At 39.7% G+C, this 86,757-nt stretch carries 79 protein-coding genes, 1 tRNA gene, 1 other RNA gene and 6 pseudogenes; 73 read left to right on the top strand and 14 right to left on the bottom strand.

Features of this window, described 5'->3' with window-relative positions; all coding sequences use genetic code 11:
• Positions 1–199: 199 nt before the first annotated feature.
• The 6 genes from PCY14_RS06310 (at position 200) to PCY14_RS06285 (ending at position 4,490) form a co-directional block, all read left to right on the top strand.
• A complete protein-coding gene (locus PCY14_RS06310) occupies positions 200–1,495 on the top strand; it encodes a gamma-glutamylcysteine synthetase (protein WP_301363253.1) in 1,296 nt (431 codons plus the stop codon).
• Between the two features lie 198 nt (positions 1,496–1,693).
• A tRNA-Leu gene (locus PCY14_RS06305) sits at positions 1,694–1,779 on the top strand.
• Between the two features lie 145 nt (positions 1,780–1,924).
• Entirely contained in the window at positions 1,925–2,806 is an 882-nt protein-coding gene (locus tag PCY14_RS06300; protein ID WP_002887525.1) for a class II fructose-bisphosphate aldolase, read from the top strand.
• A gap of 383 nt (positions 2,807–3,189) precedes the next feature.
• On the top strand, positions 3,190–3,546 hold the full coding sequence (locus PCY14_RS06295) for a hypothetical protein (protein ID WP_002887526.1): 357 nt from the start codon (positions 3,190–3,192) through the stop codon (positions 3,544–3,546).
• 32 nt (positions 3,547–3,578) lie between these two features.
• Positions 3,579–3,917 (top strand): hypothetical protein, encoded by a 339-nt coding sequence (locus tag PCY14_RS06290; protein ID WP_008536082.1) that lies wholly within the window; start codon positions 3,579–3,581, stop codon positions 3,915–3,917.
• A 12-nt stretch (positions 3,918–3,929) separates the two neighbouring features.
• Positions 3,930–4,490, top strand: coding sequence for a TIGR01440 family protein (locus PCY14_RS06285; protein WP_021146594.1), 561 nt, complete (start codon positions 3,930–3,932; stop codon positions 4,488–4,490).
• Positions 4,491–4,545: 55 nt separating this feature from the next.
• On the opposite strand, the pseudogene treR reads toward PCY14_RS06285, so the two are convergent.
• A pseudogene (gene treR / locus PCY14_RS06280) lies at positions 4,546–5,255 on the bottom strand (trehalose operon repressor).
• Between the two features lie 141 nt (positions 5,256–5,396).
• Between treR and PCY14_RS06275 the strand changes: the two are divergent.
• The 13 genes and pseudogenes from PCY14_RS06275 to ilvC all read left to right on the top strand — a co-directional run.
• Positions 5,397–5,711, top strand: a pseudogene (locus PCY14_RS06275) (DUF3459 domain-containing protein); the annotation flags it as partial.
• Positions 5,712–5,792: 81 nt separating this feature from the next.
• Positions 5,793–7,688, top strand: a complete 1,896-nt coding sequence (locus PCY14_RS06270; RefSeq protein ID WP_164376588.1) for a M13 family metallopeptidase — start codon at positions 5,793–5,795, stop codon at positions 7,686–7,688.
• A gap of 118 nt (positions 7,689–7,806) precedes the next feature.
• A pseudogene (adhE, locus tag PCY14_RS06265) lies at positions 7,807–10,416 on the top strand (bifunctional acetaldehyde-CoA/alcohol dehydrogenase); the annotation flags it as partial.
• 161 nt (positions 10,417–10,577) lie between these two features.
• Positions 10,578–11,408, top strand: a complete 831-nt coding sequence (locus PCY14_RS06260) for a hypothetical protein (protein WP_293919785.1) — start codon at positions 10,578–10,580, stop codon at positions 11,406–11,408.
• Between the two features lie 29 nt (positions 11,409–11,437).
• Entirely contained in the window at positions 11,438–12,409 is a 972-nt protein-coding gene (locus PCY14_RS06255; RefSeq protein ID WP_293919787.1) for a hypothetical protein, read from the top strand.
• Between the two features lie 162 nt (positions 12,410–12,571).
• Positions 12,572–14,056, top strand: a complete 1,485-nt coding sequence (thrC, locus tag PCY14_RS06250) for a threonine synthase (protein WP_021146583.1) — start codon at positions 12,572–12,574, stop codon at positions 14,054–14,056.
• Positions 14,057–14,116: 60 nt separating this feature from the next.
• The gene (locus PCY14_RS06245; protein ID WP_293916640.1) at positions 14,117–15,403 is read left to right on the top strand and encodes an MATE family efflux transporter; all 1,287 of its coding nucleotides are present in this window, start codon (positions 14,117–14,119) and stop codon (positions 15,401–15,403) included.
• Positions 15,404–15,514: 111 nt separating this feature from the next.
• Entirely contained in the window at positions 15,515–15,880 is a 366-nt protein-coding gene (locus PCY14_RS06240) for an Asp23/Gls24 family envelope stress response protein (protein ID WP_002887462.1), read from the top strand.
• On the top strand, positions 15,880–17,547 hold the full coding sequence (locus PCY14_RS06235; RefSeq protein WP_008536092.1) for a DAK2 domain-containing protein: 1,668 nt from the start codon (positions 15,880–15,882) through the stop codon (positions 17,545–17,547). Before PCY14_RS06240 ends, PCY14_RS06235 begins: the two co-directional genes overlap by 1 nt.
• A gap of 169 nt (positions 17,548–17,716) precedes the next feature.
• Entirely contained in the window at positions 17,717–19,438 is a 1,722-nt protein-coding gene (gene ilvD, locus PCY14_RS06230) for a dihydroxy-acid dehydratase (protein ID WP_002887460.1), read from the top strand.
• 134 nt (positions 19,439–19,572) lie between these two features.
• Complete coding sequence (locus PCY14_RS06225; protein WP_021146580.1) at positions 19,573–21,273, top strand: acetolactate synthase large subunit; 1,701 nt, start codon at positions 19,573–19,575, stop codon at positions 21,271–21,273.
• Positions 21,266–21,742 carry an acetolactate synthase small subunit gene (gene ilvN, locus PCY14_RS06220; protein ID WP_021146579.1) on the top strand — a complete coding sequence of 159 codons (477 nt, stop codon included), beginning with the start codon at positions 21,266–21,268 and terminating at the stop codon, positions 21,740–21,742. The genes PCY14_RS06225 and ilvN overlap by 8 nt, the downstream gene beginning before the upstream one ends.
• Before the next feature lie 74 nt (positions 21,743–21,816).
• Positions 21,817–22,839: a ketol-acid reductoisomerase gene (gene ilvC / locus PCY14_RS06215; RefSeq protein ID WP_002887458.1), complete on the top strand. Its 1,023-nt coding sequence runs from the start codon at positions 21,817–21,819 to the stop codon at positions 22,837–22,839.
• Between the two features lie 167 nt (positions 22,840–23,006).
• Here ilvC and tyrS read toward each other — a convergent pair whose 3' ends face one another.
• The gene (gene tyrS, locus PCY14_RS06210) at positions 23,007–24,263 is read right to left on the bottom strand and encodes a tyrosine--tRNA ligase (RefSeq protein ID WP_002887457.1); all 1,257 of its coding nucleotides are present in this window, start codon (positions 24,261–24,263) and stop codon (positions 23,007–23,009) included.
• 101 nt (positions 24,264–24,364) lie between these two features.
• On the opposite strand from tyrS, the gene pbp1b reads away from it, so the two are divergent.
• The 17 genes from pbp1b to PCY14_RS06125 all read left to right on the top strand — a co-directional run bounded on the left by pbp1b (position 24,365) and on the right by PCY14_RS06125 (position 43,341).
• Entirely contained in the window at positions 24,365–26,788 is a 2,424-nt protein-coding gene (gene pbp1b, locus PCY14_RS06205) for a penicillin-binding protein PBP1B (protein ID WP_008536095.1), read from the top strand.
• Positions 26,789–27,131: 343 nt separating this feature from the next.
• A complete protein-coding gene (rpoB, locus tag PCY14_RS06200) occupies positions 27,132–30,713 on the top strand; it encodes a DNA-directed RNA polymerase subunit beta (RefSeq protein WP_021152635.1) in 3,582 nt (1,193 codons plus the stop codon).
• Positions 30,714–30,814: 101 nt separating this feature from the next.
• Positions 30,815–34,453 carry a DNA-directed RNA polymerase subunit beta' gene (gene rpoC / locus PCY14_RS06195; RefSeq protein ID WP_143566773.1) on the top strand — a complete coding sequence of 1,213 codons (3,639 nt, stop codon included), beginning with the start codon at positions 30,815–30,817 and terminating at the stop codon, positions 34,451–34,453.
• A 157-nt stretch (positions 34,454–34,610) separates the two neighbouring features.
• Complete coding sequence (locus tag PCY14_RS06190) at positions 34,611–34,973, top strand: DUF1033 family protein (RefSeq protein WP_002887450.1); 363 nt, start codon at positions 34,611–34,613, stop codon at positions 34,971–34,973.
• 97 nt (positions 34,974–35,070) lie between these two features.
• A complete protein-coding gene (gene comGA, locus PCY14_RS06185; protein WP_008536104.1) occupies positions 35,071–36,012 on the top strand; it encodes a competence type IV pilus ATPase ComGA in 942 nt (313 codons plus the stop codon).
• Positions 35,894–36,994 (top strand): competence type IV pilus assembly protein ComGB, encoded by a 1,101-nt coding sequence (gene comGB / locus PCY14_RS06180; RefSeq protein WP_293916661.1) that lies wholly within the window; start codon positions 35,894–35,896, stop codon positions 36,992–36,994. Before comGA ends, comGB begins: the two co-directional genes overlap by 119 nt.
• Positions 36,995–37,002: 8 nt before the next feature.
• Positions 37,003–37,317: a competence type IV pilus major pilin ComGC gene (gene comGC, locus PCY14_RS06175; RefSeq protein ID WP_037609465.1), complete on the top strand. Its 315-nt coding sequence runs from the start codon at positions 37,003–37,005 to the stop codon at positions 37,315–37,317.
• On the top strand, positions 37,277–37,705 hold the full coding sequence (gene comGD, locus PCY14_RS06170) for a competence type IV pilus minor pilin ComGD (protein WP_008536109.1): 429 nt from the start codon (positions 37,277–37,279) through the stop codon (positions 37,703–37,705). Before comGC ends, comGD begins: the two co-directional genes overlap by 41 nt.
• Positions 37,677–37,967 carry a competence type IV pilus minor pilin ComGE gene (gene comGE, locus PCY14_RS06165; RefSeq protein ID WP_008536111.1) on the top strand — a complete coding sequence of 97 codons (291 nt, stop codon included), beginning with the start codon at positions 37,677–37,679 and terminating at the stop codon, positions 37,965–37,967. The genes comGD and comGE overlap by 29 nt, the downstream gene beginning before the upstream one ends.
• A complete protein-coding gene (comGF, locus tag PCY14_RS06160) occupies positions 37,954–38,391 on the top strand; it encodes a competence type IV pilus minor pilin ComGF (protein ID WP_021152629.1) in 438 nt (145 codons plus the stop codon). Before comGE ends, comGF begins: the two co-directional genes overlap by 14 nt.
• Positions 38,369–38,686: a competence type IV pilus minor pilin ComGG gene (gene comGG, locus PCY14_RS06155; RefSeq protein WP_008536113.1), complete on the top strand. Its 318-nt coding sequence runs from the start codon at positions 38,369–38,371 to the stop codon at positions 38,684–38,686. Before comGF ends, comGG begins: the two co-directional genes overlap by 23 nt.
• Positions 38,687–38,731: 45 nt before the next feature.
• Positions 38,732–39,688, top strand: a complete 957-nt coding sequence (locus tag PCY14_RS06150) for a class I SAM-dependent methyltransferase (RefSeq protein WP_008536115.1) — start codon at positions 38,732–38,734, stop codon at positions 39,686–39,688.
• Between the two features lie 56 nt (positions 39,689–39,744).
• Positions 39,745–40,938 carry an acetate kinase gene (locus PCY14_RS06145; protein WP_021146568.1) on the top strand — a complete coding sequence of 398 codons (1,194 nt, stop codon included), beginning with the start codon at positions 39,745–39,747 and terminating at the stop codon, positions 40,936–40,938.
• Positions 40,939–41,183: 245 nt separating this feature from the next.
• Positions 41,184–41,381: a helix-turn-helix transcriptional regulator gene (locus tag PCY14_RS06140; protein WP_301363252.1), complete on the top strand. Its 198-nt coding sequence runs from the start codon at positions 41,184–41,186 to the stop codon at positions 41,379–41,381.
• An 11-nt stretch (positions 41,382–41,392) separates the two neighbouring features.
• Positions 41,393–42,049 carry a CPBP family intramembrane glutamic endopeptidase gene (locus PCY14_RS06135; protein ID WP_021146566.1) on the top strand — a complete coding sequence of 219 codons (657 nt, stop codon included), beginning with the start codon at positions 41,393–41,395 and terminating at the stop codon, positions 42,047–42,049.
• Between the two features lie 73 nt (positions 42,050–42,122).
• Complete coding sequence (locus PCY14_RS06130; RefSeq protein ID WP_021152628.1) at positions 42,123–42,566, top strand: hypothetical protein; 444 nt, start codon at positions 42,123–42,125, stop codon at positions 42,564–42,566.
• A 112-nt stretch (positions 42,567–42,678) separates the two neighbouring features.
• Positions 42,679–43,341: a CPBP family intramembrane glutamic endopeptidase gene (locus tag PCY14_RS06125; RefSeq protein WP_021146564.1), complete on the top strand. Its 663-nt coding sequence runs from the start codon at positions 42,679–42,681 to the stop codon at positions 43,339–43,341.
• Positions 43,342–43,367: 26 nt separating this feature from the next.
• On the opposite strand, the gene proC is transcribed toward PCY14_RS06125, so the two are convergent.
• On the bottom strand, positions 43,368–44,138 hold the full coding sequence (gene proC, locus PCY14_RS06120) for a pyrroline-5-carboxylate reductase (RefSeq protein WP_021146563.1): 771 nt from the start codon (positions 44,136–44,138) through the stop codon (positions 43,368–43,370).
• A gap of 15 nt (positions 44,139–44,153) precedes the next feature.
• Positions 44,154–45,221 carry a glutamyl aminopeptidase gene (gene pepA, locus PCY14_RS06115; protein ID WP_021146562.1) on the bottom strand — a complete coding sequence of 356 codons (1,068 nt, stop codon included), beginning with the start codon at positions 45,219–45,221 and terminating at the stop codon, positions 44,154–44,156.
• A gap of 99 nt (positions 45,222–45,320) precedes the next feature.
• Between pepA and PCY14_RS06110 the strand changes: the two genes are divergently transcribed.
• The 7 genes and pseudogenes from PCY14_RS06110 to tadA all read left to right on the top strand — a co-directional run bounded on the left by PCY14_RS06110 (position 45,321) and on the right by tadA (position 49,892).
• The gene (locus PCY14_RS06110; RefSeq protein WP_021146561.1) at positions 45,321–45,605 is read left to right on the top strand and encodes a DUF4651 domain-containing protein; all 285 of its coding nucleotides are present in this window, start codon (positions 45,321–45,323) and stop codon (positions 45,603–45,605) included.
• Positions 45,602–45,916: a thioredoxin family protein gene (locus PCY14_RS06105; RefSeq protein WP_008536132.1), complete on the top strand. Its 315-nt coding sequence runs from the start codon at positions 45,602–45,604 to the stop codon at positions 45,914–45,916. Before PCY14_RS06110 ends, PCY14_RS06105 begins: the two co-directional genes overlap by 4 nt.
• Before the next feature lie 9 nt (positions 45,917–45,925).
• Positions 45,926–46,549, top strand: a complete 624-nt coding sequence (ytpR, locus tag PCY14_RS06100) for a YtpR family tRNA-binding protein (protein ID WP_021146560.1) — start codon at positions 45,926–45,928, stop codon at positions 46,547–46,549.
• 137 nt (positions 46,550–46,686) lie between these two features.
• Positions 46,687–47,718 (top strand): annotated as a pseudogene (locus PCY14_RS06095) (YeeE/YedE family protein).
• Between the two features lie 14 nt (positions 47,719–47,732).
• Positions 47,733–47,960: a sulfurtransferase TusA family protein gene (locus PCY14_RS06090; protein WP_002887422.1), complete on the top strand. Its 228-nt coding sequence runs from the start codon at positions 47,733–47,735 to the stop codon at positions 47,958–47,960.
• A gap of 189 nt (positions 47,961–48,149) precedes the next feature.
• Entirely contained in the window at positions 48,150–48,542 is a 393-nt protein-coding gene (locus tag PCY14_RS06085; RefSeq protein WP_021146558.1) for a single-stranded DNA-binding protein, read from the top strand.
• An 831-nt stretch (positions 48,543–49,373) separates the two neighbouring features.
• On the top strand, positions 49,374–49,892 hold the full coding sequence (gene tadA, locus PCY14_RS06080) for a tRNA adenosine(34) deaminase TadA (protein ID WP_008536135.1): 519 nt from the start codon (positions 49,374–49,376) through the stop codon (positions 49,890–49,892).
• Positions 49,893–49,970: 78 nt separating this feature from the next.
• On the opposite strand, the gene PCY14_RS06075 is transcribed toward tadA, so the two are convergent.
• The 3 genes from PCY14_RS06075 to PCY14_RS06065 are packed head-to-tail and all read right to left on the bottom strand — an operon-like array spanning position 49,971 to position 50,640.
• Entirely contained in the window at positions 49,971–50,234 is a 264-nt protein-coding gene (locus PCY14_RS06075) for a hypothetical protein (protein WP_037613067.1), read from the bottom strand.
• A gap of 53 nt (positions 50,235–50,287) precedes the next feature.
• Positions 50,288–50,425 (bottom strand): class IIb bacteriocin, lactobin A/cerein 7B family, encoded by a 138-nt coding sequence (locus PCY14_RS06070; protein ID WP_021146555.1) that lies wholly within the window; start codon positions 50,423–50,425, stop codon positions 50,288–50,290.
• Positions 50,426–50,475: 50 nt separating this feature from the next.
• Positions 50,476–50,640: a class IIb bacteriocin, lactobin A/cerein 7B family gene (locus tag PCY14_RS06065; protein ID WP_042767141.1), complete on the bottom strand. Its 165-nt coding sequence runs from the start codon at positions 50,638–50,640 to the stop codon at positions 50,476–50,478.
• Between the two features lie 311 nt (positions 50,641–50,951).
• On the opposite strand from PCY14_RS06065, the gene ffs reads away from it, so the two are divergent.
• From ffs to PCY14_RS06030, 7 genes and pseudogenes are all read left to right on the top strand, one after another.
• Positions 50,952–51,047, top strand: an RNA gene (gene ffs / locus PCY14_RS06060) — signal recognition particle sRNA small type.
• A 7-nt stretch (positions 51,048–51,054) separates the two neighbouring features.
• Positions 51,055–51,888, top strand: a complete 834-nt coding sequence (locus PCY14_RS06055; protein WP_021152621.1) for a methyltransferase domain-containing protein — start codon at positions 51,055–51,057, stop codon at positions 51,886–51,888.
• 116 nt (positions 51,889–52,004) lie between these two features.
• A pseudogene (locus tag PCY14_RS06050) lies at positions 52,005–52,758 on the top strand (HAD family hydrolase).
• An 85-nt stretch (positions 52,759–52,843) separates the two neighbouring features.
• Entirely contained in the window at positions 52,844–53,542 is a 699-nt protein-coding gene (gene dapD, locus PCY14_RS06045) for a 2,3,4,5-tetrahydropyridine-2,6-dicarboxylate N-acetyltransferase (protein WP_002886999.1), read from the top strand.
• Positions 53,543–53,616: 74 nt separating this feature from the next.
• A complete protein-coding gene (locus PCY14_RS06040) occupies positions 53,617–54,750 on the top strand; it encodes an N-acetyldiaminopimelate deacetylase (protein WP_008536143.1) in 1,134 nt (377 codons plus the stop codon).
• 67 nt (positions 54,751–54,817) lie between these two features.
• On the top strand, positions 54,818–55,345 hold the full coding sequence (locus PCY14_RS06035; RefSeq protein ID WP_021146549.1) for a 5-formyltetrahydrofolate cyclo-ligase: 528 nt from the start codon (positions 54,818–54,820) through the stop codon (positions 55,343–55,345).
• Positions 55,336–56,010: a rhomboid family intramembrane serine protease gene (locus PCY14_RS06030; RefSeq protein ID WP_021152619.1), complete on the top strand. Its 675-nt coding sequence runs from the start codon at positions 55,336–55,338 to the stop codon at positions 56,008–56,010. The genes PCY14_RS06035 and PCY14_RS06030 overlap by 10 nt, the downstream gene beginning before the upstream one ends.
• Positions 56,011–56,053: 43 nt before the next feature.
• On the opposite strand, the gene galU is transcribed toward PCY14_RS06030, so the two are convergent.
• From galU to PCY14_RS06000, 6 genes are all read right to left on the bottom strand, one after another.
• A complete protein-coding gene (galU, locus tag PCY14_RS06025; protein WP_021146547.1) occupies positions 56,054–56,968 on the bottom strand; it encodes a UTP--glucose-1-phosphate uridylyltransferase GalU in 915 nt (304 codons plus the stop codon).
• A gap of 18 nt (positions 56,969–56,986) precedes the next feature.
• Entirely contained in the window at positions 56,987–58,009 is a 1,023-nt protein-coding gene (locus PCY14_RS06020) for an NAD(P)H-dependent glycerol-3-phosphate dehydrogenase (RefSeq protein ID WP_002888697.1), read from the bottom strand.
• 117 nt (positions 58,010–58,126) lie between these two features.
• Positions 58,127–58,687, bottom strand: coding sequence for an MptD family putative ECF transporter S component (locus tag PCY14_RS06015; protein WP_021152618.1), 561 nt, complete (start codon positions 58,685–58,687; stop codon positions 58,127–58,129).
• Positions 58,688–58,695: 8 nt separating this feature from the next.
• On the bottom strand, positions 58,696–59,487 hold the full coding sequence (locus tag PCY14_RS06010; RefSeq protein WP_021152617.1) for a formate/nitrite transporter family protein: 792 nt from the start codon (positions 59,485–59,487) through the stop codon (positions 58,696–58,698).
• 116 nt (positions 59,488–59,603) lie between these two features.
• Positions 59,604–60,854 (bottom strand): NAD(P)H-dependent oxidoreductase, encoded by a 1,251-nt coding sequence (locus tag PCY14_RS06005; RefSeq protein WP_021152616.1) that lies wholly within the window; start codon positions 60,852–60,854, stop codon positions 59,604–59,606.
• 18 nt (positions 60,855–60,872) lie between these two features.
• Positions 60,873–61,475, bottom strand: coding sequence for an NADPH-dependent FMN reductase (locus tag PCY14_RS06000; protein WP_021152615.1), 603 nt, complete (start codon positions 61,473–61,475; stop codon positions 60,873–60,875).
• Between the two features lie 221 nt (positions 61,476–61,696).
• Between PCY14_RS06000 and PCY14_RS05995 the strand changes: the two genes are divergently transcribed.
• The 5 genes and pseudogenes from PCY14_RS05995 to PCY14_RS05975 all read left to right on the top strand — a co-directional run bounded on the left by PCY14_RS05995 (position 61,697) and on the right by PCY14_RS05975 (position 65,412).
• Positions 61,697–62,143, top strand: a complete 447-nt coding sequence (locus tag PCY14_RS05995; protein WP_002888708.1) for a dUTP diphosphatase — start codon at positions 61,697–61,699, stop codon at positions 62,141–62,143.
• Between the two features lie 10 nt (positions 62,144–62,153).
• Positions 62,154–62,621, top strand: a pseudogene (locus tag PCY14_RS05990) (isochorismatase family protein).
• Complete coding sequence (gene radA / locus PCY14_RS05985) at positions 62,618–63,979, top strand: DNA repair protein RadA (protein ID WP_293926727.1); 1,362 nt, start codon at positions 62,618–62,620, stop codon at positions 63,977–63,979. Before PCY14_RS05990 ends, radA begins: the two are co-directional and overlap by 4 nt.
• An 89-nt stretch (positions 63,980–64,068) precedes the next feature.
• Positions 64,069–64,764: a TIGR00266 family protein gene (locus tag PCY14_RS05980; RefSeq protein WP_008536168.1), complete on the top strand. Its 696-nt coding sequence runs from the start codon at positions 64,069–64,071 to the stop codon at positions 64,762–64,764.
• Between the two features lie 150 nt (positions 64,765–64,914).
• Positions 64,915–65,412 carry a carbonic anhydrase gene (locus PCY14_RS05975; protein ID WP_021152610.1) on the top strand — a complete coding sequence of 166 codons (498 nt, stop codon included), beginning with the start codon at positions 64,915–64,917 and terminating at the stop codon, positions 65,410–65,412.
• Between the two features lie 96 nt (positions 65,413–65,508).
• Here the strand turns inward: PCY14_RS05975 and PCY14_RS05970 are convergent, their stop codons facing one another.
• A complete protein-coding gene (locus PCY14_RS05970) occupies positions 65,509–65,862 on the bottom strand; it encodes a DUF3397 domain-containing protein (RefSeq protein WP_021152609.1) in 354 nt (117 codons plus the stop codon).
• A 171-nt stretch (positions 65,863–66,033) separates the two neighbouring features.
• On the opposite strand from PCY14_RS05970, the gene rplK reads away from it, so the two are divergent.
• The 18 genes from rplK to tgt all read left to right on the top strand — a co-directional run bounded on the left by rplK (position 66,034) and on the right by tgt (position 86,472).
• On the top strand, positions 66,034–66,459 hold the full coding sequence (gene rplK, locus PCY14_RS05965; RefSeq protein ID WP_002885648.1) for a 50S ribosomal protein L11: 426 nt from the start codon (positions 66,034–66,036) through the stop codon (positions 66,457–66,459).
• Between the two features lie 98 nt (positions 66,460–66,557).
• On the top strand, positions 66,558–67,247 hold the full coding sequence (gene rplA / locus PCY14_RS05960; protein WP_002888715.1) for a 50S ribosomal protein L1: 690 nt from the start codon (positions 66,558–66,560) through the stop codon (positions 67,245–67,247).
• Positions 67,248–67,430: 183 nt separating this feature from the next.
• Positions 67,431–69,401, top strand: coding sequence for a peptide ABC transporter substrate-binding protein (locus PCY14_RS05955; RefSeq protein ID WP_060933842.1), 1,971 nt, complete (start codon positions 67,431–67,433; stop codon positions 69,399–69,401).
• Between the two features lie 236 nt (positions 69,402–69,637).
• The gene (gltX, locus tag PCY14_RS05950; RefSeq protein ID WP_008536178.1) at positions 69,638–71,092 is read left to right on the top strand and encodes a glutamate--tRNA ligase; all 1,455 of its coding nucleotides are present in this window, start codon (positions 69,638–69,640) and stop codon (positions 71,090–71,092) included.
• Positions 71,093–71,589: 497 nt separating this feature from the next.
• Complete coding sequence (locus PCY14_RS05945; RefSeq protein WP_164376575.1) at positions 71,590–72,897, top strand: sensor histidine kinase; 1,308 nt, start codon at positions 71,590–71,592, stop codon at positions 72,895–72,897.
• A 112-nt stretch (positions 72,898–73,009) separates the two neighbouring features.
• Entirely contained in the window at positions 73,010–73,846 is an 837-nt protein-coding gene (locus PCY14_RS05940) for a histidine kinase (RefSeq protein WP_301363251.1), read from the top strand.
• A gap of 21 nt (positions 73,847–73,867) precedes the next feature.
• A complete protein-coding gene (locus PCY14_RS05935; RefSeq protein WP_021152605.1) occupies positions 73,868–75,148 on the top strand; it encodes a hypothetical protein in 1,281 nt (426 codons plus the stop codon).
• A 23-nt stretch (positions 75,149–75,171) separates the two neighbouring features.
• Positions 75,172–76,485, top strand: coding sequence for a GHKL domain-containing protein (locus tag PCY14_RS05930; RefSeq protein WP_301363250.1), 1,314 nt, complete (start codon positions 75,172–75,174; stop codon positions 76,483–76,485).
• Between the two features lies 1 nt (position 76,486).
• A complete protein-coding gene (locus tag PCY14_RS05925) occupies positions 76,487–77,230 on the top strand; it encodes a LytTR family DNA-binding domain-containing protein (protein ID WP_008536189.1) in 744 nt (247 codons plus the stop codon).
• A gap of 944 nt (positions 77,231–78,174) precedes the next feature.
• Positions 78,175–79,374: an argininosuccinate synthase gene (locus tag PCY14_RS05920; RefSeq protein ID WP_008536190.1), complete on the top strand. Its 1,200-nt coding sequence runs from the start codon at positions 78,175–78,177 to the stop codon at positions 79,372–79,374.
• Positions 79,375–79,702: 328 nt separating this feature from the next.
• Positions 79,703–81,088, top strand: coding sequence for an argininosuccinate lyase (argH, locus tag PCY14_RS05915; RefSeq protein WP_021152603.1), 1,386 nt, complete (start codon positions 79,703–79,705; stop codon positions 81,086–81,088).
• A gap of 84 nt (positions 81,089–81,172) precedes the next feature.
• The gene (gene rnpA, locus PCY14_RS05910; protein WP_021146527.1) at positions 81,173–81,508 is read left to right on the top strand and encodes a ribonuclease P protein component; all 336 of its coding nucleotides are present in this window, start codon (positions 81,173–81,175) and stop codon (positions 81,506–81,508) included.
• A gap of 111 nt (positions 81,509–81,619) precedes the next feature.
• The gene (locus PCY14_RS05905; protein WP_002888724.1) at positions 81,620–82,426 is read left to right on the top strand and encodes a YidC/Oxa1 family membrane protein insertase; all 807 of its coding nucleotides are present in this window, start codon (positions 81,620–81,622) and stop codon (positions 82,424–82,426) included.
• Positions 82,427–82,437: 11 nt separating this feature from the next.
• Positions 82,438–83,484, top strand: coding sequence for an RNA-binding cell elongation regulator Jag/EloR (gene jag / locus PCY14_RS05900; RefSeq protein ID WP_301363249.1), 1,047 nt, complete (start codon positions 82,438–82,440; stop codon positions 83,482–83,484).
• Positions 83,485–83,618: 134 nt separating this feature from the next.
• Positions 83,619–84,215 (top strand): TetR/AcrR family transcriptional regulator, encoded by a 597-nt coding sequence (locus PCY14_RS05895; protein WP_021146525.1) that lies wholly within the window; start codon positions 83,619–83,621, stop codon positions 84,213–84,215.
• Positions 84,212–84,775 carry an NAD(P)H-dependent oxidoreductase gene (locus PCY14_RS05890; RefSeq protein ID WP_301363248.1) on the top strand — a complete coding sequence of 188 codons (564 nt, stop codon included), beginning with the start codon at positions 84,212–84,214 and terminating at the stop codon, positions 84,773–84,775. Before PCY14_RS05895 ends, PCY14_RS05890 begins: the two co-directional genes overlap by 4 nt.
• 221 nt (positions 84,776–84,996) lie before the next feature.
• On the top strand, positions 84,997–85,131 hold the full coding sequence (gene rpmH, locus PCY14_RS05885; RefSeq protein ID WP_002885866.1) for a 50S ribosomal protein L34: 135 nt from the start codon (positions 84,997–84,999) through the stop codon (positions 85,129–85,131).
• Positions 85,132–85,329: 198 nt separating this feature from the next.
• Positions 85,330–86,472: a tRNA guanosine(34) transglycosylase Tgt gene (gene tgt, locus PCY14_RS05880; RefSeq protein ID WP_002888730.1), complete on the top strand. Its 1,143-nt coding sequence runs from the start codon at positions 85,330–85,332 to the stop codon at positions 86,470–86,472.
• Positions 86,473–86,757: the final 285 nt, after the last annotated feature.

Below are 86,757 nucleotides of genomic sequence, written 5' to 3'. Positions count from 1 at the left end.
TCTCATAAGTTCTTCCTAATGATGGTTTGGTTGCTTTTCATTATAGTTCTTATGGGACTTTTTGTCTGCATTCAAAAAGCTCTATAATCTCTATAGTGATTTTACCCACTACAGAAATTATAGAGCCTTTTTAGTCTATAAATCGTCTGAATATTTTGATATAATGGGATAAACTTATTTTTAAAAGGGGAATATTATTTTGACAACAGCCAAGGAACTTCTTAAACAAAGGTATTATTTGCCAATCAAGGAACAACCCGGACTATTTGTAGGAATCGAGTTGGAATACCCTGTTGTTAATTTGAGCGGGAACGCTACGGATGTCTCTCTTACAAAACAACTTTTAATCTATCTTATTGATAATTTTGGTTTTAAAGCAGATAAATTTGATTCTGATAATAATCCTATTCAGCTTATTGAGCAAGCTTCTGGAGATATGATTCTTTTCGAAGTCTCATATAATACGATTGAATTCGCATTTACCAAGGCTAGTCGGATTGCTGAGGTTGAAGAACGTCTGGATACTTATCTTAGTATGATTCAACCATACCTTCGTAATCATAACCATGAGTTGCAAGGTTGGGGAGTTAATCCTAACTGGGCTAAAAATGATAATAGTCCGGTAAAATCACCTCGTTATGAGATGCTTATGGATTTTCTTGAGCTTTCTAAAGCCAAAAATAATCCCTTCTTCCATAATTACCCGGAATATGGGTCTTTTATCTGTGGGAGTCAAGTGCAGTTGGATGTCTCCAAGATTTCCTATTTAAGAGTTCTCAACGCTTTTAATCAGATCGAGGGTCCTAAAGCGGTATTATTTGCTAATTCGGAATTTTGGGGTTCTGATTGGGATTTAGCAATTTCGAGGGATGTTTTTTGGGAGAATTCCATGCATGGTGTCTTTGAAGAAAATGCCGGGATTTTCCCAAGAGTGTTCAAGAATGAAGATGATTATTTTTCTTATTTATCTGAGACAGCTATTTTTACTGCAAAACGGGCTGAGGAAACCTACTATTTTGAACCGATACGAGCTAAAGACTATTTGAATAAATCAGCTATTCAAGCCTGGTCTATTCATGGTAAAGAAGTTTCGATTAAGCCGAGTGAGGACGACTTTAAAACGCATCGATCTTATCAATTTCAAGATTTAACGACTAGAGGAACTATTGAGTTTCGAAGTGTTTGTACGCAACCTTTTTCAGCGACTTTCGCACCAGCAGCCTTTCATCTGGGGCTGTTAGTCAATTTAGTACGTTTAGAAAATATTTTAAAAGATTCCCCATTTTTTGAAGCTTTTGACTTTGATTATCCAAGAATTCGTCGTTTATTTTCGAAAAAGGATATTTCTGATACAGACCTTAAATTGATTTTCCCTTTAACAGAAGCGTTATTGGTTTGTGCAGAGGATGGTTTAAAATCACGTGGTTTTGGAGAAGAAATTTACTTAGCTCCTCTTAAAGAGAAGCTGAAAGCATTGAAAGTACAATTCGATTAGTTTTTGATTGAACTTGAAGGTTTCTATAAATTTTGGAGTGAAATATTAAAAAATCGTTGAAAAAGTATTGACGATACTCGACAACAAATGGTATTATGTAATAGTTGTTTCGAATGAGGCAATGGAAAGTTTAGTTAAAAACTTTTCAAAAAGTGTTGACACAATTTGTCAGACTTGATATAATAGTTAATGTTGTTAGCGGAAATGGCGGAATTGGCAGACGCGCAGGACTAAGGATCCTGTGACCGCTTTAGGTCGTGAGGGTTCAAGTCCCTCTTTCCGCAGAGTAACCAGTCGGTTGACTGGTTTTTTTGTATTAAAAAATCAAAACGCTTACAAATTGTAGAAAAGCTAGTTTTTTGAATCTAATTGTGATAGAATAAACATGTAAACGGGTTCAAACCCAAAAAAATATAGGAGGCCTTTATAATGGCAATCGTTTCAGCAGAAAAATTTGTCCAAGCAGCTCGTGACAATGGTTACGCAGTCGGTGGATTTAACACAAACAACCTTGAGTGGACTCAAGCTATCTTGCGTGCAGCAGAAGCTAAACAAGCTCCAGTGCTTATCCAAACTTCAATGGGTGCTGCTAAGTACATGGGTGGTTACAAATTGTGTAAAGCTCTTATCGAAGATTTGGTAGAATCAATGGGTATCACTGTACCAGTTGCTATTCACCTTGACCACGGTCATTACAACGATGCTTTGGAATGTATTCGTGAAGGATACACTTCAGTTATGTTCGATGGATCTCACCTTCCAGTTGAAGAAAACCTTGAAAAAGCAGCTAAAGTTGTTGAATTTGCACATGCTAACGGTGTATCAGTTGAAGCTGAAGTTGGTACAATCGGTGGTGAAGAAGATGGTATCATCGGTGACGGTGAATTGGCACCAATCGAAGATGCTAAAGCTATGGTTGCAACTGGTATCGACTTCCTTGCAGCAGGTATCGGTAACATCCACGGTCCTTACCCAGAAAACTGGAATGGTCTTCACCTTGATCACTTGCAAAAATTGACAGAAGCTGTACCTAACTTCCCAATCGTATTGCACGGTGGATCAGGTATTCCTGATGATCAAATCCAAGCAGCTATCAAACTTGGTGTTGCTAAAGTTAACGTTAACACTGAATGTCAAATCGCATTTGCTAAAGCAACACGTAAATTTGTTGCTGAATATGAAGCAAATGAAGCAGAATACGACAAGAAGAAACTCTTTGACCCACGTAAATTCTTGAAACCTGGTTTCGAAGCAATTACAGCAGCTGTTGAAGAACGTATCGACGTATTCGGTTCAGCAAACAAAGCTTAATTAGGTTATATAAGCTTGAAAATAAAGGGTTTGTCCAATATGGACAAGCCTTTTTCTTATGTTTTGCCCCCATTTTGCCCCCGATTTATAAATTTCAGTCTGTTTTGATCATAGATGTAGCAAAATTTTGCTTATTTTGTCAATTGATCAATCATTGGAGTGATTGTGTTTTTAGTTTTCTGTGTAACGTGTAAATAAATTTGTGTTACTCGACTACCTCTAGAATGTCCAACACGATTCTTCCCGGATCTTGTTTTTTTGTACGGGAACAAATAGTTGGCTACTGCGAATCGATCTGTGATTGAGAGCAAACAAATTTTTAAGAGCGGATATGGCTTTGGTTGATAGATTCTATTTCCTAACTTTTTAAGATATGCTATAATATGAATATGTTTGATAATTATATTGTACCTGTATTTTTTGGTGGTGGAGCTCTTGCTCTACTTGGTTTATTGTTATTTGGTTGGGCCTTGCCTTCATTTTTGAAGGGGAAGTGGTCTTATTTGATTTCCTTGTTAGGTTTAGGCTTGGTTGCTTTTGCTTACTTTGATGGGGCTATTGTTGTCACTTATAAAGTATGGCTCGGTTTACTAGGCGTTATCATGATTGGTTGGGGCCTTCCTTTCAACAATCGCAAGGGACGTCGTGCTATGACCATTTTTTGGAGTATCATGGCAATCGTTGTGGGAATTGCTGCTATTGCGTTCACAATTGCTTATGGTGTTATTAACCGCCACTAACATGAATCTTTAAAACATGCTATAATAATGGCATGTTTTATTTTATGACCCTATCATTTATTATTATGCCTGCCTTGGGTTGTTTCTTAATTGGTTTGGCTTTTGCTAAATCAGATCGTTGGGACTATTCTTGGATTTTATCCTTAATAGGTTTGGTGGCCTTTATTTCATCTTTTTGGCATATGGCGCGTGTAGACCTATGGTTTATGCTTAGTTATAGTTTTGGTCCTTTTTTGACGGGATTTGGTTTTTCTTGGGACTTAAGTAGGAAACGTCGGATGCAGTTGCTACTGTTAGGGGCATTTTTCCTTATCTTTTTTGTGATTCTATATTATCTTATTGTGCGAATCCTAAATACGGCCGTTGTTTAAGGGAGGCTTGTGATGTTGTTAGATTTAGAAGAGAAGACACGGGTATTAGTGGAAGATATTGTTGAACGATCTGCAATTAAGCGGGGAGCTATCTTTGTTTTGGGTTTATCGTCCAGTGAGGTTGCTGGTGGAACTATCGGCAAAGCCTCTAGCCGTGAAATTGGTCAACGAATTGTGAAGACTATTCTTGGGGTTTTGGAACCGAAAGGGATTTACTTGGCTGTGCAAGGTTGTGAACATTTGAATCGTGCTTTGGTCGTTGAGCGTGAGCTTGCTTTGGCTAAAGATTTGGAAATTGTCAATGTGCTTCCAACTTTGCATGCCGGTGGAAGTGGTCAGTTGGCTGCTTTTGATTACATGAAGGATCCTGTTGAGGTGGAAGAGATAGTGGCTCAGGCTGGTATTGATATTGGGGATACATCTATTGGTATGCATGTGAAGAGAGTTCAAGTTCCTCTTCGCCCCATTACTTCAGAACTGGGTGGAGCTCATGTGACTGCCTTAGCGAGTCGTCCTAAGTTGATTGGTGGTGCTCGTGCTGAGTATTTATCAGATCCTATTCGTAAAAACTAAAAAGTATCGGATGCTTATGTGTCCGATACTTTTTATGTTGGTTGGTTCTATATCTTCAGTGATGACGCTTGGCATAATCGACAAATTTGAACTTTTCAAGTTTGTGTCGGCTTTCAGTGAACTGAAACTGATTTCCATTATCCAGATAAACTTTTGAGCGTATGCAGACGACGTGATGATCTTTGCCGATATCGATGAGGATTTTGTCTTGCTCGGTAATGTTATCAATGGTGATTTCTTTAAAGGCATGAGAAATGCTAAGGTGGAGCTGATTCTCAAGATAATCATAGATGGAGTTCTCAGCGATGCTGCGGTTGAGTTGAGGCATAAGTCTCGCATCTAGGTAATTAATATCAACGACAGAGCACAACCATCAACTACTCTTTGACGAATAAGACGCCAAACCTGTTGGCTTTTTGAAAATCCAGTTTTTTCTGAGAGATTGGTGTCAACGATGATTTTATCTAGAGAGATAACGTTGGTTTGTGATTTAATGCCTTGTTGTTTTATGAGCTCTTGGTAACTGGTTAAGTAAGATACAGGGAAGTTCACTTGTTCTTGACTAATAACTTGAGAGCCTGATCCATGAATCTTTTTAACCAGGCCCTCTTCAACGAGTAAAGCCAATGCCTTTCGTATGGTGTCTCGACTAACTTGGAAAGTTTCTACTAATTCTTGCTCGGTGGGTAGAAAGTCTCCAACTTGATATTCTTTGCTATGAATAGATTTTTCTAAATCTTTATAAATAACCTGGTATTTTTTCATTGCTCTCCTTATTTGTTGGCAAAAAAGCATACAACTATTGTTTTTTTTAAAAAATATGGGTAAAAAATCCCGGAACACTTGCAGACAAATTTGCAATCGTTTACAATTAGTTTATCAAGTCAATCAGATATTGTCAAAAAAGAAAAGGAGATTCAAAACGGACCAATCTTTAATTTCTATAAATAATTGATTCGCTTGCGTAAAGAAATGCCTATCATTTCAGAAGGAAGCTATCAGCCAGCATTTGAAGATAGCAAGCAGGTCTACGCCTTTGAACGCCACTTAGACGGTCAAAAACTCTTGGTACTCAATCATTTCTATGGAAGTGAAGCTGAAGTGGCGATTCTAGCAGAATATCAGTCAGGGCGCGTGCTCTTGTCAAACTATGACGATGCAGAGCTTGCTGAAAAGGTAGTTCTTAAACCATATCAAACCTTGGCAATCCTAGTTAAATAAGCCAATTTTTCCTCGGCAAATGCTTTTGCTGGGGAATTTTGTTATAATGAAAGCACTTTTAATGTTGATGGAGGAAGTGTAATGACACGCTTACAAGATGATTTTTACCATGCGATTAATGGTGAGTGGGAAAAGACAGCAGTGATTCCCGATGATAAGCCTCGTACAGGTGGTTTCTCAGATTTAGCAGATGAAATAGAAAACCTCATGCTTGAAACAACGGATCAGTGGTTGGCGGGAGAGAATATTCCTGACAATCCTATTCTACAAAACTTCATTAAGTTTCACCGTATGGCTGCGGACTTTGACAAACGTGAGGCAGTGGGTATCGAGCCTGTCAAGCCTTTGATTGAAGAATACAAGAAGCTTTCCTCATTCTCAGAATTTGCTTCGAAAATTGCTGACTATGAGATGTCTGGAAAGCCCAATGCGTTCCCGTTCGGTGTATCTCCAGACTTTATGAATGCTCAATTAAATGTCCTCTGGGCTGAAGCACCACGTATTATTTTGCCTGATACAACCTATTACACTGAGGATAATGAAAAGGGCAAGGAGCTTTTGGGAATCTGGCGTGAGACTCAAGAAGAACTCCTAGAGAAATATGGCTTTACAGTTGAAGAAATCAAAGATACCTTGGACAAGGTTATCGCTCTTGATGCTAAGTTAGCCAAGTATGTCCTTTCGAGTGAAGAATCTTCTGAGTATGTAGAACTCTACCACCCATATGATTGGGAAGACTTTACCAAGCTAGCACCGGAACTCCCACTTGATAACATCTTCACAGAAATCTTGGGCCAAGTTCCTGATAAAGTTATCGTTCCTGAAGAACGCTTCTGGACAGAATTTGCAGAGGAATATTACTCAGAAGCAAATTGGGAGTTGCTTAAGGCGGACTTACTTATCGATGCTGCTACATCTTGGAATGCCTATTTGACAGACGAGCTTCGTATCTTGGCTGGAAAATATGGTCGTGCGCTTTCAGGAACACCACAAGCCATGGAAAAGAAAAAAGCAGCCTACTATTTGGCACAAGGCCCTTACAATCAGGCTTTAGGACTTTGGTATGCTGGTGAAAAATTCTCTCCAGAAGCTAAGGCAGACGTTGAAGCGAAGGTGGCAACTATGATTGATGTTTATAAATCACGCCTTCAAACAGCAGATTGGTTGGCTCCTGAGACACGTGAAAAGGCTATTACGAAACTCAATGTCATCACACCTCATATCGGTTATCCAGAAAAACTACCTGAGACATATGATAAGAAGATTATTGATGAGAACTTGTCACTTGTTGAGAATGCACAGAAGTTAGTCGAAATTTCAGTTGCACATAGTTGGAGCAAGTGGAATCAACCTGTTGATCGTAGTGAGTGGCATATGCCTGCCCACATGGTTAATGCTTACTATGATCCACAGCAGAACCAAATTGTTTTCCCAGCAGCTATCCTTCAAGCACCTTTCTATGACCTTCACCAATCGTCATCAGCCAACTACGGTGGTATTGGTGCTGTCATTGCTCACGAGATTTCCCATGCCTTTGATACAAACGGAGCTTCCTTTGATGAGAATGGTAGTCTTAAGAACTGGTGGACTGAAGAAGACTATGCAGCCTTTAAGGAACGTACTGACAAGATTGTTGATCAGTTTGAGGGCTTGGATTCTTATGGTGCCAAGGTCAATGGTAAATTGACTGTTTCTGAGAATGTTGCTGACCTCGGTGGTGTAGCCTGTGCCTTAGAGGCCGCTAAACGAGATAAGGATTTTTCAGTTCGTGAGTTCTTTGTTAATTTTGCGACGATTTGGCGTATGAAGGCGCGTGAAGAATACATGCAAATGCTGGCCAGCGTGGATGTACACGCTCCTGCTAAATGGCGCACCAATGTTATCGTGAGCAACTTCGACGAATTCCACAAGGAATTTGACGTCAAAGAAGGCGACGGCATGTGGCGTGCCCCAGAAGATCGTGTGATTATTTGGTAATAATGATGAAATCTGTCCAAAATTGGATGGATTTCTTTATTTTTGTCATTGTAAGGGTTTACATAACGACTAGAAAACGCTATAATATACTTGTGTTAAAGCTTGTGAAGTTTTTAACAAGTATTCAAAGGAGTTTCATATGACTAAACAAACTAAAGATGTTCAAACAGTAATAGATGAATTGGCAACAAAAGGGGTTGAAGCCCTTGATGCTATGGCTAACTTCACGCAGGAGCAAGTGGACCATATTGTTCACCATGCTGCGATTGCTGCTCTAGATAAACACATGTATTTGGCAAAATTGGCCGTTGATGAAACAGGGCGCGGTATTTACGAAGATAAAGCCATCAAGAACATGTATGCTTCTGAATACATTTGGAATAGTATTAAATATGATAAAACTGTAGGCGTTATTGCTGAAGATAAAGAACAAGGTTTGGTTTCTATCGCTGAGCCAGTTGGGGTTATCTGTGGGGTAACACCAACAACTAACCCAACTTCAACAACGATTTTCAAAGCCTTGATTGCATTGAAAACACGTAATTCTATCGTCTTTGCCTTCCACCCTTCAGCTCAAAAATCATCTGCAGAAGCTGCTCGTATCGTTCGTGATGCAGCGATTGAAGCAGGTGCACCTAAGAACTGTATCCAGTGGATTGAAGAGCCATCTATTGAAGCAACTGGTCTTTTGATGAACCATCCAAAGATTGCTACCGTTCTTGCGACTGGTGGACCTGGTATGGTTAAGGCTGCGTATTCAACTGGTAAACCTGCCCTTGGTGTAGGTGCTGGTAACGTTCCTGCCTACATTGCAGCTGATGCTAAAATTAAACGTGCTGTTAATGATATCATTGTTTCAAAAACGTTTGATAATGGTATGATTTGTGCCTCTGAACAAGGAGCAATCGTTGATGCTGCTGTTTATGATGAAGTTAAGGCTGAATTTGAAGCCCATCAATGTGTGATTATCTCTAAAAAAGCTGATATTGCTAAATTGGAAAAAGCCGTTCTTAACGAAGCACGTACAGCTGTAAACGGAGCGATTGTTGGTCACTCAGCTGTTGAAATTGCAGAAAAAGCTGGTATCAAAGTTCCTGCAGGTACAAAAATGCTTTTGGCAGAAATTCCAGATGCAACTATGGAACACCCACTTGCCTTGGAAAAATTGTCTCCAGTACTCGCTCTTATCAAATCTAATGGTGTTGAAGATGGATTTGCCAAAGCAGAAGGGATGCTTAACTTAGGTGGCCTCGGACATACAGCTGTTATCCATACTGAAAATGAAGACCTTCAACTCCAATTTGGTATTCGCATGAAAGCCTGCCGTGTATTGGTAAATAGCCCATCATCTGAAGGTGGTATCGGTAATATCTACAACAATATGATTCCATCATTGACTCTTGGATGTGGTTCACACGGTCACAACTCAATTTCTCATAATGTTAGCTCATTTGACCTTCTTAATATTAAAACACTGTCAAAGCGCCGCAATAACATGCAGTGGTTTCGTGTCCCACCAAAAATTTTCTTTGAAAAAGACTCAATAACTTATTTGCGTCACATCAAGGCTGAACGTGTTATGTTGGTCTGCGACCCAGGTATGGTTCAGTTTGGTTATGCAAATTTGGTTAAACGACAATTGGAACTTAACCACAATGACCCATTGATTGAAGTCTTCTCAGATGTTGAACCAAACCCATCTACAAATACAGTTTATAAAGGTTTGGAACGCTTTGTAGACTTCCAACCAGATGTTATCATCGCCCTTGGTGGTGGTTCTGCAATGGATGCCGCTAAGGCAATGTGGATGTTCTTCGAACACCCAGATGTAAGCTTCTTTGGAGCTAAGCAAAAATTCTTGGATATCCGTAAACGTACCTACAAGATTCCTTATGCAGAAAAAACAACATTTATTTGTATTCCAACTACTTCAGGAACAGGTTCAGAAGTAACATCATTTGCAGTTATCACTGACAGTGAAACACATATCAAGTATCCATTGGCTGACTATGCTTTGACTCCAGACATTGCCATTGTTGACCCAGCCTTGGTTATGAGTGTGCCTGCTAGCGTTACTGCTGATACAGGTATGGACGTTTTGACTCACGCTATTGAATCTTATGTGTCAGTAATGGCAAGTGATTATACACGTGGATTGTCTCTTCAAGCTATCAAACTCGTCTTTGAAAATCTAGAACATTCTTATCGTTTTGCTGATGAAGAATCACGTGAAAAGATGCATAATGCATCAACCATTGCAGGTATGGCTTTTGCAAATGCCTTCCTTGGTATTAGTCACTCATTAGCGCATAAGGTTGGTCCAATGTACAATATTCCACACGGACGTACGAATGCTATCCTCTTGCCACACGTTATCCGCTACAATGGACGTGATCCTCAAAAACATGCGATGTTCCCTAAATATGATTACTTCCGTGCAGACAAGGATTACGCAGATATTGCTCGTTACATGGGATGGGGAACTGACAAGCAATCAGATGCTGAGTTGGTTGAAGTATTGGCTAAAAAAGTCTATGAATTAGGACTTGCTGTTGGAATTGACATGAACTGGAAAGGACAAGGCGTCACTAAGAAACTTCTTCAGGACACTGCTTATACTTTGGCTGAACATGCTTATGAAGACCAATGTACAACAGCTAATCCAAAAGAACCACTTATTTCAGAATTGAAAGAAATTATCGAAACTGCTTTTGATTATAAAGGGTAGACGATGAACTAAAGTAGCTCCATAAGGGCTACTTTTTTTGGCTAAAAAGCTATTAGATTAGAGTGTTTACCTAAATTAAAAATTAAGAACTTCCCTGAATAAGATAGCAAATCGCTTTAAGAATTGTTATAATAGCCTTACAGCAAAATAAGGAGATTCCTATGACAAAAGAAGAAGGGCTTAGTTTGGGTGATACAGAGCCTCGTGAAACGAGGCCTCCAAGGGCCTCCATAGAAGGGAATAGAGCGACTAATAAGTTTAGAGAGTTTGATGCTGATAGGGTAGTGAGTGTTCAATTCAATCCCAGTCAAAAGATGAACGAATCAAAAGCGCCAGTAACTTCAAAGAACATTTTGGGAATGGTATCAGGTGTAATTGCAGCAATACTCACCATACTTTTGATTGTTTTTGCGGTAATGGGCTACCGATATCAAGCAGCTAGTATTGAGGGTGATTGGATAAGCCCGACTTTTAGCGAGAAAATGTTGGCTACTCTAAAAGATACTGCCAATGCTAAGCAAAAGATCAGTAATGCCTTACCACAGGGGCAAAACCTTATCACTGATATCAATACAGCGATGAGCATTACTGATAATAAAGCCCGATTAGAGGTGAGTTTTATCTATAATCGAAAAGGTCTTTATGAGGCTTACAAGAGTAGGGTCAATGAACTGAAAGGTCAGTACGGGGAGGAATTCTCAGAGGTGTTTGATAGTTATTCATTGTCAGAAAAAGATTACTACAAACAGTTTGATTCGACGATAAAAAAAGAACTTCCCAAGAGTTATACTTACGATTCTAAAACAGGTCAAGTAACAACAACTGCTTTCATGGGTGACATAAACCGTTGGGATCAAACAATCACAATAGCTAGTGCTGGAGATTCAGATGTCTTTAAAAAAGGTGACGTATTAGACTATACACCTAACAATGGTGGCTTTGTCATCAAAGCACACAGTGAATTTGGTGACATTAACTTTACCAGAAAATAAATTAAAAATGTAATTAAAGGGGAATATAGATGACAAGAGCGGAATGGTTGGACTATTTTGAAACGGTGAATGGACGTAAGCCGAGTGTGCAGGAGATGGCGGATGCTTTGAAGGCTGGAGAGTTTGTTAATGAGGAGCCAGTTAAAGCAGAAGAAACAGCTACGGCTGAACCCATTAAGGTTGAGGCAGAAATCGTTGAGACAAATGCTAATCCTGCATCAATTGAAGGAACACCAATAACAGCTACACCAGCGACAGTTGCTTTTCCAGAAGGGCAAGCAGCTGTGACCAATATGGCTCCTAAAAAAGGCTTAGATGCTAAAAAGAAAAAATTTATCATAATTTCTGTTCTTTCAGCCGTAGCTCTTATCCTATTAAGTGTTGGTGGCTTTACGGGCTACCGTTATGTGACAGGCAATATTGACGGTAAGTGGTACAGCAGTTCTCTAGGTAGAGAATATAGTTCAAGTATGACCGAAGGTTTGACCGATGTGGATAGTAAAGAACTTGAAAAATATATTACAAAAACTGCTGTAACCATGAAGGCAAAGGGTAGCAATGCGAAGGTGACTGCAAGCTTTACGTTTGACAAGGAAACCTATATCAAAGACTACCGTGAGAGAGTTCAAAAGACCTTTTCAACCTTTGGCGATTTATTTAAAGACCTTTATGGAGAATCCTTCGAAAATTATTACAGTGAGGAAACCATAGAGAAAGAACTTGATGAAGCTCTTGAAAAGGCTGCTAAAGATAGTGGTCAAAAGTATGATTCCAAGACAGGTGAAACTACAACGACCCTCTTTAAAGGGAAGGTTAGTCGTTTAGGGCATAAGATGACTATTACTTCTGTCAACAAAGATGTTGATATTGATGGTCTTAATGTGAAAAAAGGACAAGAGCTAAAAGTTACCAAGAAGGATAAAAAAGTTATCCTTAGTGGTGATGGTAAGGCAAAAGATATGACCTTCTCAACTGAGAATGACACTAAAGATAAATTTTAAACCAAAATCCGGAATAGAAAAATTCCGGATTTTTTCTTGTCTTTGAATCCTGTACATCAAGTGAAAGCCGAATGTTTTTTGCACAAGTCACAATATGTGTAGAAATATTCTGACAATTATGCTACAATGGAGCCAAAGACTATCTAAAAAAGAGGATTTACCATGACACTTGTATACCAATCAACACGTGATGAAAATAATAAAGTGACAGCTAGCCAGGCTATTCTTCAAGGTTTGGCAACAGATGGTGGTTTGTTTACACCATTGTCAATCCCTGAGGTTGCTTTGGACTTTGACCAATTGAAAGACGCTTCTTATCAAGAAGTTGCTAAATTGGTTTTGTCAGCTTTCTTGGATGATTTCACTGAAGAAGAATTGGATTACTGTATCACAAATGCTTATGATGACAAGTTTGACATGGCTACTATTGCTCCTGTTGTGAAACTTAAGGATCATTATAATCTTGAACTTTTCCATGGTTCTACTATCGCCTTCAAAGATATGGCACTGTCAATTTTGCCATACTTACTAACAACATCAGCTAAAAAACAAGGTGTTGATAATAAGATTGTTATCTTGACAGCGACATCAGGGGACACTGGTAAGGCAGCCATGGCTGGTTTTGCGGATGTTCCTGGAACTGAAATCATTGTTTTCTATCCAAAAGATGGTGTTTCAAAAATCCAAGAACTACAAATGACTACTCAAACAGGTGCGAACACTCATGTTATTGCTATTGATGGTAACTTTGATGATGCCCAAACAGATGTCAAACGCATGTTTAACGATGTTGATTTACGTGAGAAGTTGTTGGCTCATCAAACGCAATTTTCATCAGCTAACTCAATGAATGTTGGCCGTTTGGTACCACAAGTGGTTTACTATGTTTATGCCTATGCACAATTGGTTAAGTCGGGTCATATTCAAAACGGTGATAAGATTAACGTTACAGTACCAACAGGTAACTTTGGTAACATCTTGGCAGCCTATTATGCACGTCAAATTGGTGTCCCAGTTGGCAAGTTAATCTGCGCCTCTAACGAAAATAATGTTCTTACAGACTTCTTTGCAACAGGTACTTACGACAAGAAACGTGACTTCAAGGTGACAACAAGTCCTTCAATGGATATCTTGGTATCTTCTAACTTGGAACGCTTGATTTTCCACCTTCTTGGCAATGATGCAACTAAGACTAAAGAACTTATGGATGCGCTTGTGACTAAGGGTGAGTATACTTTGGCTGATGCAAATCAAGATATTTTAGACTTGTTTGCAGCTGGTTTTGCGACCGAGGATGAAACAGCTGCTGAAATCAAACGTGTTTACGAGGAAGACAAATATATTGAAGATCCTCATACAGCAGTTGCCTCAGCGGTTTACGAAGCCTATGTTCAAAAGACAGATGATCACACACCAACAGTCATCGCCTCAACAGCTAGCCCTTACAAATTCCCACGTGTAGCTGTCTCAGCTGTCACTGGTAAAGACAGTGGAGATGACTTCAAAGCGGTAGCAGATTTGCACCAACTTTCAGGTGTAGCTATCCCAGCTGCTGTAGATGGACTTGAACGTGCAGAAGTTCGCCATAAAACAGTTGTTGCGGCAGCTGATATGCAAAAAGCAGTTGAAAGCTATCTTGGCTTATAAGAATAAAAAAATAGGAGCTGAGAAATCAGCCCTATTTTTATCAATGTAAAAGAGAATATTATGACAGAAACAAAGAAAATTCTAAATATAGCCTTGCCGGCTATGGCTGAGAACCTTTTACAAATGTTGATGGGGGTTGTCGATTCTTATCTAGTGGCGCAGGTTGGTATTGTCGCCATATCAGGGGTTTCCGTGGCTAATAATATCATTACCATTTATCAGGCTATCTTTATTGCCTTGGGGGCCTCAAGTGCTAGTGTCATTGCTAGAAGTCTAGGAAAAGGTGATGTCAAAGCGACCAACCGAGATACCTGGGATGCTATCATTATTACTCTTGCCCTTAGTTTGGTTCTTGGTCTACTTTCGATTTTGGGTGGAGGAACCATTCTAAATCTTTTAGGTACTGAGCAATCGGTGACTCAGGCTGGTAGTCTCTACCTTGCACTTGTCGGTGGGGGAGTCGTCTTTCTAGGATTGATGACCACTTTTGGTAATATTCTACGAGCCAAGGGACGCCCTCGTATTTCCATGGTTGTCAGTCTTTTGACCAATGTGCTTAATGCTATTTTATCCTCTTTAGCCATATTTGTTGGTCATTGGGGGATTATTGGGGTTGCGACAGCAACGGTTTTTTCTCGTCTGGTTGGGACAGTGATTCTATGGACAGCCATGAAATTGGATGTGAAGCAGTTTGAGGTCACTAAACCGTTGAACAAGGAGTTGTTGGGGATTGCCTTGCCAGCTGCAGGTGAACGACTGATGATGCGTGCTGGTGATGTGGTAATCGTGGCTATTATTGTGACCTTTGGTACAGCTGTTGTCGGTGGTAATGCCATTGGTGAAAACCTTACCCAGTTTAACTACATGCCTGGTATGGGAGTAGCGACAGCGACGGTAATTCTAGTTGCCAATAGTTTGGGTCGGGGGGATAAGGCGCAGATGAAGCGTATTATTCGAGAATCTTACTGGATTTCGACTGTCCTCATGGTTCTGGTATCGGGAATTATTTTAGGTTTTGGTCATGGTTTGTCAGGCCTTTTCACAGATAATAAAGCAGCTATTGCGGCTAGTCAGGTAGTTATTCTTTATTCTTTTCTGGGGAATCCTGTGACTTCGGGAACTTTAGTCTACACAGCAGTTTGGCAAGGTCTGGGTAAGGCTAAGATGCCTTTTTATGCAACGACTATTGGGATGTGGGTCATCCGAATTTTCTCAGGATACTTCCTTGGAGTGAGTCTGGGAATGGGTCTTGCAGGTGTCTGGATTGCAACAGTTGTTGATAATGTATGGCGTGCGATATTCCTCTACGTGATGTACCGTCGTTATCTCATAAAGAGACAGTTTTAATGATAAATTGATGAGGAGATGCTCTCTACAGGGGGTATCTCCTTCTTATTTTTTACAAGTGGGCTTGAATATGGTAAAATAAGCTGATAAAAACTTTTTGAGGTAGTAATTATGACTGTAAAAATCAATACAAAAGATGGTCAAATCGAATTGTCAGATGATGTCATCGCAACAGTAGTTGGCGGTTCAGCAACAGAAATTTTTGGCGTTGTCGGTATGGCAAGTAAGAGTGCTATCCGAGATAATTTTCAAGCACTTCTCGGAAAAGAAAACTACGCAAAAGGAGTTGTCGTGAAATCTACTGATGCAGGTATCACTGTGGATGTATACACTGTCATGAGTTACGGTGTCAAGATCAGTGAGGTTTCTAAAAATATTCAAGAACGTGTAAAATTCAATCTTGAGAATCAATTGGGTATCAAGGCTGAAACTGTTAATGTTTACGTTCAAAGCATCAAAGTCGTAGGAGAAAACTAGTGTCTAAAATTACAACAAGCTTGCTTCAAGAAATGGTAGAGGCTGCGGCGACTCGTCTTGGTAAGCAGGCAGAATATGTGAACTCGCTTAATGTCTTCCCAGTTCCTGATGGAGATACAGGAACTAATATGGGTATGACCATGGATAACGGAGCTAAGGCTGTTTCTGATCAGACGGCATCAACAGTTGGTGAAGTTGGACAAATCTTGTCTAAAGGACTTTTGATGGGTGCTCGTGGGAATTCAGGGGTCATCACTTCTCAATTGTTCCGTGGCTTTGGACAAAGTATCAAAGGCAAAATCGAACTTGATGGTAAGGATTTAGCCAGCGCTTTCCAATCAGGTGTTGAAGTTGCTTATAAAGCTGTTATGAAGCCTGTTGAAGGTACAATCTTGACTGTTTCTCGTGGTGCAGCCACAGCAGCTATTAAAAAAGCAGAATCTACGGATGATGCTGTTGAGGTTATGCGTGCAGCTCTTGAAGGAGCTAAGGCAGCCTTGGCTAAGACTCCAGAAATGCTACCAGTTTTAAAAGAGGTCGGTGTTGTCGATTCAGGTGGTCAAGGATTGGTCTTTATCTATGAAGGGTTCTTGTCAGCACTTACTGGTGAGTATATTGCTTCAGAGGATTTCCAAGCAACGCCTGCTACCATGACTGAAATGATTAATGCTGAGCACCATAAATCTGTTGCAGGTCATGTAGCGACCGAAGATATCAAATTTGGTTACTGTACTGAAATTATGGTTGCTCTTAAACAAGGACCTACATATGTCAAAGATTTTGATTATGAAGAATTCCGTAATTACTTGAGTAATCTTGGCGACTCTCTCCTTGTCGTTAACGATGATGAGATTGTTAAGGTCCATGTTCATACGGAAGATCCGGGTCTTGTCATGCAAGAAGGTCTTAAGTATGGTGCCCTTGTCAAAGTTAAGGTTGACAACATGCGTAACCAACACGATGCACAAGTGCAAAAAGAAGAAGCTGTGCAAACAGAGCAGTCAGCTCCTAAAGATTTTGCCCTTATCACGGTTGTTGCTGGTGATGGACTTGCAGATATTTTCAAATCTCAAGGTGTTGACTATGTGATTTCAGGTGGTCAAACAATGAATCCATCAACAGAGGATATCGTTAAGGCTATTGAGCAGGTTAATGCTAAGAATGTTATCATCTTGCCAAATAATAAAAACATCTTTATGGCGGCACAATCAGCTGCTGAAGTAGTAGATGTCAATGCGGCAGTTGTTGAAACACGTACAGTTCCACAAGGCTTTACAAGCTTGCTTGCTTTCGACCCTAGCCAAAGTATCGAAGCTAACGTTGAAGCGATGACAGCTAGTCTTTCAGACGTCACAAGTGGTAGCGTGACCTTAGCGGTACGTGACACAACTATTGATGGCCTTGAGATTCATGAAAATGACATCCTTGGTATGGTTGATGGTAAGATTCTTGTGTCTACACCAGATATGGATCAAGCCCTTCTTGATACCTTTGACAAGATGATTGACGAAGATAGCGAAATTGTTATGATTTATGTCGGCGAAGAAGGAAATAAAGAACAAGCTCAAACAATCGCTGATAAATTGGAAGCAGCACACGAAGATATTGAAGTTGAAATCTTCCAAGGTGATCAGCCAGTATATCCATATATCTTTAGCGTTGAGTAATTTTGAAATAATCATTTAGGAAGTCTTAGGGCTTCCTTTTTGTTTTGTCGATTTCGATACAGCAGGAACGCTTTTTCGGAATTACAGAAATATTCTGAAAATTCCTTGACATTACTTTGCAAAGTGGTAACATATGATGTGAGAAATTTTATAGATTGAAGGTAACATCATGAGAAGTGATATGATTAAAGTTGGTGTTGATAAGGCGCCAGCACGTGGACTTTTGTATGCGACTGGACAGGTTAAATCTTCCAAGGATATGAAAAAGCCTTTTATTGCTATTTGTAACTCCTATATTGATATTGTTCCAGGGCATGTTCACTTACGTGAATTGGCAGATATTGCTAAAGAAGCTATCCGTGAAGCTGGTGGTGTTCCCTTTGAGTTTAATACAATTGGTGTAGATGATGGGATTGCCATGGGGCATATTGGGATGCGTTACAGCCTTCCTTCTCGTGAATTAATTGCTGACTCTGCAGAAACTGTTATTAACGCCCACTGGTTTGATGGGGTTTTCTATATTCCTAACTGTGATAAGATTACACCAGGGATGATTTTGGCGGCTATGCGTACGAATGTGCCAGCGGTATTTTGCTCAGGTGGCCCTATGAAGGGTGGCGTTGACATGACTGGTCATCAGGCTACGCTATCAAGTTTGTTTGAAGCTGTAGGTACTTATCAGGCTGGAGATATGAGCAAGAAAGAGCTCGATTATTTGGAAAAAAATGCCTGTCCAACTTGTGGTTCATGTTCAGGAATGTTTACTGCCAACTCAATGAACTGTTTGATGGAAGTTTTGGGTCTTGCACTTCCAGGTAATGGTACTATCCTAGCTGTTTCAGATGAACGTCGTGAATTGGTTCGTCAAGCAGCTACAAAATTGATGGACAACATCAAAAATAATGTTCGCCCACGTGATATTGTGACTAAAGAAGCAATTGATGATGCCTTTGCGCTTGATATGGCCATGGGTGGTTCAACCAATACCGTTCTTCATACGCTTGCTATTGCGCGTGAAGCTGGAATTGATTATAACCTCAAGGACATTAACGAGATTGCTAAGAAAACACCTTATCTTTCTAAAATCGCCCCTTCAAGTGTTTACACCATGCATGATGTGCACGAAGCTGGTGGTGTTCCAGCCATTATTAATCAGTTGATTAAGAAAGGTGCCATTAAGGGTGACCGCATCACAGTCACTGGTAAGACTTTGAAAGAAAATGTGGCTGGTGCTGAAATTAAAAATGAAGAAATCATTCATCCAATCGAACATCCAATTTCACCAGTTGGTGGTTTGTCTATCCTTTACGGAAATATTGCTCAGGATGGCGCTGTTATCAAGGTTGGTGGTGTAGACCCATCTGTTAAAACTTTCCGTGGTAAAGCCATTTGTTGTGATTCACAAGATCAAGCCCTTGAGTTGATTGACAATGGAACTGTCAAGAAGGGACATGTCGTCGTCATTCGTTACGAAGGTCCTCAAGGTGGTCCTGGTATGCCAGAGATGCTGGCGCCAACATCTAAGATTGTCGGACGTGGGCTTGGTAAAGATGTAGCTCTTATTACAGATGGCCGCTTCTCAGGAGCGACTCGTGGTATTGCTATTGGTCACGTATCTCCAGAAGCTGCTGAAGGTGGAAATATCGCCTTGATTGAAGATGGTGACGAAATCGTGATTGATCTTCCAAATCGTACCATCGATTTGCTTGTCGATGATGCAACACTTGAAGAACGTCGTAAACACTTGAAACCGTTCAAATCAAAAATTTCAAGTGGTTGGTTGCGTCGTTACACAGCTTTTGCCAAATCTGCTAATGTCGGTGGAACATTGATGAGTGATGAAGAGTTTGAAGAGCGTAAGGCAGAACGTCAAGCACAGGAGAAGGACTAAAACCATTCTTTCCAAAGGGTTTGTGATATTTTTCTCCTAACCCCTTGCAAATCTGGTTAAAAATGTTATCATAGTATACAAGGTTTTGAATTTTTAGACAATTCGGAAAAAACCAACTACTAAAGGAGGTCCATGTGAAGAAAATTGAACTTGAAGAAGCACGCTCTGGTGCTGATTTGATTCTTGATACACTTCTTGAACTTGGGATTTCAACCATCTTTGGATATCCTGGCGGTGCGGTTCTTCCTTTGTATGATGCTATTTATAAAAATGACGAGATTAATCATATCTTATCTCGTCATGAGCAAGGAAGTTTGCATGAAGCTGAGGGTTATGCAAAATCAACTGGTAAACTTGGTGTTGCTCTGGTAACGAGTGGTCCTGGTGCGACTAATGCTATCACAGGGATTGCAGATGCTATGAGTGATAGTGTACCTCTCCTTGTATTTACAGGTCAGGTAGGAACAGCAGGTATTGGTAAGGATGCCTTCCAAGAGGCTGATATTGTTGGAATCACCATGCCGATTACCAAATACAACTATCAAGTTCGTGATACAGCTGATATTCCTCGTATTATTAAGGAAGCAGTCCATATTGCAACGACTGGGCGTCCTGGTCCAGTTGTTATTGACCTTCCGAAAGATATTGTAGCTAAGGAAACGGATTATATTAACGATCCTGAAATTTATCTTCCAAGTTACCAACCAACGCTAAGACCAAACGAAATGCAGATTAAGAAAATCTTGAAACAGTTGGGCAAAGCTAAAAAACCAGTTATCGTAGCTGGAGGTGGGGTATCTTATTCTGAGTCTGCTAAGGAGTTAGTCGCTTTTGCAGAACGCTACCAAATTCCGGTTGTTACAAGTCTATTAGGTCAAGGAACAATTGCTACTAGCCATCCCCTTTTCTTGGGCATGGGAGGTATGCATGGTTCATATGCAGCTAATATTGCTATGACTGACGCTGACTTTATGATTTCTATTGGTTGTCGTTTTGATGACCGTTTAACAGGTAATCCTAAAACATTTGCTAAGAATGCTAAGGTCGTTCACATTGATGTGGATCCGGCTGAAATTGGTAAAATTATTGCTGTAGATATTCCTGTTGTTGGAGATGCTAAGCAAGCTCTTGAGATGCTTTTAGCAGAACCTGTTGTTAAAAACAACACTGAAAAATGGATTGAAAAAGTCACGAAAGATAAAGAGCGTGTGCGTTCTTACGACAAGAAAGAACGTATGGTACAACCTCAGGCAGTTATCGAACGTATCGGTGAATTGACTAAGGGTGATGCTGTTGTGGTTACTGACGTTGGTCAACATCAAATGTGGACTGCTCAGTACTATCCATACCAAAATGAACGCCAACTGGTTACCTCAGGTGGTCTAGGAACAATGGGATTTGGTGTTCCAGCAGCCATTGGTGCTAAGATTGCCAATCCTGATAAGGAAGTTGTTCTCTTTGTTGGTGATGGTGGTTTCCAAATGACTAACCAAGAGTTGGCTATCTTGAACATTTATAAGGTACCAATCAAGGTTGTCATGCTCAACAACCATTCACTTGGTATGGTTCGCCAATGGCAAGAGTCCTTCTATGAGGGACGTACATCAGAATCTGTCTTTGAAACTCTTCCAGATTTCCAATTGATGGCTCAAGCTTATGGGATCAAGTCTTATAAGTTTGATAATCCAGAAACAATTGATCAGGATTTGGAAGTTATCAAGGAAGATGTGCCAATGTTCATAGAGGTAGACATCTCTCGTAAGGAGCATGTTTTGCCAATCGTTCCGGCTGGTAAGAGTAATAACGAAATGTTGGGGGTGAAGTTCAATGCGTAGAATGTTAACTGCTAAACTTCAAAACCGTTCCGGTGTCCTTAACCGCTTCACAGGTGTCCTTTCAAGACGTCAAGTCAACATTGAAAGTATTTCTGTTGGTGCTTCAGAGGATCCTAATGTTTCACGTATTACGATTATTATTGATGTAAATTCTCACAATGAGGTGGAACAAATCATCAAACAACTCAATCGTCAGATTGATGTGATTCGCATTCGCGATATTACAGATCAGCCACATTTGGAACGTGAAGTTATCTTAGTTAAGGTATCAGCACCAACCTCTAAACGTGCTGAAATCTTGGCAATTATTCAACCTTTCCGTGCTTCGGTGGTTGATGTGGCACCTAGCTCTATTACTATCCAGATGACTGGGAATGCTGAAAAGAGCGAGGCGCTTCTACGAGTTATTCGACCTTATGGTATTAAGAATATCGCTCGTACGGGTGCGACTGGATTTACCCGTGATTAAAAATCCAATTTAAATTTGTTAACCCAGCCTTAAAAAGGCAATAAAATATTTTTTTAGAAAAGAGACATATTACTATGGCAGTTCAAATGGAATATGAAAAAGACGTAAAAGTACCAGCACTTGACGGCAAAAAAATTGCTGTTATTGGTTACGGTTCACAAGGTCATGCGCATGCACAAAACTTGCGTGATTCAGGACATGATGTCATCATCGGTGTACGTCCTGGTAAATCATTTGATAAAGCTAAAGAAGATGGTTTTGATACTTACACAGTAGCAGAAGCAACTAAATTGGCTGATATCATTATGGTTTTGGCACCAGATGAAATTCAAAAAGACATCTATAAAGATGAAATTGCGCCAAACTTGAGTGCAGGTAAAGCTCTTGGTTTTGCCCATGGGTTTAATATTCATTTTGGCTACATTAAAGCTCCAGAAGATGTTGATGTCTTCATGGTTGCTCCTAAAGGACCAGGTCACTTGGTACGTCGTACATATACAGAAGGTTTTGGTGTACCAGCTCTTTACGCTGTTTACCAAAATCCAACAGGAAATGCTCAAAACATTGCAATGGACTGGGCTAAAGGTATCGGTGCTGCACGTGTTGGCTTGCTTGTAACAACATTTAAAGAAGAAACTGAAGAAGATTTGTTTGGTGAACAAGCAGTTCTTATGGGTGGTTTGACACACCTTATTGAAGCAGGTTTCGAAGTGTTGACTGAAGCTGGTTATGCACCACAATTGGCTTACTTTGAAGTTCTTCATGAAATGAAACTTATCGTTGACCTTATTTATGAAGGTGGATTTAAGAAAATGCGTCAATCATGTTCAAATACTGCAGAATTTGGTGACTTTGTAACTGGCCCACGTGTCATCGGTCCAGAAGTCAAAGAAAACATGAAAGCTGCACTTGCTGATATCCAATCAGGTAAATTTGCTCGTGAATTCGTTGAAGACCACGATGCTGGCTTCCCACGTTTGAAAGCTTACCGTAAAGAAGCTGAAGAACTTGAAATTGAAAAGATTGGTGTTGAATTGCGTAAAGCAATGCCATTCGTTGGTCAAAACGACGACGACGCTTTCAAGATTTATAACTAATGTGATAGTCTCAAAAAAACCAGCCTAGTGCTGGTTTTTTTGTGTCTTGAAGAAAGTAGTAAGTATTGAGAGTTGATGCGCAGGCAGCCACTATTTTTATTGTGCACCTGTAGTTGAATGTCCAAGGTAAAAAAATCACTCCATTAAGGAGTGAGAATTGGTATTTATTAGTAAGTCAAGACAAAGTTTTTCTTCTTACCACGACGGATAACGGTGATTTCGTTGTCAATTTTATCGCTATCTGAAAGCGTGTAATCAAGGTCTTGGATACGTTCGCCGTTGATATAAATAGCACCGTTTTGTACATCTTCACGTGCTTGGCGTTTAGATGGAGAAATCTTGGCATTGACGAGAAGTTCAACGATGTTAAGATTTTCGTCTGCTGAAATTTCATAGGTTGGCACACCGTGGAGAGCAACTTTGAGGTCACGTGCTGAGAGGGCTTTAAGATTACCAGCGAAGAGTTGTTCAGTGATGTGAACAGCTTGTTCGTAGGCTTCTTTACCGTGTACCAAGGTCACAACTTCACGAGCCAAAATCTTTTGTGCCAAGCGTTGGTGACGAGCTTGATCAAATTCTTTACCGATTTCTTCGATTTCTTCAAGTGATAAGAAAGTGAAAATCTTCAAGAAGCGAACAGCATCATCATCCATAACGTTGAGCCAGAATTGGTACATTTCGTAAGGTGTAGTCTTAGTCGCATCAAGCCAGACAGCGTTACCTTCAGATTTACCGAATTTTTTACCCGTTGAATCTGTGATAAGTGGCACAGTGATAACATGTCCAGATTTGTCTGCTTTACGACGCAAGAGCTCAGTACCTGCTGTCATGTTACCCCATTGGTCAGATCCCCCGATTTGAAGAGTTACACCGTATTTATCGTTGAGTTCATAGAAATCGTAACCCTGCATAATTTGGTAGGCAAACTCAGTGTAAGAGATACCTGTTTCGATACGCTTCTTAACAGATTCCTTACTCATCATGTAGTTAACCGTGAAGTATTTACCCACATCACGCAAGAAATCGATGAAGCTGACTGAACCAAACCAGTCATAGTTGTTGACCATAACGGCTTTGTTGTCACCATTTTCAAAGTCAAGGAAGCGAGAGAGTTGGCCTTGAATTTTTTCTACCCAACCTTCAACCGTTTCTTTGGTTTGGAGGCTACGTTCAGCATCTTTAAATGATGGGTCACCAATCAAACCTGTTGCGCCACCAACGAGGGCATAAGGTTTGTGTCCAGCCAATTGCAGGCGACGGCTTGTAAGGATGGCTACAAGATGCCCAAGATGGAGACTGTCTGCTGTTGGGTCATAACCAGTGTAGTATGACACAGGTCCCTCTTCAAAGGCTTTTACAAGGGCTTCTTCGTCTGTGGTTTGAAAAATCAAGCCACGTGCTTTTAGTTCTTCAAAAATTGTCATGATATTCTCCAGTAAAGTATATTCTGCACCATTATACCAAAAGAAAGCAACCCTATGCAAGCTTTGTCAAAGTTTGTTATAATAGGCTTTGAGGTATTTCTATGAATTTTGAAAAAATAATAAATTTTTTTAGACGGCCAGGTCAAGCCATTCGTAAAAAGTTTGCCGGTTTCAGGTCTAAAAAAGGAGAGAAATCTTTAGGAGAGGGGAAGCTTGTGACTGAGTCTAAGAAAAATCACAAGCAAGCGAAGAAGTCGTCTGAGGACCGGATGACTTTCCTAGATATGGGCGATGTTTTCTTAAAAACATTAAAACTCTTGTCTGATTTCTTTTATGTGGTTATTATCGTCCTTACCTTGTTTGGTGCCGGTATTGGTTTGGGCTATTTGGGGAGTCAAATTGAGTCTGTTCCGTCTATTAAGGATAAAACCTTGTTGAATCAGATTAGTGAGGTTAGTCTGGTATCTTCGATGAGTTATTCTGACTCTAAGAAGATTGCAGATATTGACACGGACTTATTGAGAACTCCGATTGAAAGTGATGCGATTTCTAATAACGTCAAAAATGCCATCATCGCAACTGAGGATGAAAATTTCAAGAAGCATAAGGGTGTTGTACCAAAGGCGGTTTTTAGGGCCTTGGTGTCATCAGTGTTAGGTGTAGGTTCCTCAAGTGGCGGTTCAACGCTGACTCAGCAGTTAATCAAGCAACAGGTCACGGGAGATGCCCCGACCTTTAAGCGTAAGGCAGCAGAGATTATCTATGCCCTACAACTGGAGCGTCGTGCTTCAAAAAATGAAATTTTAACCGACTACCTGAATGTTTCTCCTTTTGGACGTAACTATAGGGGAAAAAATATCGCTGGTATTGAGGAAGCTGCCCAAGGAATTTTCGGGGTTTCTGCAGCGGATTTAACTGTTCCTCAAGCGGCTTATCTTGCAGGTTTACCACAGAGTCCCATTGTCTATTCGCCTTATACCGCAGATGGTCAACTCAAGAACGCAAATGACCTGTCTTATGGCTTAGCGCGTCAAAAAGATGTCCTTTACAATCTCTATCGAGGCGGCTACCTAGATAAGTCACAATACGATAGTTACAAGAATTATGATATTACTAAAGATTTCAAGGCTGGAGAAAATCCAGATGCTGTCAGTCATGACTATTTGTACTATTCAGTCATGTCTGAAGCTCAGGATGTCATGTATGATTATTTGGTGAAGCGTGACAAGGTATCAAGTCAAGAGTTAAAAAATGATAAGACAAAGGAAACCTACCGTGAGATGGCTCTTCGAGAGCTACAAACAGGTGGTTATCATGTCAAGACAACAATTGACAATGCCGTCTATAATGCGATGCAAAATGCTGCTAGTCAATATGGTGGCCTACTCGATCAAGGTGGCAATAGTGGCGTTGAAGTCGGAAATGTACTGATGGACAATGCGACTGGAGCAATTCTAGGATTTGTTGGTGGTCGTAGTTATGAAAATAACCAAAATAACCATGCCTTTGATACGGCACGTTCTCCTGGTTCTTCTATTAAGCCCATTATCGCTTATGGTATTGCTATTGATCAAGGTTTGATGGGAAGCTCCAGTATTCTTTCCAATTATCCAGCCAATTTTACAGGTGGGACACCGATTCTTCACGATGGTAATAAGGGTACGGCTATGATGAATCTGCAGGAGGCTCTTAATACCTCATGGAATATTCCTGCTTTTTGGACCTACCAAATGCTTCAGCGTAATGATGTTGATGTTGAGGGATATATGACCAAGATGGGTTACAATATTGCTAACTATAATATTGAGAGTCTACCTCTTGGTGGTGGGATTGAAACGACAGTCGCCCAACAGGTCAATGCTTATCAGATGCTTTCAAATGGTGGTGTCTACGAAAAAGGTTATATGGTTGATAGTATTACTGATCGTACAGGCGAGGTTATTTATCAGCATAAATCCGAAGGGGTTCAAGTTTTCTCGAGGGCTACGGCAAGTATCATGGATAATCTCCTCAAAGAAGTTGTCGTTAAGGGGGCAACGACCCAGTTCCATTCTGAATTGAAAAATGTCAATGGTTCAGCAGCTTCAGCCGATTGGATGGGTAAAACAGGAACGACAGATAACTTTGCGGATGCTTGGCTGATTGTGTCAACTCCTGGGATTACCCTTGGTGGTTGGGCTGGTTATGACAATAATACGCCGACCGATTCTAAAACAGGTTACACCTACAATGCCCAATATATGGCTCGTTTAACGTCAGCTATCTACAATGCTAATCCAGGTATTTTTAAGACAGGTGATAAGTTTAACATGGATTCAAGTGCCATAAAAGCCAGTGTGCTCAAATCAACAGGTCTTAAGCCAGCAACAGTGTCGGTCAATGGCCGTAATGTTTCCGTAAGTGGTGAAATGGTTGATAGTTACTGGGCCAAAAATGGGCCTGGCGACACCACTTACAAGTTTGCTATCGGAGGAACGGATAGTGACTATCAAAAGGCTTGGTCTAGTATTCTTGGAGGTCATTAAAATCTCCCAAAAACTTGCAAAAAAGCTAAAAATTAGGTATAATATAGGCAACTATTTGTCGTCTTACTTGGTTGAAATATTGTCCAATCAAGAGATACAGCAGTTAAATCAACGTTTTTTCGGTCAGATTTAGCTGCTATTTTTGTGCTTATTTTTAGGATTTCCAAGCATTGTAATGCATATTTAAAGGTTCTAAAAATTCACATCTTGCCCTATCTCTGAGTATCTGTTATTAGAGTGGTCAGATTTAGCATTTGATTGGATAAAGCACTAAAAAAATGGCAAATATTTAAAGTGCACGACTTGCAAAGCAGGTCTCGAATGTAGAAAAGGAGTAGAAGACTTGGCAGGACATGACGTTCAATACGGGAAACATCGTACCCGTCGTAGTTTTTCAAGAATCAAAGAAGTTCTTGATTTACCAAACTTGATTGAAATCCAAACGGATTCATTTAAAGATTTCTTGGATACTGGTCTTAAAGAGGTTTTTGAGGATGTACTTCCTATCTCAAACTTCACAGACACTATGGAATTGGAATTCGTTGGTTACGAATTGAAAGAGCCTAAGTATACACTTGAAGAAGCTCGTATCCACGATGCATCATACTCAGCACCAATCTTTGTGACTTTCCGTCTTATTAACAAAGAAACTGGTGAAATCAAAACTCAGGAAGTCTTCTTTGGAGATTTCCCTATTATGACTGAGATGGGTACTTTCATCATCAATGGTGGTGAACGTATTATCGTTTCTCAGTTGGTGCGCTCACCGGGTGTTTACTTTAACGATAAGGTTGATAAAAACGGTAAAGTGGGTTATGGCTCAACAGTTATCCCTAACCGTGGGGCATGGCTTGAACTTGAAACAGATTCAAAAGACATCGCCTATACTCGTATCGACCGTACACGTAAGATTCCATTCACAACGCTTGTGCGTGCGCTTGGATTCTCAGGTGATGACGAAATTGTTGATATCTTTGGTGATAGCGAGTTGGTTCGCAACACTGTTGAAAAAGATATCCACAAAAACCCAGCAGATTCACGTACTGATGAAGCGCTTAAAGAAATTTATGAACGTCTTCGTCCGGGTGAACCTAAAACTGCCGACAGTTCACGTAGCTTGCTTGTAGCTCGTTTCTTTGACCCACGTCGTTATGACTTGGCTGCTGTTGGTCGTTACAAAGTTAACAAAAAACTTAACATCAAGACACGTCTTTTGGGACAAACTATTGCTGAAAACTTGGTAGATTCTGAAACAGGTGAAATCCTTGTTGAAGCTGGTACTGAAATGACACGTGATGTGATTGATTCAATCGCAGAACACTTGGATGGTGATTTGAACAAATTTGTATACACACCAAACGATTATGCGGTGGTTACAGAACCTGTTGTTCTTCAAAAATTCAAGGTTGTTGCACCAAATGATCCAGATCGTGTGGTTACAATTGTTGGTAATGCCAATCCAGACGATAAGGTTCGTGCTTTGACGACAGCGGATATCTTGGCTGAAATGAGCTACTTCCTTAACCTTGCTGAAGGTATCGGTAAAGTAGACGATATCGACCACCTTGGTAACCGTCGTATCCGTGCCGTTGGTGAATTGCTTGCTAACCAATTCCGTATTGGCTTGGCTCGTATGGAACGTAATGTGCGTGAACGTATGTCAGTTCAGGATAACGAAGTCCTGACACCGCAACAAATTATCAATATTCGTCCTGTAACTGCAGCGGTGAAAGAATTCTTTGGTTCTTCTCAATTGTCACAGTTCATGGACCAACACAACCCATTGTCAGAGTTGTCACACAAACGTCGTTTGTCAGCCTTGGGACCTGGTGGTTTGACACGTGACCGTGCCGGATACGAAGTTCGTGACGTGCACTATACACACTATGGTCGTATGTGTCCAATCGAAACACCTGAAGGACCTAACATCGGTTTGATCAATAACTTGTCTTCATACGGACACCTTAACAAGTATGGTTTCATTCAAACACCATACCGTAAGGTTGACCGTGCAACTGGTAAGGTAACCAACGAAGTGGTTTGGTTGACTGCCGATGAAGAAGATGAGTACACAGTTGCTCAGGCCAACTCTAAACTGAATGAAGATGGAACATTTGCAGAAGAAATCGTCATGGGTCGTCACCAAGGTAATAACCAAGAGTACCCATCACACCTTGTAGATTTCGTAGATGTTTCTCCTAAACAGGTAGTTGCCGTTGCGACAGCATGTATTCCATTCTTGGAAAACGATGACTCTAACCGTGCCCTCATGGGTGCCAACATGCAACGTCAAGCTGTGCCATTGATTGATCCAAAAGCACCATTTGTTGGTACTGGTATGGAATATCAAGCTGCCCACGATTCAGGGGCTGCTGTCATCGCTCAACATGACGGTAAAGTTGTTTACTCTGATGCCGATAAGGTTGAAGTTCGTCGTGAAGATGGTTCGCTTGACGTTTATACTGTTCAAAAATTCCGCCGTTCAAACTCAGGTACTGCTTACAACCAACGTACTTTGGTTAAGGTTGGTGATATTGTCGAAAAAGGTGACTTCATCGCTGATGGTCCATCTATGGAAGGTGGCGAAATGGCCCTCGGTCAAAACCCTATCGTCGCATACATGACATGGGAAGGTTACAACTTCGAGGATGCCGTAATCATGAGTGAGCGTCTTGTGAAAGATGACGTTTATACATCTGTTCACTTGGAAGAATTCGAATCAGAAACACGTGATACAAAGCTTGGGCCTGAAGAAATCACACGTGAATTGCCAAATGTTGGTGAGGAAGCCCTTAAAGACCTTGACGAAATGGGTATTATCCGTATCGGTGCTGAGGTTAAAGAAGGTGACATTCTTGTTGGTAAGGTAACACCTAAGGGTGAAAAAGACCTTTCAGCTGAAGAACGTCTTCTCCACGCTATCTTTGGTGATAAATCTCGTGAAGTACGTGATACGTCACTTCGTGTTCCTCACGGTGGTGATGGTGTCGTTCGTGATGTTAAAATCTTTACACGTGCCAACGGTGATGAATTGCAATCAGGTGTTAACATGCTTGTTCGTGTTTACATTGCTCAAAAACGTAAGATCAAGGTTGGAGATAAGATGGCCGGTCGTCACGGTAACAAAGGGGTTGTTTCTCGTATTGTTCCGGTTGAAGACATGCCTTACCTTCCAGACGGTACACCAGTTGATATCATGTTGAACCCACTTGGGGTGCCATCACGTATGAATATCGGACAAGTTATGGAACTTCACCTTGGTATGGCTGCTCGTAACTTGGGTATTCACATCGCAACACCAGTCTTTGATGGAGCAAGTTCAGAAGACCTCTGGGATACTGTTCGTGAAGCTGGTATGGATAGCGATGCTAAGACAATTCTTTACGATGGCCGTACAGGTGAGCCGTTTGATAACCGTGTGTCAGTTGGTGTCATGTATATGATCAAACTTCACCACATGGTTGATGATAAACTTCACGCTCGTTCAGTTGGTCCTTACTCACTTGTTACTCAACAACCTCTTGGTGGTAAAGCACAATTTGGTGGACAACGTTTCGGTGAGATGGAGGTTTGGGCCCTTGAAGCTTACGGTGCTTCAAACATTCTTCAAGAAATCTTGACTTACAAGTCTGATGATGTTAACGGACGTTTGAAAGCCTATGAAGCGATTACTAAAGGTAAACCAATTCCAAAACCAGGCGTTCCAGAATCATTCCGAGTACTTGTAAAAGAATTGCAATCACTCGGTCTTGACATGCGTGTCCTTGACGAAGACGATCATGAAGTTGAATTGCGTGATCTTGATGAAGGTGAAGATGACGACGTTATGCACGTTGACGATCTTGAAAAAGCACGTGTGCAACAGGCCAAAGAAGCTGCTGAATTAGAAAAAGCTAAAGAAGAAGCTTCAAATAAAGAAGAATAAACATAAGCTTTAGAAGTGGAAGATTCTTCCCCCTCTAAGGTAGCTGATAAAGGTGACAATAGAGCTACTATTGTCAATAGAAAAAAAGAAAGGTAATACTAGTGGTTGACGTAAATCGATTTAAAAGTATGCAAATCACACTAGCTTCACCAACTAAAGTCCGTTCATGGTCTTATGGTGAAGTTAAGAAACCTGAAACAATCAACTACCGTACGCTCAAACCAGAACGTGAAGGTCTCTTTGATGAAGTGATCTTTGGTCCAACTAAGGACTGGGAATGTGCGTGTGGAAAATACAAACGTATCCGTTATAAAGGTATCGTTTGTGACCGCTGTGGTGTTGAAGTAACACGTGCTAAGGTTCGTCGTGAACGTATGGGTCACATCGAGTTGAAAGCACCAGTATCACATATCTGGTACTTCAAGGGAATCCCTTCTCGTATGGGATTGACTTTGGATATGAGCCCTCGTGCGCTTGAAGAAGTTATTTATTTCGCAGCTTACGTGGTTATCGATCCAAAAGAAACACCACTTGAACCAAAATCTCTCTTGACTGAACGTGAATATCGCGAAAAATTGCAAGAGTATGGACATGGTTCATTCGTCGCTAAAATGGGTGCAGAAGCCATCCAAGATCTCTTGAAACAAGTGGATTTGGAAGCTGAAATTGCTGAACTCAAGGAAGAGTTGAAGACAGCAACTGGTCAAAAACGTGTTAAGGCTGTTCGTCGTTTGGACGTTCTTGATGCCTTCTACAAGTCTGGTAACAAACCAGAATGGATGGTACTTAACATCTTGCCAGTATTGCCACCAGATCTTCGTCCGATGGTTCAATTGGATGGTGGCCGTTTTGCAGCATCTGACTTGAACGATCTTTATCGTCGTGTTATCAACCGTAACAACCGTTTGGCTCGTTTGCTTGAATTGAATGCCCCAGGTATCATCGTGCAAAATGAAAAACGTATGTTGCAAGAAGCGGTAGATGCCCTTATTGATAATGGACGTCGTGGTCGTCCAATCACTGGACCAGGTAGTCGTCCACTTAAATCTTTGAGCCACATGCTTAAAGGTAAACAAGGACGTTTCCGTCAGAACTTGCTTGGTAAACGTGTTGACTTCTCTGGACGTTCTGTTATCGCTGTTGGTCCAACACTTAAAATGTATCAATGTGGTGTGCCACGTTTGATGGCCATCGAACTTTTCAAACCATTTGTTATGCGTGAAATCGTTGCGCGTGAATACGCAGGCAACGTGAAAGCCGCTAAACGTATGGTTGAACGTGGTGATGAACGTATTTGGGATATTCTTGAAGATGTCATTAAGGAACACCCAGTACTTCTTAACCGTGCACCTACCCTCCACCGTTTGGGGATTCAGGCCTTTGAACCAGTCTTGATTGATGGTAAGGCCCTTCGCCTCCACCCACTTGCCTGTGAAGCCTACAATGCCGACTTTGACGGTGACCAAATGGCCATTCACGTTCCATTGTCTGAAGAAGCTCAAGCTGAAGCACGCTTGCTCCTCCTTGCAGCAGAACACATCCTTAACCCTAAAGATGGTAAACCAGTCGTAACGCCATCTCAGGATATGGTTCTTGGTAACTACTACTTGACAATGGAAGAAAAAGGTCGTGAAGGTGAAGGTATGGTCTTCAAGGATATTGATGAGGCAGTGATGGCTTATCGTAATGGTTATGTTCACTTGCATAGCCGTGTCGGTATTGCTGTAGACAGTATGCCTGATAAACCTTGGAAAGAAAACCAACTTCACAAGATTATGGTAACAACCGTTGGTAAAATCTTCTTTAATGAGATTATTCCAGCAGAAATTCCATACCTCCAAGAAATCACAAATGAAAACTTGACCGATAGTACGCCAGATAAATACTTCCTTGAACCAGGTCAAGATATCCAAACCGTTATTGATAGTTTGGAAATTAATGCACCATTTAAGAAGAAAAATCTTGGTAACATCATCGCTGAAACCTTCAAACGTCTTCGCACGACTGAAACGTCAGCCTTCCTTGACCGTTTGAAAGACCTTGGTTACTATCACTCAACACTTGCTGGTTTGACCGTTGGTATCGCCGATATCCCAGTTATTGATAACAAACAAGAAATTATTGATGCTGCTCACCACCGTGTTGAAGAAATTAACAAAGCCTTCCGTCGTGGTTTGATGACAGATGATGACCGTTATGTTGCTGTTACAACAACATGGCGTGAAGCTAAAGAAGCACTTGAAAAACGTCTGATTGAGACACAAGATTCTAAGAACCCAATCGTTATGATGATGGACTCAGGAGCTCGTGGTAACATCTCTAACTTCTCCCAACTTGCCGGTATGCGTGGTTTGATGGCCGCTCCTAACGGACGTATCATGGAATTGCCTATCCTTTCAAACTTCCGTGAAGGTTTGAGCGTTTTGGAAATGTTCTTCTCAACTCACGGTGCTCGTAAAGGTATGACCGATACGGCCTTGAAGACTGCCGACTCAGGTTACTTGACTCGTCGTTTGGTTGACGTTGCCCAGGATGTTATTATCCGTGAAGATGACTGTGGAACAGACCGTGGTCTTCTCATTCGTGCGATTACTGATGGTAAAGAGGTTACAGAAACACTTGAAGAACGTCTTCAAGGTCGTTACACTAAGAAATCAGTTAAGAATCCTACAACAGGTGAAGTCATCGTAGGTCCAGATACCTTGATTACTGAAGAAATGGCTGCTGCTATTGTCAATGCTGGTGTTGAAGAAGTCACTATCCGTTCAGTATTTACATGTAACACACGCCACGGTGTCTGCCGTCACTGTTATGGTATTAACTTGGCAACTGGTGATGCGGTTGAAGTTGGTGAAGCTGTTGGTACTATCGCTGCCCAATCTATCGGGGAACCTGGTACACAGCTTACTATGCGTACCTTCCACACCGGTGGGGTAGCCTCAAACACCGATATCACACAAGGTCTTCCACGTATCCAGGAAATCTTCGAAGCTCGTAACCCTAAAGGGGAAGCGGTCATTACTGAAGTTAAGGGTAATGTTATCGAAATCGAAGAAGATGCTGCAACACGTACTAAGAAGGTCTTCGTTCAAGGTAAAACTGGCATGGGTGAATATGTTGTACCATTTACAGCTCGTATGAAAGTTGAAGTGGGAGATGAAGTTCACCGTGGTGCCGCTCTTACAGAAGGTTCAATCCAACCAAAACACCTTCTTGAAGTTCGTGATACCTTGTCAGTTGAAACTTACCTTCTTGCAGAAGTACAAAAAGTTTACCGTAGCCAAGGGGTAGAAATCGGAGACAAGCACGTCGAAGTAATGGTTCGTCAAATGCTTCGTAAAGTACGTGTCATGGATCCAGGTGACACAAATCTTCTTCCAGGAACACTTATGGACATTGCAGATTTCACAGATGCTAACAAGGATATTGTTATTTCTGGTGGTCTTCCTGCAACATCACGTCCAGTTCTTCTTGGTATCACTAAAGCCTCACTTGAAACAAATTCATTCTTGTCTGCGGCTTCCTTCCAAGAAACAACACGTGTCCTCACAGATGCTGCTATCCGTGGTAAGAAAGACCATCTTCTTGGTCTTAAAGAAAATGTTATCATTGGTAAGACTATCCCTGCTGGTACAGGTATGGCTCGCTACCGTAACATTGAACCACTTTCAGTTAACGAAGTTGAAGTTATTGAAAACATTGCTGTTGATGAAGCAATTGTGGAAACATCTGAAGACTAAGATTACAGTAAAAGGGCTCACAGCTGTGAGTCCTTTTTGTATTTATATGACCAGAATGCCTCTTTTCTTGATAAATATGAAAAATAAAACCATTTTTTTTATCTTTCCCAGAAAATTTTGTATAATAGGAAAACAAAAGATGAAGTGAGAAAGAAAGATGTACCAAGTAGTTGAGATGAAAGGTGACTTGGAGCCGTGGTGGTTCTTAGAAGGCTGGCAAGAGGATATTATCAGCATAAAGGAGTTTGAAGATTTTTACGATGCTCTAAAGTACTACAAAAAACTTTGGTTTGCCATGGAAGAGATCTTGCCAAGCTATATTAGTCGTAGTAGTGTCATGACTGCCTTTTGGGATCAAAAGGATAAGCATTGGTGTGAGGAGTGTAACGAATATCTGCAGGTTTACCAATCTATCGCCCTCTTGGATGATTGGAAGGAGATTCCTGAGGAAAAATACCGTCCAGGCTATGAAAAGCGTAATGACCTTCCAACTCATGCTCATTGTAAAATAAAACGATAATCAGGATTATTGAATTGAAGCTCGAAGTTTTCGAGCTTTTTTTCATTTTCCTTATTTTTTTTCAATCTTTTGCGAATAGGACTATGAGGAGGTCCTTATGGTAACAGAATTTGCTAAGGAAATGATCAAAAATGCTGATAGTTGTGGGGCTCAAGACATCTATATTATTCCACGTCAGGATAATTACGAGCTCTATATGCGAATTGGGCAGGAGAGGAGATTGATTGATGTATATCGGCCTGATTTCATGGCTAGTCTTATTGGTCACTTTAAATTTGTGGCAGGAATGATGGTAGGTGAGAAACGTAGGAGTCAACTGGGCTCTTGTGATTATGATTGTGGTGATGGTCACTTGGTTTCTCTGCGTTTATCAACTGTTGGAGACTATCGAGGCTTGGAAAGCCTGGTTATTCGTGTTCTTCATTCCGAACGAAGAGAGTTAACGTACTGGAATCAAGGGATTCAGCCAATTGTGGATGCATTGGATTATCGAGGTTTGTACCTTTTTGCAGGTCCTGTGGGCTCTGGGAAGACGACGCTTATGCATGCCTTGGTACAGGAGCGTTTTAAGGGGCAACAGGTGATTTCAATTGAGGATCCTGTAGAGATTAAACAGGATAATGTCTTGCAGCTCCAGGTTAATCAGGCGATTGATATGACCTATGATAATTTAATAAAGCTATCTCTGCGTCATCGTCCGGATGTTCTGATTATTGGAGAAATTCGGGATAGAGAGACTGCCCGAGCTGTTATTAGGGCTAGTCTGACAGGAGTGACTGTTCTTTCAACCATTCACGCCAAGAGTGTGGCCGGTGTTTATGAACGCCTCCTGGACCTTGGTGTAGACAAGTCTGAATTGGATAATGCGCTTCAAGGTATTGCCTATATGCGTTTGATAAAGGGAGGAGGGGTGATTGATTTTGCCAAAGAAAGTTTCCAAAACCATTCGTCAACCAGCTGGAACCAGCAACTGGAAGACTTGGTTAAACAGGGACATCTCACTGAAAGGGATATCCAAGGGGAGAAAATTAAAGATTAACCAACAAGTCAAGGTTATTCAGCTTTTCAAACAACTCTTGAAGGCAGGATTCACCCTAACTGAAATTGTGGCTTTCTTGGAGCGCAGTCATTTGTTGAAAGAATCCTCATTATCTCTTATGAAAGAGAGTTTAATGCGAGGTGAGAGATTGGACCAGATGTTTGCATCAGTGGGCTTTTCGGATAATATTGTCACTCAGATTGCACTTGCTGACAAGCATGGAGATCTTTTAGGGAGCTTGACTAAGATTGAAACCTATATGCTTCGCATGACCAAGGTTCGTAAGAAACTCATGGAAGTGGCGACTTATCCTATCTTGCTTTTGGGGTTCCTGATTTTGATTATGTTGGGACTCAAAAATTATCTTTTACCACAACTTTTAGAAGGTGATGGTAAGGATAACTGGGCAGTACAACTGGTTCAAATGTTTCCTCAGTTGTTCTTTGTGAGTTTGTTTGGATTCCTTGTGTTAGGGATTCTCCTCTATGTCTGGGTGAAACGCCAGTCAGCTCTTGTTTTTTATAGGCGAATAGCCAAAATCCCATTTATTGGTCAGACAGTAAGGCTTTACACGACAGCCTATTATGCTAGGGAGTGGGGAAATCTATTAGGTCAAGGCGTTGACTTGCTAGATCTAGTGGCTCTTATGCAAGAGCAAAAATCCAAGCTCTTTCGTGAGTTGGGGACCGATTTAGAAGAAGCCTTGATGCTGGGGCAGAGTTTCCCTGAACGTATTGCCAGTCATCCGTTTTTCACTGAGGAGCTCTCCCTAATTATTGCTTATGGGGAGGCTAATGCGAGGTTGGGATATGAGCTTGAAGTCTATGCTGAAGAGGTTTGGCAGACCTTCTTTAACCGTCTTAATAAGGCGACAACCTTTGTACAACCCCTCATTTTTGTTATTGTTGCTGTCGTGATTGTAATGATCTATGCAGCCATGTTATTACCGATGTATCAAAATATGGAAGGAATGATGTCATGAAATTGATGTTGAAAAAATTGAATGCCGTTAAGTTACGTGCTTTTACTCTGATTGAAATGCTGGTCGTGTTGCTCATTATCAGTATTCTTCTTTTGCTCTTTGTTCCTAACTTGAGTAAGCAAAAGGATTCTGTAAAAGAAACTGGAAATGCAGCTGTCGTCAAAGTTGTGGATTCTCAAGCAGAACTCTATGAAATGAAAAATAACAAGACAGCTAGTTTAGCAGCTCTTGTGTCATCAGGTCAAATTACACAAAAACAGGCAGATTCATACAATGATTATTATGCGAAACATGGTGGTGAAAGCCGCTCAGTTGCCAATTAGGGCCTTCACCTTGTTGGAAAGCTTGGTGACATTAGCAGTCGTTGCTTTTCTTACTCTGAGTTTGTCAGGGTCAGTGACGGGTATTTTTCAGCAAGTCGAGACTAATCTTTTTTATCTACGCTTTGAGTATCTGTACCGGGATAGTCAGCGCTTGGCAGCAGCGGAAGGGACTAACATTGAATTGCAGCTGACTAAGGATAAGATTAGTAATGGAAGAACCAGTCTCTCTATTCCTGAAAACATTCATCTGGATAAGGGGCAGACCCTAGTATTTGATGCTAAAGGAGGCAATTCTAGTCTTAGTAAGATTCGTTTCTCAAGTAACAAGGAGGTGGTGACTTATCAGCTTAACATGGGCAGTGGAAAATATAAAAAGACGGTCTCTTAGAGGCTATATTCTCATCGAAAGTTTGGTAGCCATGGCCGTTTTAGTGCTTGTCAGTAGCCTCATCTTAGAGCAAATTAACACTAATCGTAGGTTAATGGCTAAGAATCTTCATCAACAAGAGGTCTTGAGTGTGGCAACTATGGCCGTCCAGACCAAACAGGATCAGTTGACCTTAAATGGCATCACGGTAACAGTGAAACGTAGCAAGCAAGGCATCACAGTTTATGAATCAGGAAAGGAAATTACTCATGTCTCTAAATAGTAAGGTTCGCGCCTTTACCCTTTTGGAATGTCTGGTAGCCTTACTGGTTATAGCTGGTTCTGTCCAAGTATATCAAGGCTTAACCACCGTTCTGGTGAGCAATGTTAAACAGGTAAGACAACAAGAAAATCAAGATTGGCTTCTGTTTGTCCAACAAATGGAGGCAGAGTTAGAAGGTTGTCAGTTGGTTAAAGTAGAAGGCAACAAGCTTTATGTCAAGCAGGATAATCAAGACTTGGCATTTGGTATCTCAAATGCTTCTGATTTTCGAAAAACTAACGCCGATGGTCGAGGCTATCAACCCATGCTTTTCGGTTTAAAATCTAGTACAATCAGTCAAAAAAATCAGATAGTCACCATTGAAGTTATTCTTAAAAATGGTCTGCAAAGGAGTTTCGTTTATGCTTTTGAAAAAACAAGTTAGGGGAGGTGTTCTCCTCTATTCCCTTTTTATGGCTGGCATTTTTACACTTCTTCTTCAGGTTTATTTGGATAGGGTAGTTGCTAGCTCTAGACAAAATCAAGCACAAACAGTAGCTAGTCAGAGTCGACTTATGGCAGAAATGACGGTGGATTTGGCTGATAAGGAGTCGGGTTCTTTTAGTTTTGCTCAGGGAAATACGACTTATGAGGTAAAAGACAAGAAGATGATTATTAGAGTTGAGAATGAAGGACACACCAAGACCTATCACTATGTGAAGAAAGAGGACCAGAAATAGCAATTCTCCCCCCTTTTTGATATGATAGAGGGACGGAGGGAAATCATGAATTTTGAAGCAATTGAGACAGCTTTTGCGCTGTTGTTAGAAAATGTCCAAACCATTGAAAATGATCTTGGGACCCATGCTTACGATGCCCTTATCGAGCAAAATTCCTATTATTTGGGGGCTGACGTTGATAACGAACTTATCATCAAAAATAACGAGAAATTACGTGCCCTTAATCTAAGTAAAGAGGAGTGGCGTCGAGCCTTTCAGTTTTTGTTTATCAAACTAGGGCAGTTGGAAGCCTTACAAGCCAATCACCAATTTACACCAGATGCTATTGGATTTATCATTCTTTACCTACTTGAGGGTTTGACTAAGGACAATCAATTAGATGTCTTGGAGATTGGTTCAGGTACAGGTAACTTGGCAGAGACTCTTTTAAATAATAGTCACAAAAACCTTAATTATATGGGGATGGAAGTTGACGATTTGCTTATTGATTTGTCAGCCAGTATTGCGGATGTAGTGAACTCAAAAGCGGTTTACATTCAAGAAGACGCAGTTCGCCCCCATATCCTCAAAGAAAGCGATGTTATTATCAGTGACCTTCCAGTAGGTTACTACCCTAATGATGAAATTGCGAGTCGTTTCAAGGTGGCAGCAACTGGTGAACACACATATGCCCATCATCTTCTTATGGAGCAATCGCTTAAGTACTTGAAGAAAGACGGTATTGCTATTCTTTTGGCACCAACTAATCTTTTAACGAGTCCACAAAGTGATTTGCTTAAGAAGTGGCTATCAGGATATGCTGATATTATTGCTGTAATCACTCTTCCTGAAGCAGCTTTTGGCAATAAACACAATATGAAGTCTATCTTTGTGCTTAAAAAGCAAACAGAAAATGCTCCAGAGACCTTTGTTTATCCGCTTAGTGATTTACAAAATCCAGAGATTCTCAAAGATTTTACTGAGAATTTCCAAAAATGGAAATCAGACAATTCCATTTTATAAAAAAACATGATAAAATAAGACTATATTACTGAAAGCGTTTTACAAAGAGGTGACTTATGACAAAAACAATCGCAATCAATGCAGGAAGTTCAAGTTTGAAATGGCAATTGTATGAAATGCCATCTGAAGTTGTACTTGCCAAAGGGTTGATTGAGCGTATCGGATTAAAAGACTCTATTTCAACAGTTAAGTTTGATAATGATTCTGAAACGCAGATTTTAGATATTACCGATCATGTTCAGGCTGTAAAAATCGTACTTGATGATTTGATTCGTTTTAATATCATCAAGAATTATGATGAAATCACAGGTGTAGGTCATCGAGTGGTTGCTGGTGGTGAGTATTTCAAAGAATCAAGTTTGGTAGATGATGAAGCATTAGCGAAAATCGAAGAATTGTCTGCTTTGGCTCCACTTCATAATCCTGGCGCAGCCTCAGGGATTCGTGCCTTTAAGGAGCTCCTCCCAGATATTACCAGTGTTGCTGTTTTTGACACAGCCTTCCATACATCTATGCCAGAAGTGGCTTACCGTTATCCAGTGCCTAATCGTTATTATACAGACTATCAAGTTCGTAAATACGGAGCACACGGAACAAGCCACCAATATGTTTCTCAAGAAGCAGCTAAGCTACTAGGAAAACCTATTGAAGAAACTAAGATTATCACAGCCCATGTTGGAAATGGTGTTTCAATTACTGCCGTGGACGGTGGTAAATCAGTAGACACGTCAATGGGATTGACACCACTTGGTGGGGTTATGATGGGAACACGTACTGGGGATCTTGACCCTGCGATTATTCCATTCATCATTGACCGTGAGCCTGATATGGCCGATGCTGAACGTATTCGTCACGTCTTTAATAAAGAATCAGGACTCCTTGGTATCTCTGAAAAATCAAGCGATATGCGTGATATCATTGCTGGTAAAAATGAAGGAGATGAAAAATGTATTTTAGCCTACAATCTTTATGTAGATCGTTTGCGTAAATACATTGCTCAATACTTTGGCGTATTGAACGGAGCAGATGCCATTGTCTTTACGGCAGGTATCGGTGAAAATTCTGCAGAAGTTCGTTCTTCAATTTTAGATGGTTTGACTTGGTTTGGTATTGAAGTGGATCCTGAAAAGAATGTCTTTGGACATGTTGGCGATATTACAACAGCAGAGTCACCTGTTAAAGTTTTTGTCATCCCAACAGATGAAGAATTGGTGATTGCGCGTGATGTTGAGCGCCTTAAATCTAAATAAGTTATCAAAAAATTGATAAGACCAGAAAAGTTGGCTGAGTGATTGGCCAGCTTTTTTGAGTACTTGGAAAGAATTATTCGCCTATATCCGGATATGTCATTCGATAAGTAAAGAAAACTTTACAAAAAATGCAAAATAGACTTTACAAAATATGTTAAGTGAACTATACTATAGATGTGAAGTTAACTTAACAAAGAGATGGGAGTTTAACTATTTGAGAATAAACTATAAGGTTGAGGTATCATATGGAAACAAAGATTCAGGAACTTCGCAAGGCTAATAAGATTAGTCAGGCAGAGTTAGCAGATGAGATGGGAGTCACGAGGCAGACCATCATTTCACTCGAAAAAGGTCGCTATAATGCGTCCTTGGAACTAGCTTTTAAAATTGCTAGGTATTTTGGAAAGACTATTGAAAAAGTCTTTCTTTTTGAGGAAGATTAAGGAGAAAAGATATGTTTAAACAAGTCATGAAGAAAATTGGTGTTATTGTTTTAGCGCTCACTCTACTAATCTTAGATTTAACACTATTAGGTGCTTTCCCACTACTTACTCAGGATGGTAAGTTTTCACTTGTGGAGCAAATAGGTTACGGTGTTTGGGCATTAGGGAGTTTGGCTATTTTTATCGTGATTGCTTATAGATTTAAACTCTTATCGCTTAAAGAGATTAATTGGAGACGTCTCGTTGCGATTGCTTCTCTTAATCTCGTCATCTTTTTCCTAGGTGATCTTCTAGGGTATTTTGTAGGTCAGTTAACACACAATGCAGCTATGGAAAATCAAGCTGCTTTAAATAAGATATTTATTCACGTACCATTCTATCTTTACCTAGTAGTTGCCGGTTTTATTATTCCTATTATGGAAGAAATTATTTTTAGGGGACTCTTAGCTAAGGTACTCTTTGGAAAATACTTTAAGACAGGTCTTGTTATTTCCAGTCTTCTCTTTATGGCAGGTCACTCAGCATTTACGCCTCAAACAATTGTCGTCTATGGCATTATGTCAGCTGGTCTTGCCATAACTTACTATAAGACTAAGCATATCGAGTACAGTATGGGTGTTCATATTTTAAACAACAGTATAGCTGTCCTACTCAGCCTTTTTGTTTAAGGTGAATGTTTAAAGTTATCATTGAGGAATTTTATCTTGCTCTTTTAAAGGATAATGAAAGGAATGTTAAGATATGTTATTAAAAACGTTAGGAAAGAAAAAAACAGAATCAGAGTATAAAAGATACATAGCCCGAGTAGCATGTTCTTTCTTTTCTTTGGGTATTTTGGGATTATTTATTGTTCGCTCTAACAGTCTTAGTGATTTTGCACTAGGATTAGTAGTGGGGGTTACCATTGGGAGTTACGCCCTGTCGATTTATTATTTTGCAGCGCTTAGGCATTCGAAACGTCTTCACCAGATGTACATTGCTACCTATGATGAGCGAAATAAACAGATTTTGCAGGTGACAGCAGTTGCAACACTGGTTCTGGAGTTTTTGCTTATCTTTGCTTTGATTGCCCTATATGCCTTTGTTAATATTCAGTTGCCATATGTTACAGTCTTATCTGTCTTGCTCTATGGCTTAGTTGTAGGATTTGTCCTTATTCGTATCATTCTATCTAAAATAGGATAAGAGTCCCTCATCTTTTCAAGATTGAATCTCTTATTTTCACGGTTTCTTGTCAAAGTAGTTGAATTGTATTATAATAAAGGTACAAAATAACAATAAAAAGAGGTAGCTTCTTATGAACAAAGTGTCCATTTTAAAACGCTTTCTTTATTTCTTACTGGCTTTCCTAATTTTGTGTATTGAACAGACTCCAACCATATTTGTTCGTGTTAAAGATGTGAGGGCAGTTAGTCTCCTAATTTTGGTTATGCTACTCATTAGTGCAGGAGCTCTTTTCTTGGGCAAACGTATGGGTCTTCTTGAGGGCTTTAGGGCGCTGTCTTCCATGAAGGCATGGGGAATGATTGGCCTGACCTACCTAGGTATTTACATTGTCACTGGGCTTGGTGCAATGGTCATGATGTGGGAAGGTGTTAGTAACAGCACCAATCAGGCAGCCATAGAAAATGCCCATATGAATCCCTTTGTTCTTATAACAATTACAGTGATTATGGCACCGATTGTGGAAGAGTTGGTTTTTAGAGGGCTTCTTATGGGACGGGTCTTTAATCCAGATTCTATTGTTGGTTTGATTCTAAGTGGTTTACTCTTTGGCCTTGTTCATACGCCTAATAGTATGGGTGTCTGGATTATATATGGAGGTATGGGCCTTGTCCTTGCAACTGTTTATCGTGTATCTAAGAAGCTAGAATATAGTATCATGGCTCATATGATTAACAATAGTATTGCGGTTTCAATGATGTTACTCCTACAATTGTTAGCGCCATATATCAAATAAAGCTCGGAATTTTCCGAGCTTTTTTCTTATAGTTTTTTAGCTTTAGCAATGGTTGTATCAATACTTGAAACCACACTATGGGTGAGGCCTGTACGCTCAAGGTCCATGAGGCCGGCGATAGTGGTCCCACCAGGGCTACAAACCTTGTCAATAAGATCATGTGGGCTGTCGCTACCCAGACTAAGGTTTTCAGCAGTAGCTAGAACTGTCTGTGTGGCAATGGTCAGAGCAACCTGTTTACTTAGGCCATTTTTGACGCCAGCCTTGGCTAGTGCCTCGATAAAAAGGGCAATGTAGGCCGGGCTTGAACCAGCTAGGGCAGTAAAGGTATCAAAGTCCTTTTCAGCCAATTCGACAGTGGTTCCAAAACTGTCTGTGATTTCCTTGGCAACTGCCAAAAGGTCCTCGGATACCTTATCGTTGGTGCAAAGACCAGTAGTGCTCTTAAGAATCTGAGCATTAAGGTTAGGCATGATACGAATAAGAGGTAGGTCTGGACTAGTGAGTGAAGCGAGGCGTTCCAAGGTTACTCCAGCAGCCATACTCATGATAGGTTGATGGAAAGTGAGGCCAGTTAGTACCTTATCAAACATTTGAGGTTTGATACCTAGGATGACCAAATCAGCCTTATCCAACAATTCTTGATGGGAAGCAGCAGCTTCAACCTCTAGTTCCTCTGCAATTTGGCGTGAACGAGCCAAGGAAGACCCTGAAATAATAATACGATGTGAGCTTGTGTTTAGGCCGTTGATAATGGCTGTTGCCATCTTTCCAACGCCGATAAAACCAATAATCATGGGTTACTCCTTGTCTTAGTAGTTCTTAATCAAATCCACTGTTGAACGATCCAACTTCTTAACAATGGCTTGTAAAAAGGCTTGTGCTTCTAGGAAGTCATCCAAAGCATAAAGGGTTTGGTGTGAGTGGATGTAACGGGCACAAACGCCGATGGTTGTTGATGGAATACCAGCATTCTGCAAGTGAGCGGCACCAGCATCAGTACCACCTGCAGCACAGTAGTATTGGTATTTGATACCAGCTTCTTCAGCAGTAGTCAAAAGGAAATCCTTCATATTTGGCAGCATGATATGTCCTGGGTCGAAGAAACGAATAAGGGTACCGTCGCCTACCTTACCTTGATTACCATAGATATCACCTGCAGGAGAGCAGTCTACCGCAAAGAAGAGCTCAGGATTAAATTTTGTGGTTGAAACATGAGCACCACGTAAACCGACTTCTTCTTGAACGTTAGCCCCAGCGATTAGAGTATTGTTGAGTTCTTGGTTTTTGACATTTTCCAAGAGTTCACGAATCATGAGGACACCATAACGGTTATCCCAGGCTTTAGAAATCACGTTTTTTTGATTGGCTGTGAGAATAGTTTCTGATTGAGGAATGATGACATCACCCGGGAAAACACCGTAGGCATTAGCTTCTTCTTGGTTGGCAAAACCAGCATCAAAGACGATATCAGAGACACTAGGAAGACTTGCAGCGCCACCGCTAGCACGTAAGAAATGAGGTGGTACTGAACCTGAGATGACAGGATAGACATGACCGTCACGTGTGTGTAGGGTAAAGCGTTGAGAGCTGACAACCAGTGGGTTCCAGCCACCAAGTTCGACGACACGGAAAGTCCCGTCTGCCTTGATTTCCTTAATCATAAAGCCGACTTCGTCCATGTGGGCAGCCACAAGCACCTTAGGGGCATTTTCTGCCTGACTGTACTTAATACCGAAAATACCGCCGAGGCCATCTGTTTGCACCTCATCTACGAGTGGCGTGATAGTTTTGCGAAGGTAGTTGCGTACAGGAGCCTCAAATCCTGAAGTAGCACCAAGCTCGGTGACTTCCTTAATTTTGTCAAATAGAGTAGTCATAAAATCCTCCTTGAGTAGTACATGCTACTATTTTAGCACGATTCTCAAGAGATAGGTAGCCTCTCCCCATTCCTCTAAAAATATGGTAAAATGTTTCATATGAAACGTAAAACATTAGCTTTGTTTGCTGGTGGGCTAGGAGCTTTAAGTCTCTTGGCAATGGCAGAAAAGCAGAGACGCTCACATGTAGAAGCAAAGAATACCGTATTAATTCAAAATATTAGACAAGAACTATCATATTTAGGGACTATTGCCGTTCTCTATACGAATCCTACTGATAAGGAAAATCCAGGGCTTACGGGAGGTATCGTATTAGAAGATGGGCGGACTTATCGTTTTGCCTATGCTGATGATGTCTTGACTTATGAGGAGGAGCAGGCATGATTATTCCGAAGAATCTCGAAGAACTTGCAGGTTATGTTGACAGTGACCAAAAAGTGGTCTTCTTTTTCACTGCTGATTGGTGTCCAGACTGCCAGTTTATCTATCCCGTTATGTCTGATATTGAGGCTGCCCATCCAGATATGACCTTTGTGCGTGTTAACCGTGATGATTATATGGCTTTGGCGCAAACTTGGAATATTTTTGGTATTCCAAGTTTTGTCGTGACTCAGAAAGGTCAGGAATTGGGGCGTCTGGTCAATAAAGCTCGTAAAACCAAAGAAGAAATCAATGCCTTTTTGGCAACAGTATAAGGAGAACCCATGATTTTTGCATACAATAAAGAACAAGTTGGCGACGTTTTGTTGGTTATCTTGGAAGATACTAAGGACATTAAACGTAGCGTAGAACGTAAAGGTAAAGTGGCGCGTGTCACAGCTGATGAAACAGGCAAGACTCTTGCTTGGAACATTTTTGAAGCATCAAGCCTCATTGATATTAATGGAAATGGTCAAGTTTTCTTGTCAGACCAAGATGTAGCTGTCTTGAACGAGGAATTGGCCAAAGAAGGTTTTGAAGAACGCTTGGAAAATACACAGGGTCCCGTCTTTGTGGTTGGACAAATTGACGAAATGGTTCCACATCCAGATAGTGACCACCTTAACATCTGCCAAGTGAATATCGGCGGTAAGAAGGTCCAAATCGTTGCAGGAGCACCAAACGCAGCTCTCGGTCTTAAAACAATCGTAGCTCTTCCAGGTGCTATGATGCCTAGCGGTGCCCTTATCTTCCCTGGTAAACTTCGTGGTGAAGATAGTTATGGTATGATGTGTGCCCCACGTGAGTTGGCCCTTCCAAATGCCCCACAAAAACGTGGTATTATTGAACTTGATGATTCAGCAGTAGTTGGTGAGGCTTTTGATCCAGCCAAACACTGGAAAGGGTAAGTAAGAGAAGAAGCGGTAATAATCCGCTTTTTTTGTTTGTCATAAAGAAAGTTTATAGCTAATCATAAAAAAGAAAGATTATGCAAGCTATAATATTTTTCTTAAAATGTAATCAACATTTACTTTAGGAGGTACCTATGCTTACGACTGTTCTTTCTGGTGGGCTCATTGGTTTGATATTTGGATTTATTTTACAACGAACTCGTTTTTGTTTGACGGGTGGTTTTCGAGACATGTATATTGCACGTAATAATACCTTATTTTACGCTTTCCTTATTGCAATCACAGTGGAAAGTATAGGAGTACTTTTCTTGATTAAATTGGGTATTATTGGAAACCCTTATGAAGACTTTTCCGTGTTAGGAGCGATTGTGGGCTCCTATCTATTTGGTATTGGAATTGTTCTCGCGGGGGGATGTGCCACGGGAACGTGGTATCGTGCTGGAGAAGGGCTCCTGGGTAGTTGGGTTGCACTATTCTTTTATATGACGAGTGCGGCAGCTATGAAATCAGGATTTCTTGTTCCTTTGAATCAATTAATAGCTAAGCACTGGGTAATTAATGATGATTTAGCTGGTCAATTAGGAATTCCAGTTTGGTATCTTCTTGTTTTCTTAGTAGTTATAACAAGTTTCTTTGTAATTTGAGAGTTACGTAAGCCCAGACGTCAGATTGCTTCTCTTCCACCAAGATATAAGGGAGTGAGACACTACCTTTTTGAGAAAACTTACCATAAATATTTTGCAGGACTTCTAATAGGTCTTGTTGCTTTAATTGCTTGGCCAGCTAGTCAGCTGACTGGTCGTGTTGGAGGGTTAGGGATTACAACACCATCGGCACATCTAATTAGTTATATTATTACAGGCGATAGTAAGCAACTTGGTTGGGGTGTTTTTCTTGTATTGGGTATTTTTATTGGTTCCTTTCTTGCTGCAAAGGGATCTCAAGAGTTTCGCTGGCGTTTGCCAGACTTGTCAACCATTGGTAAGAGCACACTAGGGGGGATTTTTATGGGAATTGGTGCCTCATGGGCTGGTGGCTGTACAATTGGTAACGGTTTAACAGCTACAGCAATTTTTTCTAGTAAGGGATGGATTGCTTTGCCAGTGACTATTTTAGGTGTTTGGACGGCTTCCTACATTATCTTTGTAAAACCAAACAAAAATTAAGAGGAGAATATAATATGACTTTGGTAAAACTTGAAACTGGTGGATTGGTATGCCCATTCCCATTGATTGATGCGAAGAAGAAAATGGCTGAATTGGCTGTTGGAGATGAGTTGTTGATTGCTTTCGATTGTACGCAAGCAACGGAAAGTATTCCAAACTGGGCTGCAGATAATGATTATCCTGTAACTCGCTTTGACCAAGTCGGTCCTGCCTCTTGGGAAATTGTGGTTCAAAAACGTTGAGTTAGCTAAGCGAGTCGAGAAGATTTAAAGATTAATTGTTGTAATGAAAACATCTGATGGAGTACTATTTCTAGAAAAATAATAACCTTCGAGTATTAGAAAGGATCCTATCGAGAGAATCTTTAAAACTATTAAAAAATAACCTATTTTTTTACTTCCTCTTACGAATAGATAGGTGGAGGTAAAAAAATGTATAACAAAGTTATTTTGATTGGACGTTTGACAGCGACACCTGAGATGGTTAAGACTGCTAGTGATAGGTCTTTTACACGTGTCACAGTTGCGGTTAATCGGCGCTATAAGGCGCAAAATGGAGAGCGTGAGGCTGACTTTATCACAGTGGTGGTTTGGGGCCGTTTAGCTGAGACCTTAGCATCTTATGCTAGCAAGGGGAGTTTAATTTCTCTTGATGGTGAGCTACGTACCCGTAAGTACGATAAGGATGGCCAAACCCATTACGTTACTGAGGTGCTTTGTTCCTCTTTCCAACTTCTGGAGAGTCGTGCTCAGCGTGCTGTTAGGGAAAATAATCCTGACAATGACTTGGCTGACCTTGTTTTGGAAGAAGAACTTCCCTTCTAGTTTGTCAGTTTACTTAGTCGCTTCTAAAAAATAAATATTCTTTCTTGCCAAAGTTAGAGTATTATTGGGTTAAATATTAAACACTTGTAAGACTTAATTAACAGTAAAATTAGATAAGACTTAGAATTATGGGTGGTTAATGGCCTTGTTAGAGTGGAAAAAATAATTAAAATCGTTGACAAGTGCAATGATAACAAGGGTTCCAGCATTTATAAAATTATTCAAAACGAAGTGTACAATTAACAGTTACTCCTCATTTGTATCATTGTTTTATTACCAATTTTTAAATTAAATGATAGAGGTTTCATGATAAACTATAGGTGGGTAAGGAAAAAGCTATGAAAGTTACCTTTTACTTTTGTAGTAGACATTATTTGTTTGGAAGGAAAGTGTGGAACACCTTAACTAGAACACTGTCCTTGCAATTGTTTGATACAGTTGCGTTTTTGTTATGTGTCTATAGGTTGATATAATGATTTCACAGACAATTGGTTGACATTCCGACTGACATATTAATTAGGATGTTAAGCGGTCATTGACTTTTCGTTAGACTTGGAGAAACACATTGGTGTGACTCCTAAGATTCACCAAACTAATGTGTTTGAAGCTAAGCGGATTCGTCTTAGCTTTTTTTGTCTACTTTGGTAAGGCTACCCTTGCTCAAGCTTTTCTTATGTTATAATAAAAAGAGTTAAGCGAGGGGGGTACGCCAAAACCTTAAAAAGGGTCGGTTGTCTAGAAGCCTCCTTTTTTAAAATCATGGAAGACCATCACACTGACATTTTGACTCTGTGGTGATATATGAAAAATCTTGGAACAGGAGTAACATTTATGATTGACTTTACTCAAGAGGAGAAAGACTTTTTCATGTCTGAGGCTCTTAAGGAGGCCCAAAAATCTTTAGATAAGGCAGAAATCCCAATTGGCTGTGTTATTGTTAAGGATGGAGAAATTGTTGGTCGTGGACACAATGCGCGTGAGGAACTTAACCAAGCAATCATGCATGCTGAGGTCATGGCTATTCAGGAGGCAAATAGGACCATTGGTAATTGGCGTTTGCTTGATTGCACTCTTTTCGTCACTATTGAACCTTGCGTAATGTGCAGTGGCGCCATTGGTCTGGCTCGTATTCCTAAAGTTATCTATGGAGCGAGTAATCAAAAATTTGGTGGAGCGGGGAGCCTTTACGATATTCTAAGAGATGAGCGTCTCAATCATCGTGTTGATCTTGAGACTGGTGTTATGGAGAAAGAATGTGCTGAAATCATGCAAAACTTTTTCCGTCAAAGTCGTGAACGAAAGAAAGAAGCTAAACGTCTGGCAAAATTAGAAGCAATACAAGAGATGTAAGCGCAAAATGCAAGCCCTTTTGGGCTTGCATTTTTCAATGGGAAATGAGAGTTTTTGTTTTCTTGAAGACTGTATGAGTTACTCTGTCTTAGCTTTAGGTTTTTCTTTCTCTCTTGTCAAAAGAAAAATGGGGAGGAAGAAGATGAGAGTACTACAAGCAGATTTCAAATTAGTATCAATAATTGGTGTACCCAATCGTACATAAAAGATAAGGTTGATTAGAAGTATCAGAAGTAGGGTAGAGATAATACAAATCAAGGCCCCTTTTACGAGCAGATAATTATTGCGTTTAGATGATTGCTTATTAGTAGTATCGTTTGTTTGATTTCTTGTATCTTTCATAGGTTATCATCCTCAAAATCTTTGAGATGTCATCATGGTGTAAGCTCTTATTGTTAGTGTGTGAGGTTGTAATAAGTTTTACCAACGGCATAGCTTAGGTCGTAAGTCAGCTTTGCAGCAGCAATCCCGACGGAGACAGCAGCCCAAGGAACCGCCCCACCTGATACACTTTCAAGCTCTTTAAGAGTCATGTTTTGATGTGTTTTGAGTTTATTAATTATTGTTGTTGTCTCCTTTCATCTTATCGTGCAGAATCCTTGTAGCCATTATAAGCACCAACACATACAAGAGTTCCGATAGGTCCTGAAGCTAGGCAGAGTCCTCCAATAGCGATGTTGATCTTCCATCCGCCTCCTGTGACTGCAGCTAGGTCTGCAACATTCATTTCTTTAGTTATCTTTGTCATTCTCCTCTTTTATTTTTGGTGAGTTCTTTAATCTCTTAGCCTCTTCACCATGAAGTAAGAGATATCCTAAAATAATTTTCTCCTTTCCATTGAGTTAGCATTGTCACTAGCTTTTGGTCTTTTCCTCAAGCTATGGTTTTATTATAAAAAGTGGAGAAATAAAAAAGTAGTGACATAGATGTCACTATGGCCTTAGTTGTGGTGTTAGAAGTTGGTAGTGATCGAAGTTATTTGTAGGGAGGTTTGGAGGATAAGTTTCATTGACAGTATCGGGGGTTCGCTACTTGCAATCACTTCGATTTATGGTATAATATCATTCGGAGCAACATCTGTGCGTGAAGCGGGTCAGGGGAGGAATCCAGCAGCCCTAAGCGATTTCAGGTGTGTGCTCTTTTTTGGTGTCGAGGAGGATTTATGGCCAAATTTAGTGTTTTTAAAGATCAAGAGAGTCTTTTTGCGTGTCCCATCTGTCAGGCACCAATGTGTTTGGACCAGTCTAGTCTGGTTTGTCAGACTAGGCATACCTTTAATATCGCAAAGCAGGGGTTTGTTAATTTTTTGAGACAGAATAAGGGAGATAAGCACTATGATATGGCTTCTTTTGAAAATAGAAGTCATATTCTGGCAGCGGGCTATTATGATCCTATCCTTGAGGTGATTTCAGAGCGCTTGCGTGACCTTCCTAGATATTCGCATGTTCTAGATGTTGCCTGTGGTGAGGGCTATTATAGCCGTCAGTTGGCTTTAGAGTTTGACAAGGATTTCATGGCCTTTGATTTATCTAAGGACTCCATCCTTCTTGCGGCCCGTCAAAATCCTCAGAAAAACGTGGCCTGGTTCGTTGGTGATTTGGCTAAACTGCCCTTGCGTGAGCACAGTATCGATGTGATCTTAGATATTTTTTCGCCAGCTAATTATCAAGAATTTGGACGACTTTTGACTGATCAGGGCTTGATTTTCAAGGTTATTCCTCATGAGGATCATCTTAAAGAGTTTCGCCAATTACTACCAGAGGCGCAGGCTTATTCCAACCAGGATGTTCTGGAGCATTTTCAGGACTCCTGTGAGCTTTTGGAGCGTGTGACGATTTCTAAGACTTGGTCTATGCCAGCAGAGCATGTTCAAGCATTTGCTGAGATGACCCCTCTTTTCTTCCATGTTGATAAAAAAACTTTAGATTTGACCTCAGTAAGGCAGCTAACGGTTGCAGGAGAATTGCTGATTGGTCGTATCAAAAATGATAAGTAATCCTAACGCCGTTGGGATTTTTTTGATGGAGAATATCTTGGTAAGCTTGTTTGGTTTTCTTAAATGATGTATGATGAGGATTATCAAGAAGAAAAGTTTAGTAACGAGTAGAAGCGATGAATAATAACGTTTATAAGAACTATATTTTTGATTTTTATGGAACCTTGGTTGATATATTAACCGATGAGAAAGACCCTATGTTATGGGATAAACTAGGCCAACTGTACCAAGCTTATGGAGCGTATTATAAGGGGAAAGCTCTTAAAAAAGCTTATGCCAAGCGCGTGGGTCAGGCTCGCAAGGACCTAGTGGCTCTAAAAGGAGTTGCTTATCCAGAAATTGACCTAGCTCACATTTTTAACCAGCTTTATGTAGATGCTAGTCTACAGTCTAGTAGACTTCATCAGCCAGAAGGCTGGGGGCAGCTGATAGCTATGGTCTTTCGGGTCTTATCTCGCAAATACTTGATGGCTTATCCTCATACTAAGGAAGTTTTAGCCTTTCTAAAAGAGCAGGGCTGTCGTCTCTATCTCTTGTCCAATGCTCAAGCAGCCTTTACTAACGCTGAGGATTGACCTAATGGAGTTAAGAGCTTATTTTGATGCCATTTACTTGTCTTCGGATGCGGGTATCTGTAAGCCTCAACCAGAGTTTATAAAGCAAGTTTTGATTGATCATAAGTTGAAGCCATCTGAGACTGTCATGGTTGGAAATGATTTGACGACTGATATTGCTGTGGCTGAAGGAGTTGGGATCAATGGTATCTTGCTCAATACCTTTCCTTATTCACGCCGAGAACTGGAGAACTCCCTAATTAAGCCAAACCGAGTGATTACGGATATAGAAGCTTTAAAGATAGGTTTTACATAAAAATACACTCTATTTGGCAAAAGCAAAGACAATTATCAGAATTTTTGGTATAATAATCCCTAACTTTATGTGAATGGAGAATCTCATGACTGCACAAAAAATGTCTGCTCAAGAAATTATCGCTTTTATCGGTAATGCAGAAAAGAAAACGAATGTTAAAGTAACCTTTGAAGGGGAATTGGCAACTGCTGTTCCAGCTTCTGTCACTAAGCTTGGTAATGTTCTTTTCGGAGACTGGAAAGATATCGAACCACTTCTTGCCAACTTGACTGAAAACAAGGACTACGTTGTGGAACAAGATGGCCGTAACTCAGCTGTTCCATTGCTTGATAAACGTCACCTTAATGCACGTATCGAACCAGGTGCTATTATCCGTGACCAAGTAACTATCGAAGATAATGCTGTCGTTATGATGGGGGCTGTTATCAACATCGGTGCTGAAATCGGTGCTGGTACTATGATTGATATGGGGGCTATCCTTGGTGGTCGTGCTACTGTTGGTAAAAACAGCCACATCGGTGCGGGTGCGGTCCTTGCTGGTGTGATTGAACCGGCTTCAGCAGATCCAGTTCGTATCGGTGATAACGTTCTTGTCGGTGCCAATGCTGTTGTTATCGAAGGGGTTCAAGTTGGTAATGGTTCAGTCGTTGCCGCTGGAGCTATCGTTACTCAAGATGTTCCTGAAAATGTCGTTGTAGCTGGTGTTCCAGCTCGCATCATCAAGGAAATTGATGAAAAAACACAACAAAAAACAGCACTTGAAGACGCCTTGCGTAACTTATAACATATTGATAGTAGAGGCCGTAAGGCCTCTATTTCTAGATTCTCTATTAAATAAGACAAAAAAGGAAAATAAAAATGACACTTGATTTAATCAAAATCAGACGAGACCTTCATCAAATTCCAGAAATTGGTTTGGAAGAGTTTAAAACCCAGGCTTATCTCTTAGAGCGTATTGCTGAAATGACTGAGGGAAAGGACTTTGTGGAGCAACGTACTTGGCGTACAGGTATTCTGGTTTATCTCCATGGATATGCTCCTGAAAAAACCATTGGTTGGCGTACAGACATTGACGCTCTTCCGGTTGAAGAGGAAACAGGTCTTCCCTTTAAATCTACTCATGAGGGTCGTATGCATGCCTGTGGTCACGATATTCATATGACGACAGCGCTTGGACTTCTTGACCAAATGGTTGAGGTTCAACCTAAAAATAATATGCTCTTCTTATTCCAGCCAGCTGAGGAAAATGAAGCTGGTGGTATGCTTATGTATGAAGACGGGGCCTTCGGTGATTGGCTACCAGATGAGTTTTATGGACTTCATGTCCGTCCAGATTTCAAAGTAGGCGACATTGCGACTAATACGAATACCCTTTTTGCAGGAACTTGTGAGGTACTTGTTACTTTCAAAGGCAAAGGAGGACACGCTGCCTTTCCACATGAGGCTAATGATGCCCTTGTAGCAGCTTCTTACTTTATTACCCAAGTTCAAACTATTGTCAGTCGTAATGTTGACCCTATCCAGGGTGGGGTAGTTACCTTTGGTTCTTTCCATGCAGGAACGACCAACAATGTCATCGCTGAAACAGCAGAGGTCTATGGAACCATTCGTACGCTTACGCTAGAAATGGGTCGTCTTATTCAAAAGCGTGTCAGCCAAATCGCAGAGGGTGTGGCAGCTAGCTTTGGTATGGAAGTGGATGTTGTATTGAAACAGGGTGGTTATCTACCTGTGGAAAACAACCCAGCCTTGGCTAAAGAATTGATGACCTTCTTTGAAGCCAGTCCAGCTGTTAACTTGATTGATTGTTTACCAGCTATGACTGGAGAAGATTTCGGTTATCTGCTTAGTAAGGTTCCAGGTGTCATGTTCTGGTTGGGGATTGATACGCCATATGCCCTTCACCATCCTAAGATGAGTCCAAATGAGGACGCCCTTGCTTTTGGGGTAGCTGAAATCGGTAAGTTCCTTAAATACAAGGCAGAAGCCTAGTGACATTTTACAAAGCTGAAAAACTACCAGGTCTGACTTTTGGTAGCTTTTTTGATATGATAAACCTATGAAAAATGAACTTAGAAAAACTGTTTTGGCTCAGTTGACTTCACAGGAACCTGAGACCAAGGCTAAGTTAGACCAATATCTTTTAGAGCAATTAATTACCTTACCTGCTTATAAAGAGGCTCAGGTGATTGCTACCTATTTGGCTTTCCCGCATGAATATGACACCAGTCTTTTAATCAATCAGGCTTTAAAGGATGGGAAGCGTCTTGTGGTTCCAAAAACCTATAAACAAGGTCGAATGATTTTTGTCGATTACGATCCAGATAATCTTGTTGCAACCTCTTTTGGCTTGATGGAACCTGCGTCTGATTTGGCTGTGGAAAAATCAGAGATTGATTTGATTCATGTGCCAGGTGTAGTTTTCAATGCTGAAGGCTATCGCATTGGTTACGGAGCAGGTTATTATGACCGCTATTTGTCTGACTTTGAAGGGATGACAGTTAGCATGGTTTATCCCTGTCAGGAAAAGGATTTTACCCCAGATAGCCATGACGTCGCCGTTAGGGAGGTTATCACATGCAAGTAAATGAATGGAAGAGACACCCTGCTACCTATCTTTTATTGGGGCTAACGACGTTGACTTTTGGGTGTCAATATCTTCTAAATGATTTTCAAGCGACAGCACCCCTTAGTCTTTTTAAAATGGGGGCTATGTATGGTGTTTTTGTTCAATATAGTCCCTTAGACCTTTGGCGTTTAGTGACACCAATTTTTGTACATATCGGTCTGGAGCATTTCTTATTTAATATGCTTACCCTTTATTTTATTGGCAAAATGGCTGAGCAAATTTTTGGGACTCTGCGTTTCCTAGGGCTCTATCTGTTAGCTGGTGTTATGGGGAATGCCTTCACCTTGATTTTTACGCCTAATGTTATTGCAGCTGGTGCCTCTACCTCCTTGTTTGGCCTTTTTGCAGCTGTGGTAATACTTGGTTATTATAGTCATAGCCCCTTACTTAACCAGTTGGGACGTAGTTATCTATCTTTAATTGTCGTCAATTTGATTTTCAATCTCTTCACACCTAGTGTTGGGATTACTGGTCACCTAGGAGGCTTGGTTGGAGGTGCTCTAGCAGCTATTTTTTTGGCTAATAAGGTTGAAAGTCGACTTTTTAGTAGAGGTTGGCGCCTGACAGCATTTTTAACTTATATTATTCTTTTAGTGACTATTTTAGGTTTTACCTATCTTTAGATAATATGAAAAATCCATCGAAAATTTTTCGATGGATTTTATATTAGTCTTTTTGCTTAGGTTTGCCTTCGAGTTTGTGTCCCAAGTCAATAAGATATTTTTTAAGGTCTTCCTTAACTTGAGGGTGTTGGAGGGCGTAGTCAATAGAGGTTTTCATGAAACCAAATTTATCTCCTACATCGTAACGTTTACCTGTAAATTCGCGAGCAAAGACACGTTGCGTTTTATTGAGTTTATCAATAGCATCAGTCAATTGGATCTCATTACCTGCACCTGGTTCTTGTGTTTCCAAAATTCCAAAAATCTCAGGTGTCAGAAGGTAACGTCCGATGATAGCAAGGTCACTTGGAGCATCTTCTGGGTTTGGCTTTTCAACGAAAGTTTCCACGCTATAACGGCCATTGTGACCTTCACCATGAGGGGCGATAACACCGTAAGCTGAAACATCTTCGTGTGGTACAGGCATAACCGCAATAGTAGAAGCGTGTGTTTCCTCATAATCATCAATAAGTTGTTTGGTTAATGGAACCGCATTGTCATCGGTAATATCCATGAGGTCGTCACCAAGCATAACAACAAATGGTTCGTTACCGACAAAAGCTTTGGCTTGAAGTACAGCATCTCCGAGACCACGTGGGTGACTTTGACGGATAAAATGGAGGTTGATAGCAGTAGTATCATTAACCAATTTTAGCAGGTCTGTCTTACCTTTTTGTTCTAAGTTGTATTCCAACTCAAAGTTTGAGTCAAAATGGTCTTCGATAGATCGTTTTGACTTACCAGTCACGACCAAGATATCTTCGATGCCTGATTTGAGAGCTTCTTCAACGATAAATTGGATAGTTGGTTTATCAACGATTGGTAACATTTCTTTGGCCAAGGCCTTTGTAGCTGGCAAAAAGCGTGTACCAAGTCCTGCAGCAGGGATGACAGCTTTTTTGACTTTTTGATTCTTCATGAGAACTCCTTAGATTATTTATTTTTTATCCCATTCATTTTCAGAGCGCAATTCATTGGACATCATATTGAGAATAGATTCCTTGATGTCAGCACCCTCATAGATGGATTTGTAGATTGCTGTTGTAATTGGCATATAGACATTGAGTTCTTGAGCGATTTCGTAGGCAACCTTAGTAGTTGAAATTCCCTCAATTACCATACCCATGTTACGTTCAATGTCTTCCAGTTTTTCGCCACGACCGAGTGCATCACCAGCACGCCAGTTACGTGAATGAATAGAAGTCCCTGTAACAATAAGATCACCAACCCCAGAAAGACCGCTGTAAGTCAAAGGGTCAGCACCAAGTTTTACACCCAAACGAGTGATTTCTGCGAGACCGCGAGTAATAACGGCTGCCTTAGCATTATCTCCATAGCCCATACCATGAAGGGCGCCGGCACCGACGGCAATAATGTTTTTAAGTGCCCCAGCTGTTTCAACACCAATAACATCTGAATTGGTGTAAAGGCGGAAGTAGTTATTACTGAACATACCTTGAACATAGCGTGCAGTCTCAAGATCTTTTGAGGCCGCTGTAATTAAGGTGATATCGCGAACGATAGTTTCTTCAGCATGGCTTGGACCGGATACGACAACAATGTCACTGCGAAGTTCTGCAGGAATCTCTTCCTCAAGGATAGTTGAGAGGCGTTCGTGTGTTCCTGGCTCCAATCCTTTTGAAGCATGCATGATAACAACTTCATGGTCCAAAAGTTCGGCAACTTGTTTGGCTACCAAACGAGTAACCTTGGTTGGAACAACGAAGAGAATAGCATTAACTCCATCTAAAGCTTGGGAAAGTTCTTTGTAGGCTTTAATGTTTTCATCCAAAACCACATCTTTGAAATAACGGGTATTGGTATGTTTCTCGTTAATTTCATCAATTTGTTCAGGGATATTTCCCCAAATACGAACCTCGTGTCCGTTGTCATTGAGTACCTGAGCAAGGGCAGTTCCCCAAGAACCAGGGCCCAAGACAGCGATTTTTTGTTTTTTCATCATTAGGTCTCCCTTTAGGTCCTTTCTAACAAAGCAGAAAAAGACTATATTCTTTCTCATTATAACATAAGAAAAGCGTGTTTGTCTTGTACTCTCTGTTAGGAACGTAGGTGGTTATTATTTTTTAAGCCAGTTTTTAGCAATGTAACCTCCAATGAGAGCAGCCATGAGAGTTCCACCTATTAGAATTAAGACATGGCTAGTTGTAAATGGGACCATAACTTGGTCTACATAATCCTGTGTTTTCCCCTTGGCAAGGAGTTGTGCAATATAGGCTTTAGGAGCTATCCACATGGTAACAATGGGAGCCAAGTTTCCCAGAGAGAATATCATGTAGGAAAGTAGATTAAATTTATCATTCTCATAATTACCTTGCTTGGCAATAAAATCAGCGATTAGACCAGCTAAAAGGTTGGGAAGGAAGGTAAGGACAAAGTGACCAGAAGCAAAGAAGAAGACAGACATAAATATTCCTAGACAGGTAATAGCTCCAAATTGCTTGGTCTTTCGAATAAGCCCTAAATAAACCCATCCCGCAAAGATAGCCACCATAGCAGGTGTGTGATACATGTTTTTGACTTTAAAAAATATTAAATCAATGGCGACAGCTATAGCTAAGCAAATAAAATAAAGCAGCATAGCCAGGATAGTTTCTTTGATAAGTCTTTTTTGACGCATGTGGCCTCCTAATCAATGTGAGGTGTCTTAGTTTTATTGAGCCAAGAGTATGCCAAACCAATGAAAATACCGCCGCCAATCCAGTTACCGAAGAAAACGACTACCCACTGACGTAGAATATTTGCCAATGTGAAATTGTCCACAGCATCACGAACACCATTGAAGCCTAGCAACATAAAGGAAGCAAAGTTAGCAATCAAGTGTTCATTCACCAAGAAGACAAACATAAAGATGGCTGATAGGGCAATGAAAATCTTGGCAGACTCTTCTTTGAGGAGCATATAGCCCAAGATAGCAAGGTTGACGAACATATTAGCAGTAATACCTTCAGTAAAGTTCATCCAATCTGTTTTTCCAAGTTTAGTGGAAACAGCAGTGACTAGGAAGCTCTTGTCTGTCAAATGGTGGAAAGAGAAGGATTGATTGAAAAACCAAGCTAAGATAAGAGCTCCGACAAAATTAAAGAAAGTACAATAGAGAAGGATGGTACAAACCTTACTCCATTTGATTTTGCCATAATAGGCACCACTAGTAAGGAACATCATGTTTGAAGTGGCTAACTCTCCGTTGAAAATGAGAACGAAGACCAATCCGATAGCAAAGATAAAGGCAAATACAAAGCGAGAAAGGGCTGGCATACCTGTAGCAATAATATCAGCACCAATAATCCCTACGGCAGTTGACATGGTGAGATAAGCGCCTGCAAGCATCGAACGCAAGGCATAGCGACCAAGGCTTTCGTTGAAGAGCGCTTCTTTTTTAGCGCAAGCAGCAAAAACTTTTTCTTGGAATTGAGACATAAGTTTACCTCTAAGTAGTGTGACATGGAGCATGAGTAGATACACATGCTTGGGTGAAGGTTAATCTAAGATGACCATGAAAAAAGCCAGGACAGTTGTCCCAACTTTTCCAAGTCTTAATGTGAGGATGCTCCAGATGTTGCATCTGCGTCTGAAGCTGCATCGCCACTGTGACCGCCGGCATCTGATGCTCCAGATGTTGCGTCGCTACCGCCATGACTAGCTGCAGCCGGTGCAAAAGGACCACTTCCTCCGACAAGGCGTTGACCAGTTGTTTCGAGATACCAGTCAAGCCATGGTTTAAAGTTAAAGACGATTTCATTGATTCCTGCATAAGAACCATCATCATAGTACATAGCCTGATAATTGTGTGTGTTGATAACCCCTTCAGGTGAGCCTGGGACAATCGTACGCACATATTCTTGGTTGCCGTTACGAAGGGTACCGATAACCCATTCCACATTTTTCATACGAGCTGGTGGAAGTGAACCGTGAACTGTTGACATACGGCTACCTGATTGAGGTGGCACACGTTTGGCAAACATGGTATCAGGATCTTGATGGGCATTATTGTAGTAGAGGAATTGGTTATTATCATCGGCATAAGTTAATTCAAATGGCATAGCCTTGAGGAACATGTCAATTTGGTTAACTGTCAAAATACCGTGATCTAGTTTAACATATGTATCACCAGACACTGCACCAGTGATTTCAGCTACTTTTTCTACCCATTCTGGATCGTCAGGATCAACCTCGGTAACAGTTGTAGCGATTGGGTTGTTACAATCTAAGTCTTCTGGTTCAATTGGTTTTGGTTTTTTCAATTTAGAAACCACTCCTACATATTGGACAAAATTGTCTAAGCATTGTTCAAGGAAGTTAACAGTACCTTCATTTGTGATGTTACCATCAAGGTCGAAAGCTTCTTTGGCCTTACCGAGCAAGAATTCATTACCTGGAAGTGTATAGGCGTTAACACCAGGTGCTTCAAGGATTTTACGCAAATGTACTTGGGCGCGTGAAGTTCCTTGGTCGTAGTAAGATGCCCCAACAATCATGACAGGTTTGTTTTCAAATGGGTGCACTTCGAATGAGAGCCACTCTAAAACAGATTTAAGCGCTGCAGAAATGGTGTGGTTGTGTTCGGGAGTTGCAATGATGACCCCATCAGCGCGTGTAATCTTGTTGTTAAGCAAGCGAAGTTGGAAGCTTTCGTCCCATTTTTCGTCTTGGTTAAACATAGGCACTTCGTCAATTTCCAAGACTTCAAGTTCAAATTTAATTTTAAAATGTCTTCTGATAAATTCGAGCAATTTACGGTTGTATGATTGATCATAATTTGCTCCAACAAGTCCAACAAATTTCATAGTTTCTATTCTCCTGTATTATAAGCTTTCCCAGTCAAAGTTTTCAGCTTCTTTATGTAGCAATTCTGTAGCGTGTGAGAGTTTACCAGTGATTTTAACAAACAGACGGAAGTCATCAAAAATGGCGTCTAATTTTTGAATAACATCAAGGTCAACCAAATCACCATTGCCATCAAAAGCTTGGAGAGAATGTGATAGCAAGAATTCGTCTGGAAGCACATTAGCTTTGATTTCTGGAGCGTTCAAGATTTGACGGAGTTGTAGCTGTGCGCGAGAAGCACCAAGAGTTCCATAAGATGCCCCTGTAATCATAACGGGTTTATTCAAAAGAGGGAACACACCGTATGACACCCAAGCTAGAGCGTTCATAAGAACAGCAGGAATAGAATGGTCATATTCAGGTGTTCCAATGATGACCCCATCGGCTTCTTCAATTTTCTTAACAACCTCTAGGACATTTTCTGGAAGTTGTTTATTGGCTGGCTTGTTAAAGACAGGGAAGTCTTTAATTTCTACAAGTTCGATGTCTGCCTTATCTGCAAAATGTTTCTGAATATATTGCAATAATTGTCTATTAGTTGAACACTTTGAATTCGTACCAACAAGTCCGATGAATTTCATGACAATTCTCCTTAAAAGTATTATATCTTATACTATGTTAGCGTTTTCCTACCTAAAAGTCAATCTTAGTTTAATGAGAATGCCATTAGACTGCTACCTTTGTCATCTGATTTCGAATAGACTATAATAGGATGGATATCAAAAAAGCTACTCTTTTTGTTAAAGCTAGTGTTGCTAATTTTACAAGACAAAGTCAATAGATGTATCGAAAGGAAAAAATAATGACAAAAATTCGTGGATTTGAACTCGTATCAACCTATAACAATCAGGACTTGCTTCCAAAACGTGAGACTGCCCATGCTGCGGGTTATGATTTAAAGGTAGCAGAGAACACTGTAATTGCTCCTGGAGAAATTGTTCTCGTTCCAACAGGTGTTAAGGCTTACATGCAACCTGGTGAGGTCCTCTATCTCTTTGACCGTTCATCGAACCCTCGTAAAAAGGGGCTGGTCTTAATCAATTCTGTAGGTGTTATTGATGGCGATTATTATGGTAATCCTGGAAATGAGGGTCATATCTTCGCTCAGATGAAAAATATTACTGATCAACCCGTGACTCTTGAAGTTGGCGAACGCATTGTTCAAGGTGTCTTTATGCCTTTCTTGATTGTTGATGGAGATGAGGCAGATGGTGTGCGGACTGGCGGATTTGGGTCAACTGGACAGTAGAGGGAGCAAAATGGCAGACTATTTATTAGTTGTAGACATGCAGTCAGATTATGTTGCTGTTGGAAAAGCATATCATGAAGAACTGACTGTAGCTGTAAATGACAAAATTGCTAGCTATCCCAGCGACCGGGTTATCTATATTCTCAATCGTTTTTTCTGGGAGAGAAAAGATAGAAGGAAGAAATTTGCGACCGGCTTGCTGCTTGTATCTTCTCGTATCTTTGAGAAGCGTCGGGCTTCTTGATTTACTAATCCAGATTTAAAAGATTTTTTAGAGGAAAATGGTGCTAAGAGCATAGAGTTTATAGGGGTAGATGGCAATGGCTGTGTCAAGGCTTCTGTTTTGGCAGCTGTCAAGGAGAATTATCAGGTTTCCGTCGATTTGTCTGCTGTCGGAGTTGCCAACCAGAAGAAATTTCAAAAAACATTGCATAAGTGGCACTCTATAGGAGTCGCAGTAGAAGGAGAATTATTATAGCTAAGAAAAAATCAACTTTTGTTTGTCGAGAATGTGGCTACAATTCACCCAAATATCTAGGGCGCTGTCCCAACTGTTCTTCTTGGTCCTCTTTTGAGGAAGAAGTTGAGGTGCAGGAGGTTAAAAATGCCCGTGTCAGTTTGACGGGTGAAAAGTCTAAACCAACTAAATTAAAAGAAGTCTCTTCAATTAATTATGCTCGCATAAAGACCGACATGGATGAGTTTAACCGTGTTTTAGGTGGCGGTGTGGTTCCAGGTAGCCTGGTTCTTATTGGAGGGGACCCAGGGATAGGAAAATCGACCCTTCTCTTACAAGTGTCAACACAGCTGGCTAACAAGGGAACTGTCCTCTATGTATCTGGGGAAGAATCTGCCGAGCAAATCAAATTGCGGAGTGAACGTTTAGGTGATATTGATAACGAATTTTATCTTTATGCTGAGACCAATATGCAAGCCGTTCGCAGTCAAGTGGAGGCTATAAAACCTGATTTCCTCATTATCGACTCTATTCAGACCATCATGAGTCCAGAAATTTCTGGCGTTCAAGGTTCGGTTTCTCAGGTTCGTGAAGTTACTGCTGAACTCATGCAAATTGCCAAAACCAATAACATTGCCACATTTATTGTTGGGCATGTGACCAAGGAGGGACAGCTGGCTGGACCACGTATGTTGGAACACATGGTGGACACGGTTCTCTATTTTGAGGGGGAACGTCACCATACCTTCCGTATTTTACGAGCAGTCAAAAACCGTTTTGGTTCAACCAATGAGATTGGGATTTTTGAGATGCAGTCTGGTGGTTTGGTAGAGGTTCTAAACCCTAGCCAAGTTTTCTTAGAAGAACGCCTAGACGGTGCCACAGGTTCTGCCATTGTTGTCACAATGGAAGGTAGCAGACCTATCCTAGCTGAAGTTCAAGCCTTGGTGACACCAACCGTCTTTGGTAATGCCAAGCGGACAACAACAGGACTGGATTTTAACCGTGTTAGCCTTATCATGGCTGTTTTAGAGAAACGCTGCGGACTTCTTCTTCAAAATCAAGATGCCTATCTCAAATCAGCTGGTGGTGTCAAATTAGACGAGCCGGCTATTGACCTTGCTGTTGCCGTTGCTATTGCTTCCAGTTACAAGGAGCTTCCAACCAATCCCCAGGAAGCCTTTATAGGAGAAATTGGCTTGACTGGAGAGATTCGCCGTGTGACTCGGATTGAGCAGCGCATCAATGAAGCCGCTAAACTAGGCTTTACTAAGATTTATGCTCCAAAGAATTCCCTTCACGGCATGACAATTCCAGAAGGTATCCAGGTCGTTGGAGTTACGACCGTAGGAGAAGTGCTCAAAAAAGTCTTCTCTTAAAAAATCTTGCCCAAAGCGATATATTGTAAGCGCTTGCAAAAATATCTGTTCAATGCTATACTTTTCTTAAGAATAGGGAGGTATTTATGATGCAATTTTTCACAGACAGCAATATGCAATTCCCACTGGTAGAGCTAACTCTTAATCAAGGTGAAACGGTTTTTATCCAACGTGGCAGTATGGTATACCACACACCTAATGTAACCCTGAGTACTAGATTAAATGCTAGTGGCTCAGGGTTGGGTCGCCTTGTGAAAGCGGTTGGGCGTTCAATGGTTTCGGGTGAAAGTAGCTTTATTACTCAGGTTGTTGCTCAGTCCAATAATGGTTATTTGGCTTTGGCACCTGATTCCCCAGGTCAGGTGATTCCTTTGTATCTGGGTGAAAAGCAGTACCGACTTAATGATGGTGCCTTTCTAGCACTTGATGGCACGGCCTACTATACAATGGAATACCAGTCTGTTGGTAAGGCTCTTTTTGGTGGTCAAGGTGGCTTCTTTGTGATGACGACACAAGGTCAAGGTACCCTTTTGGCCAATGCTTACGGTTCCATCAAAAAAATTGAGCTAAACAATCAAGAAGTGACCATTGACAATGCCCATGTTGTTGCTTGGAGTCAGTCTCTGGATTACAATATTCATTTGGAAAATGGTTTCTGGCAGTCTATCGGAACAGGAGAAGGGGTTGTTAATACCTTTAGAGGGACAGGCGAGATTTATGTTCAGAGTCTCAATCTTCAGACCTTTGCAGGCCTTCTTAATCGCTACTTACCAAAACGATCATAATAGTAATAGCGAGAGTATCCTGACCTTTGTGATACTCTTGTTTTTCTTTTTCAGCAATTCATTTAACTGACAAGGTTTTTAAAAGGTGGTAAGATATAACCTAGATAATTTAATGTTTATCCTAATTTGTCCACTAGAAAGTGAGTTACTATGTCTTATTTTAAAAACTTTCTCAATGCCAATAATGCCTATGTTGATTTGCATGGGACAGGCCATCTTCCCTTGAAACCAAAGACAAAGGTTGCTATTGTGACCTGTATGGATTCTCGCCTTCACGTTGCTCAAGCCTTGGGATTAGCTCTTGGTGACGCCCATATTCTACGTAATGCAGGTGGGCGTGTGACAGAAGACATGATTCGTTCCTTAGTCATTTCTGAACAACAGATGGGAACGCGTGAAATAGTGGTTCTCCACCATACAGATTGTGGTGCTCAGACCTTTAAGAATGATGAATTTACAGCTTACCTCAATAAAGAGCTTGGTGTTGACGTGTCTGATAAAGACTTTCTTCCATTCACTGATGTTGAAGAGAGTGTTCGTGAAGATATGGCTATTTTACGTCAGTCACCGCTTATTCCTGATGACGTCATTATTTCCGGTGCAGTTTACGATGTTGATACTGGACGAATGACCCAAGTAAACCCTTAATACTGAATAGTTAAGCAGGCACGAATGCCTGCTTTTTATGATTCAACGCAAAAAAACTCAGCACACTGAAATAATGTACTGAGTCTGTCTCATTGTCTAAGTGACGATAAAAATAAGAATGACAGTCCCTAAATAGAAGAGACTGGTGATGAAGAAACTGACGCGCCAGAATAATTTAAAGAACCGTTTAAATTTAAAGGATTGTGTCTTTCTTAACATCTGAATTGTGATAATGATAGCTGCCAAGGATAGCAAGATCGTGATGTATGGCAGAAAACTATGGGTAAAGAAACGTGCTGATACGGCAACTACTTCAATAAAGTATAGCGGAAAGGTTAAATCAGCAAAATTAAGCCCAAGGTATTTTAAACTGAAGAAGCGATGGATAATAAAAGCAAAGATAGGTGTTAAAATCAAAAATGCTATGGCAAAGAATTTATATAGAATCATAAATCTATTTTACCTCGAAAAGGGCTTTATGTAAATTTTTTCCTAAACTTAATAAGAATTTCTTGCATCTAAAAGGAATTTCTGTATAATAGATAAGGTATGTAAAAACATACTTGTGGGAGGTAACAAAACTTACTTACCGCCAAAACCACAATAGGAGGAAATTACAAAATGGCTAAAAAAGTCGAAAACATCGTAAAACTTCAGATTCCTGCTGGTAAAGCGACTCCAGCTCCACCAGTTGGACCAGCCCTTGGTCAAGCCGGAATCAACATCATGGGATTCACTAAAGAGTTTAACGCTCGTACAGCTGACCAAGCTGGTATGATCATCCCAGTTGTTATCTCTGTGTATGAAGATAAATCATTTGATTTCATCACTAAAACACCACCAGCTGCTGTTCTTTTGAAAAAAGCAGCAGGTGTTGAAAAAGGTTCAGGTACTCCAAACTCAGTTAAAGTTGCTTCAGTAACTCGTGCACAAGTACAAGAAATTGCTGAAACTAAAATGCCTGACTTGAACGCTGCAAACATCGAATCAGCTATGCGTATGATCGAAGGTACTGCACGTTCAATGGGATTCACTGTTACTGACTAATTCAGTTAACAAGAAAACCACAGACGTCGTCTCACTTCGCTGAGTGACGTGGAAGATGAAAGTCGTTATGACCACATTACACAAGGAGAAATAATTAAATGGCTAAAAAAAGCAAACAAATGCGTGCTGCTCTTGAGAAAATCGACAGCACAAAAGCTTACAGCGTAGAAGAAGCTGTAGCTCTTGCACAAGAAACTAACTTCGCAAAATTCGATGCTACTGTTGAAGTATCATACAACCTTAACATCGACGTTAAGAAAGCTGACCAACAAATCCGTGGCGCAATGGTATTGCCAAACGGTACTGGTAAAACTCAACGTGTTCTTGTATTTGCTCGTGGTGCTAAAGCTGAGGAAGCTAAAGCAGCAGGTGCTGACTTCGTTGGTGAAGATGAACTCGTTGCTAAAATCAACGGTGGATGGCTTGACTTTGACGTTGTTGTTGCAACACCAGATATGATGGCTATCGTTGGTCGTCTTGGACGTGTCCTTGGACCACGTAACTTGATGCCAAACCCTAAAACTGGTACAGTAACTATGGACGTTGCTAAAGCAGTTGAAGAGTCTAAAGGTGGTAAAATCACTTACCGTGCTGACAAAGCAGGTAACGTACAAGCTATCATCGGTAAAGTTTCATTTGAAGCTGAAAAATTGGTTGAAAACTTTAAAGCATTTAACGATGCTATCCAAAAAGCTAAACCAGCTACAGCGAAAGGTGCTTACATTACAAACCTTTCAATCACTACTACACAAGGTGCTGGTATCAAAGTTGATCCAAACTCATTGTAAGAGTAGTAAGGAACCTATCTTCGGATAGGTTTTTTTGTTGCCTGAAATGAGGTGTATGAACAGAAAATAAAAAAATATTCAGAAAGTAGTTTTAATTTTACGGACTTATGGTATAATTTAAGCGTATACACATCATTATTGAATGTTTAAACTTCTGACATTGCAAATTTAAGGAGACGATGCATGAAAAAGAGTAAGGTATTTTTACTGGCGGCCGTAGGTCTGCTATCTGTGGGTGTTTTAGCAGCTTGTTCGTCATCAAGTAAGACATCTGGGAAGACTTATAATTATGTTTATGGTGGTGATCCTGCAACCCTAGATTATGTTTCTACAAATAAGAAAAATATGACTACAGCTGTTAGTAATGGTGTTGATGGTTTGTTCGAGAATGATCAATATGGGAACCTTAAGCCATCCGTAGCTGAAAGTTGGTCTGTTTCCCAAGATGGTTTGACCTATACCTATAAGATTCGTAAGGGTGTTAAATGGTACACTTCAGATGGTGAAGAATACGCTGATGTGACAGCCAAGGACTTTGTGACTGGGCTTAAACATGCTGCTGATACAAAATCTGAGGCTATTTACTTGTTGCAAAACTCTGTTAAAGGCTTGAATGACTATGTTTCAGGAGATAATAAAAATTTTGCAGATGTAGGGATTAAGGCTATTGATGATCATACCCTTCAATATACTCTTAGTGAACCAGAGCCTTATTGGAATTCCAAGTTGACTTATTCAGTGACTTGGCCTGTTAACGCAGATTTTTTGAAATCTAAAGGGAAAGACTTTGGTAAATCAACAGATCCAACTTCTATTCTTTATAATGGACCATTCCTTCTTAAATCACTGACAACTAAATCCTCAATTGAGTTTGTTAAGAACGAAAATTATTGGGATAAGGACAATGTCCACTTTGACAATGTTAAGTTAACTTACGATGATGGGACAGACCAAGAATCTTTGGAACGTAATTTTACGGATGGTGTCTACAACTTAGCACGTTTATTCCCAACAAGTTCGAATTATTCTAAAGTTGCCAAACAGTATAAAGATGACATCTACTACACACAACCTGGTGCCGCTGTAGAAGGTGTTGGTATTAACATTGATCGTCAAACTTATGGTCATACTTCTAAAGAAAATGATCAACAAAAGTCATCAACGAAAGCAGCTCTTCTTAACAAAGATTTCCGTCAATCGTTGAGTTTTGCCATTAATCGTACGAATTATGCAGCTCAATTGAATGGTAAAGAGGCAGGAAAAACAGCTGTCCGTAATATCTTTGTCAAACCTGATTTTGTACAGGCAGATGGCAAAAACTTTGGAGCTATGGTGATGGACCAACTTCCAGCCTTTGGTGATGAGTGGGCAGGCGTGAATCTTGCCGATAGTCAAGACGGACTTTACAACCCAGAAAAGGCTAAAGCTGAGTTTGCTAAAGCTAAAGCAGCTCTTCAAGCAGAAGGGGTACAGTTCCCTATTCATTTGGATGTTCCTGTTAATCAGACAAATAAGATTTATGTGAATCAAGTACAATCGCTTAAAGAATCTGTTGAATCTGCTCTAGGAAAAGATAATGTTGTACTTGATCTCCACCAAATGTCATCTGATGATTTCTACAATATCACTTATTCTGCGGCAAATGCAGCAGCAGAAGATTGGGATTTATCAGTTGGTGTTGCCTGGGAACCAGACTATCTAGATCCATCTACTTACCTTGATGTCTTGAAGACTACTAATAGCGAGAATACGAAGTCCTTTATGGGATATGATAATCCTAATAGCCCAGCAGCTGAAAAAGTAGGTCTTAAAGAATACGATCAGCTCGTTGACGATGCTTCTAAAGAAACAACCAATTTAACAGCTCGTTATGAAAAATATGCCAAAGCTCAAGCATGGTTGACAGATAGTTCGCTTTATATCCCAACAACTACTTATAATGGGGCTGCAGCCGTGATTTCACGTATCAAACCATTCTCTGGAGCTTATGCTCAAGCAGGTGATAAAGGTTCGACTTACTACTTCAAGTATCTCCAATCTCAAGATAATATTGTTACTAAGAAGCAATATGATTCGGCTTACAAAGATTGGCTGAAAGAAAAAGCGAAATCTAACGACAAGGCTCAGAAAGATTTTGAAAAACACATTAAGTAATCTATACAAAACGACTTCCTATAGGTGGTCGTTTTTTTGATAAAATTTCTCGAACCATCTCTAGATTGTGATATAATAAGAAGGATTGGTACTCGCTTATAAACCTTTATTGTGAAGTAAAAAAAAGGTTGAGTTGCCTGCTGATACTTGAAATCTTAGAGTCGCCTCTTGAGATAGATTCTAATCTAATGAAGTATCCAAAGACTGAAGAATGAAACATAAAAAGGAGACTTATCTTGGCTAAAGATATTCGTGTTCGTTACGCACCAAGTCCAACAGGACTTTTACACATTGGTAATGCCCGTACAGCATTGTTTAATTACCTCTATGCTCGTCATCATGGCGGTACTTTCATTATCCGTATTGAAGATACTGACCGTAAACGTCACGTTGAAGATGGTGAACGTTCTCAACTTGATAACTTGCGTTGGTTGGGAATTGACTGGGATGAAAGTCCAGAGACACATGAAAATTACCGTCAATCAGAGCGTTTGCCACTTTATCAAAAATATATTGATCAGCTCTTGGCAGAAGGTAAGGCTTACAAGTCATATGTGACTGAAGAAGAATTGGCAGCAGAGCGTGAACGTCAAGAAGCTGCTGGTGAAACACCTCGTTATATCAATGAATTTCTTGGCATGACTGAAGAAGAAAAAGCTGCCTACATCGCCGAACGTGAAGCGGCAGGTATCGTTCCAACAGTTCGTTTGGCTGTTAATGAGTCAGGAATCTACAAATGGCATGATATCGTTAAAGGAGATATCGAATTTGAAGGTGGTAATATCGGTGGTGATTGGGTTATCCAGAAGAAAGATGGTTACCCAACTTACAACTTTGCGGTAGTTATTGATGACCACGATATGCAAATTTCACACGTTATCCGTGGAGATGATCACATTGCTAATACACCAAAACAACTCATGGTTTATGAAGCTCTTGGTTGGGAAGCTCCTGAGTTTGGACACATGACCCTTATCATCAATTCTGAAACAGGTAAGAAGTTGTCTAAACGTGATACGAACACCCTTCAATTTATAGAGGATTATCGTAAAAAAGGTTACCTTCCAGAAGCAGTCTTTAACTTCATTGCTCTTCTTGGTTGGAATCCTGGTGGAGAAGACGAAATCTTCTCTCGTGAAGAGCTGATTAAACTCTTTGATGAAAATCGTCTCAGTAAATCTCCAGCAGCCTTCGATCAAAAGAAATTAGATTGGATGAGTAATGACTACATTAAGAATGCAGATTTCGACAAGGTCTTTGCTCTTTGTAAGCCTTTCTTGGAAAAAGCTGGCCGTTTGACAGACAAGGCTGAAAAATTAGTGGAACTCTACAAGCCACAAATGACAGCTGCAGAAGAAATTGTTCCTCTTACGGATCTCTTCTTTGAAGATTTCCCAGAATTGACAGAAGCTGAAAAAGAATTTATGGCTGGTGAAACAGTGCCAACAGTGCTTAAGGCCTTTAAAGCGAAACTTGAAGCAATGTCAGATGATGAATTTGTCACTGAGAATATTTTCCCACAAATTAAGGCTGTTCAAAAAGAAACAGGAATTAAAGGGAAAAACCTCTTCATGCCAATCCGTATTGCTGTTTCAGGAGAAATGCACGGTCCAGAATTGCCAGATACTATTTTCTTGCTTGGTCGTGAAAAATCAATTAAACATATTAATCAAGTTCTTGAGACGCTATAAAAACGGACCCAACATCTGTTGGGTTTTATAATGTAGATAAACCGAGCCGTTGAGGAGCCACTTACTAGATTATATATCTAGTTGGCATTAGAGCTTTCTGGAAGAGCTGACACTTTAATGTAACAATGATATATATAATAATCTATTTATCATTTTCAAAAACGTAAATTAGTTTTATAATAGATAAATAAGAAAACAAGAAGGGAGCGGACATTATGAGAAGATTTAATTGGTATTTTTACTATGTTATTGGTATGTATCCATAAAAAAGTCAAAAAGTCGGTTAAAGAGCTTTAGTTTTTCTAAGCTCTTTTTAATGTGTGCTTGGGCTGTATAGTAGGGGAAAGGTTCTAAGAGGTAGAGAAACTTTTGAAAGCTCTTAACTTGGGAAATGCGTTTTATATTTTTAGTTTTTTCTAATAGGAGTAACGCTAAATTATATATTTATGTTACAATAAAGTAGGTTGATTTTTGAAAGGAAAGGGGGGAGTATAGAGATGATTGTCCTATTTACAGTTCTACGTCTATTGGCTATTTTAATTGTTAGCCATGACATGTCGGGCCTGCTCAAAACGTGGAAGAGTAAAGTCTATTTTATCATTGGTAGTCTCTTGCTCTCTCTATTTGTAGGAGGCATCACAGGTTCACTTTTAGCACTCTTATTTTGTCATCTATTCTTAAATAAAACATCAAGTCGTGAAAAGAATTCATTTCTTTTCACCTTTTTGCCGTGGGTCTTTGTTGAGGTAACTTCTAAATTACTTCAACTTTACTTCTTCCCATGGATTTTTCAAATTAATTATTTACAAGTAAAAGATACCCCAGTACTTATTGCTCTATCTTATCTTTTGGTGTATCCAATCTTCCATTTGATTGTCAAGGTCTTCTTTATTGACTTCAGTGCTCTTGATATCATGGGGGATAACCACACTTACCAAGTTAGGCAACGTCTGTTGGTTGGGGTGACTTTAGCATATATTATTTTATCTCTAGTTATTTTCTATGCGAGTAATGTCTTTCCTTATATGGGACTCTTTATTTATTTAGCAGGTAGCATTACAGTTGTTTATTCAATTCTCTTTATTTTACTATTTGCTCAGCTCAATATTTATTCTAAGAGGAGAGTAAAGGACCAATTGGCTGAAGAGATGATTAGGCACGAAGAAAGTTTAGAAGAATATAGCCACCGTTTAGAAAAACTCTATAATGATATTTCTCAGGTTAAGAAGGATTATTTGGAAGGGCTTAAGAATATGGAAGATAGTATTCAACGCCGAGATTTACCTGCTTTGAAGCAGGAATATGCGGAGCTTCTAGAAAAATCTGGGAATAGTTTAACGTTGTCAAATTATGAATTGTCACGTTTAATCAATTTGGAAATCACCTCTCTCAAGAGTCTTTTCTCTGCAAAAGTGCTTGAAGCTGAGAACCTAGGAATAAAGGTCAATTTAGAGTTACCAGATGTCATATCATCTACGCAAATTGAGGCTTTAGATTTGGTAGTGATTTCTTCTGTGTTCTTGAATAATGCTATAGAAGCTACAGTGAAATCTGAAGATCCAACGTTAACGATATCTTTCTTTAAAAATCAGGACTACCTTACCTTAGTTATTGACAATACGACGAGGGAGGAACGTATTCCTGTGTCCAGAATATTTGATGAAGGAGTTTCTAGTAAAGGCGAAGGTCGCGGTCTTGGTCTGTCTAAAGTAGCAGAGATACTTAATCGCTATCCAAAAGTAAATCTTGAAACTCGGAGTTGTGATTATCATTTCACACAAGTTCTGTCTTTCCGAGATAACTGATAGGACAGAGTGAATTTTTAAGGATAAGATACGGGGAAATAGAAAGGGGAAATAGCACATGCAACTCGCGATTGATGGCCTTATTGCTTTGGTTGTTGTCGTTTCACATCTAGTGATTTCAGCTAGACTAGCTTATCTAGATGTTTTTAATTATCGTTATATTCCTTATGTAGTAGTGGTAGCTGTTGTTAAATGGCTAGCAAAAATATTATGGCAAATTGATATTCCAGATGCCATTTATCTCCTAGTTTTTATTTTTCTTGAAAAGCCTCAAGCGTCAAGAGAAGAAAAGTATTTTTGTGCTTTCTTTGCTCCTGTATTCTGGACTTTAGTTACTAGCTTCTTCAGTTTTTACCTTTTTCGCGTTTTCTTTAATAAGCCAATCAACTTAGTTCCAAATAACCTGGGAATTTTAGCTGTGGATAGTGTGGTTCTTCCATTCTTTCTAGGATTGCAAAAAATGTTTGGTTTAGACCGCTTTTTTGAGAAACCCTTTGAAGGGTTGCAAGATAAGTACAAGAGTATGCTTCTGCAAGTAGATATGATTTTAATTATCAGTTATCTTCTTATTCTTTTTAAGCAAGAGATATTCTCGTTACTTTTGAGTCAAACCTATCTTCCAGGCTATCCTCAGATTTATATTTGGGTAGGGCTCCTTATACATATGTATATTTTAGTTCGTTTTGTTTCCTATAGTAAAGATGTCCGTGATAGCGAAATTCTTCGAGAACAAGAGGAGCATTTAAGAAGTTTGGAAGCCTACAATCAAAAAATAGAGGCTGCATATAAAAGTGTGCGTTCTTTCAAACATGATTATGAGAATGTCTTAATTAGTATGCAGACTAGTATTGATAGTGGAGATTTTAATTTGATTGAACAAACCTATCAGGACATTCTGAAAAAGGCAGGACAAGAACTCATTGAAGAAGATGACGAAAATGCCTCTTGATCATAAATAGGAAATATTATCATGAACTTACAGCTTTGGACTATGGTAACTCTTGAAAATAGTCTTATTCAGATCATTAGTTTTCATATTACCTGGTTTATTTATAAAAAATTAACAGGGAGCTCACTAGCTTATTGGAAAGTACTTCTCTTAAGTCTTTTAGGGATAATAGTATCACTTGGTAAAGGTGATGGCTTCTATTATCAAGTGATTATTTTTCTAGGGTTGGCTCTTAAGGAACGTCGCAAACACCGCCTGACATTATGGGCAAGTCTTTTTTTTGGAGCCTTCTCAGTCATTTTTACAGATTTATTTGCAACCTTTACACCCTTCTATGTTTTCAATAATCTGTTTGTAAATATGACTTTGGGTGAAATCCAAGAAAACTTCTTACTGGAATTACTATCTTATGTGATGATTTATCCCTTCTTCCTTTATATCAATTATCTTTCAAGTTCAGATATTGATAAGGTCAAGGAATTAATTTATTCACGTGGTCGAGAACGTTTATTGATAGCAGTTGATTTGACCTTTGCAGTGTATATTTTTTGCAGTACTTTTCTGATGTCAACTGGTGGTAATGTTGGAAAACCTATTTTCTTTGCTATGGCGGTCTATCTCTTAATGGTGACAACGCTAAACCGCTATTCACATAAATTTGTTAGGGAGCGTAGCCAAGAAGCTGTTGATACTTATGTTTACAACTTAAAAGTGTATAATCAACACATTGAGGCTCTTTTTACAAAAGTAAAACCTACTCAACAAGATTTTGAGAATCTTTTGATAGCTCTCGAGACACCTCTTGCGAAGAATCAGCTATCAGAAGTTTTAGCAGTATATCATGAACATTTGAATCATCTTAGATTGGATGACTTGGATTTAAATGATAAATTAGCTCCTCTGTTTGAAATTCCTTATCCAGAATTAAGGAGTTGGATTGTTAACCAAATTATTCCTTTGGAGCAAAAGGGAATTATGGTTCGGTTAGATGTCAACGTTGTTGATTATCCTAAACATTTAAATATTGCGGTGCTTATTACTGTCTTGGAACGCTGTATTAACCTGGCTGAAAAGCTTTGTGTGGAGGAGCCAGAGACAGATATTGGTTTCCTTATCCAACAGAATGAGGACGGTAATCTCTGCTTTGTTATTGAAAATACTAACCAGGAAGCTACTCCAGAACTTGATGGTAGGTTAGCGATTAGTCGTGATTTAGCGCAGTTTTGCTGGTCAAATGGTATTGGTTTAACTAACAAAAAAGAATTATTTAAAACCTATCAAATTGTTACGGTAGGACTATAAAGATAGAAAGGACGGAAGTAGCTATGCTAGGTAACATCGTGTTCCAAATTTTGATGTTTGTCATTATTTGGGATATCTATCTACGTATTGGTGGTCAAAACACTAATCTCAAAAATCGCGTGCTCTATTTGTTATTCGATGTTGCCTTATGTATTTGGGGACAACTTATTGGACGCTATCTAGGTGTAGTGCCTCCTTTAGTCTCCATTGTGACTTTGACGTTTAGTTACCAACTAAATAAGACGGTTACTTCTGTAGAGCAATTCTTTTTAGGTTTCTATCCAGTGGTACTAGTCGATTTAGCAAGGCGCTTCTTGGCTACTTTCTTTTTTCCACCGATAATTGGCGTAGCGGCGTCAACTTTGAATAATAATATTTGGTGGTCTATGGTACCACTTTCCTTTGTCGTGTTGACAGTCAGAATTGTAGACTTCATTTTGCGTCTTGATTTCACAGATATCTTGAAGGTAGCTACCCAACAAGAGAAGAAAAATCGTCTGGGATTGGTTAACATGCTTCTTTTGATTTATTATTTGGTTATCTTTTTGGTATCAACATTTGATTCTTATTTCCCAGAGTTACACCTTGAAAGTAACTTGCGGCTACCGCTGGTAATGGGTTATCTTTACCTTCTTCTTTTCGTTTTGGGAGCTGTTAACCAGTTTGCTAAGGAAAAGATTGAGCAAGATTTGACCATGAAGCAAGCTAACTATCTTGATGATTTGAAACGAGAAAATGCTAGGGTAGAAGGTTTATATAGGGATTTGATGTTTGTTCGTTCAAACTATAATTACCTTCTAAATAACCTGCGAGATATTGAAAGAACTGGAGATATTCGCTCCTACAAAAAAGATCTAGTTGACCTGTATGTGAATAGAGATCAATATAGCTTCTCAACTCAGGTCACAGATTTAGAAAATATTCAGAATCCAAGTATTCACAGCTTGCTTTCATCAAAATATCATGAAGCCCAGATGTATAGGCTTAATATTCATGCAGAAATTCCTGACCCAGTCGTTCACAGCTATCTAACAGACTTAGATTTAGCCGTTATTTTGGGTCACCTCATGGACAATGCTATTGATGGTGCTCGTAAAGTTAATGATGGCTTTATTAGCTTAGCCTATTTTGATGAGGAAGATTGCCAGAGCTTTATTGTTGAAAGTGCGATATCAGATGAACAAGCTCCTCTTTCAATGATGACTTCTCAAAATCTTAACAGTGGTGGTATAGGTGTAAATGCTGTTCAAGATATTTTGGAGCGTTACCCCAACACATCCCTATCTGTCCGTAGTCAAAATCATAAAATGATGCAAATACTAGAAATGAGACCCTAATATGAATATATATATTTTAGAAGATGATTTAATGCAACAAACACGCATTAGTGATATCATCAGAGAATTGGTTTCAGAGGGCACGTTCTCAGTACGAAAACTAGAAGTTTTTTCGAAACCACATAAATTATTAGCCAGTATTAACGAGAAAGGTAATCATCAGGTCTTTCTTTTAGATATTGATATTGATGGTGAGCGAAAGAAGGGGCTTGAGGTCGCTTCGGAAATTCGTCAACAAGATGCCAATGCGGTTATTATATTTGTAACGACTCACTCGGAATTTGCCCCGATTAGTTTTAAATACAAGGTTTCCGCACTAGATTTTATTGATAAGACTGTTTCTAATGCGGAGTTCAAGCAGCAATTGAAACAAACGCTAACTTTTGTGAATCAAAAAGTTGGAGAGTTGGATGATGGTGACATTTTTGTATTTGAAACGGCTCAGTCTCGGATTCAGGTTCCTATGCGAGATATTTATTATTTTGCAACTGCTGTGACACCTCATAAGGTGATGTTAATTACTAAAACAGAACGCTTAGAGTTTTATGCTAACCTTGGAGATATCACTTCTGCGAATAAAAAGCTCTTTTCGTGTCACCGTTCCTTTTTAGTTAATTTGGATAATATTGCTCGTATTGATAAGACTCAGTTGATGATTTATTTTGAAAATGGTGATTCCTGCCCAGTTTCTCGCCTAAAAATGAAAGCTTTACTGAAGAAGTGGTCAGAAGTTAAGGACTATTAATGATGACTATGAAAGCTGTCTTTTAGTCCTAATATTGCTCGCAATTATTTTTGATAGTTAGTTGCTATATATGTATCCATTTTGCTAAAAATACTAAATAGATGTCTTTTAGTGAGTTATTTTTGTAAATTTTTAAGAATAAGTCTAAAAAAATACAGTTCAGGATGAAAAAACGACATTCTATGAAATCGTATAGACAATTAAATTGAAAAGAGTTATTATATAATCAAGATATGTGATTCGGAAATGAGACATCGTCAATCTTATTGAAATCTACATACACTTTATGAAAATAAATAATGTACTTTTATATAACTTTTTCCTAATCCCCATTTTTTATTGGCCGCTCGTCCAATTACATATCTTTTTTATAGACATTAAAAAGCTTGAGAAATCAAGCTATTTTTTTGTTTTTAAAGGAGTTATTGCAGATTAGGATAAAAAATAACATTCTATGAGTGAAATCCGACATTTTAGGAAATAGCGATATGCATTATAGGATTGCATGCTATAATGTAATCAAGGTTAGAGAGCAAGAAGAATGTATGGTTTAAGTTAGTCCCTTAAACATAATAATTTCCCTCATTCATTCTATCTAAAATTGCTGTTGTGTTCTCTACCGATGATGCTGTTGTTCGAAAGGTCTGTACTTTGTACAGGCCTTTCGGCATTTTAAGAAATAATAGTTAAGAACACTTTTGGATCTAGCTAGCTAGTATTTGAGAGTGTTTTTTTATTTTTTAAGAAGTAATTGTGTATAAATGAATAAAATTTGATAAATACACATTTTATATGCTTAAAGTATAAAAATAAGCAAAAAAATAAAAATAAATATAAAAAAATAACAAATTATGGTTGACAAATGAATAAATATGCAATATAATAAATCTCGTAAGGTTGATAGAGATAGAAACCACAAGAAAATATAAGAAAAGAGAAATATTATGTCAAAAGAGAAAGTTATTCTTGCTTATTCCGGAGGTCTTGACACCTCAGTAGCTATTACTTGGCTAAAAAAAGATTACGATGTTGTCGCTGTTTGTATGGATGTCGGTGAAGGTAAGGATCTTGAATTTATCCATGATAAAGCTCTTACAGTTGGAGCTATAGAATCTTACGTCCTAGATGTTAAAGATGAATTTGCAGAAGATTACGTACTCCCAGCCCTTCAAGCGCATGCTTATTATGAGCAAAAATATCCTTTGGTTTCAGCGCTCAGTCGTCCAATTATTTCTAAAAAATTAGTTGAAATCGCTCATAAGACTGGTGCTACAACCATTGCTCACGGTTGTACTGGTAAAGGTAATGACCAAGTTCGTTTTGAAGTTGCCATTGCAGCTCTTGATCCAAGCCTTAAAGTAGTAGCGCCAGTACGTGATTGGAAATGGTCTCGTGAGGAAGAGATTGAATATGCTAAGGCTAATGGTGTTCCAGTTCCTGCAAATCTCGATAATCCTTATTCAGTGGACCAAAACCTTTGGGGACGTGCTAATGAATGTGGTGTTCTTGAAAATCCTTGGAATCAAGCTCCAGAAGAAGCCTTTGGAATTACAAACTCACCAGAGTCTGCCCCAGACGAAGCTGAATTTGTTGATGTAACCTTTAAGGAAGGTAAACCAGTTGCCCTTAATGGTAAAGAAATGAAATTGGCGGACCTTATCCAAGAAATGAATGTTATCGCTGGTAAACATGGTGTTGGACGTATCGACCACGTTGAGAACCGTCTTGTTGGTATCAAATCACGTGAAATTTACGAGTGCCCAGGTGCCATTGCTCTCTTGACTGCCCATAAGGAGATTGAGGACTTGACTTTGGTACGTGAAGTTTCTCACTTCAAACCAATCCTTGAAAATGAATTGTCAAATCTTATCTATAATGCTTTGTGGTTTAGCCCAGCAACTCAAGCCATCATTGCTTACATCAAAGAAACACAAAAAGTAGTTAATGGTACTGCTAAAGTGAAACTTTACAAAGGTCATGCTCAGGTAGTTGCTCGTAAGTCAGATAATTCACTATATGATGAAAACTTGGCTACTTACACATCTGCGGATAGTTTTGATCAAGATTCTGCTGTTGGATTTATCAAACTCTGGGGACTTCCAACACAGGTAAATTCTCAAGTTAATCATCCATTTGACAAATAATGAAAGACTTCATAAGAAAAGTGGGTTGTTAGAAGGACAATTCTTCATATCAGATAAAAGTGGACAGAGATCCGCATCTGGTACTCTTTTCTTATAACTTATATTACAATCGTTAAGGCGTTCTGAGAGGCGTTACGAGCCTAAATAAGCCACGACTGAGATCGGGTTTTAGGAAAACAAGTGTCCAGAGAGACAACTTAAGCTAGACAAGAAATATCTAGCTTTTTTCATTTGAATTATTGTGGCCTGAGAGGTCATTACTTTTTATAAGCATTAAGAAAGGACAAGAGATTATCCTATCCTTTGGGGAAATCTTTAACATATAACTATGGCAGAAAATCATAAACTGTGGGGCGGTCGGTTCGAAGCTAGTCTTGAAAAATGGGTCGAAGAATTTGGTGCTTCAATTTCCTTTGACCAAAAAATGGCTGAGTTCGATCTTAAAGGTTCCATTGCTCACGTAACCATGCTGGGTGAGACAGGAATTATTACCAAAGAGGAGTCTTTACAAATTAAACAAGGCTTGGAAGAGTTACTTAAGGAGTACAAGGCTGGTAAACTAGAGTTTGATGTTTCCAATGAAGATATTCATATGAATATGGAAAGTCTATTGACGGCTAAGATTGGGCCCGTAGCAGGGAAACTTCATACAGCACGTTCTCGTAACGACCAAGTTGCAACGGACATGCACCTGTATCTTAAAGTTAAGCTCTTTGAAGTTATTGAGAAACTTGATAACTTACGAAATACTCTAGTGAATCTAGCAGATAAACATATCTATACGATTATGCCCGGCTATACTCACTTACAACATGCACAACCAATTTCTTTCGGTCATCACTTGATGGCTTATTACAACATGTTTACACGTGATGCTGAACGTTTTGAATTTAATATCAAACATACAGATGTATCGCCTCTTGGTGCCGCAGCTTTGGCAGGTACAACTTTCCCTATTGATCGGAAGATGACATCTGATTTAATGGGATTTGCAAAACCATATAGTAATTCTCTAGATGCCGTCTCTGACCGTGATTTCATTTTAGAATTCTTATCAAATTCAAGTATTCTCATGATGCATATGACACGTATTTGTGAAGAAATCATTAGCTGGTGTTCTAATGAATTCAAGTTTGTCACTCTTTCAGATACGTTCTCTACAGGCTCTTCCATTATGCCTCAAAAGAAAAATCCAGACATGGCAGAGCTTATCCGCGGGAAATCAGGTCGTGTTTACGGTAATCTGATTGGATTATTGACTGTGATGAAGTCACTACCTTTAGCCTATAATAAGGACTTACAAGAGGATAAGGAAGGTATGTTTGATACAGTAGAAACGATTACTGTAGCCATTGATATTCTCGCAGGTATGCTCAATACTATGACTGTTAACGATAAGCATATGGCAGAGTCAACAGAAAAAGACTTTTCAAATGCTACTGAGTTGGCTGATTATCTTGCGGCTAAAGGTCTTCCATTCCGTGAGGCGCATGAGATTGTAGGGAAACTTGTTCTTGAGTGTACTAAAGCTGGACACTATCTCCAAGATGTTCCTCTTGAACGTTATCAAGAAGTCTCAGATTTAATTGAAGAAGATATCTATGAAACACTCAAGTCTCATACCGCTGTTGAGCGTCGTCATTCTCTTGGTGGAACAGGTTTCGACCAAGTTAAATGGCAAATCAAAGAAGCTCAGCTAAATCTTAAAAAATAAGTCTCTAAGACCCAAACTATAAGGTTTTGGGCTTTTTTGCTATTTATGGTATAATAGTACTAATTTTGAGTTTGGAGTCGTATTTTGAAAAAATCTTATCGTATTAAGAAAGAGAAAGACTTTAAAGCATTATTTGATGCAGGGCACAGTGTTGCCAACCGAAAATTTGTTGTCTACTGTCTGAATCGTGATTTACTCCATTATCGCGTAGGTTTGTCAGTTAGCAAGCGTCTTGGTAATGCAGTTACCCGAAATCGGGTAAAACGTCGTCTACGACATGCACTAATGGACATGTCATCTCAATTAGCACATCAAGATTTTGTCGTTATTGCTCGTAAAGGTGTCGAGGACTTAAGCTATCAAGAAATTTACAGCAATCTCGTTCATGTCTTAAAAATAGCAAAGTTATATAAGGACTAGAAAATTATCTTTCACCGTCATGGTACGATTCATCAGGACAAATTTTTGTTGATGCTATCATCCTAGTAGACGGAGATAAGACAATTCTTTGTCATGTAAAAGGAGTTTTTAGTGAAAAGAAAACTTAATTTATTTGTTTTAGGAGCAGGAGCTCTCTTGGCTTTATCAGCTTGTGGACGCAGTGATGTCACAAGCCAGTCTACAGGACTTTGGGAACGCTTCATTCTAATGTTTGGTAAGGCTGTTCAAGGACTTTCAATTGGCGGCTCTATTGGACTAGGGATTATTATCTTTACGATTTTGATTCGTGCGGTTATGATTCCATTGTATAATCGCCAAATTAAGTCAAGTCGTGAATTGCAAGAACTACAGCCAGAGTTACGACGATTACAGGGTGAGTATCCAGGAAGTGAAAATCGTGAAGCTCTTGCTAATGCACAGCAAGAACTCTACAAAGAGCATGGTGTTAATCCCTATGCCAGCTTCGTTCCTCTCCTGATTCAGTTTCCTATTTTGATGGCTCTTTACGGTGCACTTACACGTGTACCTGAGTTACGAGAAGGAACCTTCCTCTGGGTAGACCTTGGTCAGAAAGACCCCTACTTTATTCTTCCGATTTTGGCAGCTGCATTCACCTTCCTTTCAACTTGGTTGACGAATAAAGCAGCTAAAGAACGTAGTTCGATGTTACTTGTTATGAATATCTTGCTTCCAGTCTTTATTTTCTGGTTTGGAACGCAGATTTCTTCAGGGGTAGCACTTTATTGGGCAGTCTCAAATGCCTTCCAAGTTGTTCAGATTTTGGTTTTCAATAATCCATTTAAAATTATTGCTGAACGTAATCGTTTGGAAGCGGAAGAAAAAGAACGTAAAGCTAAGATTCGTCGTGCCAAGAAAAAGGCGCACAAACGTAAGTAAGGAGGCTTTTTATGGTTGTCTATTCTGGACGAACAGTTGAACAAGCTATTGAAAAAGGTTTGAAAGTTCTTAAGTTACCTCGTATGAAGGCCCACATCAAGGTGATTTCTCGTGAGAAAAAAGGCTTTCTAGGATTTGGAAAGAAACCTGCTCGAGTTAGCATTGAACCAATAAATGAACAATCAGCGTATGAAGCAGACCAAGATAATACCGTAAAAGATTTTGCCGATAGTGTCAATTATCAAAATAAGGCTATCACAAGCCCGACAGAAGAAACGAATACTTTCAGTAAAGTGACAAGGCTTGCCGATCTTGTGGATAGCAAGGAAATGGAAGAGGAAATTGAGGAGGAAGCAACTCCTGTAGAGATTTTTGATGAAAAGCCATCGGAGAAAAAACAGGAGCCATCTAAGGCAACAGTTATTCCTCTAGCTATTAAGCGCCAGTCATTAGAAGAAAGTGTATCGGATTCAGTGGTATCCTCTCTAGAATCTGAACAGGAATCGGTTACTCAAATTCAAGCTACAGAAACTTCAGAAGATGATTTCAGCTCTTTTGTAGCATCTGAGTTTAGTTCAGAAGAAACTTCTGAAAACAATTTAGAGGATGTTCAAGTGGCTGCGGACGACGTTTTATCTTATCTTGAAAAAATCATCTATGAAATGGATGTTGATGCTAGTTTAGAGGTCAGTCACAATCGTCGTAATATCATTATTCAGATTGAGACGGACCAACCTGGTCGTGTTATAGGTTATCACGGTAAAGTCCTTAAATCATTGCAACTTTTGGCACAAAATTATTTGCATGACCATCATTCTAAACGATTTAGTGTTGTTCTTAATGTTCGAGACTATTTGGAGCAACGTACGGAGACTTTGATTGATTTAGCTGAAAAAACAGCAGCTAAAGTAAAAGAAACAGGTCGAGAATATGTGATGGATCCGATGACGAATAGTGAACGAAAAATTATCCACAAGGCTATATCTCAAATTGAAGGTGTTGAAAGTCACTCAGAAGGTGACGATCCCAATCGATACGTGGTTGTAACAAAAGTATAATTAGAATAGTATGTATTACTGATAGAAGCTAGTCTGGTTTAAAGGCTAGCTTTTTTTTGACAAACCAAAGTATACAGTGTATACTTTGGTTAAAAAGTAGTCAGAGTCTACTTAATTGTAAATAGGAGTCGAAAATGAAACGTAATACTGCTGAATTGAAGGAGAAGCTAATTAAAACCGGAATTGAGGAAATAAGGATAAAGGGGATTGACCAATTATCTATGCGTACAATTGCCCAAAAATGTGGCGTTACTCATGGAGCTCCCTATAAGCACTTTGACAATAAAGATACCTATATGAAAGTTGTTTTGGAGCACTTATCGGAGATCTTTTTGAAAAATATGACTCAAGGGATTGCATCTTCTCTCAACGCAAGAAATCGACTGGTATTAATGGGTTGTAACTTTGTAAGATTTGCTCAACAAGAAACGAATATCTTTGAGGCCTTGTTTATCAAGTTTCCCTTTAACTATATGGAATTTTCTCAAGAAAGTATTTCTGTCAATTCCCACTTACAAGGATTTGAATATTTTAAAAATACAGCTCTGGAATTAAAAAACAAGGAGAAACTTTCAGGTAGTGATGCAGAAGTTTTGATGCATTTTTGGAGTTTTATCACTGGTTTGGCTATGCTAGCAAGAAGTCCCATTGCTGATAATTTTACAGAGACTACTGTTCAAGAAACTGTAAGAACTATGCTTGATATTTATATTAAAGGAGCTAAGCAATGAAGATCTTAATGATTTATGCACATCCAAACGACAAGAGCTACAATGCTTCTATACTAGAGACTGTTAAAGAAAATTTATCGCCTAAACATGAGTTAAGGATTTTAGATTTGTATAAAGGGCAGTTCGACCCTGTTTTACGTTTTGATGCTACACATAGGAGAAGAGACCTGGCGAATGATGTAGCTATGAAACACTATCGAGACTTGTTAGTTTGGGCAGATCAGTTAATCTTTATTTTTCCAACTTGGTGGAGTGGGATGCCAGCTATCTTAAAAGGATTTATTGAACGTGTATTTGTTGCTGGTTTTGCTTATGATAATACCCCACGTGGTTTGAAAGGTAGGCTTGCTGGCAAGACCTGGATTATCACTACACACAATACACCGAGGATTTTCCTTCCTTTTGCACAAGACTACTCCAAAGTTTTGAAATTTCAAATCCTAAAACCTTGTGGTTTTAAAGCAGTTAAAGTCACTCAGATTACACGTGTTGAGTATATGACGGACCATGAGCGAAAGGAACAACTCCAAAAAATCGCAAAATTGACTCAAAATCTTTAAATGAATGAAGTAATGGCATCATCGAGACTTTTAGCACCGGTAGAAATGACTAGGTCGCTCTTTTAAGTTCTAGTGTTTGTTTTTTACGATATGATGAAATTATTGTCTAAAGTATTTCTTGACAAGAACACGCTATTGCTATAAAATAGTATGGTATGTTTAGTATCTGATCAAAAATAGCCGGCTAAACGAATACGAAAATCTATCAGGAGGTATTCAACGTGAAACGTACTTATCAACCAAGTAAAATCCGTCGTCAACGTAAACACGGATTCCGTCACCGTATGTCAACTAAGAACGGACGTCGTGTTCTTGCAGCTCGTCGTCGTAAAGGACGTAAAGTTCTTTCAGCCTAAGACATTATTGAAAGCAACAGTGCTCGAGACTGTTGCTTTTTGTTTACCTAAAGCTTAGATATTTTAGATTTTAGAATAGCCGTTTTGAGAAATTGAAGCTGACAATTCCTATAAATTTTGGTAAACTAAAGCGGTTGTGGATAATGACCACTTACAAAATAATACTTAGGACTGTTTTTCCTAACGTAAGGAGTATAAATGACTGATTTTCCTATTAAATATCGTCTTATAAAGAAAGAAAAACACACAGGGGCACGTCTAGGGGAAATTATCACCCCTCACGGATCTTTTCCAACGCCGATGTTTATGCCTGTAGGTACTCAGGCTACAGTAAAAACGCAATCTCCTGAAGAATTAAAACAGATGGGGTCAGGAATTATTTTAGCAAATACCTATCATTTATGGCTCAGACCTGGTGATGAGCTGGTTGCTAAAGCTGGTGGACTCCATAAATTTATGAATTGGGACCAAGCTATTCTTACAGATAGTGGTGGTTTCCAAGTTTATTCACTAGCAGAAAAACGAAACATTTCAGAAGAAGGGGTGACATTTAAAAATCACCTTAATGGAAGTAAGATGTTCCTATCTCCTGAGAAAGCCATCTCTATTCAAAATAATCTGGGCTCAGATATTATGATGAGCTTTGATGAATGTCCTCAATTTTACCAACCATACGATTATGTTAAAAAATCAATTGAACGTACAAGTCGTTGGGCAGAGCGTGGACTAAAGGCGCATCGCCGTCCATATGATCAAGGGCTCTTTGGTATTGTACAAGGAGCTGGTTTCGAAGACCTTCGTAGACAATCTGCGCATGATTTGGTTTCCATGGATTTTCCAGGGTACTCTATTGGTGGTCTTGCAGTAGGAGAAACTCATGAAGAGATGAATGCAGTTCTAGACTTTACTGTACCTTTACTTCCTGAGAATAAACCACGTTATCTCATGGGAGTGGGTGCACCAGATAGTTTGATTGATGGTGTAATCCGTGGTGTTGATATGTATGATTGTGTTCTTCCTACAAGAATCGCTCGAAACGGAACTTGTATGACTAGTCAAGGACGTCTTGTAGTTAAAAATGCGGCATACGCAGAAGATTTTAGCCCTATAGATCCTGAGTGTGATTGTTACACATGTAAGAACTATACACGTGCTTATGTGAGACACCTACTGAAGGCAGATGAGACATTTGGAATTCGTTTGACAAGTTATCATAATCTCTACTTCTTGGTGAATTTGATGGCGAAAGTACGTCAAGCTATTATTGATGACAATTTACTTGAGTTTCGTCAAGATTTCATTGAAAAATATGGTTATAATGCAAATAATAGAAATTTTTAAATTTACTATCTAACAGTACAGCAATGTACTGTTTTCTTATTTAATTTAATAAAAATAAATAAGGAAGCTGCTAAGGAAGGTGTAAACTGAATGTTTTTTTAAATACCCTTTAAAATGATAAAAAGTTATTGACAAGGTAAGCAAGAGATGATAATATAAATAGGCTACATCGGAGGATGAAGCAGAGACACGAGGAAGTTTGGAAAAAACTTTTCAAAAAGTGTTGACAAGATATTCTAGATTTGCTAGAATATAGGAGTTGTCTTAAGAGAGACAAAGACCTTT

It is taken from the genome of Streptococcus sp. SV2, from assembly GCF_030440175.1.
GTDB classification, from domain to species: Bacteria; Bacillota; Bacilli; order Lactobacillales; family Streptococcaceae; genus Streptococcus; species Streptococcus raffinosi.
The sequence above is the reverse complement of the archived record's forward strand: the minus strand, read 5'-3'. Positions and strand labels throughout refer to the sequence as shown.

Excerpts from the sequence above, each read along its gene's own strand:
- PCY14_RS06135 (WP_021146566.1), top strand. The coding sequence starts at position 41,393 with ATGTTTAAACAAGTCATGAAGAAAATTGGTGTTATTGTTTTAGCGCTC.
- ytpR (WP_021146560.1), top strand. The coding sequence starts at position 45,926 with ATGATTTTTGCATACAATAAAGAACAAGTTGGCGACGTTTTGTTGGTT.
- PCY14_RS06245 (WP_293916640.1), top strand. The coding sequence starts at position 14,117 with ATGACAGAAACAAAGAAAATTCTAAATATAGCCTTGCCGGCTATGGCT.
- PCY14_RS05995 (WP_002888708.1), top strand. The coding sequence starts at position 61,697 with ATGACAAAAATTCGTGGATTTGAACTCGTATCAACCTATAACAATCAG.
- argH (WP_021152603.1), top strand. The coding sequence starts at position 79,703 with ATGGCAGAAAATCATAAACTGTGGGGCGGTCGGTTCGAAGCTAGTCTT.
- proC (WP_021146563.1), bottom strand. The coding sequence starts at position 44,138 with ATGATTATTGGTTTTATCGGCGTTGGAAAGATGGCAACAGCCATTATC.
- PCY14_RS06015 (WP_021152618.1), bottom strand. The coding sequence starts at position 58,687 with ATGCGTCAAAAAAGACTTATCAAAGAAACTATCCTGGCTATGCTGCTT.
- PCY14_RS06010 (WP_021152617.1), bottom strand. The coding sequence starts at position 59,487 with ATGTCTCAATTCCAAGAAAAAGTTTTTGCTGCTTGCGCTAAAAAAGAA.
- PCY14_RS06070 (WP_021146555.1), bottom strand. The coding sequence starts at position 50,425 with ATGACTCTTAAAGAGCTTGAAAGTGTATCAGGTGGGGCGGTTCCTTGG.
- PCY14_RS06030 (WP_021152619.1), top strand. The coding sequence starts at position 55,336 with ATGCAAGTAAATGAATGGAAGAGACACCCTGCTACCTATCTTTTATTG.
- PCY14_RS05935 (WP_021152605.1), top strand. The coding sequence starts at position 73,868 with ATGAACTTACAGCTTTGGACTATGGTAACTCTTGAAAATAGTCTTATT.
- tadA (WP_008536135.1), top strand. The coding sequence starts at position 49,374 with ATGATTGACTTTACTCAAGAGGAGAAAGACTTTTTCATGTCTGAGGCT.
- pepA (WP_021146562.1), bottom strand. The coding sequence starts at position 45,221 with ATGACTACTCTATTTGACAAAATTAAGGAAGTCACCGAGCTTGGTGCT.
- PCY14_RS06240 (WP_002887462.1), top strand. The coding sequence starts at position 15,515 with ATGACTGTAAAAATCAATACAAAAGATGGTCAAATCGAATTGTCAGAT.
- ilvD (WP_002887460.1), top strand. The coding sequence starts at position 17,717 with ATGAGAAGTGATATGATTAAAGTTGGTGTTGATAAGGCGCCAGCACGT.
- rplK (WP_002885648.1), top strand. The coding sequence starts at position 66,034 with ATGGCTAAAAAAGTCGAAAACATCGTAAAACTTCAGATTCCTGCTGGT.
- PCY14_RS06000 (WP_021152615.1), bottom strand. The coding sequence starts at position 61,475 with ATGAAATTCATCGGACTTGTTGGTACGAATTCAAAGTGTTCAACTAAT.
- PCY14_RS06260 (WP_293919785.1), top strand. The coding sequence starts at position 10,578 with ATGACAAAAGAAGAAGGGCTTAGTTTGGGTGATACAGAGCCTCGTGAA.
- PCY14_RS05975 (WP_021152610.1), top strand. The coding sequence starts at position 64,915 with ATGTCTTATTTTAAAAACTTTCTCAATGCCAATAATGCCTATGTTGAT.
- PCY14_RS06140 (WP_301363252.1), top strand. The coding sequence starts at position 41,184 with ATGGAAACAAAGATTCAGGAACTTCGCAAGGCTAATAAGATTAGTCAG.
- comGF (WP_021152629.1), top strand. The coding sequence starts at position 37,954 with ATGTCTCTAAATAGTAAGGTTCGCGCCTTTACCCTTTTGGAATGTCTG.
- PCY14_RS06290 (WP_008536082.1), top strand. The coding sequence starts at position 3,579 with ATGTTTTATTTTATGACCCTATCATTTATTATTATGCCTGCCTTGGGT.
- PCY14_RS06055 (WP_021152621.1), top strand. The coding sequence starts at position 51,055 with ATGGCCAAATTTAGTGTTTTTAAAGATCAAGAGAGTCTTTTTGCGTGT.
- PCY14_RS06075 (WP_037613067.1), bottom strand. The coding sequence starts at position 50,234 with ATGAAAGATACAAGAAATCAAACAAACGATACTACTAATAAGCAATCA.
- ilvN (WP_021146579.1), top strand. The coding sequence starts at position 21,266 with ATGCGTAGAATGTTAACTGCTAAACTTCAAAACCGTTCCGGTGTCCTT.
- PCY14_RS06105 (WP_008536132.1), top strand. The coding sequence starts at position 45,602 with ATGATTATTCCGAAGAATCTCGAAGAACTTGCAGGTTATGTTGACAGT.
- PCY14_RS05895 (WP_021146525.1), top strand. The coding sequence starts at position 83,619 with ATGAAACGTAATACTGCTGAATTGAAGGAGAAGCTAATTAAAACCGGA.
- thrC (WP_021146583.1), top strand. The coding sequence starts at position 12,572 with ATGACACTTGTATACCAATCAACACGTGATGAAAATAATAAAGTGACA.
- galU (WP_021146547.1), bottom strand. The coding sequence starts at position 56,968 with ATGAAGAATCAAAAAGTCAAAAAAGCTGTCATCCCTGCTGCAGGACTT.
- PCY14_RS06255 (WP_293919787.1), top strand. The coding sequence starts at position 11,438 with ATGACAAGAGCGGAATGGTTGGACTATTTTGAAACGGTGAATGGACGT.
- PCY14_RS06020 (WP_002888697.1), bottom strand. The coding sequence starts at position 58,009 with ATGAAAAAACAAAAAATCGCTGTCTTGGGCCCTGGTTCTTGGGGAACT.
- PCY14_RS06085 (WP_021146558.1), top strand. The coding sequence starts at position 48,150 with ATGTATAACAAAGTTATTTTGATTGGACGTTTGACAGCGACACCTGAG.
- comGA (WP_008536104.1), top strand. The coding sequence starts at position 35,071 with ATGGTAACAGAATTTGCTAAGGAAATGATCAAAAATGCTGATAGTTGT.
- PCY14_RS06090 (WP_002887422.1), top strand. The coding sequence starts at position 47,733 with ATGACTTTGGTAAAACTTGAAACTGGTGGATTGGTATGCCCATTCCCA.
- PCY14_RS05970 (WP_021152609.1), bottom strand. The coding sequence starts at position 65,862 with ATGATTCTATATAAATTCTTTGCCATAGCATTTTTGATTTTAACACCT.
- PCY14_RS05945 (WP_164376575.1), top strand. The coding sequence starts at position 71,590 with ATGATTGTCCTATTTACAGTTCTACGTCTATTGGCTATTTTAATTGTT.
- tyrS (WP_002887457.1), bottom strand. The coding sequence starts at position 24,263 with ATGACAATTTTTGAAGAACTAAAAGCACGTGGCTTGATTTTTCAAACC.
- PCY14_RS05890 (WP_301363248.1), top strand. The coding sequence starts at position 84,212 with ATGAAGATCTTAATGATTTATGCACATCCAAACGACAAGAGCTACAAT.
- pbp1b (WP_008536095.1), top strand. The coding sequence starts at position 24,365 with ATGAATTTTGAAAAAATAATAAATTTTTTTAGACGGCCAGGTCAAGCC.
- tgt (WP_002888730.1), top strand. The coding sequence starts at position 85,330 with ATGACTGATTTTCCTATTAAATATCGTCTTATAAAGAAAGAAAAACAC.
- PCY14_RS06035 (WP_021146549.1), top strand. The coding sequence starts at position 54,818 with ATGAAAAATGAACTTAGAAAAACTGTTTTGGCTCAGTTGACTTCACAG.
- PCY14_RS06300 (WP_002887525.1), top strand. The coding sequence starts at position 1,925 with ATGGCAATCGTTTCAGCAGAAAAATTTGTCCAAGCAGCTCGTGACAAT.
- rplA (WP_002888715.1), top strand. The coding sequence starts at position 66,558 with ATGGCTAAAAAAAGCAAACAAATGCGTGCTGCTCTTGAGAAAATCGAC.
- PCY14_RS06295 (WP_002887526.1), top strand. The coding sequence starts at position 3,190 with ATGAATATGTTTGATAATTATATTGTACCTGTATTTTTTGGTGGTGGA.
- PCY14_RS06145 (WP_021146568.1), top strand. The coding sequence starts at position 39,745 with ATGACAAAAACAATCGCAATCAATGCAGGAAGTTCAAGTTTGAAATGG.
- PCY14_RS06040 (WP_008536143.1), top strand. The coding sequence starts at position 53,617 with ATGACACTTGATTTAATCAAAATCAGACGAGACCTTCATCAAATTCCA.
- PCY14_RS06065 (WP_042767141.1), bottom strand. The coding sequence starts at position 50,640 with ATGACAAAGATAACTAAAGAAATGAATGTTGCAGACCTAGCTGCAGTC.
- comGD (WP_008536109.1), top strand. The coding sequence starts at position 37,277 with ATGCGAAACATGGTGGTGAAAGCCGCTCAGTTGCCAATTAGGGCCTTC.
- PCY14_RS06130 (WP_021152628.1), top strand. The coding sequence starts at position 42,123 with ATGTTATTAAAAACGTTAGGAAAGAAAAAAACAGAATCAGAGTATAAA.
- PCY14_RS06190 (WP_002887450.1), top strand. The coding sequence starts at position 34,611 with ATGTACCAAGTAGTTGAGATGAAAGGTGACTTGGAGCCGTGGTGGTTC.
- PCY14_RS05920 (WP_008536190.1), top strand. The coding sequence starts at position 78,175 with ATGTCAAAAGAGAAAGTTATTCTTGCTTATTCCGGAGGTCTTGACACC.
- ilvC (WP_002887458.1), top strand. The coding sequence starts at position 21,817 with ATGGCAGTTCAAATGGAATATGAAAAAGACGTAAAAGTACCAGCACTT.
- PCY14_RS06005 (WP_021152616.1), bottom strand. The coding sequence starts at position 60,854 with ATGAAATTTGTTGGACTTGTTGGAGCAAATTATGATCAATCATACAAC.
- PCY14_RS05955 (WP_060933842.1), top strand. The coding sequence starts at position 67,431 with ATGAAAAAGAGTAAGGTATTTTTACTGGCGGCCGTAGGTCTGCTATCT.
- PCY14_RS05980 (WP_008536168.1), top strand. The coding sequence starts at position 64,069 with ATGCAATTTTTCACAGACAGCAATATGCAATTCCCACTGGTAGAGCTA.
- PCY14_RS06110 (WP_021146561.1), top strand. The coding sequence starts at position 45,321 with ATGAAACGTAAAACATTAGCTTTGTTTGCTGGTGGGCTAGGAGCTTTA.
- jag (WP_301363249.1), top strand. The coding sequence starts at position 82,438 with ATGGTTGTCTATTCTGGACGAACAGTTGAACAAGCTATTGAAAAAGGT.
- PCY14_RS06285 (WP_021146594.1), top strand. The coding sequence starts at position 3,930 with ATGTTGTTAGATTTAGAAGAGAAGACACGGGTATTAGTGGAAGATATT.
- dapD (WP_002886999.1), top strand. The coding sequence starts at position 52,844 with ATGACTGCACAAAAAATGTCTGCTCAAGAAATTATCGCTTTTATCGGT.
- PCY14_RS05925 (WP_008536189.1), top strand. The coding sequence starts at position 76,487 with ATGAATATATATATTTTAGAAGATGATTTAATGCAACAAACACGCATT.
- PCY14_RS06150 (WP_008536115.1), top strand. The coding sequence starts at position 38,732 with ATGAATTTTGAAGCAATTGAGACAGCTTTTGCGCTGTTGTTAGAAAAT.
- comGG (WP_008536113.1), top strand. The coding sequence starts at position 38,369 with ATGCTTTTGAAAAAACAAGTTAGGGGAGGTGTTCTCCTCTATTCCCTT.
- PCY14_RS06125 (WP_021146564.1), top strand. The coding sequence starts at position 42,679 with ATGAACAAAGTGTCCATTTTAAAACGCTTTCTTTATTTCTTACTGGCT.
- PCY14_RS05930 (WP_301363250.1), top strand. The coding sequence starts at position 75,172 with ATGCTAGGTAACATCGTGTTCCAAATTTTGATGTTTGTCATTATTTGG.
- PCY14_RS06270 (WP_164376588.1), top strand. The coding sequence starts at position 5,793 with ATGACACGCTTACAAGATGATTTTTACCATGCGATTAATGGTGAGTGG.